Below are 115,343 nucleotides of genomic sequence, written 5' to 3' on the forward strand. Positions count from 1 at the left end.
TGGGCGAACAATCCGCCCAGGGCCGTCGCGACGTCGGCTCCGTGGTCCTCGAGCAGATGGCGCCCCATCCGCTCGAGGTCGTTGTACATCACGAAGGGGGCGTCCTGCGCGTCGCCGAAGGTGCACGTCGAGGTCCACTGATCCATCAGCTCGAAGCCCCACTTGGTGAGCTCCAGGCGCTCGGTCATCTCCTGGCGCCAGATCAGCACCGCCCACGCGCCGACGCTGTGCTTGTACCTGTCGAACAGTTCGCGGGTGGCGGCCATACCCCCGAGGAAGTGCGCGCGTTCCAGCACCAGCACCTTTGCGCCGCCCTTGGCCAGCACGTTCGCGGCGACCAAGCCATTGTGACCTGCTCCGATGACGATTGCGTCGTAGTCCGACATGCTGACTCCTCGCGGTATGATCCGGGACTCAACGCACAATGTCACACCTGACATATTTGCGTCAATGCTGACATTTGGTGTCTGCTTAGGGCGTGGAATCTCGTAGTCAACGGACGCGGCAGGCGCTGATACAGGCGGCGATGAAACGCTTCGTCGCCGATGGCGTGCACCAGACCAGCGTGTCCGACATCGCCGCGGACGTCGGGGTGACCGAGCGGACGTTCTACCGCCACTTCCCGTCCAAGCACGCGGTCATCTTCGCCGACTACGACATCGGCTTCGAGTGGTTCGCCCGCGCGCTCGCGTTGCGCCCGCACGGCGAACCCATCACCGCGTCGGTGCGAAAAGCCGTGGACGCCTTTCCTTTCGACTTTGCGATGGTTCGTGAGGCGGCAACGATCCGGTCGCGCGATCTCGACCAGGACATCATCACCACGCACATCCGGCGGATGCGCGATCAGGTGGCCGACGAGATCAGCCGCTTCATCCACGAGCGCTCCAAGCCCACCGCCGACGGGGCGATGATCGCCGACATCGCGGCGCACAGCCTGGCGACCGCGGTGTTCGCCTCGCTGGAAACTTGGATGAGCAAGGGCGGACACGACATCGACGAACTGAGCCGCCTCACCGACATCGCGCTGCGCACGCTGGAGGACGGCCTTACGTCGACGCTGCGGCACGCCGGGCTCGACTAGCCAGCTCAGGATTGAATTCGGCGTCACGGGGTACCCCGTCCCGAATCTGTCTTCTTGGGGGAGGGTGGCGATGCGGGCTGTGGTGTACAACGGGGAGCGGGATGTCTCTATCGAAGACGTCCCCGACCCGTTCATTGAGCGGCCCACCGACGTCATCGTCAAGATCACCGCATCGACCATCTGCGGCCCCGACCTGCACATGTACGAGGGCCGGACGGACCTGAAACCGGGAACGGTGATGGGCCACGAAAACCTCGGCGAGGTCGTCGAAGTCGGCCCCGCGGTCCGCAAACTCCGCCCCGGCGACCGGGTGTGCCTGCCCATCAATGTCAGCTGCGGGTTTTGCAAGAACTGTGCGGACGGCGCGACCGGCTTCTGCCGCACGGTGAATCCGCCGGCGGCGGGGGGTACCTACGGATACCCGAACATGGGGCCCTATAGCGGCGGACAGGCCGAGTACCTGCGCGTGCCGTTCGCGGACTTCAACGCGCTCAAGCTGCCCGAAGACAGCGTCGACAAGGAAAACGACTACGTGATGCTCGCCGCGGTCTTTCCCACCGGCTGGCACGGGACCCAACTCGCGCAGATGGAGCCCGGCGATCGCGTCGCGGTCTACGGCGCGGGACCGATCGGCATCATGGCCGCCTACTCCTCGTTGATCCAAGGTGCGACACAGGTTTTCGTCATCGACTACAACACCGAGCGGCTGGCCTTGGCGGAAAAGTTCGGCGCCATCGGCATCGATGCGGGTCGGATCGACGCCGTGGAGCACATCAAGGACCTCACCGGCGGCGAAGGAGTGGACCGCGGCGTCGAGGCCGTCGGTTACCGGGCGCTCGATCCCAGCGGCAGTGAGCAGTCGAGCCTGACGATCAATGCGCTCATCGATGTCGTTCGCCCGACCGGTGGCATCGGTGTGGTCGGCAGCTTCATCCCGCAAGACCCCGGCGTCGCAGACGAATTGGCGAAGCAGGGTCGGGTGGTCTTCGATTTCGGGACGTTCTTCTTGAAGGGGCAGACCATGGCGGCCGGCCAGGCCGACGTCAGGACCTACAGCCGGTATCTGCGTGACCTCATCCACGAAAACAAGGCGACGCCGTCGCGGCTGGTGTCACACAACCTGGGGCTCGCTGAGGCGCCGGACGCCTACCGGCATTGCGGCAATCGCGACCCGGCCTGGACGACAGTCGTGCTCAATCCCGACCGGGGCTGACCCTCGTTCGGCCCGTTGATCCGGAATCCGGCCTAATCTGGAGTTCGCGACACGTAAAACACAACTTCTTGTGTTGCCCCGGGTTGTCGTACCCCAGGGGTAGTGTCTGGAGCCTGATGTCCCTCCGGCAAAAACAGTGTGTGAAGTGGGGTTCTGGTGACCGAAAACATGAAGCTGATCGACCGCGCGTCGGCGATCAACTGGAACCGGGTGCAAGACGAGAAGGATGCCGAGGTCTGGGACCGGCTGACCGGGAATTTCTGGCTGCCCGAGAAGGTGCCGGTGTCCAACGACCTGCCCTCGTGGGGGACGCTGACCGCCAGTGAGAAGCAGCTGACGATGCGCGTGTTCACCGGGCTGACGCTGCTGGACACCATCCAGGGCACCGTCGGGGCGGTCAGCCTCATTCCCGACGCGCTGACCCCGCACGAGCAGGCCGTCTATACCAACATCGCGTTCATGGAGTCGGTGCACGCCAAGAGCTACAGCTCGATCTTCTCCACCCTGTGCTCGACGGCGGAGATCGACGACGCGTTCCGCTGGTCGGAGGAGAACCCCAACCTGCAGCGCAAGGCCGAGATCGTGATGCAGTACTACCGCGGCGACGAACCGCTGAAGCGCAAGGTGGCCTCCACGCTGCTGGAGAGCTTCCTGTTCTACTCCGGCTTCTACCTGCCGATGTACTGGTCGAGCCGGGCCAAGCTGACCAACACCGCCGACATGATCCGGCTGATCATTCGCGACGAGGCCGTGCACGGCTACTACATCGGCTACAAGTTTCAGCGGGGCCTGGCGCTCGTTGACGACGCGCGCAGGCAGGAGCTCAAGGACTACACCTACGAGCTGCTCTTCGAGCTCTATGACAACGAGGTGGAGTACACCCAGGACCTCTACGACGAGGTCGGCCTGACCGAGGACGTCAAGAAGTTCTTGCGGTACAACGCCAACAAGGCACTGATGAACCTCGGCTACGAGGCGCTGTTCCCGCGCGACGAGACCGACGTCAACCCGGCGATCCTGTCCGCGCTGTCGCCCAACGCCGACGAGAACCACGACTTCTTCTCCGGGTCGGGCTCCTCGTACGTGATCGGCAAGGCCGTCGTCACCGAAGACGAGGACTGGGACTTCTAAGCGGCAGGCCGCGATCCCGCTGGGGCAGGATGGGCGGGATGAGTGGTGACGATCCGGTGGGCGCGGCGGACTTCCGTCGTGCATTGGCGCTGATTCAGCACGGCGAGCGCGGCGACGTCGCGAGCATGCGCGTCGTCCTCGACGACGAAGTCATTCCGCTCGACCGGCTTGCACAGCTGATCCGCGCTACCGTGTCGATCCTGTGGCAACTGGCGTCGCAATTGTGCGAAGCGGACGAGCTCGCGGAGATCGGCGCCATGCTGACCGTGGCGGCCACCGTCGACGAGATCGAACTCGACGACGACAACCGGCTGGTGGCGCGGATCGCCATGGCTCAGCATTCCGAAGATCTCGACGCCGAGAATGAGGTGCTCCGCGACGCCGCCGCGACGCCCGATGGCCTGGTGCGCCTCGCGCTCACCACCGCCGGCGTCGTCTCGGCGATGTTGCCCCAACTGCGTACCGCCGTCGGCCGGCAGTTGCTCAACAACCTGGCGATGGACGCCCTGCGTGCGGAGCACAGTTAGCGGATTTGTTCGGGTGTCGTGCGTGATAAACCGCGACATGCGGGGAACCCGTCTGCCTACCGGGCCGGGGGCGTCTCTGAGGGGTGCTCCCGGCCCGACCCGGGTACGCTGACCCCGCAGCTTGGTTCACACTGACAAAGGGGTACCAAGAATGAGTCTCAGCGATGTCGCGGCCCGGGTACTGGCATTCATCCACGCCGGCTATCCGGAGGGCGTCCCGCCGACCGATTACTACCCGCTGCTGGCGTTGCTCCGGCATCGGCTGACCGAGGACGAGGTGTCGGCGATCGCCGCTCAGCTGGCGCCGGGCGACAACTCGAGGGTCGAGACCGGCGAGATACGCACGGCCATCACGCAGCTGACCGACCAAGTGCCGTCCGCCGAAGATCTCGACCGAGTGCGGGCCCGGCTGGAGAGTGCGGGCTGGGCGGCCGACGCCGTCTAGTCCACGAAAGGCGTAGGGCTACTTGGCTTTCAAGCAGTACGGGACTCGCCCGTCGTTTGGAAGAGGATCCGCGGACCCACCGAGTGGTCGGCGAAACGCTTGTAGTGGCGGCTCAGCAACGTGGTGTCGACCGCGACGGGCACGGTGTGGGGGCACCGCTTGTCCAACACCACCGAGAACAGCAGGCCGTGTAACTCGTCCATCGCGTCGCCGTACGCTAGTTGGCTGGCAGGGCGCGGATTTCCGGACAGCACAACGTCTTTGGCGTTGCGGCTGAGATCCACTGCGATGCGGCCCATTTCGGCGAAGTAGCCATTGACGTCGGCTCGGAACCGCGGGGCTCGGGGTGCCGGCAAGCTCGGCGACGTGCCGGGCCAGCGCGCCCATCTCGCCGACGTCGGCGACATTCTGCATGCTCGCCAGCACCGCCCGCAGATCGATCGCGACGGGGGCGCTCCATCATGTCCGCGACAGCGCGGGCCAGCGCGTCGAGCTGGTGGTGGACGCCGTGCGCACGGGAGTCAACGCTAGACCGCTGCGACAGGCGCCGGCAGGCAACGCGCGGGTAAGTTGAGCCGAACGGCAGGAATCAAAATGGGGTGTCAGGTGCAGCTCAGCGAGTTGGTGGTCAGGTTCGTGGCTTTCATTCGCGCCGGGTACCCGCAGGGCGTGCCGCAAACCGACTACATCCCGCTTGTCGCGCTGCTGCGCCGCCGGCTCACCGACGAGGAGATCGCGGCCGTGGCCAGCCAGCTGGCGGCCGGAGGCGACCTGCGCGACTTCACGATCGACATCGCCGACATCGGCGCGGCCATCACCCGGATCACCGATGAACTCCCGTCCCCGGCCGATATGGAACGCGTTCAGCGTCATTTGGCGGAGCTGGGCGGCTGGCCGGTGAGTACCGACGACTAGCGGCGCGTCGCCCGGCGAATTGCCTGGTGAAGATGTTCAGGTCATGAACGGCGCATGAATAGTGGCGGTGCTCCGGAGCCAGGGTAAGCCCCTACCGCGAGACTGATGGGGTGTCGACTCACACTCACAAGCACACGAACTTCCTCCGCTCGGTGATCCGCTGGCTGGACGTCGGCTACCCGCAAGGCGTTCCCGGGGCGGACCAGGTGCCGTTGTTCGCGCTATTGAGCAGCACACCACTGACCGAAGAGCAACTCCGCGAGGTGGTGGCCAACCTCAAGAAGACGCATCCGAATCCCGACGACCCGATCAACAAGGGCGAGATTTCGGACTTCATCTCCCAGGTCACTCATTACGACGCCGGGCGGGACAACATCATTCGGGTGGCCGCGACGCTGGCCGCCGCCGGGTGGCCGCTGGCCGGGATCGACGTCAGCGAGGTGATTCCCGGTGACGAGCACGGGGAGGCCGCCGAAGGCATCTGCTGTCTGCACGACGTTTCGGAGACCGCCTCACAGGGTTGAGATGTCGATGACGAAGCGGTAGCGGACGTCGCTGGCGAGCACCCGCTCGTACGCCTCGTTGACGTAGGCCGCTTCGATGACCTCGATTTCGGGGGTCACGTCGTGCTGGGCGCAGAAGTCCAGCATCTCTTGGGTTTCCGGGATCCCGCCGATGTTCGACCCGGACAGGCTGCGGCGCGCCAGCGCCAGCGGGAACGCCCCGATCTGCATGGGGTGCTCGGGGATGCCCAATTCGACGAGCGTGCCGTCGACGTCGAGCAGGCCCACGTAGTCGTCGAGCTTTAGGTTCGCCGAGACGGTGTTCAGGATGAGGTCGAAGCTGCTGCGCAACTCCTTGAAGGTCTCGCGTTCGGCGGTGGCGTAATAATGCTTGGCGCCCAAGCGAATTCCGTCTTCCATCTTCTTCAGCGATTGCGAAAGCACGGTCACCTCGGCGCCCATCGCCGCGCCGAGCTTCACGCCCATGTGCCCGAGGCCACCCAGGCCGATGATCGCCAGCCGGGTGCCCTCGCCGGCCTTCCAGTGCCGCAGCGGTGAGAACAGCGTGATGCCCGCGCACAGCAGCGGCGCCGCCTTGTCCAGCGGCAGCGAGTCGGGGATGCGCAGGACGAAGTTCTCGTCGACCACGATGGCCTGGCTATAGCCGCCCTGGGTGATGGTGCCGTCCTTGTCGACGGCGTTGTAGGTGAACGTCGCGCCGTTCTTGCAGTAGTTCTGCAGTCCAGCCTGGCAGCTGCTGCAGTGGCCGCAGGAATTCACCATGCAGCCGACGCCGACATGGTCGCCCGGCTGGTACTTGGTGACCTCGGAGCCGACGGCGCTCACCACGCCGGCGATCTCGTGGCCGACGACCAGCGGGTAGTTCGGCACGCCCCACTCGGCCTTGGCGGTGTGGATGTCGGAGTGGCAGATGCCGGCGAACTTGATGTCGATCGCCACGTCGTGCGGGCCGGGCTCGCGCCGCTCGATGGTGGTTTTGGTCAAGGGTCCGGTCGCCGAGGTGGCGGCGTAGGCCGAAACAGTGCTCATCAGGAATTCCTCTTCATGTCGAAACCGTCTTCAAAAAGCTTAGCTAAGGTAAGGTTCGGTGGCCAGTCGGCGGCGAGCAGCGCACATTTTCGAGCTTATGACCGTCTGCGCGCATCGGCGCTCTGGTGTCAGTTGATCGGGGCGTTCACCAGACGCAGGTCGTCCACGATGCCCCGGGCCGCGATCACGCCCTCACCCGACTGCCATATCTGGTCGTTGACTATGTAGACCCGGTTGTCGCGGTTGGCCGAGAGTTTGCGCCAGGGATCGCTGTCCAGCAGGACGGCGGCACGGTCGGCGGCGGCCGGTGAGGTGCACGACAGGTAGACGACGTCGGCATCGGCCGCCGAAAGATCCGGCCCCTTCGCGAGATCTGAGTCGGTAGCCCCGATTTCGATGTACGGCTTGTCGGTGAACCGCTGCGCGGCGGGCCGGTCGACGCCGACCGCGGACAGCACGCTGGCCGGAAAGTTGCCGGCGCCGTAGATCCGCAGGGTGGTGGGCGTCAGCTGCACGATCGAGGCCTGGAAGTGTGCGGCATCGTGCGCGGTGCCGATCTGCGCTGCTCGCGCGGTGAAACCCTTGATCAGCCCCTCTACGGCATCGTCGCGTCCCGTGGCGGCGCCCAGGCCCCGCAGATTGTCCTCCCAGGCCGCCCCCGGCGGCCCAGTGAACACCGTCGGTGCGATGGCCGCCAGCTTGGGGTACAGCTTGGGCGTGAGGCCCTGCGAGCCCAGGATGAGATCGGGACGCGCCGCGGCGACCGCCTTCAGGTCGGGATTGCCGCGGGTGCCGACGCCGGGCAGGACGTGCACCGCGTTGCCCAGGTAGGTGGGCTGGCCCGGGGAGCCGTCGGGTATCGCGGCGGCGACGATGCGGGACTGCAGGCCCAGCGCGCACAGCCCGTCGAGCTGGTCACCGGAGAGCACCACGATCCGCTGCGCCTCGGCGGGAACCTCCACGGTGGCGGGGGTGACGCCCGCCGCGTTGCGGGCTTGTCGCATCGCGGGCCCCGGATCGGCCGCGGCGGCGTCGCGGGCGCACGACTCGTCGGGCTTGCGGTCGTTGCCCAGCACCCCGGCCCCCGCGATCTGGGTGGTCGGCGTGACCAGCGAGTGGCCCGCGGACCCCTTCGGGGTGGGCTGTGACGACCCGCAACCGCTGCACACCACGGCGACGGCGGCGATCGCGGCGGCGGCCCTCAGGCGTCCCTCGGTGGGGCTGCTGCTGGGCCTCGGTGTGGGTCGCCTCCCGCCGGATTGCACGTGTCCGACGCTAACATCCGGCCAGCTGGGAACCGGTCTGCCGAGCCCGCCGCCCGCGCGCCGACAACGAATTACCACAGTTTGTAGGACCAGCCCTGCCCGCGCCCTGTCAGGGGGCTAAGATTTCAACCGTTACCGGGTTCTGGGTCCGGAGTCCGTTTGTGGATGTTTGGAGGAGCTGTTGACAGCCGAAGCGCCCCCCTTGGCACAACTCGAGGCCAGCCGCCCGTACCCGGCCCGGACGGGTCCCAAAGGCAACCTGATCTACAAGATGATCACCACTACCGATCACAAGTTGATCGGCATCATGTACTGCGTCACATGTTTCGCCTTCTTCTTGATCGGCGGCATTCTGGCGCTGCTGATGCGCACCGAGCTGGCGGCACCCGGTCTGCAGTTCCTGTCGAATGAGCAGTTCAACCAGCTGTTCACCATGCACGGCACGATCATGCTGCTGTTCTATGCCACCCCGATCGTATTCGGGTTCGCCAACCTGGTGCTGCCGCTGCAGATCGGCGCCCCCGACGTGGCCTTCCCGCGACTGAACGCGTTTTCGTACTGGCTGTTCCTGTTCGGCGCCGCGATCGGCATGGCCGGCTTCATCTGCCCGGGCGGGGCCGCCGACTTCGGCTGGACCGCCTACACCCCGCTGACGGACGCGATTCATTCGCCCGGTCCCGGCGGCGACCTGTGGATCATGGGCCTGGCCGTCGCCGGTCTGGGCACCATCCTGGGTGCGGTCAACATGATCACCACCGTCGTGTGTATGCGCGCGCCGGGCATGACGATGTTCCGGATGCCGATCTTCACCTGGAACATCCTGGTGACGTCCATTCTGATTCTGATCGCGTTCCCGCTGCTGACCGCGGCGCTGTTCGGGCTGGCCGCCGACCGCCACCTCGGCGCTCACGTCTACGACCCGGCCAACGGCGGAGTTCTGTTGTGGCAGCACCTGTTCTGGTTCTTCGGCCACCCTGAGGTGTACATCATCGCCCTGCCGTTCTTCGGCATCGTCACCGAGGTGTTCCCGGTGTTCGCCCGCAAGCCGGTCTTCGGCTACACCACGCTGGTGTACGCGACGCTGTCGATCGCCGCGCTGTCGGTGGCGGTGTGGGCGCACCACATGTTCGCCACGGGAGCCGTGCTGCTGCCGTTCTTCTCGTTCATGACGTATCTGATCGCGGTGCCGACCGGGATCAAGTTCTTCAACTGGATCGGCACAATGTGGAAGGGCCAGTTGACCTTTGAGACGCCGATGCTGTTCTCGGTCGGGTTCATCGTCACCTTCCTGCTGGGCGGCCTGACCGGCGTGTTGCTGGCCAGCCCGCCGCTGGACTTCCACGTCACCGACAGCTATTTCGTCGTCGCGCACTTCCACTACGTACTGTTCGGCACGATCGTGTTCGCCACCTACGCCGGTATCTACTTCTGGTTCCCCAAGATGACCGGCCGCCTGCTCGACGAGCGCCTGGGCAAGCTGCACTTCTGGCTGACGTTCATCGGTTTCCACACCACGTTCCTGGTCCAGCACTGGCTGGGTGACGAGGGCATGCCGCGCCGCTACGCCGACTACTTGGCGACCGACGGGTTCCAGGGCCTCAACGTGGTCTCCACGATCGGTGCCTACATCCTGGGCGCGTCGATGTTCCCGTTCGTCTGGAACGTCTTCAAGAGCTGGCGCTACGGCGAGGTCGTCACGGTCGACGACCCGTGGGGCTACGGCAACTCGCTGGAGTGGGCGACCAGTTGCCCGCCGCCGCGGCATAACTTCACCGAGCTGCCGCGCATCCGCTCCGAGCGCCCCGCCTTCGAGCTGCACTACCCGCACATGGTGGAGCGGATGCGCGCCGAGTCGCACGTCGGCCGGGCGCACGGCGCCGAGGGGCACGACGTCACCCGGCTCGACGACGTCGACGTCCGCAGCTGATGGCCCGTAGCGGGGGCAATCGCGGGTGAACACACCACCCAAGGTGTCGGTGCTGATCACCGTCACCGGTGTGGATCAGCCAGGCGTCACATCGGCCCTCTTTGCGGCCCTGTCCGGGCACGGCATCGAATTGCTCAACGTGGAGCAGGTGGTGATCCGGGGCCGGCTGACGCTGGGCGTGCTGGTGTCCTGCCCGCCGGACGTCGCGGAAAGCATCGTGGTCGGCGACGGCGTCGAGGACGCCATCCACGCGGTGGGCCTCGACGTCACCATCGAGCGCAGCGACGACGTGCCGATCATCCAGGACCCGTCCACCCACACCATCTACGTGCTGGGCCGCCCGATCACCGCCTCGGCATTCGGTGCGGTGGCCCAGGAGGTCGCGGCGCTGGGCGTCAACATCGACCTGATCCGCGGGGTCTCCGACTACCCGGTGACCGGCTTGGAGTTGCGGGTGTCGGTGCCGCCGGGGACCGACGGCGCACTGCGGACCACGCTGAACCGGGTCTCGTCCGCCGAGCGCGTCGACATCGCGGTCGAGGACTACAGCCTGGAGCGCCGAGCCAAGCGGTTGGTGGTTTTCGACGTCGATTCCACTCTGGTTCAGGGTGAGGTCATCGAGATGCTGGCGGCCCGCGCGGGTGCCGAGGGCGCGGTCGCGGCGATCACCGACGCGGCGATGCGCGGCGAGCTGGATTTCGCGGAGTCGCTGCACCAGCGGGTGGCCACGCTGGCCGGCCTGCCCGCCACCGTGATCGACGAGGTGGCCGAGCAGCTCGAGCTGATGCCGGGCGCCCGAACGACACTACGCACGTTGCGCCGCTTGGGTTTTCGGTGCGGCGTGGTCTCCGGCGGTTTCCGGCGGATCATCGAACCCCTGGCTCACGACCTGATGCTCGACTTCGTCGCTGCCAACGACCTGGAGATCGTCGACGGCACGCTGACCGGCCGCGTCATCGGGCCCATCATCGACCGCCCCGGCAAGGCCAAGGCGCTGCGGGACTTCGCCGCGCAGGCCGGCGTGCCGATGGAGCAGACCGTCGCCGTCGGTGACGGCGCCAACGACATCGATATGTTGTCGGCGGCCGGGCTGGGCATCGCGTTCAATGCCAAGCCGGCGCTGCGCGCGGTGGCCGACGCATCGCTGAGCCACCCCTACCTGGATACCTTACTGTTCCTGCTCGGGGTCACCCGCGGCGAGATAGAGGCCGCCGACGCCGGCGACCTCGGCGTGCAACGCGTCGAGATTCCGTCGGAGTAGCGATGGCCGCATCCACCCGAGGACTGTCGCCGCGGCGCGATACGGCACGATAATCGCGTGCCCGACATCGGCCCCGAAACTGATGACGCCGTAGCCGATCCGGATCTGTTGATCGACTTCAGGAATGTGTCGCTGCACCGCGACGGCCACACCATGGTCGGCCCGCTGGACTGGGCCGTCGAACTCGACGAGCGGTGGGTCATCATCGGCCCCAACGGCGCGGGCAAGACATCGCTGCTGCGGATCGCTGCCGCGCTCGAGCACCCATCCGCCGGCGTGGCGTTTGTGCTTGGCGAGCGGCTGGGCCGCGTCGACGTCTCCGATTTGAAGTTGCGGATCGGGTTCAGCTCGTCGGCGCTGGCGCAGCGGGTGCCCAGCGACGAAGTGGTGCGCGACCTTGTCGTGTCGGCGGCGTACGCGGTGCTGGGCCGCTGGCGGGAGCGGTACGAGGACGTCGACTACCAGCGGGTGGCCGACATGCTGGAGAGCCTGGGTGCCGAGCACCTCGTCGACCGCACCTACGGGACGCTGTCGGAGGGTGAGCGCAAGCGGGTGCTGATCGCGCGAGCGCTGATGACCGACCCCGAACTGCTGCTGCTCGACGAGCCCGCCGCTGGCCTGGATCTGGGCGGCCGCGAGGAACTGGTGGCCCGGTTGACCGACCTGGCCGCCGACCCGGATGCGCCGGCGATCGTGCTGGTCACCCACCACGTCGAGGAGATACCACCCGGCTACACCCACTGCCTGCTGCTGTCGGAGGGCCAAGTGGTGGCGGCGGGGCTGCTGCCTGATGTACTGACCTCGGAAAACCTGTCGACCGCATTCGGCCAGTCGATCGCGCTGGAGGTGGTCGACGGACGCTACTTCGCGCGGCGCGTCCGTACCCGTGCGGCTCACCGGAGGCTCGAATGACGACACCGCCCGAACCGTTGGTAGCGCGGCCGGCGGCGACTGTGATGTTGATCCGCGAATCGCGCAAGGGCATCGCCGTCTTCCTGATGCGCCGGCACGCGCAGATGGAGTTCGCCGCGGGCACGGTGGTGTTTCCCGGCGGCGGCGTCGACGACCGCGACCGCAACGCCGAGATCGCCTGGGCCGGACCGCCGCCGGAGTGGTGGGCGCAGCGGTTCGGCGTAGAGCCCGACCTGGCCGAGGCGCTGGTCTGCGCCGCCGCCCGGGAGACCTTCGAAGAATCCGGGGTACTGTTCGCCGGGCCGGCCGACCAATCCCTTTCGTCACCCGACGGGATCGTGCGCGACGCCTCGGTGTACGGGGAGGCCCGCCGGGCGCTGGCAGAGCGGTCGCTGTCGTTCGCCGACTTCCTGCGACGCGAGAACCTGGTGCTGCGGGCCGACCTGCTGCGGCCGTGGGCCAACTGGGTCACCCCCGAGGCCGAGCGCACCCGCCGCTACGACACCTACTTCTTCGTCGCCGCCCTCCCGGAGGGCCAGCGCGCCGACGGCGAGAACAGCGAATCCGACCGCGCGCAATGGGCGACGCCGCAGGCGGCCATCGACGAGTTCGAGGCGGGCCGGTGCTTCCTGCTGCCGCCGACCTGGACCCAGCTGGACTCGCTGGCAGGGCGAACCGTCGCGGAGGTGCTGGCCGTCGAACGCCAAATCGTCACGGTGCAGCCGCATTTGGAGATCCAGGGCGACAACTGGATCTTCGAGTTCTTCGACTCCGACCGCTACCACCGGGCCCGGGAAAAGGGCGGGATGGGCTGGCGGCATTGAGCGAGTTCGTCCACGTCGTCGTCAGCGACGGTTCACAGGATGCGGGGCTGGCCGTGCTGCTGTTGTCGCGGCCGCCTAGCAACGCCATGACCCGGCAGCTCTATCGCGAAATCGCTTCCGCCGCAGACGAACTCGCGCAGCGCGACGATGTCGCGGCGGTGATCCTGTTCGGCGGACACCAGATCTTCTCCGCCGGCGACGACATGCCGGAGCTCGAGAGACTCACCGGGGCCGAGGCCGATGCCGCCGACCGCGTGCGCGTGCGGGCCGTCGACGCCGTCGCGGCCATCCCGAAGCCGACGGTGGCCGCGATCACCGGATATGCGTTGGGCGCCGGGCTGAGCCTGGCGCTGGCCGCCGACTGGCGGGTCAGCGGCGACAACGTGAAGTTCGGGGCGACCGAGATCCTGTCCGGTCATGTGCCGGGTGGGTTGGCGCGGCTGACCCGGATCGCCGGGGAGAGCAAAGCCAAGGAGCTGGCGTTCAGCGGCCGGTTCTTCGACGCCGAGGAGGCGCTGGCGTTGGGCCTGATCGACGAGATGGTGGCCCCCGATGGCGTCTACGACGCCGCGGCGAACTGGGCGCGGCGCTTCCTCGATGGTCCGCGCGATGCCCTGGCCGCCGCCAAGGCTGGTATCAACGCCGTGTTCGGGGCCGGTGGTCAGGATTTCTGACGCGCGGCCGTGCCGCGCGTTGTCAGGTCAACCGCGAGGGCATCAGCCCACTGCGCCAGACCTTCGCGTCGGGTGCCGGCCCAACATGGCTCCACCGCATGGTAATTCGAGCCGGTGTCAGTGCAAAGCTCTCCGCAACGCCATGTTCGCGGTTCGCGACGTCAGCACGTAGAGTCGCGGCATGTTGGGTGCGGTGTCCCTCGATACAGCGGTGAATGTGTACTTTAAGCCTGAGGTGCTCGAGCGCGATATCGGCACACTGCGCGAGGCCGGGTACAGATGTTCGGCTTCCCTGCGCACTACGGAAAGAACTGGCCTGCTCTCAATGACTGTCTGAGCGACGTCTTTGATGACCCGGTCGACGCCCGTTTTGCCGCGGCGGCGTTGCATCTGGGTCCGCTGCTGACCGACGCTGAGCGCCGGTATCTGACGTGTGAGGCCACCGGTGAGGTGTGGTTCGAACGTGACGGTGAGGCGATCGGCGCCGGGCGGACCACCCGGCTGATCAGCCGCCGGCTTCGCCGCGCCCTGGAGCATCGCGACCGCGCCTGTGTGGAGCCCGGGTGCGGGGCCAGCCGCGGTCTGCACGCCCACCACCTTCAACACCGGGAAGACGGCGGCCCGACCGAGTTGGCCAACCTGGTGCCGGTCTGTGCTTACCACCACCGGCTGCACCACCAGGGCGGCATCACGCTGACCGGTCCTGCCGCCGACCTCGTGGTCACCGACAGCGACGGGCGCCGGTTGGATGCAGGGTCGTTGGCGCACCCGCCGTCCCAGGCCCCGCCCGACGTCCCACCGTGCCCCGGGCCCACCGGCGAACGTGCCCAATGGTGGTGGTACACACCCTTCCAACCCCACCCACCACCCACAACTAACTAGACCGGCTGCCCCGCGGTCATTGTTGAAGCTCAATCAGACGCTCATGTATTCAGGCTCCGGGCATGAGGCTAAGGCGGGCGTCAATACCGGTCTTGAGGGCGGAACCGAATTTTCGAGACGGAATGCTGGATGTCTACGTTCCCGTCAATGGTTCACGGGAGCCTTCCTGCGGCGAGGCGCATTCATGCCGCTGCCATGCTGACCTGTGGGTGAACGATCCCGATGGCGGCGGACAGGACTCGATTAGCGGTCCGCGGATTCCTCTTTGAGCGTCCGGGCTCGGCGTTGACCGGCGAGCGTTAGTTGAAGCCAGATCGTGAAGTGCCACAAATCGGGTTCGTTGTAATGATCGACGAAGAGGTCTCGGACTCGTTCAACAGCAGCGTCGACGGTGAGATCCCGGGGCACTACGCGTTCGTCGGAAGCGCCGAGGATGTCTCCGATCTTCATGAGCCCGTCACTCAGCAGCGATCGAATGGTGTTCGGATTGTTGGGCGCAGGCCGTGTCCGTCGCCGCGAACTGCGTCCCCGTCAAGGCGGCTTTGACCGCACTGGTTTTTGCTCGCCGGGCCAATGCGGTGATGACGTCGCCGACCACGGCATGGGCGGCGCCGACGGCGCCAGACGTCGGCTGGATCGGCAGGCCCACGCGGGGCAGCGGAGCCGCAGCCACCAACTGCGCCGACACCGTTTCGCAGTGCGCCGCCAGTGCTTGCAGTCCGGCGTCGCTGACCCGAAGAATCTCGGCCACGTCGCCAGGTTTAGGTCGCCAAGGCTGGTTGGCACTTCACCCCGAATTTCGCCAGGCGGTTAGGCTGCCCTGATGACCGAAGTAACTCCGGCCGCCCACGTCACGGCCGACCAGGTCGAAGCCGCCCGGCACGACACCAAGCTGGCCCAGGTGCTCTATCACGACTGGGAAGCCGAGACCTACGACGAGAAATGGTCGATCTCCTACGACCAGCGCTGCGTGGACTACGCACGCGGCCGGTTCGACGCGGCCGTCCCCGACGCGGTCCTGCGTGAGCTACCGTACGACCGCGCCCTCGAATTAGGTTGCGGCACAGGATTTTTCCTACTCAACCTGATCCAGGCCGGCGTCGCGCGGCGCGGGTCGGTCACCGACCTGTCGCCCGGCATGGTCAAGGTCGCCACCCGCAATGGCCAATCGCTGGGTCTGGACATCGACGGCCGGGTCGCCGACGCCGAGGGCATCCCGTACGACGACGACACCTTCGACCTGGTCGTCGGCCACGCCGTGCTGCACCACATCCCCGACGTCGAGCTGTCGCTGCGCGAGGTGATCCGGGTGCTCAAGCCCGGCGGCCGGTTCGTCTTCGCCGGTGAGCCGACCAACGTCGGCGAGGTCTACGCCCGGTCGCTGTCCACCCTGACCTGGCGGGTGGCGACCAACGTCACCAAGTTGCCCGGCCTGGGCGGCTGGCGCCGCCCGCAGGTCGAGCTCGACGAGTCCTCGCGCGTCGCGGCGCTGGAAGCCATTGTGGACCTGCACACGTTCGCTCCCGAGGACCTGGAGCGGATGGCGGAAAACGCCGGCGCGGTGCAGATTCGGACCGCCAGCGAGGAATTCACCGCGGCGATGTTCGGCTGGCCGGTCCGCACCTTCGAGGCATCCGTGCCGCCCGGCCGGTTGGGCTGGGGCTGGGCCAAGTTCGCGTTCACCGGCTGGAAGGCTCTGAGCTGGGTCGATGCCAACATTTGGCGGCACCTCGCGCCGAAGGGCTGGTTCTACAACGTGATGGTCACCGGGGTCAAACCGTCCTGAGCGTCGGCCTGCGCTTCACCGGCGACGACGTCAGCTATCTGCGGTCGGAGGCGGGTGTCGCCGCGCTGGCCGCCGTCGCCGACCTCGCGCTGACCGATGCCACCCGGATCGCCGACACCGCCCGGGCGCGGGCCCGATTTGGTGCCCGGGCGCCGGTGCTGGTGGAGACGACGTTGCTGCGTCGGCGCGCGACCGAGAAACTGGGCGAATTTGGGGTGTCCGGCTGGCTGTTCACCGACGAGGCCCTGCAGCAGGCCACCGCGGCGCCGGTTGCTTTGCACCGGGCCGGGCGGCTGGCCGCGACCGAGCGATCGGTGCACGACGCGACATGTTCGGTCGGCACCGAATTGGCGGCATTGCAGCGCGCGGGGGTGCGAGCGCTGGGCAGCGACATCGACCCGGTACGGCTGGCGATGGCGCGCCACAACGTCGGGCAGGTTGTCGACCTCTGCCGGGCCGACGCCCTGCGCCCGATCACCCGCGACGCGGTGGTCGTCGTCGACCCGGCGCGCCGCAGCGGCGGGCAGCGCCGGTTTCGCCCAGACGACTATCAGCCGGGCCTGGCGCCGCTCATCGACACCTACTCCGACCGCGACCTCGTCGTAAAGTGTGCTCCCGGAATTGATTTCGAACTACTGCGGCGGCTTGGGTTCGACGGCGAAATCGAGGTGACGTCGTATCGCGGCTCGGTGCGCGAGGCGTGCCTATGGTCGGTGGGGCTGGCCGAGCCGGGCGTGCGCCGCCGCGCGAGCGTGCTCGATCGCGGCGAACGCCTCACCGACGCCGAGTCTGACGACTGCGGCGTGGGCCCGGCCGGGCGATGGATCGTCGACCCGGACGGCGCGGTGGTGCGGGCCGGGCTGGTACGCCACTACGGCGCCCGGCACGGGTTGTGGCAGCTCGACCCCGACATCGCCTACCTGTCCGGCGCCGAGCTGCCGCCGGGCGTCCGAGGCTTCGAGGTGCTCGAGCAGCTGGACTTCGACGAGCGCCGACTGCGCCAGGCGCTCACGGGGCTGGACTGCGGGGCGCTGGAGATCCTGGTCCGCGGCGTGCCGGTCGACCCCGACGCGCTGCGGCGACGGCTGCGGCCGCGTGGGGGCCGCGCGCTGTCGGTGGTGGTCACCCGCCTCGGCTCGGGGTCGGCCGGCCGCGCCACGGCCTACATCTGCCGGGCCTCGCGATAGCCCCCGGGTAGGCTGGCGGCGGTCACTTTCGGGGGCCTCGCCTTTCGACTCGACGAGGACAATTCAAGGTATGCGTCATCTGCTTACGGCCGCGGTGCTCCTTACCGCGGCCCTGTCCGGCTGGCCGTCGGCCGCCGCCGCGCCGGCGTCGTGCGCGAGCGTGGGTGGCACCGTCGACGCAGGCCAGCTGTGTCACGTGCATGCCACTGGCCCGATGTACACGCTGAACATGGCGTTTCCCGCCGACTACCCCGACGAGCAGGCGCTGATCGAATACGTCACGCAGAACCGCGACGGGTTCGTCAACGTGGCGCAGGCCTCCGGGCCGCGCGATCAGCCTTACCAGATGGAAGCCACCGTCGAGCAGCACTTCGCCGGGCAGGCGCCGCACAACACCCGCAGCGTCGTGCTCAAGTTCTTCCAGGACGTCGGCGGATCCCGCACGTCCACCTGGTACAAGGCGTTCAACTACAACCTGGGCACCAAGCAGCCGATCACGTTCGACAACCTGTTCGCTCCCAACAGTTCGCCACTGGACGCCATCTTCCCGCTGGTAAAGCACGACCTGGAACGGCAGAACGCGGTGGGCGCCACCATCCTGCCGTCGACGGGCCTGGACCCAACGCACTACCAGAACTTCGCGATCACCGACGACGAGCTGATCTTTTACTTCGCGCCGGGGGAGATGCTGCCCGCGTTCGCCGGCCCCAGCCAGGCCCAGGTGCCGCGCAACGCCATCCCGCCGCTGGCGCTGTAGGCTGTCGCGCCGCTAGGAGGCCGCGAAGCTGTACACCTGACCGTCGCTGGTGGCGGTGACCACCCGTCGATCGGTGCCCACCGAGACGCCGACGGGATAGCCGGTGGCCGCGGGAAGCGGATAGCTGTTCAGGGTGTGGCCGTTGCCGGGATCGAACACCAGTAACGACATGCCGGCGTTGTCGCCGGCCGGCGGGCCGGTGGCGACGGTGTAGCCCACCCCGGAACCGGCCAGGCTCGACGACGCCAGCGGGCTGACGTCGTCGCGGCGCCAGACCTGATCGGCGTGGTTGCCGGCATCCTTGAACGCCACCAGCCGGGTGTCGGGGCCGCCGCCCGACACGATCAGCCCCTGCGGCGTGACCGCGGGCGGCGTCTGGGCCAAAAACCCCAGCGGCACCGACCATTTCGGCTTTCCGTCGGCGGCGGTCAGGGCCCACAGCCGTTGGTCGCGACCATTGACGTAGACCGTCGCGCCGTCCGCGGACAACACCGGACTGGCGATCACCCCGGCGCCGACGGCGTCGCTGGTCCACTCCCGGGAGAGCAGCGGCGACTGTCCCGGGTGGTACTTCAGCCCGACCAGCGCCGCCGCCGCGGCACCCGGTTGCCAGACGCCGAGCACCGCCGTCGAGCTGGCCGCCGAGTAGGCCGGGGCGGCCGCGACCGGGCAGCCTGGGCGGGCGGGTGCGCAGTCGGCCAGTCCGCGCGTCGCGTCGGTCGGGTCGACGCCGTCGACCAGGTCCACCGGGCTGCCGACCACCTCGCCGCGGTGCGCGTCGAACACCAGCAGCTGACCCAGGTGCGTGCTCACCAGCAGCTGGCCGCCGCCGAGAAACCGCGGGGTGGACGGCATTCCGATCACCGGCTGCCGCCAGCGCGTCCACTGCGTGACCGGAAACGACAAGAATGCACCCGGCTGACCAACATAGAGGTTGTCGAAGCCGTCGAACAACGGGCCGGCGAAGCCGCCGCCCTGGAACAGCCGCACGCACCAGCGCTGCCGGCCGTTGTCGTCGTTCTCCCATTCCATGAGCGAGCATCCGGCGGGCGTCTGCGCGTTGACGGCGAGGTAGCCGCGCGCGCTCAGCGCCGGCGCGGCACCCAGGCTGCCCTTGACCGACCGCGTCCAGCGCAGCGACAGCTTGGTGGCCCCGCCCGTCGCGGTGTAGCTGCTGTTCGCCGCGTCGGCGTACTGCGCGGACCAGCCCTGCGACGGCGCCGCGTCGACCCACGAATCGGTGTTGCCGCAACCGGCGAGCCCGCCGGCCAGCGCAGCCGCGAGCACAGCAGACGACCAGCGCCGAAGCCCACTGACGAGTTGTCGGGCAAGCACCTCGATTTCCAAATCCTTCCGCGCCGCGGGCAGCGATCGAGTACAGGTGAGGGTAACCCGTGGCGGTTCGCGTACCCGCGATTGCCCGCGTTAGGCTTTCCGGCTGTGACGAGCATGTGGGGCGCCCCGGTCCATCGTCGCTGGCGGGGCCATCGGCTGCGGGATCCACGCCAGGCCAAGTTCCTGACGGTGGACTCGCTGAAGTGGGTGCTGCGCAACCGCGCTTACACCCCGTGGTACTTGGTGCGCTACTGGCGGCTGCTGAAGTTCAAGCTGGCCAATCCGCACATCATCACCCGCGGCATGGTGTTCATCGGCAAGGGTGTCGAGATTCACGCGACGCCCGAACTGGCGCAGCTCGAAATCGGACGCTGGGTGCACATCGGCGACAAGAACACCATCCGGGCGCACGAGGGCTCGCTGCGGTTCGGCGACAAAGTGGTCTTGGGCCGCGACAACGTCATCAACTGTTACCTCGACATCGAACTCGGCGATTCGGTGCTGATGGCCGACTGGTGCTACGTCTGCGACTTCGACCACCGGATGGACGACATCACGCTGCCCATCAAGGATCAGGGCATCATCAAGTCCCCGGTGCGGATCGGCCCGGACACCTGGGTCGGCGTCAAGGTCACGGTGCTGCGGGGCACCTCGATCGGGCGCGGCTGCGTGTTGGGTTCGCACGCCGTCGTGCGCGGTGTGGTCCCCGACTACTCCATCGCGGTCGGCGCCCCGGCCAAGGTCGTCAAGAATCGGCAGTTGTCGTGGGAGAGTTCGGCCGCCCAGCGCGCCGAATTGGCTGCCGCCCTTGCGGATATCGAACGCAAGAAGGCGGCCCGCTGACCTCGCCGGGCCCGGTCTATCCGGGTGGCCGGCCGGCGCAGCCCGGGTGGGACAAGACACTGTCCATCGTGCTGGTGGTGTTCGCCGTCGTCGGCTGGGCCGCGGCCGCCGGCATGGAATTCATAATGCTGGCCTTCACGGATTACTGTCCGCCGGACCGATGCAACGCCAACGCGGCCGCCACGTCGGTGCTGCTGTCGGTGTCGGCCGCGGCCGTCCTGACCGTCGTCGGCACGGTGGCCACGATTGTCTGCCTGGTCCGGCGCCGGCTGGCCTGGCCGTTCGCGGTCGCGGCGTTGATCCTGCCCGCGGCGGCCGAGCTGCTCGGTATCGTTGGTTACTTTGTGGCCGTGGGCGATTGAATATCGCCGAGTCCGGCTACGAGGGCTGGTTGTCGAGCACGATGTTGAAGCTGACGTCGCCGGCGTCGACGTCGACGACCGTGACGGTCGCCCCGTAGTTCTTGCCGGCCGTGCTCCATCAGGGCCACCGCGGCACCCGAAAGCAGCAACATTCAATAGACCGACCGTGCCATGACGACTCCCTGGCATTCCAGCAACTGTGAATCGGCTGATGCTGACATGCCAAATAGCTTCGAGTAAACGGTTGGCGGAAGTTACAGGCTCTGATAGCGGCGCAACGCCTCGGCGCGCTCGGCGCCGTGGTCCACGATCGGCGGCGGGTATCCCGCCGGCCTCTCGGCTTTGCGCAGGTGCGCATCGTCGACGTCGGCCAGTTCGGGCACCCAGCGGCGGATGTAGTCGCCCGACGGGTCGAACTTCTCGCCCTGCGTGGTCGGGTTGAACACCCGGAAATACGGCGCGGCGTCGGTGCCGGATCCCGCGCACCACTGCCATCCGTGCTGATTGTTGGCCATGTCGCCGTCGACGAGCTGGTCGAGGAACCAGGCGGCGCCCCATTGCCAGGGCAGGTGCAGGTCCTTGACCAGGAACGAGGCCACGATCATCCGCACCCGGTTGTGCATGAAGCCGGTCTCACGCAGTTGGCGCATCCCGGCATCGACCATGGGAAAGCCAGTTTCGCCGGCCTTCCAGGATTCGAAGCGGCGTTTGGCCGCGACCCCGGTGTCGGTCGATATAGCGTCGAACTGGCCGTTCCAGTTGTGCCAGGCGCTGGCCGGCCAGTGGTGCAGCACATCGGCGTAGAAGTCGCGAAATGCCAGCTCCCGCAAATAGGTTTGCGCGCCCTTGGTACGCAGGTGCAGGCCGGCGACCAGGGTGCGGGGATGGATGGTGCCGAACTTCAGATGTGCCGACATCCGGCTGGTGCCCGGCAGGTCGGGCCGGTTGCGATCCTCGTGATAGCGTTGTAAAGCTTTGTCGGAGAAAGACTTCCAGCTCTTCATCGCCGCGGCCTCACCGGCGGCGAGGTCCAGGTTGGCACCGGGGTCGGGAATCTCGCACGGCTGCTGGCTCAGCTGTGCGGGGTCGATCCAGCGCGCCGAATCGGCGCTGGTGGGCGCCGGTTTGCGCCAACCGATTTCGCGCCACGCACTCAGGAACGGTGTGAACACCTTGTATGGCGATCCGTCCTTCTTCGTCACCCGGCCGGGCGATACCAGATAGGGCGACCCCGTGGCGACCAGCGGCACCGTGTCCAGCGCCGCGCGGACCCGCTCGTCACGCCGCCTGCCGAACGGCGCGAAATCCTCGGAGATGTGCACGGCCGAGGCATCGATTTCCCTGGCAATGAACGGGATTCGCTGCTCGGGTCGGCCGCGGACCACCAACAGCCGACCGCCCAGGTCGTCGCGCAGCTGCCGCAGCGCGTCGCCGAGAAATTGCAGACGGCGTTGACCCGACGACTTCTCTAGGCGCGGGTCGAGCACGAAGCAGGCGAGCACGTCTGCATCCTCGGCGGCGGCGGCCAGCGCCGGATGGTCACCCAACCGCAGATCGCGCCGAAACCACAACAGCGCGGACACTATTCGTGACCGCGGTTGAGCCGCCAGACAGACGTGGCCAACACGGTCGCAAAGGTGCACCACAACGGATACGGCGACAGCGCGACGCCCTCCCGTGGGTCGGCCTGCGCGGCGCGGCGGGCCAGGTCGGCGCTGCTGGCCGTTAGAACGGCCGCCCCGAGCGCCGACGCACCGAGCTTGTGATAGCGGAAGAACAGCCAACTCCATCCCGCGTTGAGCACCAGATTGAGGCCCAGCGCTACGGCATAGCTGCGCGCCCTCTCGGGTTGGCCCGCCGCGCGATATCGGTCGATGGTCGCCGCCGATGTCGCGGCGATGTCGGCGTACAGGGCGGTCCAGGCGACGGGGAACACGGCGGCGGGCGGCTGGAATGCCGGCTTGCGTAGCCGGGTGTACCAGCCGGCGACGCGGGCCGGGCTGGCAATGCTTCCGGCACCCGCCGCCGCGGCCACGGCAAGGGTGGTTGTGGCCAGTGTCGATTTCTTCATGCTGTACTCCGCTCGTGTTCGGCGCATGCGCGGTGCTTCCCAATATGTTCAGTCGTCGCCGGGTGTGCCGGCCACCAGATCCGTTCGCCGATCAGCTCGAACAGCGCGGGTATGACCAGCGTCCGCACGACGAAGGTATCGAGCAAGATGCCCAGGCCCACGATGATGCCCAGTTGAGCCATCACGATCAGCGGCAGCACCCCCAGCACGCAGAACACCGCGGCCAACACGATTCCCGCGCTGGTGATGACGCCGCCGGTCGCCGACACGGCGCGAATCATGCCGTCACGCGTGCCGTGCCTCGCCGCCTCTTCGCGCGCGCGGGTGACCAGGAAGATGGTGTAGTCGACGCCGAGGGCGGCCAGGAACAGGAAGGCGAACAACGGGGTGCTGTTGTCCAGCGCCGGGAAGCCGAAGACATGTAGGCTCGCCCAGCCGCCGATCCCGATTGCGGCCAATGCCCCCAGGATCGTCGCGGCCAGCAGGGTGGGCGGCGCCAGCGCCGACCGCAGCAGCACGTAGAGCACGACCAGGATCACCACCAGGATGGCGGGCACCAGCGTCCGCCGGTCGTGGGCGGCGGCTTCGCGGATGTCGAGGGCCTGCGCGTCCGGTCCGCCCACCAGCGCGCCGGCGCTCTCCGTCGAATGGCGCAGTGCCACAACGGTTCCGAATGCCGCTTCGGAGGACGGTGGCGCGTCGATGTTCACCGACCACTTCGTCAAACCGGTTGTGGCGTGGCCGGACTCGCTCACCGAGACCACGCCGGGCGCGGCGGCGATCGCCTGCTGCACCTGCGGGGCCCGGTTCGTCGCGGCGACGACGGCGACGGGGTTGACTAGGCCGGCCGGAAAGTGCGCGGCGACCACATCATAGCCCGTCACCGAATCCGGCCGGACCCGGAATTGTTCGGTCTGTGCAAGGCCGATTCGGGCGCTCAGCAGACCCGTGCTGAGGGCTACCAGGACGGCGATAGCGAGCGCCGCGACCACGGCGGGACGGCGCGCCACCGCTGCGGCGATCAGGTACCAGCCGCCGGGTGCGGGGTCGGTGTGCTCCGGCTGCGGGATCAGCGGCCAAAACAGTCGGCGGCCGCACCATGCCAGCAGCGGCGGCAGCACCACCAACACCGAGAGGGCCGCGACGACCAGCCCGCAGGCGGCCAGCGCGCCCAGGCTGCGGGTGCTCGGGGTCGAGGCGAAAAGCAAGGTGAGCAAGGCCAATACGACGGTGGCGTTGCTGGCGACGATGGCCGGTCCGGCCATGCGCACGGCGCGGCGCAGGGCAGCGCGATGGTCGTCGGTGCGCCGAAGCTCCTGGCGGTAGCGGGAGATCAGCAACAGGGCGTAGTTGGTGCCGGCCCCGAACACCAGCACACTGGTGATCCCGGAGGTCGCGCCGTCGAAGCTCAACCCGGTCAGCGGGGCCACCGCGGTGCCCGCGGCCGCGGCGACGCGATCGGCGAATCCGATCACCAGCAGGGGGCCCAGCCACAGCACCGGCGAGCGATACGTCGCGATCAGCAGCAGCGCCACCACCGATGCCGTCACCGCGAGCAAGGTGACGTTGGCGTGGCTGAATGCGTCGGCGATGTCGGCGCCGAAGGCCGGTCCGCCGGTGACGTGCGCTGCCAGGCCCGCGGGCAAGCCGGCGGCGGCGGCGCGGCGCACCGCGGCGACCCCGTCGCGCAACACCATGCCCGACAGGTCGGCGCCGATGGGTACCATCGCGACGGCAGCACGCCCGTCGGGCGAGACCAGGGGAGGCTGGGGGCTGGCGGTCCCGAACGGTTCGACCACCGCCTGCATTCGGTCGCGTGCCGCCCTGGCCGCGTCCATGTCCGACGGATTCAGCGCGGTCCCGTCGAGGTGGCTGACGACGGCGATCAGCGGCACGCGGTCGCCGTTGGGGAATTGGCGCGAAAGCGCATCCACCCGTGCGGAGCCGGACCCGGCGGGCACTGACAACGGCGCCTGGCCCGCGGCCGCGTTCGGTCCGATCAACACCATGAAACCGACACCCAGCACCACGGCGGCCAATCCGACCTGCCAGGAACGCCGCCCGGTGACGGCCACGGCCAGCCTCTCCCAGGACACGTCTACAAGCATTTCAGTCACTTAACCATTAATCAAATTAACAAAATGCGATTGGCACGGTATGCTCAGTTTCTGATGAACCCGGTTCGGGGGGCCGCCGAGCGCGAGCGGCTCGAAGCGCTGATCGCGGCCGATGCGCGCGTTCTTGCCGCCGAATCCGACCAGCTCGGCCGTGTTTTCGCTGCCGCACATCAGCTGCGGCCCAGTGACTTTCGGGCGTTGTTGCACATCTTGGTGGCCGAAAGCGCCGATGCCCCGCTGACCTCGGGGGAGCTGCGCAACAAGATGGGGCTGTCCGCGGCGGCCATCACCTATCTGGTCGAGCGCATGATCAATTCCGGTCACATCCGCCGGGAATCCGATCCGGGTGATAGGCGCAAGGTGATCCTGCGCCACGACCATGATTTCGACGTGGCCCGCGCCTTTTTCACTCTGCTGGCTGCCCACACTCATGCTGCAATGGCCGAGCTGCCGGACACCGAACTGACGGCCGCGCACCGGGTGCTCACCGCCTTCATCGATGGCATGCACCGATTTCACCACGAGCTGCGAGTCTCCGGCTCCGAGGTGGGTACTACCTGACGCGTGAACGATAGGGAACTTTGATGCGCGCTTCCACACTGCCGAGCGCCACCGCGGCGGTTGCGACGGCCTCCGTGGCGGGCGGGCAGGCCACCCTGCCGGCCGCAAGCAGCGTCGACCTAGCCCGCCGCGCCATCGCCAGCCGGGGAGGGCGCGCCGGTGTGCCGGCCCGTTATCCCGCCTGCGTCGCCTTCGCGTTCCTGCTCTCGACCCACATCTGGCTGCTCAACCACCGGATCGACGCGCCGTGAGTGCCGACCGCGGCGAGCTGTCCGCCCGCAAGCGCCGCCACATCGACGTCTGTCTCGACGGCGATGTCGAATACCGGCATCTGACAACGGGACTGGAACGGTACCGGCTGCCCTACAACGCCTTGACCCAGACCGCTCTCGACGACATCGACCTTCGCACCGAGTTTTTCGGCACGCCGTTGCGCGCGCCCGTTCTGGTAGGCGCGATGACCGGTGGCGCGCAACTGTCGCGAACCATCAACCGCAACCTCGCCACCGCCGCGCAATGGCTGGGCATCGGAATGATGCTGGGATCGCAGCGGGTGATGCTCGACAGCGTGCTCGGGGAGCGCGCCGCGACCAGCTTCACCGTCCGCGATGTCGCGCCCGACGTGCTGTTGTTCGGCAACATCGGGCTCTCCCAGCTGACCAAGGACGCGGTGCCCGACATCGTCGCAGCTCTCGACCGCGTCGGCGCGAATGCGCTTGCCGTGCATGTCAATCCGCTTCAGGAGGCCGCCCAGCTCGATGGCGACACGAACTGCACCGGCTCGCTGGACCGGCTGCACAACCTCACCGCCCTGGTCGGCTATCCGGTGCTGTTGAAGGAGGTCGGGCACGGCATCGGGGCCGCGGCGGTCGCCGAATTGCTCCGGTCGACCGGTGCGCCGCCGGTGGCGGCGATCGACGTGGCGGGCGCCGGCGGAACGTCGTGGTCGCGGGTGGAACAGCTGGTGCGCTACGGCGAGGTGCGCTACCCGGATCTGGCGGAGTGGGGAATTCCGACCGCACAAGCGATCACCGAGGTGCGGGCGGTGCTGCCGCGTATCCCGTTGGTCGCCTCCGGCGGCATCCGGACCGGCATGGACGCGGCCAAAGCCCTGGCCCTGGGCGCCGACGTGGTGGCCGTCGCGCGGCCGCTGCTGGCGGCGGCCATCGAGTCGGCGGACGCCGTGACCGGCTGGCTGCAACAATTCGTCGACGAGCTGCGCGTGTGTCTGCACGGCTGCGGCGCGCCCGACCTGCGCGCCCTGCGCGGCGTCGGCGCGGCACCCCGCTAAGGCCGGCGCATGGCCGCGATCCTGGCCTACGGGTCGCCCGCGCTGGGCCACCTGTACCCGATGGGTGCGCTACTGCGGGAGCTGGCCGATCGCGGACACCGAATTCACCTGCGCACCTTGGCCGGCGAGGTCGCAGCCATGCGCTCCGCCGGCTTCTGTGCCGAGGCCGTCGACCCTCGCATCGAGGCCATCGCCGGCCGAGACTGGCTCGAGCGCAACGCCTTCGGGGTGCTGCGGGCGACGATCGACGTGCTGTGCCGGCGCGCCGCGCTCGAGGTCGACGATCTGCGCCGGGCGATCGCGCGTGTGCGGCCCGGCCTGGTCATCGTGGACGCCAACTGCTGGGGCGCGATGTCGGTGATGGAGGCCAGTCCGCTTCCGTGGCTGATCTTTTCGCCATTCACCCCCTACCTGCGGTCCCGCGCTGCGCCGCCCTTCGGCCCCGGCCTGCGACCCCTGCCTGGCCCTTTCGGGTCCGTGCGCGACGCGTCGATTCGCCCCTTCGTGAGCGCCCTGTTCGATCGGCGGGTCATGCCGCGGCTCAACGCAATTCGTGAACAGATCGGGGTGCCGGCGGTGGTGTCGGTGGACGCCCTGATGCGCCACGCCCCGCTGTTGCTGGCGGTGGGCGGGGAGCCGTTCGAGTACCCGCACCCGGACTGGCGGGATTTCGTTCATTTCCTGGGCGCGTGTGAATTCGAACCGCCCGCCGCGGCCGTGCCGGACTGGCTGGCCACTATCGACCGGCCCGTCGTGTTGGTCAGCACGTCGTCCCTCGCGCAGGCCGACGCCGGGCTGGGCCGTATTGCCTTGCGGGCGTTGGAGTCTGAGCCGGTTCACGTCGTCGCGACCTTTCCCGCGGGTGTTCCCGCCGGCCTGCCGCCGGTGCCCAATGCGACGGTGTGCCGGTTCGTCGATCACGGTGCGGTGCTGGACCGCGCGATCTGCGCCATCACCCACGGCGGGATGGGCACCACCGTTAAGGCCCTGGCCCGCGGTGTCCCGGTGTGTGCGGTGCCCTTCGCCCGTGATCAGGCCGAAGTCGCGCGGCGGGTCGAAGTCGCCCGATGCGGCACCCGGCTGCCGGCCCGTCGGCTGACGCCTGCGCGGCTGCGCGCCGCCGTGCGCGAGGCGACGGCGATGGCCGCGGGCGCGCGGCGGGTGGCCGCCGGATTCGCCGCGACCGGCGGCGTGGCGCGGGGGGCGGACCTGATCGAGCGGCGGTTACTGCAGCCGGTTCTACCGGGGGGCGTCCTGCCGCCGGGACGCCGCGCCGTCACGCCCGACGCCGGCTGACGGTTTGACCGGCGGGTCGACGAGCTCATCCTCGAAGGTGTTCATCGCATCGATCATCGCCGTGAACACCCGGTGGGCCGCGGCGAGGTCGCTGTCGGTGAGGTCCGCCATCGCCGCGCTCAGGTGCGCGCCGAGGGGCTTGAAGAAGGAGTGCGCCATCGTCATGCCGCTCTCCTGATAGCGCAGCAGCCACTTTCGCCGGTCGGCCGGGTCCGGCTCGCGGCGTATGTGGCCCGCCTCGATCATCCGGTCGACGAGGTAGGTGATGGCGGCGGGCGAGACGTCCATCCGCTGGCGCAGCTGGGCCAACGTCAGCGGTGTCCCGGCGGTCTCGCTGACCATGATGTGCAGCAGGGCGTGGAAGTCGCTGCTACTCACGTTGTTTACGCGCGCAAAGTGTCGGCCCACGCGGTCAGACCGCGCGGTGATCGCTCGGACATCGGCCGACAACTGCCTCTCCAGCTCGGCCCGCTCGGGCGGTGCGTCATTCGCACGGCGCTTGCTCACCTACCCGTATCCTTCATCAGGTACACCAGCGTATCCGCGCGCTCATCGAAGGGTTGAACACACCCGGCCGCGGATCAGGAGCGAACTTACCCCAGACCGCGCGAATTATCTCGGATAACCGCAGCTACGTCCGGGTGGGATCGCGTCACGTGGTGTCGTGGTCACCGGACACGGGTGCTCGCTGTCGCTGACGCCGTGGACCCGCGGCTCTGCCATTCGACCTTGTCGGCCTTGCGGAACTTCTTGTCGGTCAACTGTCTTGTCCCTTCGATGGGTCCCCCGCCCGGATTCGGTATCGCCGTTCGGCGTAGGCCAGGTCGTCGCGCCACAGCCGGGTCGCGGCGTAGCGCATCAGCGGGGTGATCAACGAGCCTGCGCGGCGCGCGTTTCGGAATCCCGGCCGCGTCGATGACGCGATAGTGGCTTCGATGACGGCGACGCGCGGACGACCGTCCGGGCCGAGACCGATTGGCGTAGCATGTGTTTCGACGACGCTGCCGGTGCCCTCGCCCTCGACGATGCGCATCACGACGGTGCGCGCCTCCGGCGTGGTGAATTCGGCGATCACGGGAACGCCGAAGCGGCCCATCCGGAAGGTCACCGAGACGAGAAAGCGGTCGTCGTCGACGGTCGGGGTGGTCAGCACGTCGAGCCGGGTGAACGAGTGCGGGTGAAACCAGGCGCCGTGCCAGGGGTCGAGCCGGTTGGCGATGATGTCGGACGGTTCACAGGTACCGGTGAGTCGCGAGACGGCCACCAGCGTCTGGCCGGCGGGGCGGGACGGCAACACCGGCTCGTCGGTCGGGTGTTCGCCGCCCACTGCGTCCAGCCGCACCCAGGCCAGCACGCCGTCGTCGTGGCTGGGGAACGCCTTCCACCGCATGTCGCACGTCTCACCGTCGAACGCGAGCCCGTGCCAACGGCAATACAGCACGCCACCGCTGACCACTCCGGTGCCCAGGTGGGCACCCAGATGCGGGCAGCGCGCGGGGCCGACGCGCAGACGCCGGTGCCCGTCGCGCCACGCGACCAGCTCGGCACCCGCGACGCGGGTGCCGAAGGCGCGGCCCGCGCGTACGTCGCGGCTTGCGGCGAACGCGTACCAGTTCCCGGTCGGCCGTTGCCGGGCCCGATCCAGGGCGGCTTCGATGATGCCGGGCTGGGCGTCGAAGTAGGTCGGGCGCTGCGCGACCCACGGCATTTGCGGGATAATCCCGATGGGGGCGTCCTTCGGCCAGCACAGGCGCAACCGGTCGGAGATGCTCATCGCCGTTGCCGCCCTTGGCGTTCGGCCATCGACCGCAGCAGGGTGGAGCGCCCGCGAACGGGAACGGTGCACAGCTGATGGCCGGCCACGCCCCAGGACGTCAGCAGCCGGTTGGCGGCAGCAAGGCCGGTGGTGGCGGCGCGTTCCATCAGCGCCACCGGGAGATCGATGCGAATCCCGTCGCCGGCCAGCACCAGACCGGGATGCGGCGTGGCGACGGTCGGGCGCCGCGAATACGTGCCGGGCGCGAACAGCGGGCAGTCGCCGCGGCGCAGCACCTGCTGGTGGGCCACGCCCGCGGCGGCGGTCTCGGGGTAGAGCTTGTGCAGTCGCGCGACGGCGGCATCCGCGTCGTATTCGGAATCCATTGCGTAGGAGTGTAATTCGATGACCGAACCCTGGCGTTGGCGTGCCCACGCCTGGGCGTCGCGTTCGTAGCGTTCCAGCACGCTGATGTTGTCGAGCGGCTGGTGGTCCGCGGTTCCCAGGAACGCCGGCCTGCTCGGGTCGACCGGACGGTCCAGCCACAGCCGGTGCACCACGAACGGCGGCGCGGTGCGCAATCGATCGATGCGCAGGCGCCACTCGTCGTCGCCCAGACCGGGCGAGGCGGCGACCAACTGCTGCAGGCCGCCCACGTCCAACGCCAACACCACGGCGTCGGCGTCCAAATGCTCACTCGAATCGAGGTGGACGCCGAAGGTTGTCGTGGAACCCGGGTCGATGCGCCGCACCTGGGCACCGAGGTGCACCCGAACACCCCGGTCGTGTAGGTATTCCTGCAGCGGATTCCACAGGGCAGCATCGAAATTCGCGTTGGCCACGTCGAAGATCAGGCCTTCGCTGGAGCCGAGAAAATAGATGTGAAACATGGTCGCCAACTCGGCGGCCGACAGCTGCGACGGCTCGGCGAAGAAGCTGCGTGAGAACACTTCGAACGCGAGGTGACGGGCCGATTCGGGGAAATTCATGCTCTTCAAGAAGGTTTCGGCATCGAGGTGGTCGAGCCGGTCGTAAATGCCGGGCACCGACACCGCCGCCAGCGGGGCGGCGGCCCGGGCGTCGATGCGCGCGAGGTCGCGGAGCCGAAATGTCGGGCTGCGCAGCGCAAAAGTCAGCGCGTTCAACGGCGGCGTCCGGGGTAAGCCGCGGAAGGTGTCCAGCCGGCCCGCGCCGTCGATCAGCGGATAGTCCGCGACGGGGCTGAGCATCGACAGCTGCGGATCGACCCGCCGCAGCAGGCCTCGCAGGTTGTAATACTGGCGAAAGAACGCGTGAAAACCACGATTCATCGCCAGCTGCGCGCCGTCGTGGGATTCTGTCCAGCCGCCCACGCGGCCGCCCAGGTAATTCTCTTTGTCCACAAGGTCGACAGAGATGCCCCGTTCGGCGAGACCGGTCGCCGCGGCCAGGCCGGCGATACCGCCACCGACGACGACGACGCGGGGCCGCGACGACAGCGCGCCGGCGCCGGGCAAGCCTGGCGCTGCGGCGTGAATGTGGCGGCGGCGGTCGATCATCGCGGTGCCTTCGCCAGGAAGAGATGGACGACGTTGCGTTCCCACCCCGGCATGGTCTCGCTGCGCACCGCGGTGAATCCGGCTTCGCCGATGCGGCGCCGGAAATCCGCCGCCCCGTCGAAGGTGAGAACGCTGCGCCACAGATGCCGATACAACGTGGTGTCGCGGGTACGCCACCAGCCGGCGGGGATGATGATGCCCCAGCACACCGCGTGCCAAACCAGCGTCGCCGCACGCGAATCGCGTACCGAGTACTCGTGCACCGCCAGGGTGCCGCCGGGGCGCAGCAGGTCGCGAAAGGCGCGCAGCTGGCGATCCGGGTCCGCCACGTTGCGCAGTAGATAGGCACAGAGGACGGCGTCGAACGGCCCGGCGACCCCGTGGACCGCCAGCTCCTCCACGCGGGCGTGCACGAAGCGGACCGACGACGGCCACGACTTCGCCTGTGCGGCATCGAGCATGCCGCGCGAAGCGTCGACGGCGACGATCTCGGCGTGCGGGGCGGTGGCCAACAGCGCGGCCGTCGACGCCCCGGTGCCGCAGCCCGCGTCGAGCAGCCGCAGACCCTTGCCCTGCGCGGGCAGGCGCATGCGCCGCGCCGACAGCGCGAGGTTCGCGTGGTACTGCGGGTTGGCGCCGACCAGCCGGTCGTATGCCGTCGCGCCGGCGTCGAAGGCGCCGGGCACCTCGGCGCGGGGCAGGCCCGCCTTATCGACTCGCACGTTGCCGCTCCCACAGCAGCAGCACGGCGGTGACCAAGGCGAAGCCGAACAAGAAGTCCTCGACGGGGATGTCGAACGGGAATCGCACGCCGCTGGTTTGACTTTCGTTGTAGATCACGATCGGTGCGCTGAGTTTGGTCAGCCAGCCGTCGACCGGTATCTGGAAGCCGAGCACGATCACCATCGACAGCCAGTAGGCCGGCCGCCGGAACAGCCCGGTGCGCAGCAGCCCGAATTCGAGCACGAACACCGCGGCCGCGGCCACCACGGCCGGCAGGGTGTAGCCGAGCCCGTTCATCGCCGCCGGCCCCGGTCCAGGATGGCGCTGACCGCGTTGTAGGTCAGCAAGGCGCACAACGGAATCACGACGAAGAACAGCACCTCCTCGAGCGGCACCCGGAAGGGCAGACGCAGGCCGCTGATGTAGTCGCCGTTGTATGTCCACACGCCGGCCGCGATGGCGACCGCGTCCCAGGCCAGAAACGCCACGGCGACGGGCGTGATCGCGCGAATCAGGCGCCGGGGTTGGCGGTAGACGCCGGGAGCGAACATCTCCAGCGGAGCGGTGATCGCCAGGCACAAGCCCAGCACGATGAGGTACTGCCACCGGTCGCTCACGCCGCACCGGCCCGTCCTTGCTCGGATCCCCTTCGCGCCCACCAGGAGCGCAGCAGCGCGCCGCCGGCGACCTGGAGTCTTCGCGTGGTGCCGACGGTTGCGCGGTGCGCGAACACCGCGAAATCGCTGTCCTCGATGCGGTCCAGGATCTCCGAGTACAGCGTCAGCGCGGTCGCCACGCACGGGCGGGATCGGGGCGCCAGCAACGGGATTCCGCCGGCGGCGAACCGGTAGATGTCCCTGGTGATGTCGTGCTGGGCCGCGAGCGCGTCCCGCACCCGCTGGTCGGTGCGGCGGTGCAGCTGGCACCACGTCATCAGCTCCCGGTCGACACCGTAGGCCGCGAGCTCGTCGGCCGGCAGATAGATGCGGTTGCGGGTCAGATCCTCGGCGACGTCGCGCAGGAAGTTGGTGAGCTGAAACGCCCGCCCCAGCGCCGCGGCGTACGGCGCGGCCTCGTCGGCGTCGGTCATGGTGCCCAGAATCGGGAGCACCTGCAGCCCAATGACTTCCGCGGAGCCGCGCATGTACCGGTTGAGTGCGGCCCGATCCGGATAGTCCGTAACGGTCAGATCCATCCGCATGGAGGCCAGGAATTCCACGAACAGCGTCGTCGGGATCGCATAGCGGCGCGCGGTGTCGTGCACCGCGGTGAGAACGGGCTCGTCGCGGTCGTCACCGCCGGTGAAGAAGCGGTCGGACAACTGCTGGAGGCGGTCGGCCCGCGCGGTGACGTCGAGGGTCGGGTCGAGCTCGTCGAGGATGTCGTCGGCATGACGGGCGAAGCCGTACAGCGCGTGCACCGCGGGGCGCTGGTCCGGGGCGAGCAGTCGGGTGGCCAGGAAGTAGGTGCGGCCGTGTTCGGCCGCGATCTGCCGGCAGCGCCGATAGGCTTCGCGCAGGGGTTGTCCGGCGATGCCGGCGGCAGCCAATTCGGTGCGGATCATCGCGAGCGGGCTTTCAGGTCGATGACATTGGCTGACCGGGTGTCGCTGCCGGCGATCCGGTCGGCGGCCAACCGGCCGGAGATCAGCGTGGTGGGCACACCCACGCCTGGCAGCGTGGACGAGCCGGCCAGCACCGCATTGTCGATGCCGCGCACGGTGTTGGCCGGGCGGAACGGCCCGGTCTGGGCGAACGTGTGCGCGAGCGCAAACGGCGTGCCGCCCGCCATGCCCTGGCGGGCCCAGTCGGCGGGAGTGTCCACGTGCAGCAGCTGGGCGCCGTCGCGCAGCCGGGGAATCAACCGCTCCTGGACGATCTGGAGCAGGGATTGGGCGTAGCCGTCGCCGATCCGCGGCCAGTCGATGTCGCGGCGGGTCAGGTTGGGCGCGGGCGCGAGCACGTAGAGCAGGTCGCGCCCGGCGGGCGCCAGGCTGGGGTCGCCCGCCGTCGGGCGGGTCACCAGCAGCGACGGGTCGGACATCAGCCGGCCGTCGCGGATGATGTCGGTGAAGGTCCGGTCCCACTCGTCGCCGAAAAGGATGGTGTGGTGCGCGTTTTGCGGTCCGACGGGCGCCGCGCCGACGTGCAGGACCACCGCTGAGGGTGCCGCGCGCAACGGAACCGGCCGCCGTGGCCGGCGGCCCAGCAGCCGGTAGGTCTGCGGCAGCTCGGTCGTCAACACCACCGCATCGCAGGCGATGCGCTCGTCGCGGTCGGTACGCACCGCGGTGATGCGCGCGCCGTCGCGATCCAGCGCGGTGACCGCCGCGGAGTAGCGGAACCGCACGCCTGCGTCCGCGGCGGCCGCGGCCAGCGCATCCGGCAGCGCGCGAACGCCGCCGCGGGGGAAGAACACGCCCGACACGGTGTCCATGTAGGCGATCACCGCGTACACCGCCAATGCCTGCTGCGGGGCCACGCCCGCGTAGAGCGACTGGAAGGTGAACACCCGCCGCAACCGGTCGTCGGTGATGTGGCGCCTGACCATCGTGTCCCAGCGGCGGAATCCGCCCAGGGCCGCCAGCCTGGCCAGCCGGCCGTTGAGCAGCGACAGCGGGGAGTCGAAGTTCGCGGCGATGAAACCGTCGAATTCGGTGCGGTACAACCGGTTCAGCCAATCCCGCAGCCGCAGGTAGCCGGCCTCCTGCCGGGCTCCGGCGAACTCGCGCACGGCGGCGGCCATCCGGTCGGCGTCGGTGTGCACGTCGAGGGAGCTGCCATCGGCGAACTTCGCCCGGTAGGCCGGGTCCACCGGCAGCAGTTCCAGCCGCTGCGAGGAGGTTTCGCCGACGGCGGCGAAGGCCTCATCGATGATGTTGGGCATCGTCAGCACCGTGGGCCCGGTGTCGATCCGGTAGCCGTCGATGTCGAGCCGTCCCGCCCTGCCGCCGGGCCACGGATTTTGCTCGACCACCGTGACCTCGCGGCCCCGGCCGGCCAGTTGCAGCGCCGCGGACAGCCCCGCGAACCCCGCGCCGACCACGACGACGCGATCGGTGCGGCCCCGCACGGTGCGCGCGCTCATGCCGCCCGCTGGGTGCACAGGCCGGCCATATCGACGAGCGCGGCGGTGAGCGGGTGCGCGAACATGCTGCGGTCCAGCGCCTTTCGCGCATCCGCGACGCGGTCGGCGATGAGGTCTTCGATCAGCTGCACCGCTCCGGTGCCGACGATCAAGGTCCGCCAATGCTGCAGCGTGGCCTCGTCGGTCGCCTGGCCGGTCATCAGCTGCTGCAGTTGCCGACGCGTGGCCGGGTCGGCCAGCTGATGGGCGGCGACCACGACGCTGGTCGCCTTGCGCTCGATCAGGTCGCCGCTGTTCGGCTTGCCGGTCTGCGCGGGAGTTCCGAAGATGCCCAGGATGTCGTCGCGCAGCTGGAACGCCTCGCCGATGGCCGAGCCGTAGTCACCGAGGCCGGCCAGTACGTCGTCGCCGCAGCCGGCCATGGCCGCACCGATCTCCAGCGGCCGGCGCACGGTGTAGTTTCCCGATTTCAGCCGGGCGACTTCCAGCACGTCCTGCAGCGGCGGCAGATCGCGTAGATCGGTTGCGAGGTCGGCGAATTGGCCCACCGCGAGCTCGGTGCGCATGGCGTCGTAGCGTGGCCATGCGCCGGCCAGCTGGCGGCGGGTCAGGCCGCTGTCGCGCAGCATCTGCTCGGCCCAGATCAGACACAGATCGCCGAGCAGGACCGCGGCCGATTCGCCGAACCGGCGGGAGGATCCGCAGAGGCCGCGGCGGCGATGCCACTCGGCGAATTGCAGGTGTGCGGCCGGGCGGCCGCGGCGGGATCCGGAGGCGTCCATCACGTCGTCCTGCAGGAGGGCGAACGCGTGGAGCAGCTCCAGGCCTGCGCTTGCCGTGAGGGCCGCGTCGCTGCCCGGCGCGCCGCACAGCCACCCCAGGTACATGAACGTCGACCGCAGGCACTTGCCGCCGCCGACGAACTGGGTCAGGATGCTGCCCGCCACGTCGACACCGCAGGCGCCCAGCTCGTCGGCACACCGTGCCTGGACGAAAGCCCCGACCCGCACGAGTACCTCTTGACGTAAAGCTGCTTTCCAGGTGTCGAATTGGCCCACGGCGGGCGGCCCGGCCGCGCCGGCGAGATGTATCCCGGGGAATGCTCGCACAGCTCCCACCGAGGGCCCCCTGCCAATGTCGGTCAGCCGCTGGCTCGAACGGCTTGGATTCACGCTACCCCTTAGACGAGAAAACAAATACTGGGCGCCGGCGCAGCAGGATGGTGCGGAGCCCTCGAATAAAACGCTCTCGGTTCAGTAATTTAAACATTAACTTACTGAATGACCTAGGGGTACGCCAGTCGCGGGTGTTGACCCGCGGTGCAGGCGTTTCTCAGCGTCGGTAAGGGGAGCGAGGGCTGACGGCGCGATGGCTCAGCCTCAGCGAAAGCGACCAAGCAGGTGGCGCAGGGCCTGCTCGAGCTCGGGTTGGCGAAACCGGTGGCCGGCCCGGTTCAGCTTGTCGGGAGCCACGCGCTGACTGGCGCACGCCAGCTCACGCGCGCCCTGCTCGCCGAGCAGCAGCGCGGGCCCCAGCGACGGCACGGGTAACACGGCGGGCCGGCGCAGCACGTGCGCCAGGGTGCGGGTGTAGTCAGTGTTGCGGACCGGCTGCGGCGCAACGGCATTCACCGGCCCGGACAGCGCGCCATCCCACAGCGCGCGGTGATAGACGTCGAGCAGGTCGTCGATCCCGATCCAGGACAGCCACTGGTCGCCACTGCCCAACCGGCCGCCAAGCCCCGCGCTGAACAGCGGGCGCATCAGTTTCAGCGTGCCGCCACGGGGGGATTGGACGATGCCGGTCCGCACCCGCACCACTCGCACGCCGGCCCCCGCGGCCGGTGCGGTCGATTCCTCCCAGTCCGCGACGACGTCGGCCAGGAACCCGTCGCCGCGCTCGCTGTCCTCGTTCAGGATTTGGTCACCGCGGTCATAACCGTAGTAACCGATCGCGGAGGCCGAGATCAGCACCGACGGCCTGGCTTCGGTGCGCGCGATGAGCTCCGCGAGCCGGCGGGTGGGGCCGATCCGGCTGTCGCGGATAGCGCTTCGGTGCGAATCGGTGAACCGACCGGCGATCGAGGCGCCGGCCAGGTGAATCACCGCGTCCACCCCGGCCAGCAGCGCGGGGTCGGGGGCGTCGGGATTCCACTGCCGCTCGTCGGCGCCTCGTGCTGGCCCGCGCACCAGCCTGATGACGCGATGGCCGCCGGTGCTCAGAAACGCGGTCAGCGCGGCGCCGACCAGACCCGACGAGCCGGTGACGGCCACCGTCCGCGGCGCGAGGCCATGCTCGGCCGCCAGCCGGTGAGCGGCAAGGTCGTCGGCCACTTGGCGGTGCCGGTAGACGAACATCGGCCGCAGCGCGGCGCCGGGCACCGGCGTGTCGACGCGATCGGTGACGCGGGTCCGGTTGTCGCCGAGGTCGTCGAAGTCATGGGTGTGGCGCCAGCGCACCGCGAGCCGGGCCGGCAGCGAGGCCAGCCCGTCGCTGCCGATGCTGTCGACGAAGCGGTGGGGTGGATCGTAGGAATCGGCCTGGTGAACGGCCACCCAGCGCAGCCCGCCGGGCAGCGCCAGTTCGGCGCGACCGTCGCGCAGCGAGTCCGCCTCGGTCACCAGCCGTAGCGGTGACCACGGCGGCGAGAGCCGGCTGAACGCCCCGGGTCGGGCATGCCAGGCGAAGACTTCCGCGCACGGCGAATCGACCACGCTGGAATACGTCAGCCCCATGGTCTCGACGTTACCGCCGGGATGGTTCATGCTGAGCAGACCAGTTTCGGGGAACGGGGGTGCGGCCATGGACGTCGTGGACGAAATGCGCTGGCTGGTGGACAGTGCCCTGGACCGCGCGGTCGTGCCCGGCTTCAGCAATGAAGGCTATCGGCTGCGGCAGGCGGCCTCGCCGGATCATCGGGCCCGGCCGGCGCGGCGCGAGCGATCCGGCCTAATCACAGCCCCGCATCGGGGGATCGGTCACGCGATCGCCGCGAGCCTGGTGCGGCTGGGTGCCACCGTCTGGGCGCCGCGACATCGCTGAGGCCGCCCCGCCGCGGGCGGAAGCGCACACCCGCTAGCGGCCGGGCAGTGCGTGCTCGACGATGGGCATCCGCGGTTGCGGCTGGCGTTCACCGCGCTTGGCGGCCAGATATACCTGCGCGGTTTCCTTGGCCACCGTCTTCCAGTCGAAATCCGACGTGAGCCGTTCGCGGGCGGCGTTGGCGCGCTGCTGAGCCGCATCGGGATCGTCGAGCACGCTGCGCACCGCGGCGGCCAGCCCGGCCACGTCCCGTGGCGCGCACGACACGCCGGTCTTCCCGTTGAGCACCGCCTCGCCCAGGCCGCCGATGTTGGACGTCACCAGAGGCGTGCCTGCCGCGGCGGCCTCCAGCGCGGCCAAGCCGAAGGGTTCGTAGTGGCTGGGCAGCACCGCGGCGTCGGCGCGGTGCAGCAGCGCCAGCAGCTCGTCGTGGCCACAGTGCCCGGCGAACCGAGTTGCCTTGAGCACCTTGTGTTTACGGGCTTGTTCGACGAGCCAGTCCTGCTGGGTTCCGGTGCCGGCGATGGTCAGGGTGGTGCCCGGGTGGGTGCGACGGATCCTCGGTAGCGCGGCGATCGCGTCGTGCACGCCCTTCTCGTATTCCAGCCGGCCCACGTACAGCAGCTCCGCGGGGCCGGTGCGCGGCCGGCGCACCGCGAACGGCCAGCGCGCGGCGTCGATTCCGTTGCGGATCACCGAGATTCCGGCCAGGCCCGGGCCGAACAGCTCGGTGATCTCGTCGCCCATCGACGCCGAACAGGTGATCAGCGAATCGGATTCGCGGACCAGCCACGACTCGACCGCGTGCACCTGACGGCTGATCGCGCCGGTGACCCAGCCTGAATGTCGCCCGGCTTCGGTGGCGTGGATCGTGGAAACGATTGGTACGTCATAGAATTGGGCAAGCCCGATGGCGGGATGGGCGACCAGCCAGTCGTGCGCGTGCACCACATCGGGACGCCACGGCCGCCCGCTGCCCGGCTTCTTCACGCTCAGCCCGGCGCGGATCATCGAATGACCCATCGCCAACGTCCAAGCCATCATGTCGGTGCCGAAGCCGAATTCGTGGGGGTCCTGCGCCGCCGCGATCACCCTCACCCCTTCGCTCATCTCGTCGGAGGACGGGTGGGTGCTCGGATCGGTGCCCGTCGGGCGCCGGGACAACACTACGACGTCGTGACCGGCGTCGCCCAGCGCGGTCGACAGGTGATGCACGTGCCGGCCGAGGCCGCCGATCACCACCGGCGGGTACTCCCACGACACCATCAGGACCCTCATCGGGGCAGCCTCCGGGCATCCAGGGCACCGAACAGCCCGTCGGCGCGGTTCCATCCGTCGGCTAGGCGCTGCGCGGTGTCGCGCCGGCCCGAGGCCAGCGCCCCGGCGATCTCGCGGGTGGCGTGGGCGTGCAGGTGGGCGCGGTACCGGGCGTAGTCGGCGGCCGAGTCCTTGCTGACCATGAACGGCCAGTCGCTGGACACAGTGAGCAGGGTCTCGCGCAGGATCTGGTCGGCGACGCGATCCCGGGCCGCCGGCCCGTCCGCCCCACCTTGCAAGGCCAGCGCCTTGTCTACCGTGCTTAGCGCGGTGTCGACCACCTCGCTGTTCAGCCGGACCAGGTCGGCCACCTTGTCGCCGGCCCATACCTGCCAGTCCTTGCCCGAACCCCAGGAGCTCGGCGGCAACGCGACCGGGTCGCCGACGAAGCCGTCGGCCAGGGCGTCGGTCAGGGTGCCCACCCGCACCCCGGCGGCCGGCAAGGCCCGCAACACCCGCGCCAGCCAGGTCGGCCCCTCGTACCACCAGTGCCCGAACAGCTCGGTGTCGAAGGCGGCCACCACGTGGGCCGGGCGCCCGATGCGCTCGGATTCGCTGAGCAGCCTGTTGCGGACCACGTCGACGAAGTCGGCGACGTGGAGGTCGACCGCGCGGTCGGCGCGGGACAGGTCGTACGGCGCCTTGGCGTCGGATCCCACGCTGCGGCCGGTGACCCGGGCCGGCTTGAGCCCGGTCAGGTGGTCGTAGGTGTGAAAGTCACGGTAGGCCGCGTGGCCGGGGTAGCCGGACTTCGGCGACCACACCCGGTAGCTGACCTGCAGGTCGCGGCCGAAGGCCACCACGTCGGTGTCGCCGACCGGCCGCCCCAGCGCGGTGTCGCCATGCAGGGACGGGCCGTCGACCATGAAGTGGGTGACGCCGGCGGCGGCGTAGTCGTCTTCCATGCCCGGTGCGTAGGCGCACTCCGGCGCCCAGATGCCGGTGGGGCGCTCCGCCAGCCGCGCCTGGGCGTCGGCCAGGCCCTCGCGCAGCGCGAACTCGCGCAGCCGCGGGTTCAGCAACGGCTGGAAGGGGTGGGCCAGCGGGCCGCCCAGCAACTCGACGGTGCCGGCGTCGATCAGTCCGCGCAGCAGCGGGCTGCCGCCGTGCCGCCACAGGGTGGCGAAGTCGTCCAAGGCGGCGTCGGCCTCCACGCATTCGCGAATGCCCAACGCGCGCAACGCTTCCGGCGTGCAAGACAGGTAGCCCGCGGACTTCGATTCGGGGGCGGTGCGCACGCTGGTGGCTTCGGCCGCGCGCAATCGCCAGTTGGCCAGCCAGTGATGCATTCCGTCGAGGCAGTACGGATCGTCGAGCTGCGCGTTGACCACCGGGGTGACGCCCAGGGTCAGCAGCCGGTGGCGATCCTCGCCGGCCAGCTCGCGGAGCACCCGCAGCAGGGGGAGATAGGCCGCCGCCCAGGACTGGTAGAGCCATTCCTCGCCCACCGGCCACCGGCCGTGATGGGCCAGCCACGGCAGGTGGGTGTGCAGCACCAGGGTGAACATCCCGGGGACGCGGCTTGCAGCGCTGGTCACGGGCGCACCGCGATGGCGACCAGGTCCAGGCTGGCGTCGATGTCGCGGTCGCGCGCGTCGACCAGCTCGAAGTCGTCGGTGGTGACCGCGGCGACGTCGGCGGCCAGCCGCTCCGGCCACGGCACTCCCTCGTCGCCGGCCACCGCCAGCGCGATCTGCGCGTCGATGATGGAGCCGCCGTGGCGGGCGTCCATCTCGAGCAGGCGCGGCCCGTGGAACAGGCCGCTGACCGACACGTCGCCCAGGCCCGCGTCGACCAGCAGTTCGGTCAGCTCGCCGGCATTGAGTTCGCGGGTGTGGAACGGGTTGATCGGGGTGTCGCGGCCGGGGGAGAAGGTGATGCGGTTGGGCGTGGACACCATCAGCAGGCCCGACGGCCGCAGCACCCGGGCGCACTCGGCCACGAATTGCCCCTGGTCCCATAGGTGTTCGATGACCTGGAAGTTCACCACGACGTCCACCGACGCGTCGGGCAGCGGCAGCTCGGCCAGGTTGGCCCGCATGACCTCGACCCGCGGATAGCGGGCTTGGACGTGGGCCACCGCGGCCGCGTCGTAGTCCACGGCCACCACCCGGCGCGCCACCTCGGCGATCAGGTCCGCGCCGTAACCTTCGCCACATCCGGCCTCGAGCACGTCACGGCCCACACAGTGCTTAGCCAGCCGCTGATACACCACCTGGTGGCGGCGAAACCAGTAGTTCTCGATGTCCAGATCGGGAATGGTGCGCTCGCCGGTCAGCGTCAACACCGCTGGGTTAGCAGGCAAGACCTCCGGCGACGAGCCGGTAGGCGGGTGTTGGGAGGCGTCGGGGACGAATGCGCTCATTGCATAGGGAGGCTAACGCGAAGTGTCCGATTCGCGAACCGCACAGCGGGTAGCCCCCGCTCGCAAGGGGAGAGACACGCCGCAAATACCTGCACTACGACCCGCTATGGTGTGAGAGCAAGTCGCACAAAGTTACCCAGTAGTAACACCGGTGTGCGTTGCGAAACACGTACTGAAAGTCTCGTTGCTGACTGCTGCGGGACTCCTTCAAGGAGGACGAACCACACTCATGACGAACATCGTGGTCCTGATCAAGCAGGTCCCTGACACCTGGTCGGAGCGCAAGCTGAGCGACGGCGACTTTACGCTGGATCGTGAGGCCGCCGACGCCGTGCTGGACGAGATCAACGAGCGCGCCGTCGAGGAGGCCCTGCAGATCCGCGAGAAAGAGGCGGGGAGCGGCGCGGAGGGCACCGTGACGGTGCTGACCGCCGGACCCGAGCGCGCCACCGAGGCGATCCGCAAGGCGCTGTCCATGGGCGCCGACAAGGCCGTGCACCTCAAGGACGACGGCCTGCACGGATCGGACGTCATCCAGACCGGGTGGGCCCTGGCGCGTGCGCTGGGCACGATCGAGGGCACCGAGCTGGTCATCGCCGGTAACGAGGCCACCGACGGCACGGGCGGCGCGGTGCCGGCCGTGATCGCCGAGTACCTGGGCCTGCCGCAGCTGACCCACCTGCGCAAGCTGTCCATCGAGGACGGCAAGGTCACGGGTGAGCGGGAGACCGACGACGGTGTCTTCACGCTGGAGGCCACGCTGCCCGCGGTGGTCAGCGTCACCGAGAAGATCAACGAACCGCGCTTCCCGTCGTTCAAGGGCATCATGGCCGCCAAGAAGAAAGAGGTCACGGTGCTGACGCTGGCCGAAATCGGCGTCGAGAGCGACGAGGTCGGCCTGGCCAACGCCGGGTCGACCGTGCTTTCGTCGACGCCGAAGCCCCCCAAGACCGCGGGTGAGAAGGTCACCGACGAGGGCGATGGCGGCAACCAGATCGCCAAGTACCTGGTCGGCCAGAAGATCATCTAAGACGAGCACCCACCCAAGACACGAGAAGAGCGAGATAACCCATGGCTGAAGTTCTGGTGCTCGTAGAGCACGCCGAAGGTGCGGTCAAGAAAGTCACCGCCGAATTGATCACGGCCGCCCGCGCGCTGGGCGAGCCGTCCGCCGTCGTCGTCGGCGCCCCGGGCACCGCCGCGCCGTTGGTCGACGGCCTCAAGGAGGCCGGCGCGGCAAAGATCTACGTCGCCGAGTCCGACGACGTGGACAAGTACCTGATCACCCCGGTCGTCGACGTGCTGGCGTCGCTGGTCGAATCCGCTTCGGCGGCAGCGGTTCTGCTCGCCGCCAACGCCGACGGCAAGGAGATCGCCGGCCGGCTCGCGGCCCGGCTCGGGTCCGGCCTGCTGGTCGACGTGGTCGAGGTCAAGGAAGGCAACAAGGCGATCTACTCGATCTTCGGCGGCGCGTTCACCGTCGAGGCGCAGGCCAACGGCGACACCCCGATCATCACCGTCCGCGCCGGTGCCGTCGAGGCGGAGCCGCAGGCCGGCGCCGGCGAAGAGGTCAAGGTTGAGGTCCCGGCCCCAGCCGACAACGCCACCAGGATCACGTCCCGGGAGCCCGCCGTCGCCGGTGACCGCCCGGAGCTGACCGAGGCCACCATCGTGGTCTCCGGCGGCCGCGGCGTCGGCAGCGCGGAGAACTTCGACGTGGTCGAGAAGCTGGCCGACTCGCTGGGTGCGGCCGTCGGCGCTTCACGTGCCGCCGTCGACTCCGGCTACTACCCCGGCCAGTTCCAGGTGGGCCAGACCGGTAAGACGGTGTCGCCGCAGCTCTACATCGCGCTGGGCATCTCGGGCGCCATCCAGCACCGCGCCGGCATGCAGACGTCCAAGACGATCGTTGCGGTCAACAAGGACGAAGAGGCGCCGATCTTCGAGATCGCCGACTACGGCGTGGTGGGCGACCTGTTCAAGGTCGCCCCGCAGCTGACCGACGCGGTCAAGGCCCGCAAGGGCTGATCGTCAAGGCAACGCAACAGCCCCCGCGCGCACGTCGCGTCGGGGGCTGTTGCTGTCAGCGTCGATCGCCGGTGTTTTCGAATTCGAAAGCGGTCTAACGATTGTCGCGCGTCGCCAGCTGGTCGATGCGTTGCAACGCGACTGCGCGGTTGCCCGCCCGCTCGAGCCGAGGCTGTGACGTACGTCGCAGTTGCGCCGGTAGCGGCCCTTTTCACGTCAGTTCGTCATCTCGCGTGCACCGACACGTCACAGCTTTGATGCCGTTTAGCTCATCGACTACGAGACGTTGTTGCCATGGGCATAGCTTCTGTCTTGATACCGAGCGACGGGGCGGCGGGGGTCGCGACCAGCTCATCCGGGCCACGCTATTCGCTGTTGCTGTCCACCGACACCAGCCTGGTCGAGGCGGCGCAGCGGCTGCGTTACGACGTGTTCACCAGCACACCGGGTTTCGCCTTGCCGGCGGGGGCGGGCCAACGTGATGTGGATCGGTTCGACGAGTTCTGTGACCATTTGCTGGTCCGCGACGACGACACCGGCGAGCTGGTCGGCTGCTACCGGATGCTGGCGCCCGCGGGCGCGATCGCGGCCGGCGGACTGTACACCGAGACGGAGTTCGACCTGGGCGCATTCGACGCGCTGCGGCCGTCGTTGGTGGAGATGGGCCGCGCCGTGGTGCGCGACGGCCACCGCAACGGCGGCGTGGTGCTGCTGATGTGGGCGGGCATCCTGGCTTACCTGGACCGCTACGGCTACGAACACGTGACGGGGTGCGTCTCGGTCCCGATCGGCGACGAGACCGACGGCCACGCTCCCGGCAGCCAGCTGCGGGGTGTTCGGGACTTCATCGTCAGCCGGCACGCGGCGCCGCCGGAGTACCGGGTGACCCCCTACCGGCCGGTCGTGGTGAACGGCACGACGATCGATGAGATTGCCCCGCCGGCGCGGCCCGCAGTCCCGGCGCTGATGCGCGGTTACCTGCGGCTGGGCGCGAAGGTGTGCGGCGAACCGGCGCATGACCCGGATTTCGGTGTCGGCGACTTCTGCGTACTGCTGGACAAGAAGCATGCCGATACCCGATATCTGAGACGTCTGCGGTCGGTATCCGCGGCGACGGAGATGGCGGGCGCGGGCCAGTGACCAAGCCGGCGCACGCCCCCGCGGTCACCACCGCCCCCGGGCACGCGTGGCTGCCGCGGGCGACATGCGACAGCAGCTGCGTGGGGATGGGCCCCGCCTCGGCGCGGTGGCGGGTGGTGCTGCGGGTCACGCTTCGTGTCATGTTGGCGCTTTTATTGGTGCCCGGCGTGCCGCTGATACTGCTGCCGATGCCCGGCCAGATGCGGCTGCGGCAGCTCTACTGCCGCGCGGTGCTGCGCTGTTTCGGCGCCCGGATCAGCGTGTCGGGCGCCCCGATCCGCAACCTGCGCGGGGTCCTGGTGGTGAGCCCCCACATGTCCTGGCTCGACGTGTTCGCCATCGGGTCGGTCGTGCCGGCGGCGTTCGTCGCCCGGGCCGACTTGTTCGGCGCGCGGATGGCGCGCCTGCTCCACATCATCCCGATCGAGCGGTCGAGCCTGCGCCAGCTGCCCGGGGTCGTGGCCACCGTCGCCGACCGGCTGCGCGCGGGCCAGACGGTGGTGGCGTTTCCCGAGGGCACCACTTGGTGCGGGGTGGCGTGCGGATCGTTCTACCCGGCGATGTTCCAGGCCGCGATCGACGCCGGCCGCCCCGTGCAGCCACTACGCCTGACCTATCACCACGTCGACGGCCTCCTCTCGACGGCTCCCGCCTTCGTCGGCGACGACACCATGTGGAGCGCGATGACCCGGTTGATCTGCTCGCGGCGCACCCTGGCGCACGTGCACGTGGAATCCCTGCAGCTGCCGGGCACTGACCGGCGCGCGCTGTCCCGCCGCTGCCAGTCGGCGGTCGGCGTCGGCGTGCGCCAGCGCCCAGGTCAACGTCACGTGCTGGTGGCGTCCTAGGCCACCGGGGGCTCCGGCGCAGCGGAGTCGCCCCAAGCGCCCCGCGCCGCTGCGCGGCCGGGGTACCCCCACCGCACGCCGTTCCGGCCCGCATCGTCGCTGAGCTGGCCCGGTATCGTGAACGGCGACATGGTCTACCTGGATCACGCTGCCACCACCCCGATGCACCCGGCCGCCATCGAGGCGATGACGGCCGTTCTCGGCACGGTCGGTAACGCTTCGTCGCTGCACACCAGCGGTCGCGCGGCACGGCGGCGGATCGAGGAATCCCGCGAGCTGATCGCGGAGAAGCTGAGCGCGCGGCCGTCCGAGGTGATCTTCACCGCGGGCGGCACCGAGAGCGACAACCTGGCCGTCAAGGGTATCTTCTGGGCCCGGCGTGACGCCGAGCCGCGTCATCGGCGCATCGTGACCAGCGAGGTGGAGCACCACGCGGTGCTGGACTCGGTGAACTGGCTGGTCGAGCATGAAGGCGCCCAGGTGACCTGGCTGCCCACCGGCTCCGACGGGTCGGTGTCGGCCGCCGCGCTGCGCGACGTGCTCACGCGCCACGACGACGTAGCGCTGGTGTCGGTGATGTGGGCCAACAACGAGGTCGGCACCGTCATGCCGACCGCCGAACTGGCCGCCGTGGCCGCCGAGTTCGGGGTGCCCATGCACAGCGACGCCGTTCAGGCGGTGGGGCAGCTGCCCGTCGACTTCACCGCGAGCGGGCTGTCGGCGATGAGCGTGGCCGCCCACAAGTTCGGCGGCCCGCCCGCCGTCGGGGCCCTGTTGGTGCGCCGCGATGTCAGCTGCGTGCCGCTGCTGCACGGCGGCGGCCAGGAGCGAGACATCCGCTCCGGCACGCCCGACGTCGCCGGCGCCGTAGGAATGGCGGCGGCGGCCCGCATCGCGGTCGACGGCCTGGCGGCAAACGGCGCGCGGCTGCGCGCGTTGCGCGACCGGCTGGTGGCCGGCGTACTGGCCGAGATCGACGACGTGGTGTTCAACGGCGCACGCGATCCGCGGCGGCTGCCGGGCAACGCGCACTTCACTTTTCGCGGCTGCGAGGGCGACGCGCTGTTGATGTTGTTGGACGCCAACGGGATCGAGTGTTCGACGGGGTCGGCGTGCACCGCCGGCGTACCGCAGCCCTCGCACGTGCTGATGGCGATGGGCGCCGACGCGGCCACGGCGCGCGGCTCGCTGCGTCTGTCGTTGGGGCACACCAGCGTCGACGCCGACGTCGATGCGGCGTTGCAGGTGCTGCCGGCGGCGGTGGCCCGCGCCCGCCGTGCCGCCCTGGCCGCCGCGGGAGCGTCCGGGTGAGGGTGCTCGCCGCGATGAGCGGCGGCGTCGACTCGTCGGTCGCCGCGGCCCGCATGGTCGACGCCGGCCACGAGGTTGTCGGCGTGCACCTCGCGCTGTCGACCGCCCCGGGCACGCTGCGCACCGGCTCGCGGGGTTGTTGCTCCAAGGAGGACGCGTCGGACGCCCGCCGCGTCGCCGACGTCCTCGGAATCCCGTTCTACGTCTGGGATTTCGCCGAAAAGTTCGCCGAAGACGTGATCGACGACTTCGTCGCGTCCTACGAGCGCGGCGAGACCCCCAACCCGTGCGTGCGGTGCAATCAGCGCATCAAGTTCTCGGCGCTGTCCGCGCGGGCCCTGGCATTGGGCTTCGACACCGTCGCCACCGGGCACTACGCCCGGCTCGCCGGCGGGCGGCTGCGCCGCGCCGTGGATGCCGACAAGGACCAGTCCTACGTGCTGGCCGTGCTGTCCGCACAGCAGTTGCGCCACGCCACCTTCCCGATCGGCGACACCCCCAAGTCGCAGATCCGCGCGGAGGCGGCGGCCCGCGGCCTGGCCGTCGCCGAGAAGCCCGACAGCCACGACATCTGCTTCATCCCGTCCGGGGACACCCGAGCTTTCCTGGGGACGCGCATCGGGGTGCGCCGTGGCAGCGTGGTCGGAGCCGACGGCGCGGTGCTGGCCAGCCACGACGGGGTGCACGGATTCACGATCGGCCAGCGCAAGGGGCTGGGCATCGCCGGGCCCGGGCCCGACGGCCGGCCCCGCTACGTCACCGCGATCGATGCCGAAACCGGCACGGTGCGGGTGGGCGAGGCTGCCGATCTCGACGTGCACGCGCTGACCGGCCGCGAGCCGGTCTTCACCGCGGGTATCCCACCGGCGGGCCCGGTGGAGTGCACGGTCCAGGTGCGCGCGCACGGGGAGACCGTCGAGGCGGTCGCCGAGCTGGTCGGCGACGAGCTCGCGGTGCGGCTGCGCGCGCCCATCCGCGGGGTGGCCCGCGGCCAGACGCTGGTGCTCTACCGCCCCGACGCCGCCGGCGACGAGGTGCTGGGCAGCGCGGTCATCGCCGCCACGTCGCGCTGATTTGGGCAGGCCGGCGACCTGCCCATCGGCTTCAAGAATGTTTTGAGGATCCGCCAAGCGCTGTCATCGACTATTGCCTCGACGCGAAAAGCCACGAGGGCCACGAGCGGAGAGGAACCGACCGAGATGACCACGAACCACGTCGCAGTGCGGGACATAGCCCCCGTTCAGACCAACGGCATCGCCATCGCGGCGTTCGTCCTGAGCCTTATGGGCATGTACGGGAGCCCGCTATTGAGCGCCTCCCTCGCGCTGGTCGGGCTGTACCAGGTTCGCCGGCGCGAGCAGAACGGATTCGGACTGGCGATCGCCGCGCTGGTGGTCTCGCTGGCCGTCACCGCCCTGCATGTTGTGATGTGGATCCACTGCGGCCACGCGACCTTCGAGCTGCTCACCACGTCGCACTGGTGACCGGGCTAGTTCGGGATGTTGGCGGTGATGTTCGTCATCACGATGTCGGACACCGATTGCGGAAAGCCGCAGAAGGTGACCTCTAGTAGGGCGACCGACACCACCCGGTAGTCGCGCCCGCAGCCGCTCGGCGCCAGGTGCAGCGAGTTGGCGTCGGCCTTCCAGTCACCGACGAACAGCTCCCCGGACGAGCCGGCCGCGCACGCCCCTACGGTGGCAACGAGGGCGCGGAAGGCCTGCCGGGCGGTGGCCGTGTCCCGGTAGGCTGCGGCGCCCTCCGAGATCAGCGCGCCGTCCGGCGGATCCTGGAACGTGGTCTTGTGGAACTTGGCGATGTCGGGTCCGAAGGTGGCGGTCTCGGCGTAGATGAACCGGCACGGCGCCGGCGTCGTGCCGGCCAGGGCGCCGACGTCCACCGGGCTGTTGCCGTCCATCGAAGGAATGATCGTCAGGTGCTCGCCGGTGCCCGTGATCGCTTGCATCCGGGACTGGTCCAGCAGGATCGTGTCGACGTTGACGCCGTTGATCTCCCTGGCGCCGCCGCCCGATGCCGGGCCCGCGGTGCCGTCCACCACCCGGGTGCACGCCGCCGTCAGCACCAGCGCACCGCACCACAGCAGTGGCCGCGTCAATCTGGCGATGTGCCGCACCGAAATGCACCTTTCCGGGGGTTCCCAGAGTAACCCTGTGACCGGCGTCGGCGCGGGCGGCGGCGGGCGCGCAGCGGGACATCGAATACGGTTGCCGGGTGAGTGCTTTCGCAACTGCCACGGGCATCGGCTCCTGGCCGGGCACCGCGGCGCGGCCGGCCGCGCAGGTCGTCGTCGGCGAATTGGCGGATGCGATCGCCCACCTCGTCGAACTGCCGGCCAGGGGAGTGGGCGCCGACCTGCTCGGCCGCGCCGGCGCGCTGTTGATCGACGTGCCCATCGACACGGTCCCGCGCGGCTATCGCATCGCCACCCGCCCCGGCGCCGTCACCCGACGGGCGATCAGCTTCCTCGACGAGGACATGGACGCGCTGGAAGAGGCCTGGGAGGCGGCCGGCCTGCGCGGGGGCGAACGGGTGGTTAAGGTGCAGGCGCCCGGGCCGATCACGCTGGCCGCCGGGCTCGAGTTGAGCAACGGCCACCGGGCGGTCACCGATCCCGGCGCGTTGCGCGACCTCGCGGCGTCGCTGGGCGAAGGCTTGGGGGCCCATCGCGCGGCGCTGGCCCGCCGGCTCGACACCCCGGTCGTCGTGCAGCTCGACGAGCCGTCGCTGCCGGCGGCGCTGGGCGGGCAGCTGAGCGGGGTGACGGCGTTGAGCCCGGTCGCCGCGCTCGACGAGGCGGTGGCCGGGTCCCTGGTCGACACCTGCGTCGCGGCCGCCGGCGCCGAGGTGCTGGTGCACAGTTGCGCGGCCGATCTGCCGTGGAACCTGTTGCAGAACAGCGCTATTCGTGCCATTTCGGTGGACGTCGCCACGCTGAAGGCGGCGGACCTGGATGGTATCGCGGCGTTCGTGGAGTCGGGCCGCACCGTCATGCTCGGCGTCGTCCCCGCGACCGCCCCGGCCACGTGGCCGTCGGCCGAGGAGATGGCCACGGCGATCGTCGCGGTGACCGATCGGCTCGGCTTCGCCCGCTCGGCGCTGCGCGACCGGATCGGCGTCACCCCGGCGTGCGGCCTGGCGACCGCGACGCAGCAGTGGGCGCGCACCGCGATCGAGCTGGCCCGCAAGGCGGCCGAAGCGTTCGCTTCGGACCCGGACGCCATCTAGCGGTGCTGTCCGCACCCTTCGATAGCCTGCGTGGGTGAGTTCGCCCGACGCTGACCCGGTCCCTGCCGACGTTCGCCGGCAATGGCACCACCTGGCCGACGAGGTGCGCGAACATCAGTTTCGCTACTACGTGCGTGACGCGCCGATCATCTCCGACGCCGAGTTCGACCGGCTGCTGCGGCGGTTGGCCGCCCTCGAGGACGAGCATCCCGAGCTGCGCACCCCCGATTCGCCGACGCAGCTCGTCGGCGGCGCCGGGTTCGCCACCGAATTCACCTCGGCCGAGCATCTGGAACGGATGCTGTCGCTGGACAACGTGTTCAGCACCGACGAATTCGACGCCTGGGCCGCGCGTGTGCACGCCGACGTCGGCAACGACGTGCCCTTCCTGTGCGAGCTCAAGATCGACGGGGTCGCCCTGGCGCTGGTCTACCGCGACGGCCGGCTGGTCCGGGCGGCCACCCGGGGTGACGGCCGCACCGGCGAGGACGTCACGAACAACGCGCGCACCATCGACGACGTCCCGGAACGGCTGACACCCAGCGACGCCTATCCGATCCCCGCCGTCCTCGAGGTGCGCGGTGAGGTCTTCTTCCGGGTCGCCGACTTCGAGGCCCTCAACGCCGCGCTGGTCGAGGACGGCAAGACGCCGTTCGCCAATCCCCGCAACAGTGCCGCCGGTTCGCTGCGCCAGAAGGATCCCGCGGTGACCGCACGCCGCAAGCTGCGGATGATCTGCCATGGAATCGGGCACACCGAGGGATTCCGCCCGGCCAGCCTGCACGACGCCTACCTGGCGCTGGGCGCCTGGGGCCTGACCGTCTCCGAACACACCACCCGGGTGGACAACGCGGCCGGTGCGCTGGAACGGATCGCCTACTGGGGAGAGCACCGCCACGACGTCGATCACGAAATCGACGGTGTGGTAGTCAAAGTCGACGACTTCGCGCTGCAACGCAGGCTGGGGTCGACCTCTCGAGCGCCGCGCTGGGCAATCGCCTACAAATATCCGCCGCAGGAGGTGCAGACCAAGCTGCTCGACATCCGGGTCAACGTCGGGCGGACCGGACGGGTGACGCCGTTCGCGTTCATGGAGCCGGTCACCGTCTCCGGGTCGACGGTCGCTCTGGCCACCCTGCACAACGCCGCAGAGGTCAAACGCAAGGGCGTACTGATCGGCGACACCGTGGTGCTCCGCAAGGCCGGCGACGTCATTCCCGAGGTCCTCGGCCCCGTCGCCGATCTGCGCGACGGCACCGAGCGCGAATTCGTGATGCCCACGCATTGTCCCGAGTGCGGCACCGAGCTGGCGCCGGCCAAGGAGGGTGATGCCGACATCCGGTGCCCGAATGCCCGGTCCTGCCCGGCGCAGTTGCGGGAGCGGGTGTTTCACGTCGCCGGTCGCGGCGCGTTCGACATCGAGGCGCTCGGCTATGAGGCCGCGACCGCGCTGCTGACGGCCGGGGTGATCTCCGACGAGGGGGACCTGTTCTCGCTGACCGAGGACGACCTGCTGCGCACCGAGTTGTTCACGACCAAAAGCGGTGCGGTGTCCGCGAACGGCAGACGGCTGCTGGCCAACCTCGACAAGGCCAAGTCGCAGCCGCTGTGGCGGGTGCTGGTGGCGCTGTCGATCCGGCACGTCGGCCCGACGGCCGCCCGCGCGCTGGCCACCGAATTCGGCGAACTAAAGGCCATCGAGGCGGCCTCGACCGAACAGCTGGCCGCCGTCGAGGGCGTCGGTCCGACCATCGCCGCCGCGGTCACCGAGTGGTTCACCGTCGACTGGCACCGCGCGATCGTCGAGAAGTGGCGCGCGGCCGGCGTGCGGATGGCCGACGAACGCGACGCCAGCACGCAGCGCACCCTCGAGGGTCTGACCATCGTCGTCACCGGTTCGCTAGCCGGTTTCTCCCGCGACGAGGCCAAGGAGGCGATCCTGGTACGCGGGGGCAGGTCCGCCGGTTCGGTGTCGAAGAAGACCGACTACGTCGTGGCGGGCGACTCACCCGGGTCGAAGTACGACAAGGCGGTGGAACTCGGGGTGCCGATCCTCGACGAGGACGGCTTTCGCACGCTGTTGGCCCAGGGGCCGGCCGCCGAAAAGTGAGCGCGTCATGAGCAGTCGTTACGGTGATTCCACCCGCAGTGTCAAAGCCGTTGGTTCACAGGCGATTCCGGGCCGGCCGGTGGCGGCGCAGCCGGTATTCGCCAGCACCTATCACCTGTCCGGCGACGCGGCCGACGGCCTGGACAGCTACGGCCGCGGCTCCAATCCGACCTGGCGGAAACTGGAATCGGCGCTGGCGCAGCTGGAAGGTGCCGGCGGCGTGCTGGCGTTCGGCTCCGGCATGGCGGCCATCAGCGCGGCCCTGCGCGCGCTGGTCCGGCCGGGATCGACGCTGGTGGTGCCCGCCGACGGCTACTACCAGGTGCGCAGGTTGGCCACGGAGGACCTGGTACCCGCGGGCGTGACGGTGATCGAGGCGGCCGCCGCGCAGCTCTACGACGCCGCCGAACGGGCCGACGTCGTGCTGGCCGAGAGCCCGACCAACCCCGCGCTGGACGTCGTCGACCTGCGGCGGCTGGCCGCGATCTGTCACGGTCGCGGCGGGCGCCTGGTCGTGGACAACACCGCCGCCTCCCCGTTGGGCCAGCGGCCGCTGGAACTCGGCGCCGACCTGGTGGTCGCCAGCGCCACCAAGGGCCTGTCCGGCCACAGCGACCTGCTGGCCGGGTACGTGGCCACCAACCACGCGGACCTGGCCGCCGCGGTGGAACGGCATCGGCTGCTCGCCGGCGCCATTCTCGGCGGATTCGAGGCGTGGCTGCTGCTGCGCAGCCTCGGCAGCGCCGGGCTGCGATTCGAGCGACAATGCGCGAACGCGCACGCGGTCGCGACGCTGCTGGCGGGCCATCCGGCGGTTCGGCGGGTGCGCTACCCGGGCCTGCCCGACGACCCGGCGCATCCCGTCGCGACCGCGCAGATGCGCCGCTTCGGGGCGCTGGTGTCGGTCGAGTTGGCCGATGCCGCGGCGGTGCACGCGCTGGTGCGGCGCAGCGAGTTGCTCGTCGCGTCCACCAGCTTCGGCGGGCTGCACACCTCGGTGGATCGCCGGGCACGCTGGGGCGATGCCGTCGCCACCGGATTTGCGCGCATCTCGCTGGGCATCGAGGACACCGACGACCTGCTCGCCGACATCGAGGGCGCCCTGACCTCCGGGTCGTAGCCCCGCCGCCGTCGCAGTTCTATCGTGGGCGCTATGACCCAAACGGCCGATCGATGCGACCAGGCCTCACCGTGGTCGCCACGCGAGGCCGAGATATTGGCGGTTACCCTGCGCCTGCTGCAGGAGCACGGCTACGACCAGCTGACGGTCGACGCGGTGGCCAGCGCCGCCCGCGCCAGCAAGGCCACCGTGTACCGGCGCTGGCCCTCCAAAGCCGAACTGGTGCTGGCCGCCTTCATCGAGGGCGTTCGCCAAGTCGCGGTCGCGCCGAACACGGGGACACTGCGCGGCGATCTGCTGCAGCTGGGAGAGGTTTGCGGCGAGCACGGCCGCGAGCACGCCAGCACCATCCGCGCGGTCATGGTCGAGGTGTCGCGCCACCCGGCACTCGATGACGCGCTGCAGGAGCAATTCCTCAAGCAGCGCAAAGCCGTTGTCCAGGACGTGCTGCGGCAGGCCGTCGAGCGCGGCGAGATCACCGCCGAGGCGATCAGCGACGAGCTGTGGGACCTGCTGCCCGGCTACCTGATCTTCCGGTCCATCATCCCGGGACGCCCGCCCACCCGTGACACGGTGCGGGCACTCGTCGACGGCTTCCTCATGCCGGGCCTCACCAGAAACGTGCGTTAATGACGTCCGCTGGCAATAGCATAATTGAGCCTGTGTGTTTCCTGTAATTATCAAGGCATTGACTGCCAATTATAGGCGGCTGCCTACTGTCGGGGCCGTCAAGAACCCGTAAGTATTTCGCGGCCAAGTTAACAATAAGTGCAGTCAGGTAAGAAGCGGTCACCAACTGTGTTCACCGTCACGACGCTGTTGCGTGGTGTTTCTCTGCTCGCTATACACATAGCCAACGCATTTCCTATAAACCGGCGATCTGAAGAAGCCCGGGTCGCCGTGTTGCGGAATGATTAACGACTTTTCACGGACTTTGCATTCATTGGTCGCAGGGGGACTCGACGATGGATGTCCCCAAAAGCGTTGTGAAAGAAACATATTCGTGGAGCTCTGTGCGGCTTTAGTCGCCCGGGATCGTCGTCCGCTGGACAATTCATTCGATTCGCAAGGGAAAATCAATGCCACTCGATAGCGTGCTGCAAGCTTTAATCATCCTGTCCGTAGTCTTGGTCGGTCGGTGGTGCAGGACATCTGTTTCGGCGATTTAAGCAGCCGGCGGTAGTGGAGGTTATCTTCTTCGGACTCCTGATGGGATCACTACTGGCGCTCGCGCCCCATTCCCTCAAAGCCGCCGTGCTCTCGCCGACCTCCAAATCGCTGCTTGAAACCGTCGGTCAGGTGGGTCTACTGCTGCTGTTGTTCTTGGTCGGAATCGAGCTGCGCACCTATGGCAAGACGGGCGAGCGGTCACCGTACTGGAAGCTGGTGCCCTGCGTGGCGATCCCCATCGTCGTCTGTGCGGCCGCCGCGTTATCCCTTCGCGCACCGACTCGTCGGACCCGACCACAATCCGCTGCACGTGGGGTTGTTCGTCGGGGTGGCGCTGAAGCGTCACCACGGTTCCTGTCCTGGTGCTGCTCGTCAAGGATCTCGGGGTGCCCGCGCCCATCCCGGGGATCGCGCTACGCATCGCGCTTTCCCGGTCCCGCTGACCCTGGCGCGCGACGTCGAATGGTGGCCGTTCGACACCTATTACACGGAGCCGATCACGGTCGAATTGTTCTCGGGCGTCCAGGCACCCGAACGCGCCAACGTAACATTCGTCGATCGGCTGACCGGCTGGAAAGTCGATGTGAGCCGCGTTAATAGGGCGAATCCGTTGTCGCCGTACGTAGTCGAACTACAACGTTCGGCGAGCACAATGCTGTTCGCGATCGTCATCCTGGTCATCTTCGTCGCCATCGCCGCGGTCGGCTTGTTTGTCGCGGTCAAGACGATATGCGATCCACGGAGATTTCAGTCGCCGCTGACAACGTGGTACGCGGCAATGCTTTTCGCGGTGGTCCCGCTACGCAATGCGCGGCCTGGCTCGCCGGCGTTCGGAAGCTGGATCGACCTGACGATAGTTCTGTGGGTCCTGGTCGCCCTGGTGGTCTCGATGCTGCTCTATATCGCGTCGTGGTGGCGGGCGACGACCCAAGCCTGAGGGAACGCGGGCGTCGTTTCGCGCCGCCATCGGGGACTGCGGCGGCGCGGCGGCCCCTGCGCGCCGTCGGCAGCGCCGCAGGTCCGGGCAGTCGCGACCGGGATCCCCTCACCGCGCATGGCGGCGGGTAGGCCGCGTCTCTTGTAGAGTACGGTCCAGTACCGTACTGTCAGATCCATCGATGACTCTTGCGCCGGACAACCGTCGTCGTCCTAGAGTGATCGTGACGCCCGACCGATCGAAAGGCCAACGGGTGAAGGCGATGTCCGTGTCCGCCCTCGTCAGAAGACGGTGGATGGTGCTGGTCGCGGTGCTCGTCCTGGCCATCACCGGGTTTGCCATCTATCGCCTGCACGGCATCTTCGGCTCGAACACCAACACCGCGGCCAACGGCGGCCTGGCAGAAGAGATCGTGCCGTTCAACCCCAAGAAGGTGGTGCTCGAGGTCTTCGGCTCGCCGGGGGCGGTGGCAACCATCAACTACCTTGACGTCAACGCGCAGCCGCAGCAGGTCACAAACGCGCCGCTGCCATGGTCATTCACCATCACCTCGACGGAGCCCGCGGTCGTGGGCAACGTGGTGGCCCAGGGCGATGGCGACATGCTCGGCTGCCGTATCACCGTCAACGGCTTGGTCAAAGACGAACGCACGATCAACAAGGTTGACGCCTACACCTTCTGTTTGGACAAATCGGGATGACCCTCACATGAGCAACGACGAACCCCGGCCGCCCTTCGTGCCGCGCACCATCCGCCGGCTTGCGTGGGTGATCGTGCTGTTCTGGGTGGCGCTGGCCGCCATCACGAACCTCACCGTGCCGCAGCTGGAAGAGGTCGGCAAGACGCACAACGTCGCGCTGAACTCGCCTGATGCGCCGTCGCTCAAGGCGATCAAGCGCATCGGTGAAAAATTCAACGAGTTCGACACCGACAGCTCGGCGATGATCGTGCTGGAAGGCGACAAGCCGCTCGGCGACGACGCCCACCGCTTCTACGACGAGATGATCCGCAAGCTCGAGCAGGATCGCAAACACATCGAGCACGTCCAGGACTACTGGGGAGACACGCTGACGGCGGCGGGATCGCAAAGCAGCGACGGCAAGGCCGCTTACGTTCATGTGAATCTCGCCGGTAACCAGGGCTCGGCGCTGGCCAACGAGGGTGTCGGGGCGCTGCGCGACATCATCGGGCGCATGACGCCGCCGCCGGGGGTCAAGGTCTACGTGACCGGCGCGGCACCGCTGATCTCCGATCAGTTCGACGTCGGCAGCAAGGGAACCGCAAAGGTCACCATGATCACCATCGGCGTGATCGCGCTGATGCTGTTCTTCGTCTACCGCTCCGTGCTGACGACGCTGCTGGTGCTCGGCACGGTGCTGATCGAAATGTCCGCCGCCCGAGGCCTTGTCGCGTTCCTCGGCAACGCCGGGGTGATCGGGCTGTCGACCTATGCGACGAACATCCTCACCCTGCTGGTGATCGCCGCCGGCACCGACTACGCAATATTCTTCGTCGGGCGTTATCAGGAAGCACGCTCCGGCGGCGAAGATCGCGAGAGCGCTTTCTACACCATGTATGGCGGGACGACCCACGTCGTCCTGGGTTCTGGACTGACCGTCGCCGGCGCGGTGGCGTGTCTGAGCTTCACCCGGCTACCTTATTTTCAGAGCCTGGGAATCCCTGCGGCACTGGGCATCCTGGTCGCGCTGGCCGCCGCGCTCACGCTGGGGCCGGCCATCCTCACGCTGGGCGCCATGGTGGGCATCTTCGACCCCAAGCGGGCGATGCAAACCCGCGGCTGGCGACGTATCGGCACCGCCATCGTCCGCTGGCCCGGTGCCGTGCTGGCGGCCGCCTGCGTGCTGGCCCTGGTGGGTCTGCTCGCCCTGCCCGGCTACAAGACCAGTTACGACACCCGTCCCTACATGCCCGCCGACGCGCCGGCCAACGTCGGCTACACGGCCGCCGAGAAGCATTTCTCGCGTGCCCGGCTGGAGCCCGAACTGCTGATGCTCGAGTCCGATCACGACATGCGCAATCCGGCCGACATGCTCATCGTGGACAAGGTGGCCAAGGCGGTGTTCCACGTGCCCGGCGTCGCGCAGGTGCAGACCATCACTCGGCCGCTCGGCACGCCGCTCGTGCACAGCTCGCTGGCGTTCGTGGTCAGCAACCAAAGCGCCGCCCAGCAGGAAAACCTTACCTATCAACGGGATCGGGCCGACGACGCCCTCAAGCAGGCCAACGAACTGTCCAAGACCATCAACATCCTCAAACAGCAGTACGTGCTGCAGCAGCAGCTCGCCGACGCCACCCACAGCGAGACCCAGAGCTTCCATGGCACCATCGCGACGATCAACGATCTGCGCGACAAGCTGGCCAACCTCGACGACTTCCTGCGGCCGCTGCGCAGCTATTTCTATTGGGAGAAGCACTGCTACGACATCCCCGCCTGCTATGCGATGCGGTCGACGTTCGAGGCGCTCGACGCCACCGACCAGCTGAGCGCGAAGTTCGAGGACCTCGTCGCGACGCTGGACAAACTCGATGCGCTGCAACCGCAACTGGTTTCGTTGATACCGCCGCAGATTCAAAGCCAGGAGACCAACCGCGATCTAACCCTGGCCAACTACGCCACCCTGTCCGGGATCTACGCGCAGACCGCCGCCGCGATCGACAACGCGACGGCGCTGGGGCGGGCCTTCGACGCGGCCAAGAACGACGACACCTTCTACCTGCCGCCCGAGGTGTTCAACAACCCCGACTTCAAGCGGGGACTGAAGTTGTTCCTCTCACCCGACGGCAAGGCCGTCCGGATGATCGTCACCCATGAGGGCGATCCCGCTACCACGCAAGGCATTTCGCACATCGACCCGATCGTCAGAGCCGCGCACGAGGCCTTGAAGGGCACGCCGATGGCCGATGCCCACATCTATGTGGGCGGCACCGCGGCGACGTACAAGGACATCCAGGAGGGCGCGAAGTACGACCTGTTGATCGTGGCGTTCGCCGCGCTGAGCCTCATCTTGCTGATCATGATGCTCATCACGCGGAGCCTGATCGCAGCGCTCGTCATCGTGGGCACCGTGGCCCTGTCGCTGGGCGCGTCGTTCGGCCTGTCGGTTCTGGTCTGGCAGTATCTTTTCGGCATCCAGTTGTACTGGGTCGTGCTGGCGCTGGCCGTGATCCTGCTGCTGGCGGTCGGATCGGACTACAACCTGCTGCTGATCTCGCGATTCAAGGAGGAGATCCACGCCGGCCTGAAGACCGGTGTCATCCGCGCGATGGCGGGCTCGGGTTCGGTGGTCACCTCCGCTGGCATCGTGTTCGCAGTGACCATGTGCGCCTTCGTGTTCAGCGGGTTCCAGGTGCTCGGCCAGATCGGGACCACCATCGGTCTGGGATTGCTGTTCGACACACTGATCGTGCGGTCCTTCATGACGCCTTCTGTGGCAACGCTGTTGGGCCGTTGGTTCTGGTGGCCCCAGGCGGGTGCGCCCACGCCCGGCCAGCACCATGCTGCGGCCCTACGGGCCGCGCGCGGCGGTGCGTCAGCTGCTGCTGTGGGAGGACGACGATCCCGTGGTCGCCGGGGCCAAGGCGAAAACGCACTAACGCAGCATGGTGGCCACGATGCCGGCCAGATAGCCCAGTCGTGCCACCTCCGATGGTCGGAATTCCGGGCCGGGCCGGCCCAGCACGACCCCCGTGTGCGGGTCGCCCAGCGGCGCCGCGACCATCGCCATGTCCATGTCGCGCCAAACCGGCGGCACCCACTCCGCGGTGCCGTCGAGCGTCACCGCCTGTTCGATGGGCAGCCACGGCGCCGACACCGCCCGCGTCTCCGGCGCGCCCGGGCTCGCGGCAAGGCGCTCCAGCTCGTCGCCGGCGCGGCGCAACACCGTGCACCAGCTCACCCGCAACACCCGGGGTGCCTCGTCGGCCAGCACCTGCAGCCGGGCGTCGCGGCCGCTCGCCGCGGCGACGTGGTCGAGCAGCTCCAGCTCGCGATGCGCCTCCAGCAGACCGGTATGGGGACGGACGCTGTCCACCCGAACGCCAGGCAGCGACTCGGCGGCGGTGATCAACGTGTCGGGCATCGCGCCCGGAGGCAACTCGATGACGAGGTCGTCGATCGCGTGACCCCGGGTGCGCTCCACCACGTCCAGCGACAGGATGTCGGCGCCCACCGAACCGAGCTTGACGGCCAGCGCGCCCAGGCTTCCGGGTCGGTCGACCAGCTCGATGCGCAACAGATAGGACGGCACGCGCCAACTGTTGCACAACGGTGCAACCATGGCATTTCGGCGGGTGTCGCGGTCGAGGCTAGGCTTTTCGCTCGTGTCCCAGATCTCCCGCATCTCCCGTCAGGAGGTGGCGCACCTCGCCCGACTGGCCCGGCTCGCGCTGACCGATACCGAGCTGGACAGCTTCGCCGGCCAGCTCGACGCGATCATCACCCACGTCAGCCAGATTCAGGCGGTCGACGTCACCGGCGTCCAGGCTACCGACAACCCGCTCAAAGCCGTCAACGTGACGCGGCCGGACGAGACGACGCCGTGCCTGACCCAGCAGGAGGCGCTGGCCGCGGCGCCGGAAGCCGTCGACGGCCGCTTCGCCGTCCCGCAGATCCTCGGAGAAAGCCAGTGACGGACGACATCATCCGGTCCGACGCCGCCAGCCTGGCCGCCAAGGTCGCGGCCAGGGAGCTGTCGTCGGTCGAAATCACCCAGGCCTGCCTGGACCAGATCGAGGCGACCGATGAACGCTTCCATGCCTTTTTGCACGTGGCGGCCGACACCGCGCTCGCGGCCGCGGCCGCGGTGGACAAATCGCTGGTCGGAGGCGAGCCGCCGGCGTCGGCGTTGACCGGGGTGCCGCTAGCGCTTAAGGACGTATTCACCACCACGGACATGCCGACCACCTGCGGATCCAAAATCCTGCAGGGCTGGCAATCGCCGTACGACGCGACCGTCACCGCGCGGCTGCGCGCGGCCGGCATCCCCATCTTGGGCAAGACCAACATGGACGAGTTCGCGATGGGCTCCTCTACCGAGAACTCGGCGTACGGCCCGACGCGCAACCCATGGAACGTCGAGCGGGTGCCGGGCGGCTCCGGCGGGGGCAGCGCGGCCGCGCTGGCCGCCTTCCAGGCGCCGCTGGCCATCGGAACCGACACCGGCGGCTCGATTCGCCAGCCCGCCGCGCTGACCGCGACGGTCGGCGTCAAGCCCACCTACGGCACGGTGTCCCGCTACGGGCTGGTGGCGTGCGCGTCGTCGCTGGATCAGGGCGGACCGTGCGCGCGCACCGTGCTGGACACCGCGCTGCTGCACCAGGTGATCGCCGGCCACGACACCCGCGACTCCACCTCCATCGATGCCACCGTGCCCGACGTCGTCGGCGCCGCCAGGGCCGGCGCGTCCGGCGACCTCAAGGGCGTGCGCGTCGGGGTCGTCAAGCAGTTGCGCGGCGAGGGCTACCAGCCGGGCGTGCTGGCCTCGTTCGAGGCGGCGGTCGCACAGCTGACCGCGCTCGGCGCCGAGGTGAGCGAGGTCGACTGCCCGCATTTCGATCACGCGCTGCCCGCCTACTACCTGATCCTGCCGTCGGAGGTGTCGAGCAACCTCGCCCGCTTCGACGCGATGCGCTACGGGCTGCGCGTCGGCGACGACGGCAGCCACAGCGCCGAGGAAGTGATGGCGCTCACCCGGGCGGCGGGCTTCGGTCCAGAGGTCAAGCGGCGCATCATGATCGGCACCTATGCGCTGTCGGCGGGCTACTACGACGCCTACTACAACCAGGCGCAGAAGGTGCGCACGCTGATCGCCCGCGACCTCGACGAGGCCTACCAGTCCGTCGACGTCCTGGTCTCTCCGACCACGCCGACCACCGCATTCGCGTTGGGGGAGAAGGTCGACGACCCGCTGGCGATGTACCTGTTCGACCTGTGCACCCTGCCACTGAACCTGGCCGGCCACTGCGGCATGTCCGTGCCGTCCGGGCTGTCGCCGGACGACGGGCTGCCGGTGGGACTGCAGCTCATGGCCCCCGCCCTGGCCGACGACCGGCTCTACCGGGTCGCTGCCGCCTACGAGGCCGCCCGCGGGCCGCTGCCGTCGGCGGTCTGACACAACGCCGCGTACAGTGCGACACGGCACGGTATGCCAGACCGTTACCTACTTAGCGCGCCGCTGTGACTCCTGCCGGGCAGTGTTGACTGGTGGATCGACACGAGTACGGAGGGGCAGTGTTTTGGCGCAAGAAGACCCGCCATGGCGGGCCGTCGACGTTCTATGAGTTGACCGATCGATTGCACGGCGGACGCACGCTGTGCGTGGGCGGTGACGCGATCGCCAGCACGGTATCGATGTGGTTGCACGACTTAGATATCTCCAGCCCCCTGGTCGAGGATTTCGCGCGAGCGGTGCGCGCCGGTGATTGGCCGACGGCGCATGCCATCGGTGAGTGCTTGTCGGTCGACGTCCGAGAACTCGCGGACGTCGAAACCCCGATGGCCCCGACGGGGTAGCTTTTAGTTCTGCCCGCGCGCTACGTACACCGGCGGCGGCGCGGTCAGGTCGATCCGGCTGTCCACCGTAAAAGTCGAGCGCAGCGGAAGCGTTTGGGAGTGCAGGGTCCAGCGATCCTGGAAGGCCTTGACCGACGCCCGGGTGTAAAACCGGCCCGCCGCTCAATGCACCACCGGGGCCGGGAAATCCGGATTTTCGGCCAGCTTTCCGGCTCGCTGCCGCGACACGCCCAACTGCCCGGCGATCTCGGTGATGCCGATCAGGTCGAGGTGCAACGGCTCGGGATGCGCGGTCTCGCTGACTAAGTCGGCCGCGCTCTGCACCAGCAGGCGTATCGGGCGCAGCAGCAGGCCGCCGGTGTCGACCGCATGCAGGCCCCGATCGGCGGCCTCTTCGAGCGTGTCGGCCTCCACCGCGAGGATGACCCGCAATCGGCCGGCGTCAATGCCGCCGTGTCCTCCGGCGTCAGCCCCGCCGAGCTGTACGTGAGTTGCGCGGTCCAGGTCAGCACGCGGTCGTCCCCCGTTTCGGCGCACCGCATCCGCGGGCCCCCTGGGCCGTCGTCGGCCATAACTATTGACAAGCGCGATAGTGCCGGGCGAGGTGGGCGCGGGCCTAGTGGGCGGCAAGTCGCGCCGTCTGGCGTCCCCGCAGGCAAGATGAAGGCATGCGGATCGGAATTCTCACCGGCGGTGGCGACTGTCCCGGCCTCAACGCCGTCATCCGGGCAGTCGTGCGCACCTGCGACGGGCGGTACGGCTCGTCGGTCGTCGGCTTTCAGGACGGGTGGCGCGGGCTACTGGAGAACCGGCGCATTCAACTGCAGAACGACGATCGTAACGACCGGCTGCTGGCCAAGGGCGGGACCATGCTGGGCACCGCCCGGGTGCATCCCGACAAACTGCGGGCCGGGCTGAACCAGATCAAGCAGACGCTGGATGACAACGGCATCGACGTGCTCATCCCGATCGGCGGCGAGGGCACCCTGACGGCCGCGCATTGGCTGTCGGAGGAGAACGTCCCGGTGGTCGGTGTTCCCAAGACCATCGACAACGACATCGATTGCACCGACGTGACTTTCGGTCACGACACGGCGCTGACGGTCGCCACCGACGCGATCGACCGGTTGCACAGCACCGCCGAATCCCACCAGCGCGTGATGCTGGTGGAGGTGATGGGCCGGCACGCCGGCTGGATCGCACTGAACGCCGGGCTGGCCTCCGGCGCGCACATGACGCTCATTCCCGAGCAGCCCTTCGACATCGAGGACGTGTGCCGCCTGGTCAAACGGCGTTTCCAGCGCGGCGACTCGCACTTCATCTGCGTGGTCGCCGAGGGCGCCAAACCGGTGCCGGGCTCAATCGCGTTGCGCGAGGGCGGAATTGACGAGTTCGGCCACGAGCGCTTCACTGGCGTGGCCGCGCAGCTGGCCGTCGACGTGGAGAAGCGCATCAACAAAGAAGTCCGGGTGACCGTGCTTGGCCACGTCCAGCGGGGTGGCACCCCGACGGCCTATGACCGGGTGCTGGCCACCCGGTTCGGGGTCAACGCAGCCGACGCTGCCCACGCCGGCGAGTACGGTCAGATGGTATCGCTGCGCGGCCAGGACATCGGCCGGGTGTCGCTGGCCGACGCGACGCGGCATCTCAAGCTGGTGCCCGACAGTCGCTACGACGACGCCGCCGCGTTCTTCGGGTAGCTACCCGCAAATCATGGTTTAGCTGACGCCCGAACAGCGGTTATACCGCGGTCATGAACAACCGTGGCTCCCTGCGCGGACCTGGTCAGCCGCAGTCCGCCGCGCCGCCGTGGCGCGCCGACCCGACCGCCGCCACGGTGCCCGAACCCTACTACCGCCCACCGGCACGCCCGGCACCTCGGGCCCCGCGCCGCGAGCTGACCCGGGGCGGTACGGCGCTCGATGGACTCGACGATCTGGAGTCGCCGTTCCGGGCCGGCTGCGGCTGGCGCGATCTGGTCCGCTGCCTCACCGGGGTCGACCTTGGTCCGAGCAAAGACTCGGCGTACGAGGACGAGCTGCGCATCCGCATCCGCACCGGCATCGGCGGCGCGTTTCCCGTCGCGGTCCTGAACTTCAGGGGCGGCGTCGCCGGGCTCGCGATCACCACTAGCACCGACGGTGGCGACCCGCTTCGCCCGGCGTCGCCGGGCTCGCGATCACCACTACGATCGACGGTATGAGTGTTGCCGCCAGCGCCGATCTCATGGACTACGACGAAGTCATCGCGCGCTTCGATCCGGTATTGGGCCTCGAGGTGCACGTCGAGCTGTCCACCGCGACCAAGATGTTCTGCGGCTGCGCCACCACCTTCGGCGGCGAGCCCAACACCCAGGTGTGCCCGGTCTGCCTGGGACTGCCGGGTTCGCTGCCGGTGCTCAACCGGGCCGCGGTGGAGTCGGCGATCCGCATCGGCCTGGCCCTCAACTGCGAGATTGTGCCCTGGTGCCGCTTCGCGCGGAAGAACTACTTCTATCCGGACATGCCGAAGAACTACCAGATCTCGCAGTACGACGAGCCCATCGCCGTCAACGGCTACCTTGAGGCGCCGCTGGAAGACGGCAGCACCTGGCGGGTAGAGATCGAGCGCGCGCACATGGAGGAGGACACCGGCAAGCTCACCCATATCGGCAGCGAGACCGGCCGCATCCACGGCGCGACCACGTCACTGATCGACTACAACCGCGCCGGCGTGCCGCTCATCGAGATCGTCACCAAGCCCATCGTGGGAGCCGGCGCCCAGGCGCCACAGATCGCCCGGGCCTACGTGACGGCACTGCGGGACCTGTTGCGCGCCTTGGACGTATCCGATGTCCGCATGGACCAGGGCTCGATGCGATGTGACACCAACGTCTCGCTGAAGCCAGCGGGCACAACCGAATTCGGCACCCGGACCGAGACCAAGAACGTCAACTCACTCAAGAGCGTCGAGGTTGCCGTGCGCTACGAGATGCAGCGCCAGGGCGCGGTTCTCGCGTCCGGTGGCCAGATCATCCAGGAGACCAGGCACTTTCACGAGACCGGCGGCTACACCAGCCCCGGACGAGCCAAGGAGACCGCCCAGGACTATCGGTATTTCCCCGAGCCCGACCTGGAACCCGTCGCGCCCAGCCGCGAGCTGGTCGAGCAGCTGCGTGCGACCATCCCCGAGCTACCGTGGTTGATCCGCAAGCGGATTCAGGACGAGTGGGGCGTCTCCGACGAAGTGATGCGCGATCTCGTCAACGCCGGAGCGGTCGACTTGGTGATCGCCACCGTCAAGAATGGCGCGCCCAGCGAGCAGGCGCGGGCCTGGTGGGGAAACTTCCTGGTGCAGAAGGCCAACGAGGCGGATGTCGCGCTCGACGAACTGGCTATCACCCCGGCCCAGGTCGCCGCGGTGGTGGCGCTGGTCGACGAGGGCAAGCTGTCCAACAAGCTGGCCCGCCAGGTCGTCGAGGGCGTGCTTGCCGGCGAGGGCGAGCCCGAGCAGGTGATGACGGCCCGCGGGTTGGCGCTGGTGCGTGACGACTCCGTCACCCAGGCCGCCGTCGACGAGGCCTTGGCCGCCAATCCCGATGTGGCTGAGAAGATTCGGGGCGGCAAGGTGGCCGCGGCCGGCGCAATCGTCGGGGCGGTGATGAAGGCCACCCGCGGCCAGGCCGATGCGGCCCGGGTTCGCGAGCTGGTACTGGCGGCCTGCGGCCAGGGCTAGCGAGGGTCGCAAGCACGGCGCAGCCGGGCGCGGCTCTGGAATGCGGCTAGGCCTTGTCGTCGCTGCTGCGAGGGAAGCCGCCGCCCTGCGGGAACAGCGGGAACACCACGTCGTCCAGCTTCTCGGCGTCGCCGGCGGTCTTGTTGACCGTTGCGCCCCAGATGTTTCCGTCCGGCGACATCCGCAACGCCCACGCGTGGGCGTGCGTGTCCTTGCGGACGACCTCGGGCTCGCCGGTGACTGCACCGGTCGCCGGCGCGAGCCGGATCGCCACCGTCGTCTTGGTGTTGATCAGGTTGACCATGATGGTGCCGTCCATGGCCGCGCAGCCGGCCACGCCCGGCTTGTCCGGCCAGGTCCACACCGTGGACACCTGCGAGGTCTTGGTGATGCGCTGCAACCGGTCGGCGGTGGCGGTGCGGTCGGCGACATACAGCGAACCGTCGACGGGGTCGGTGCACAGGCCGCCGCCGGAGCCGACGCCGGACAGCGCCGTCGTCGGCGGCGCCTGGCCGACGGTGGTGGGCTGCTCGATGCGCAACACCTTGCCCGCCAGCGATTTGGGGTCGGCGGCCATCGCCGGGTTGCCCGCATCACCGGTCAGCACGACCAGAGTGGTCGGGCTGGTGAACATCAGCGCCCCGGTATTGCCGGTGGCGCCCTTGGGGATCCCGGTCAGGATGTCCTTGGGGATGTCACCGTCGGCCACCCGGATCACCCGGTTGTCGGTCGGCGTGCTGATGTAGGCGTACATCAGGCGGTCCTGCGTGTAGGTGGGCGACATCACGATGTCCATCAGGCCGCCGTCGCCGGACGGGTCGACCGGGATGACGACCTTGACCTTCGGCTCGGCGTTGACCGCGATCTCCTTGACCGCCCCGGTGGTGCGTTCGGCGACCAACGCGGTTTTGCTGTCGGGGCCCATGATGAGCCCGCTGGTGCTCTCCAGGCAGCCCTGCATCACGCCCGGCGCGGGGCACTGCTTGGGGAACGGGTTCGGCGGCAGCGGGGGCGGCGGGGGCGGCGTCGAGCTGGGCTGCGGTTTGAGCTCCGGGGCCGTGGTGAAGGGTTGCGAGGCGGCGTCGTTGAACCGCGCGCAGCCGGTCGACACCAGCAGCGCCGCGCACAGCGCAGCCAGCCCGCACCGAACCGAGCGCCGCAACCGCATGACCGACAGGCTACGGACACTGCGGGTCGCGCCGCCACAGGCGGGTCCGTCGGCCGCTCGCGCCGGCCCGCGGGCAACGGCTGGTTTTTGGCGCGCGTTCACCCGTTCGGAACCGCCGCGTGACCATTTCGGGACAATCCGGGCGTATTTGGTGCGTCGGCGACCAATTCCCTGGTGAAAGCGCCGCTCAAATCCCCAATATGGGACCGAATGCCCTTACCCTGACACCCGTGACCAGTCAACCGAATGACGCACCTTGGCAGCGGCCCGGCGAGACACCGGAGCCGGCTCCAGGACGTCCCGCCGCAGCACGCGTGGTTGATCCCGAGGATGACCTGACGCCGGTGGGCTATCCGGGCGACTTCGGGCCTACCACCGTCATCCCGTACCAGGACCTCAATCAGGCGGCCGGCCCCGGCGGGGCCGCGTACAACGTCCTCGACCATCAGGAGCCGTTGCCGTACGTGCAGCCGCATGCGGCGCCCCGGCATCTGGCGGCCGAACCGGCCGAGATCGAGCCGCACGACGACCACGACCGGCACGACGCCATCGGACGGCGCGGCACCCAGAACCTGGGTTTGCTGGTGCTGCGGCTCGGGCTCGGCGTGGTGCTGGGCGCACACGGGCTGCAGAAGCTGTTCGGTTGGTGGGGCGGCGGGGGATTGGGCGGGCTCAAGAACTCGCTGGCCGACGCCGGCTACCAGCACGCCGACATCCTGTCCTACGTCAGCGCCGGCGGGGAGCTGGCCGCGGGAGTGCTGCTGGTGCTGGGGCTGTTCACACCGGTGGCCGCCGCGGGTGCCTTGGCGTTCCTGATCAACGAGCTGCTGGTCAGCATCTCGGGGCGCCCGCACACGTTCGCCTACTTCCTGCCGCAGGGGCACGAATACCAGATCACGCTCATCGTGCTGGCCGTCGCGATCATCTTGGCCGGACCCGGCCGATACGGTCTGGACGCCAATCGGGGCTGGTCCCATCGGCCGTTTATCGGCTCGTTCGTGGCCCTGCTCGCCGGCATTGCGGCGGGCATCGCGGTGTGGGTACTGCTCAACGGGGTCAACCCGATCGCCTGAGCAGTTACCGGTAGGGGTTGGGCACCCGCCCGGCGCTCACCCCCGCGAGCTGCGGCAGCGTGGCGAACGTGACCGCGGGCAGGCGCACCTCGGCGCCGTTTTTGAGCCGGGCGCGTGCCCAGGACCCGCGGTGGAAGCGCAGCCCGTCGATGTCATCCCAGGACACCGTCCGGCTGCTCAGGAGATTGCGCACCGTGACGCCCTGGTCGTCGGCGACGGTGCGGAGCCGGACGATCAGCGCCGACAGCAGCACCGGGATGACGAGCAGCGGCAACGTCACCGGCCAGGCCAGCACCGGAATCAACAACCCCAGCGTCAGGAATCCGACGGCGATGTGCGCCATCGGAGAGACCTTGATGATCAAGGGCGAGTCGGCGGGTGTCTGCGGGGCGGACGAACCAGGGGCCACCCTCGCATCATTTCATCTGCGGCGCCGCGATCCGGTCCTGTGGCACCGGATTTGACGGTTGACCTGTGCGAAGGCTACCGTCGGGGACTATGGATACCGCCGGAAAGCCCGGAATGCTCGTAGTAATCAGTCAGCGCGTTGGTGCCTGACTAGCTTTTCAGCATTTGAAGCGATCCAGCACCAGCGCGCAACCCTCGTACAGCGGATGAGCTGACGGGGGTTTTTTCTTGCGTAGCAGCCAAACCTTTACAGCGGATTAGGACAAGAGGACAGAAAACACCGTGAGCGCACCCACCAAGCCAGACGTCGGGGCGGCGAAAGTCGCGACGGACGCAGCGAGCGCCGTCGCATCCACTCCGGCTAGCCACCCGAAACGTGTTGGACCCGAACAACTTACCGGCGCGCAGTCGGTGATCCGGTCGTTGGAGGAGCTCGACGTCGAGGTCATCTTCGGGATTCCGGGCGGCGCCGTGCTGCCGGTCTACGACCCGCTGTTCGACTCGAAAAAGCTCCGCCACGTGCTGGTCCGTCACGAGCAGGGCGGTGGTCACGCGGCCAGCGGCTACGCGCACGCCACCGGCAAGGTCGGGGTCTGCATGGCGACGTCGGGTCCCGGCGCCACCAACCTGGTGACCCCGCTGGCCGACGCGCAGATGGACTCGATCCCGGTGGTCGCGATCACCGGGCAGGTCGGGCGCGGGCTGATCGGGACGGACGCCTTCCAGGAGGCCGACATCTCGGGCATCACGATGCCGATCACCAAGCACAACTTCCTCGTTCGTTCCGGCGACGAGATCCCCAGGGTGCTGGCCGAGGCGTTCCACATCGCGTCCTCGGGGCGCCCCGGCGCCGTGCTGGTCGACATCCCCAAGGATGTGCTGCAGGGACAGTGCACGTTCAGTTGGCCGCCGCGGATGGATCTTCCCGGCTACAAGCCCAACACCAAGCCGCACAGTCGGCAGATCCGCGAGGCGGCCAAGCTGATCGCGCAGTCGCGCAAGCCGGTGCTGTACGTGGGTGGCGGCGTCATCCGCGGGGATGCCAGCGAGCAGCTGGCCGAATTGGCCGAACTGACCGGTATTCCGGTGGTGACCACGCTGATGGCTCGCGGCGCCTTCCCGGACAGCCATCGGCAGAACCTGGGCATGCCCGGCATGCACGGCACGGTCGCCGCGGTGGCGGCGCTGCAGCGCAGCGACTTGCTGATCGCGCTGGGCACCCGGTTCGACGACCGGGTGACCGGACAGCTGGATTCCTTTGCGCCCGAGGCCAAAGTCATCCACGCCGACATCGACCCGGCCGAGATCGGCAAGAATCGGCACGCCGATGTCCCGATCGTCGGCGATATCAAGGCCGTCATCACCGACCTCATTGCGATGCTGCGGCACTACGAAACCCCGGGCAAGCTGGACATGACCGCCTGGTGGGGCTACCTGGACGAGGTGCAGGCCACCTATCCGTTGAGCTACAGCCCACAGAGCGACGGCAGCCTGAGCCCGGAATACGTGATCGAGCAGCTCGGCAAGCTCGCCGGCCCCGACGCCGTGTACGTCGCCGGCGTTGGCCAGCACCAGATGTGGGCCGCGCAGTTCATCTCTTACGAGAAGCCACGCACCTGGCTCAACTCCGGGGGCCTGGGCACCATGGGATTCGCCGTCCCGGCGGCCATGGGCGCCAAGATCGCCCGCCCGGAGGCCGAGGTGTGGGCGATCGACGGCGACGGCTGCTTCCAGATGACCAATCAGGAGCTGGCCACCTGTGCGATCGAGGGCGTGCCGATCAAGGTGGCGCTGATCAACAACGGCAATCTGGGCATGGTGCGGCAGTGGCAGACCCTCTTCTATGGGGAGCGGTACTCCCAAACCAATCTGGCCACGCACTCACACCGCATCCCTGATTTCGTCAAGCTCGCCGAGGCGCTGGGCTGCGTCGGAATACGTTGCGAGCGTGCCGAAGACGTCGTCGACGCGATCAAGGCGGCCCAGGCCATCAACGACCGCCCGGTGGTGATCGACTTCATCGTCGGCGCGGACGCGCAGGTGTGGCCGATGGTGGCGGCGGGCACCAGCAACGACGAGATCCAGGCCGCCCGCGGCATCCGGCCGCTGTTCGACGACGAAAGTGAAGGGCACGCCTGATGCGCGCGAACGACGATCAACAGGGCAGCGCGATCCAGGAGGAGTCGCGCAAATGACCGGATCGCCCAAGACACATACGTTGTCGGTGCTCGTCGAGGACAAACCCGGTGCGCTTGCTCGCGTGGCGGCGCTGTTCAGTCGCCGGGGTTTCAACATCGAGTCGCTGGCGGTCGGTGCCACCGAGCAGAAGGACATGTCGCGGATGACGATCGTGGTCTCCGCCGAGGCGACCCCGCTCGAACAGGTCACCAAGCAGCTCAACAAGCTCGTCAACGTGATCAAGATCATCGAGCAGAACGACGACAACGCGGTGAGCCGCGAGCTGGCGCTGATCAAGGTGGGAGCCGATGCCGGTTCCCGCAGCCAGGTCATCGAGGCCGTAAACCTGTTCCGCGCCAAGGTCGTCGACGTTTCGCCGGAAGCACTGACCATCGAGGCCACCGGCGACCGCGGCAAGATCGAAGCCTTCCTGCGGGTGCTCGAACCGTTCGGTATTCGCGAGATCGTTCAATCGGGAATGGTTGCCCTGTCGCGCGGCGCGCGCAGCATCGGCACCGCTAAATAACGCTAAATAACAGAGGAGAGATTCAACAGTGGCATTAGAAATGTTCTATGACGACGACGCAGATCTGTCGATCATCCAGGGCCGCAAGGTCGGTGTCATCGGATACGGCAGTCAGGGGCACGCGCACTCGCTGAGCCTGCGCGATTCCGGCGTCCAGGTGAAGGTCGGCCTGAAGGAGGGTTCGAAGTCGCGGCCCAAGGTCTCCGAGCAGGGTCTGGACGTCGACACCCCGGCCGAGGTCGCCAAGTGGGCCGACGTCATCATGCTGCTGGCGCCCGACACCGCGCAGGCCGACATCTTCAAGAACGACATCGAGCCGAACCTGAAGGCCGGCGACGCCTTGTTTTTCGGCCACGGCCTCAATATCCACTTCGACCTGATCAAGCCGCCCGGCGACGTGGTCGTCGCTATGGTCGCCCCGAAGGGCCCGGGCCACCTGGTGCGCCGCCAGTTCGTCGACGGCAAGGGCGTGCCCGCCCTGATCGCGGTCGACCAGGACCCCAACGGCGAGGGCGAGGCGCTGGCGCTGTCCTACGCCAAGGCCATCGGCGGCACCCGGGCCGGCGTCATCAAGACCACGTTCAAGGACGAGACGGAAACCGACTTGTTCGGTGAGCAGGCCGTATTGTGCGGCGGCACAGAGGAATTGGTGAAGACCGGTTTCGACGTCATGGTCGAGGCGGGTTACCCGCCGGAGATGGCGTACTTCGAGGTGCTGCACGAGCTCAAGCTCATCGTCGACCTGATGTACGAGGGCGGCATCGCGCGGATGAATTACTCGGTGTCCGACACCGCGGAGTTCGGCGGTTACCTGTCCGGCCCGCGGGTCATCGACGCCGGGACCAAGGAGCGCATGCGCGAGATCCTGCGCGACATTCAGAGCGGGGAGTTCACCAAGAAACTGGTCGCCAACGTCGAGGGCGGCAACAAGCAACTTGAGGCCTTGCGCAAGGAGAACGCCGAGCATCCCATCGAGGTCGTCGGCAAGCGGCTGCGCGACTTGATGAGCTGGGTCGACCGCCCCATCACCGAGACGGCGTAGCTGCTCGCGCCGAACGTGCACTCAGCGCGTACTTTTGGCTGTTTTCTCCCAGCCAGTGCACGTTCGGCGCGCCAAGCGACTACGAGTTCAGACGCTCAGCGACCGACACCACCCGGCGAGCCAGGTGCTCGAGGGCGGTGTCGGTCGCTGCGTCGAATTCGTGGATGTTGTTGTGGGTGCTCACCAGGCTCACCCCGTACGGGTTGCCGTCGACGAACTTGGTCGGATCGGTGTAGCCCGGCGGCACGATGATCCCGCCGAAGTGGATCAACGTGACGTAGAGCGAGACCAGCGTGGTCTCCTGGCCGCCGTGCAGAGTGTTGGAGGACGTGAAGCCCGCGTACACCTTGTCGGCGAGCTTGCCTTCGGCCCACAACTCGCCGAGCGAGTCCAGGAAGGTGCGCAATTGCGCCGCCGGCGAACCGAACCGGGTCGGCGAGCCGAAGATGACCGCGTCGGCCCACACGATGTCGTCGCCGGTGGCCGCCGGAAGGTCCTTGGTGGCTTCGTGGTTCGCCGTCCAGGCCGGGTTGTGCGCGAACGATTCCGGCTCGTGCGTCTCGGCGACGTGGCGCACGCGGACCTCGGCGCCCGCGGCCTCGGCCGCCGCGGCCACGCGGTTGGCCATCGTGGTGCCGTGGCCGGTGGCCGAGTAGTAGATGATCGCGAGTTTGGTCACGCGGTCAGCTTAGGCCCCGAATCGGGCCCCAAAAACGGCACTTCGGCGATCCCGAATTCCCGGCGCAACAGGCTGCGCGCGGCGTAGTAACCGGCCATGCCATGCACCCCGCCGCCGGGGGGAGTGGCCGCCGAACACAGGTACGCCTGCGGGATCGGGGTGCGCCACGGGTCGACGCGCGGCGTGGGCCCGGCGAGCGCGCGCCACGCGTTGTTGCCGCCCACCCCGATGTCGCCGCCGACGTAGTTGGCGTTGTGGTCGGCCATGCGCGCGGCGGGCACCGCGCGGGCCGCCAGCACGATGTCGCGGAATCCGGGCGCGAACTGCTCGACGACCGCGGTCACCGTTTCGGTCGCGTCGACGGTCGACCCCGACGGCACATGGGCATACGTCCAGAACGGGCGCCGGCCCGCCGCGTCGATGCGGCCGGCGTCGGCGAGGTGCGGCAGTGCCGCGAGCATCATCGGCCACTGCGCATGCCGGCCGGCCGCGACCTCGGCTTCGGCGTGCGCCATCTGCCGGCGGCTGCCGCCCAGGTGCAGCGTCGGCGCCTGCCGCAACCGCGCGTCCGACCACGGAATGTCCTCGCTGAGCACGAAATCGACTTTGGCAACTCCGGGCCCAAAGTGATAGCGGCGCAACGCTTTAGCGTACCGATTCGGCAACGCCGGGCCGTAGATCCGCAACAGGGCGGTGGGTGCGGTGTCGAAAGCGACCACCCCGCTCGGCGGTTCGGTGATCTCCACGCCGGAGGTCAGCTCGCCACCGTGCGCGCGCAGGTCGGCGATCAGCGCATCGGCGATCGCTTGGCTGCCGCCGACCGGAATGGGCCAGCCGACCCCGTGGGCCAGGCTCGCCAGCATCAGTCCGGCGGCGGCCGACGTCAGCGAAGGCATCGGCGAAAGCACATGCGCGGCAACGCCGGTGAACAACGCGCGGGCATCCTCGCCCCGCAGTGACCCCCAGGCGGGGGTGCCCTGGGCCAGCACTCGGATGCCCAGGCGCAGCGCCGACGGCAGCGAGGGGGGCACCGAACGCTTGTCGCCGAGCAGCAGATCCACGACGTCGCTCCAGCCGGCAACCAACGACCCAAGCAGGCGCCGCCAGGAGGCGCCGTCGGTCAACTCGGCGCAGGTGCGCTCGAGATCGCGGTAGGCGATCGCCGCGGGCCCGGTCGTCATCGGATTGCCGTAGGCGACCTCCGGGACGCGAAGCTCGACACCGCGGGCGGCCAGGTCGAACCTCGCGAAGAACGGCGACGCCAGCGCTAGCGGATGAACCGCCGAGCAGATGTCATGTTCGACTCCGGGGAATTCTGGGTCGGCCGCGGTGCGGGCACCCCCGCCGAAAGTCGGCTGCGCCTCGACGACCTGCACTTTGAGCCCCGCACGCGCGCAAATGACGGCCGCGGTCAGCCCGTTGGGCCCGCTGCCGACGACGGTGACGTCCACGGCTCAATTACAGCCGATACGCTGGCGGCGTGAACTTGCCTGTTGTGTTAATCGCCGACAAACTCGCTCAATCGACCGTCGCCGCCTTGGGCGACCAGGTGGAGGTGCGCTGGGTCGACGGCCCCGACCGGGAGAAGTTGCTGGCCGCGGTGCCGGAGGCCGACGCGCTGCTGGTGCGTTCGGCCACCACCGTCGACGCCGAGGTGCTGGCCGCCGCCCCCAAGCTGAAGATCGTCGCCCGCGCCGGAGTGGGGCTGGACAATGTCGACGTCGACGCCGCCACCGAGCGCGGTGTGCTGGTGGTCAACGCGCCGACGTCGAACATCCACAGCGCCGCCGAGCACGCGCTGGCGCTGCTGCTGTCCGCGGCCCGCCAGGTCCCCGCGGCCGATGCCACCCTGCGCGAACACACCTGGAAGCGCTCGTCGTTCTCCGGCACCGAAATCTTCGGCAAGACGGTCGGCATCGTGGGGCTGGGCCGCATCGGTCAGTTGGTCGCCCAGCGGATCGAGGCCTTCGGCACGCACGTCGTCGCCTACGACCCGTACGTGTCGCCGGCACGCGCCGCGCAGCTCGGCATCGAGTTGCTGCCGCTCGACGAGCTCTTGGGCCGCGCCGACTTCATCTCGGTGCACCTGCCGAAGACATCCGAGACCGCGGGCCTGATCGACAAGGAGGCGCTGGCCAAGACCAAGCCGGGCGTCATCATCGTCAACGCCGCCCGCGGCGGTCTGGTGGACGAGGCGGCGCTGGCCGAGGCGATCACCAGCGGCCACGTCCGCGCGGCCGGCCTCGACGTGTTCGCCAGCGAACCATGCACCGACAGCCCGCTTTTCGAGCTGCCGCAAGTGGTGGTGACGCCGCATCTGGGCGCCTCCACCGCCGAGGCACAGGATCGCGCCGGCACCGACGTGGCCGAGAGCGTGCGACTGGCGCTGGCGGGGGAGTTCGTGCCCGACGCCGTCAACGTCGGCGGCGGAGTGGTCAACGAGGAAGTAGCGCCCTGGCTGGACCTGGCGCGCAAGCTCGGCGTGCTGGCCGCCGCGCTCTCCGATGGCGCTCCGACCTCGTTGTCGGTGCAGGTCCGTGGCGAGCTTGCCTCCGAAGACGTCGAGGTGCTTAAACTTTCGGCCCTGCGCGGTCTGTTCTCGGCGGTCATCGAGGAGCAGGTGACTTTCGTCAACGCGCCGGCGCTGGCGGCCGAGCGCGGCGTCACCGCCGAAATCAGCACAGCCACCGAAAGCCCGAACCACCGCAGCCTGCTCGACGTGCGGGTCGTCGGCCCTGACGGCTCGCGCGTCAATGTCGCCGGCACCCTGTCGGGTCCGCAACTGGTCGAGAAGATCGTGCAAATCAACGGCCGCAACTTCGACCTGCGCGCCCAGGGCACCAACCTGGTGATCAACTACGCCGACCAGCCGGGGGCGCTGGGAAAGATCGGCACCCTGCTGGGCGCGGCCGGGGTGAACATCCAGGCCGCACAGCTTTCCGAGGATGCCGAGGGGCCGAGCGCGACGATCCTGCTGCGGCTCGACCGCGACATGCCCGCCGACGTGCGGGCCGAGATCTCGCAGGCCGTCGGCGCCAACAAGCTCGAAGTGGTCGACCTGTCGTGAAGCGCACCGGCAGGGGAGAGCGGCGCCGATGAAGCTCGCGGTTATCGGCGGCGACGGGATCGGGCCCGAGGTCATAGCGCAGGCGCTCAAAGCCCTTGACGCGGTTGTGCCGGACGTGGACAAGACCGAGTACGACCTGGGCGCGCGCCGCTATCACGCCACCGGCGAACTGCTGCCGGACTCGGTGATCGCCGAACTGCGCGCGCAGGACGCGATCCTGCTCGGCGCGATCGGCGATCCGTCGGTGCCCAGCGGCGTACTCGAGCGAGGCCTGTTGCTGCGCTTGCGATTCGAGCTCGACCATCACGTCAACCTGCGGCCGGCCCGGCTTTATCCGGGGGTGAGCAGTCCGCTGGTGGGCAACCCGGACATCGATTTCGTGGTGGTGCGCGAGGGAACCGAGGGCCCGTACACCGGCAACGGCGGCGCGATTCGTGTCGGGACGCCCAACGAGGTCGCCACCGAGGTCAGCGTCAACACCGCCTTCGGCGTGCGCCGGGTCGTCAAGGATGCCTTCGAGCGAGCGCGCAAGCGCCGCAAGCACTTGACGCTGGTGCACAAGAACAACGTGCTGACGTTCGCCGGGAAGCTGTGGACGCGGGTCGTGGCCGAGGTCGGCGAGGAGTACCCGGATGTCGAGGTGGCCTATCAGCACGTCGACGCCGCCACCATCTTCCTGGTGACCGACCCCGGCCGCTTCGACGTGATCGTCACCGACAACCTGTTCGGCGACATCATCACCGACCTCGCCGCGGCGGTCAGCGGCGGAATTGGCTTGGCGGCCAGTGGAAATATCGACGCCACCCGGACCAATCCGTCGATGTTCGAGCCCGTTCACGGCAGCGCGCCCGACATCGCGGGTCAGGGCATCGCGGATCCGACCGCGGCGATCATTTCGGTGGGACTGCTGCTGGCCCACCTTGGGAAGGACCAGGAGGCGGCCCGGGTGGACCGGGCGGTCGAGGCTTATCTGGCGAACCGGCCCCCCGAACGGCTGTCCACCACCGAAGTCGGCGATCGGATTGCCGCCGCGCTGTAGTTGCTCTTCTGGTTTCCAAGCCGGGCGGCACCAACCCGGCGGGCACCAGCGGGATGGCCAGCAACGGGAACAGGCCGCACAGCGCCCAGGCCGGCGGATATCGCGCCGCGTCGATCAGCACACCGAAGAGCGGGGCGCCCACGGCCGCCATCAGTCGTTGCGTGGTGTTCTGCACCCCCAGCGCGCGTCCGCTCCAGAACGGCCCGGCGTATTCGGTGATTGCCGTCGCCTCCAGCCCGTTGTCCAGCACCGCGATCACCGAGACGGCGATCATCAAGGGCACCTCCACCGCCCAGGTGTGGTGGTCGGCAACGGCGAGCGCAAACAGCGTCGAGGCGGCGGCGACGGCGATCACGCGGACCGGTCGCATCCGCGAACCGACCCGATCCGACCAACGACCGACCGCGATCCGGCCCAGCGCGCCGAGCAGCTGGGAAAGCGTGACCACGCCGCCGGCCGCGGCGACCGACCAGCCATCGTTGCGGATCAGCCACACCAGCATGAACGTCACGGTCACCGTCTGTGGCATCACCAGCAGCCCGGACACCGCATGGATTCGCCACAGCGCCAACGATCTCCGGTACGGGCTGGCCAGCTCCTGCTCGGTGGCGGCGGCGCGGTGCTTGCGCGGGGGGTCGGTGATTCCGATTGCGCTGGCCACCGCAGCCGCTGTGCACGCGAATGCCGGAAACATCAGCCCCGCGTGCAGACCGCGTTCAGCCAGCTCGGGCATGACCAGTGCGCCCAGGGCGATGCCCAACGGCTGCGCGGTCTGCCGAATGCCCATCGCCAGGCCGCGTTGGTGCGGCGGGAACCACGCGGACACCAGCCGGCCGCCGGCGGCGTTGCAGCTCGCCGCCGCCATGCCACCGAGAAACAGATAGGCGCCCACCCACACCAGCGAGTGCACCGACGCGGCGGCATAGGTCGCGGCGGCGGTCAACGCCGAGCCCGCGGTCATGACGATCCGCTCGCCGACGCGATCGAGCACATAGCCCCAGCCGACCAGCGTGACTACCATGCCCCAGCTGGGCATCGACGACAACAGACTGGCCTCGGTCAGTGGAATGCCGCGCTTGGCCTCGAGCGAGGGGATCAAGAAGGCGATGCCGTTGATGAACAGGAACGAACTCGCCGTCACCCACAGCGAGATGATCATGATCGACCAGCGTGCGCCGGTGCTCAGATGGTCCTTGTCAAGACCCCCAGTCGCCGGGTCCGTGGGCATGCCTCATGCTCGCATACCGACGGCGGCCGCAGCGGAAAGTTAGCCGCCCGGCGGACGCCGGGCTCGCGACCGTCACTAGGTCGATGGTGACGGCCCGCCCCGCCCGGCGGACGCCGGGCTCGCGACCGTCACTAGGTCGATGGTGACGGCCCGCCCCGCCCGGCGGACGCCGGGCTCGCGACCGTCACTAGGCTCACCTGAATGCGCCTTGGTCGAATTGCCAGTCCGGATGGTGTCTCCTTCGTCACTGTCGAGGGGTCGCTGGACGATCCCAGTGCGATGGTCGCCCGCGAGGTCGCCGAGCACCCGTTCGGCACCCCGACCTTCACCGGTCGCTCGTGGCCGATCGCCGATGTGCGGCTGCTGGCCCCGATGCTTGCCGGAAAGGTGGTCTGCGTCGGGAAGAACTACGCGGACCACATCGCCGAGATGCGTAGCTTCGCAACGGGTCCGGCGCCGGCCGACCCCGTGATATTCCTCAAGCCCAACACCGCCATCATCGGGCCGAATGTGCCGATTCGGTTGCCCGCCAGCGCATCACCGGTGCATTTCGAGGGTGAGCTGGCGGTGGTGATTGGTCGCCCGTGCAAAGACGTCTCGGCCGCGCAGGCCGCCGAGAATATCCTCGGATACACGATCGCCAACGACGTGTCGGCGCGCGATCAGCAGCAGGCCGACGGCCAATGGGCGCGGGCCAAGGGCCACGACACCTTCTGCCCGGTAGGGCCGTGGGTGGTCACCGACGTCGACCCGGCTGACCTGGCGTTGCGCACCGAGGTCAACGGGGTCGTCAAGCAGGACAGCCGCACCTCGTTGATGATTCACGACGTCGGGGCCATCGTGGAATGGATTTCGGCGGTGATGACCCTGCTGCCGGGCGATCTCATCCTCACCGGAACCCCGGCCGGCGTCGGTCCCATCGAGGACGGCGACACCGTCTCGATCACCATCGAAGGAATCGGCACGCTGAGCAATCCCGTGGTCCGCAAGGGAAAGTCGTGACCTCTCCGGTCGGGGAAGCCGCTGCGGTTCGGGTCCGGTTCTGCCCGTCGCCCACCGGCACACCGCATGTCGGCATGGTGCGCACCGCGCTGTTCAACTGGGCGTACGCCCGACACACGGGCGGCACCTTCGTCTTTCGCATCGAGGACACCGACTCCCAACGTGACACCGAGGAAAGCTATCTGGCGCTGTTGGACGCGCTGCGCTGGCTCGGCCTCGACTGGGACGAGGGCCCCGAGGTCGGGGGACCCTTTGGGCCCTACCGCCAGTCGCACCGCCTCGACACCTACCGCCACGTGGTCGCGCAGCTACTCGAGGCGGGCGAGGCCTACTACGCCTTTTCGACGGCCGAGGAGGTGGAGGCGCGCCATCTGGCGGCCGGCCGCAACCCGAAACTCGGCTACGACAACTTCGACCGCGAACTGACCGATGCGCAGCGGTCCGAATTTCTTGCGGAGGGCCGTAACCCGGTGGTACGGCTGCGGATGCCCGACCAGGACTTCGCCTGGGACGATCTGGTGCGCGGCAGGACGACCTTCGCGGCGGGCACGCTGCCGGATTTCGCGTTGACGAGGGCGAACGGAGAACCGTTGTACACCTTGGTCAACCCCGTCGACGACGCGTTGATGAAGATCACGCACGTGCTGCGCGGCGAAGACCTGCTGCCGTCGACGCCGCGCCAGCTCGCGTTGTACCAGGCGCTGATCCGGATCGGGGTCGCCGAAGGCGTCCCCCAGTTCGCCCATCTGCCAACGGTATTGGGCGAGGGGACCAAGAAGCTATCCAAGCGCGACCCACAGTCGAATCTGTTCGCGCACCGGGATCGCGGTTTCATCCCCGAGGGACTGCTGAATTATCTGGCGTTGCTCGGCTGGTCGATCGCCGACGATCACGATGTGTTCAGCCTCGAGGAGATGGTGGCGGCGTTCGATGTGGTGAACGTCAACTCCAACCCGGCCCGCTTCGACCAGAAGAAGGCCGACGCGATCAACGCCGAACACATCCGGATGCTGGACGTGGCCGACTTCACCGGGCGGCTGCGCGCCTACTTCGGCGGCCACGGGCTCGACCCCGGACTCGACGACGCCGGATTCGCCGTGGCCGCCGAGCTCGTGCAAACCCGCATCGTCGTCCTGCGCGACGCCTGGGACCTGTTGAAGTTTCTCAACGACGACGAATACGCGATCGACCCGAAGGCCGCCGGCAAGGAGTTGGGTCCCGACGCGGTTCCGGTGCTCGATGCCGCTCTGGCGGCGCTGCAGGGCGTGGCGGACTGGACGACGGCAGGCATCGAGGAGGCACTCAAAGCCGCGCTGATCGAGGGCCTCGAGCTCAAACCGCGCAAGGCGTTCGGCCCGATTCGCGTCGCCGCGACCGGGACGACGGTGAGCCCGCCGCTGTTCGAATCGCTCGAGCTGCTGGGCCGCGACCGCAGCCTGGCGCGGCTGCGGGCCGCGCGCGACGGAGCCGGGTAAATCTTTGGTAGTCTGCACTGCGGTTTGCAAAGCCGACAACGGCTGGCAGCGACGGTCCCTGGCACGGTGAGCAGCCCGGAGAACGCGTCCTGAGCAGCAGTTTTAGGCAGCCAATGGGGTATGGTGTAATTGGCAACACAGCTGATTCTGGTTCAGCCATTCTAGGTTCGAGTCCTGGTACCCCAGCAAAAGTCCGTCTGCCGCAAGCAGATACCAAGCGATTAGGTACCCCTAGCGGCGTGAGCTATGCTGGCCATCCGGATCGGTTCTGGCCCCGTCGTCTAGCGGCCTAGGACGCCGCCCTCTCACGGCGGTAGCGTGGGTTCGAATCCCATCGGGGCTACAAGTTTTACTGGCCGGTCCCTCGTGCCGCAGGCGCGGTCGACCCGCCCACCGGCATCGGCGCCATTCCGAGCTTGCGATGATCCCAGGAACGCGCGCGGTTGGCCACGATGCGCACACAGACGCGCTTGTTCATCATCTGCTCGACGAACGGCTTCATGTCGTCGGTGTAGGGGCCGGTATAGCGCTCCCACACGCTGACCCCGACCTTGTGCGAGACCTCCGGATCGTCGACGATCTCGGCAACGCCCTCGAAGGACACCCCGCGCAACGTGTCGTAAGTGTCGCCGTCCTCGATCAGAAAGGTCACCCGCGGATCGCGCCTCAGGTTTACCGCCTTCTGCGACTTAGCTTTGGTCTCGATCCAGATCTCACCGTCGACGACGGCGTACCACATCGCGGTCAGGTGCGGCTGGCCGTCGCGCCCGATGGTGGCCATCGTTCCGGTGCGGCTTTTGACGACGAAGTCGGCGATCTCATCGGAGGACATCACGATGCTTGCGCGCTGATTGGTTCCCATCGCGTCAGTGTCGCAAATCGCCTTCAGTCGCTGTGCGCTGGTGGCTATGAGTGTGCGTCGTCGGCTTTGCGCGTGCATGCGCGGTCGCGACACGCCGGGCGCCTGCGCCGCAGCCGCACGCTTGACGCCGCAGCTGCACACTCGGCGCCCTGAGCGCACTTTCGGTGTCCCGCGCGCACACACGCCGATGCAGCTACAGCCGGCGGGTCATGGCCTCGGCCGCCGAAAGCAGGTCGGCCGCCCAGCGCGCCCCGGGACGGCGGCCGATGCGATCGATGGGTCCGGACACCGAAACGGCGGCGATCACCACACCGCGGCTGTCGCGCACCGGCGCCGAGACGCTGGCCACTCCCGGCTCGCGCTCGGCCACGCTCTGCGCCCAACCGCGGCGGCGCACCTCGGCCAGCGTCCGGTCGGTGAACTTCGCGCCGGGCAGCACGGCCCGCTGAGTGGCCGCATCGCTGTGGGCCAGTAGCACTTTGGCCCCCGAACCCGCCGTCATCGGCAGCCGCGCACCGACCGGCACCGTATCGCGAAGGCCCGCAGCCGGTTCCAGGGCGGCCACACAGACCCGCGACGTACCCTCGCGGCGGTACAGCTGCACGCTTTCGCCGGTGCTCTCCCGCAATTGGGGGAGCACCGCGGCGCCCGCGGCCAGCAGCGGATCGTTGACGCGCGCCGCGAGTTCGGTGCACGCGGGGCCGAGCCGCCAGCGGCCCTCGTCGTCGCGCGCCAGCAGGCGATGAACCTCCAGCGCCGCGGCCAGCCGGTAGGCGGTGGCGCGCGGAAACTGCGTGCGTTCGCACAGTTCGGCCAGCCCGCACGGCGATTCCGCGATCGTGTGCAGCACCTCCATGGCTTTGTCGAGCACGCCGATGCCGCTATGCTGTCTCATAAAGAGATATTAGCGTCTCGTATTATGAGATCACAGCCCAGAGCGATCGGCGAGCCGCGAACAAGTTGAATCGAGGCGATTCGAGATGGCAGCCGGCAAGCCGCGCACCCTGGCCGAGAAAGTCTGGGACGACCATGTTGTCGTCTCGGGCGAAGGCAGCGCGCCCGACCTGATCTACATCGATCTGCATCTGGTGCACGAGGTCACCAGCCCACAGGCTTTCGACGGCCTGCGATTGGCGGGCCGACCGGTGCACCGCACCGACCTGACCCTGGCCACCGAGGACCACAACGTGCCCACCGTCGGCATCGACAAGCCGATCGCAGACCCGGTGTCGCGCACCCAAGTCGAGACCCTGCGCCACAACTGCGCAGAATTCGGGGTCCGGCTCTACCCGATGGGCGATATCGAGCAGGGCATCGTTCACGTCGTCGGCCCGCAATTGGGTCTCACGCAACCGGGAATGACGATCGTCTGCGGCGACAGCCACACGTCGACGCACGGCGCATTCGGTGCGCTAGCAATGGGCATCGGCACCTCGGAGGTCGAGCACGTGCTCGCCACCCAGACGTTGCCGTTGCGGCCGTTCAAAACGATGGCGGTCAACGTCGACGGTGAACTGCCCGCCGGCGTGAGCGCCAAGGACGTCATCCTGGCGCTGATCGCCAAGATCGGCACCGGCGGCGGTCAGGGTCATGTCATCGAATACCGCGGCAGCGCCATCGAATCGCTGTCGATGGAGGGCCGCATGACGGTTTGCAACATGAGCATCGAGGCCGGTGCCCGGGCGGGCATGGTGGCGCCCGACGAGACCACCTACGAGTTTCTGCGCGGCCGCCCGCACGCGCCGACGGGCGCGCAATGGGACGCGGCGGTCGACTATTGGCAGCAACTGCGCACCGACGACGGCGCCGTTTTCGACACCGAGGTCTTCCTCGACGCGGCCTCGCTCAGCCCGTTCGTCACGTGGGGCACCAATCCGGGCCAGGGGGTGCCGTTGGCGGCCGCCGTGCCGGATCCCGAGATGCTGGCCGACGACGACGAGCGGCAGGCCGCGGAGAAAGCGTTGGCCTACATGGACCTTCGCCCCGGTATGCCGATGCGCGACATCGCGGTCGACGCGGTGTTCGTCGGGTCTTGTACCAACGGTCGTATCGAGGATCTCCGGGTAGTAGCCGACATCCTGCGCGGCCGCAAGGTGGCCCCGGGCGTGCGAATGCTGGTGGTGCCCGGCTCGATGCGGGTACGCGCGCAGGCCGAAGCCGAAGGCCTCGGTGAGATTTTCGTCACGGCCGGCGCCGAATGGCGGCAGGCGGGATGCTCGATGTGCCTGGGGATGAACCCCGATCAGCTTGCGCCCGGCGAACGCTGCGCCGCGACGTCCAACCGCAACTTCGAAGGGCGGCAGGGCAAAGGCGGCCGCACCCATCTCGTCTCGCCTGCGGTCGCCGCGGCGACCGCGCTGCGTGGGACCCTATCTGCCCCGGCCGACTTGGCCTGAAAACGAAATCGAGGACAACGATGGAAGCCTTCGTCACCCACACCGGTATCGGCGTGCCCCTGCGGCGTTCCAACGTCGACACCGATCAGATCATCCCGGCGGTCTATTTGAAGCGCGTCACCCGAACCGGATTCGAGGACGGCTTGTTTGCGACTTGGCGCTCGGACCCCTCATTCGTGCTCAATCTCAGCCCCTTTGACCGGGGCTCGGTTCTGGTCGCCGGACCCGACTTCGGCACCGGATCCTCGCGCGAGCACGCGGTGTGGGCGCTCATGGACTACGGCTTCCGGGTGGTCATCTCGTCTCGATTCGGTGACATTTTCCGGGGCAACGCGGGCAAGGCGGGGCTGCTGGCGGCCGAAGTCAGCCAGGAGGGGGTGGAACTGCTTTGGAAGCTGATCGAGCAGAGTCCGGGGCTGGAAATCACTGCCAATCTTCAAGATCGAAATATCACCGCCGGAACGACGGTGCTGCCGTTCAAGATTGACGATCACACCGCGTGGCGATTGCTGGAAGGGCTGGACGATATAGGCCTTACGCTGCGGAAACTCCGGGAAATCGAATCTTTCGAGGCCGCCCGTCCGGAATGGAAACCGCGCACTCTGCCCGTCTCGTGACGTGTCGATCGGGACGCGGATTGCGCGCCCGGCGGTTTAGGTAGGCAGTCTTATTTTGAGGCCGCGCCACCGGTCAAGGGCGGCAACCGGATTGCCGAATTTGAAATCAGGGTGTCGTGAAATTGCGCGTGGCTCTTGGAAATTTGCTGGGTGAGGGTTTACCGTGTTCGCAGTTGGTTCGAAAATGAGGACCACTGGCTTCGGAGGGTTTGGATGGTCAACAAAGCAGAGCTCATTGATGTGCTCGCACAGAAATTGGGCTCGGACCGTCGGCAGGCGACCGCCGCCGTCGAAAATTTCGTCGACACCGTCGTGCGTGCGGTGCAGAAGGGCGAGAGCGTAACCATTACCGGTTTCGGCGTGTTCGAACAGCGCCGCCGCGCAGCGCGTGTGGCGCGTAACCCGCGTACCGGTGAGACGGTGAAAGTTAGGCCGACGTCCGTTCCGGCGTTCCGTCCGGGTGCTCAATTCAAAGCGGTTGTCTCTGGGGCACAGCGCCTCCCGTCGGAAGGACCTGCCGTGAAACGTGGTGTTGTCGCAGGCGTCGCCAAGAAGGCTGCGGCCAAGAAGGCGCCCGCCAAGAAGGCCGCGGTGAAGAAGGCTGCGCCGGCGAAGAAGGCCGCGCCGGTCAAGAAGGCCGCGGTGAAGAAGGCTCCGGTGAAGAAGGCTCCGGTGAAGAAGGCCGCGGTGAAGAAGGCCGTGACCAAGGCTCCGGTGCGCAAGGCCGCGACCAAGGCGCCGGCCAAGAAGGTTGCGACCAAGGCTCCGGTGCGCAAGGCCGCGACCAAGGCCCCGGCCAAGAAGGCCGCGGTCAAGAAGGCTCCGGCCAAGAAGACCGCCGCAAAGCGCGGTCGCAAGTAAGGCAGTAACAACTTCGCACGCGAATACCCTTCGGCGGCAAGGCTGCCCCCGGAGGGTATTCGTGTGTCAGGCCCGCACGTTGGCGGCCAGCGCCCCACCGATGTGGTCGGCGGCTATCAGCCGTCCCCCCGCCAGCGATAGGACCCAGGTGCTGCCCTTGTGGTTTCGGGACTTGTCGGGCCGCACTCCGTCGCGTTCGCACCACCATGCGATGAGATCAGGGATCACCCTGCCTTGCGTGCAGATCACGGGTGTGCCCTCGTGTTGCGCGATCTCTAGCGCCCGGTGCCGGGCGCGCTTGCTGTTCTTGGCGTAGGCCTCTTCGGTCAGCGCCGGCTCGTTGTGGATCGTGACACCGAGTTCCTCCGCGAGCGGTTCGACGGTCTGGTGACAGCGCAGCCGGTCGGCGGCGTAGACGTCGGTGGCGCCGAAGCACATCAGCTGTGGCACCAAGGCCTCGGCCTGGGCGCGGCCCCGTTTGTCCAGTGGCCGCTTGCGGTCGTCGCCGGAGAAGCGCGACTTGCGACCGGCCGTCCCGTGCCGGACGATCAACACTGTCTTCGTGTCCTCGGGCTGCTTTGTAAAGCGGCGCAACACTTTTCGATCCTGGGCGTAGTCAAGTTTGCGCATCGCCTCATCGACCGGCAGCCAGATCAGCTCGTCGACTTCCTTGCCCGGGGCGAACTCGCCGCCGATGCTACGCGCCGCCCAGTAGTACACCTTCTTGACGCCCTGCTCGATCGGATAACTGACCGACACCAGACGCCTGCCGAGGACGCAGTGCTGTCCCGTCTCCTCCAGCACTTCCCGCACCGCCGCCATGGGTGCGGTCTCGCCGGGATCGACTTTGCCCTTCGGCAGCGACCAGTCCTCGTAGCGGGGACGGTGAATGACGGCGACTTCCAGCTTCGGGTTGGCCGAATCAGCATTGGCTAATTGCCACAGCACCGCGCCTGCGGCATAAACGAGCCGGCTTTCCGACACCTCACTCCTGCAGGTCAATTCGGCCGGAGTCGCTCCAGCTCGTGGGCGTGACGTGGAAAGTTACCACACCGTCTCAGTTGCTGCGGTGGCGCTCCATCAGTGACTCCTGGTGATCGCGCACGGTGTGACCGTCGCGCGGCGCGGCGATCCACTGCCCGTCGGATTCGAGTTCCCAGCACCGCGTGGACGGGTCCAGCGCCGAGGTGAACAAGTCGTCCAGGTATCCAGTCAGCTTGGGATCCTTGACCTGAACCAGCGCTTCGACACGCCGGTCGAGGTTGCGGTGCATCATGTCGGCGCTGCCAATCCAGAACTCGTTGATGCGATTGAAATGCATGATCCGCGAGTGCTCGAGGTAACGGCCAAGGATGGAGCGAACCGTGATGTTCTCGGAGAAGCCGTGCACGCCCGGACGCAGCGCGCAGATGCCGCGCACCACCACCTCGACTTGCACGCCGGCCTGCGACGCGTGATACAGCGAGTCGATGACTTGTTCGTCGACCAGAGCGTTCATCTTCATCCGGATGCGGCCACCGCCGTGTTCGCGGTGCGTCTCGATTTCGCGCTCGACGCGCTCGATGATTCCGGTGCGGATGCTGTGCGGTGCCACCAGCAGATTGCGGTAGGAAACCTTGCGCGAATACCCGGTGAGCGAATTGAACAAGTCCGTCAGGTCCGCGCCGATGTCGGGGGAGGCGGTGAGCAGGCCGACGTCCTCGTACAGCCGCGCCGTCTTCCCGTTGTAATTGCCGGTCCCGATGTGGCAGTAGCGCCTTATCGTCGAACCCTCGCGACGCACCACCAGGCAGGTCTTGCAGTGCGTCTTGAGTCCGACGTAGCCGTAGACGACGTGGACGCCCGACTGCTCAAGGGTGCGTGCCCAGCGGATGTTGGCCTGCTCGTCGAAGCGGGCTTTGATCTCCACCATTGCCACGACTTGCTTTCCGGCCTCGGCGGCGGCGATCAGCGCACGCACGATCGGCGAGTCACCGGAGGTGCGGTAGAGCGTCTGCTTGATCGCCAGCACGTTGGGGTCGGCGGCGGCCTGCTCGATGAACCGTTGCACGCTGGTCGAAAACGATTCGTACGGATGATGAAGCAGCACATCGCCTTCGCGCAGTGTCGCGAAGATGCTCTTGGGTGTTTCGCGATCGGCGAAGGCGGGGCTGGTGGCCGGAACCCACGTCGGGTCTTTGAGCGCCGGGCGGTCGATGCCGTAGATCTGCCACAACGACGAAAGGTCGAGCAGCCCCGGGACCTCGATGACGTCACTGGGATTGACGTCGAGCTCGCGCAGCAACAGCTCGAGCATGCTCTCGGTCATGTCGTCGGCGATCTCGAGGCGCACCGGCGAGCCGAACCGCCTGCGCGCCAACTCGCGTTCCAGCGCTTGCAGCAGGTCCTCGTCGCGGTCCTCTTCGACCTCGTAGTCGGCATTGCGGGTGATGCGGAACGCGTGGTGCTCGACGATTTCCATGCCGGGGAACAGCACGGGAAGGAAGGCCGCGATCAGCTCTTCGGTGGGCAGGTAGCGAACGATGGGCCGACCCTCGTCGTCGTCGCCGCGCACCTCGAGTTCGACGAAGCGATCGACGTTGTCGGGCACCTTGACCCGCGCAAAGTGCTGGGCGCCGTCGTCGGGCCGGCGCACCGTGACCGCCAGGTTCAGGCTCAGGCCGCTGACGAAAGGGAACGGGTGCGCCGGGTCGACGGCGAGCGGTGTCAGGACGGGGAAGACCTGCTCGTTGAAATAGGTGGACAGTTGGTCGCGCTCAGCCTGATCCAGGTCGGCCCACGTGACGATGTAGATGCCCTCGGCGGCCAGTGCCGGTCGCACCGAGTCGAGGAACGCGCGCGCGTGCCGCGTCGCGATCTTCTGAGTCTGCTCACCGATGCGCGCCAGTTGCTCGCGCGGCGTCAGGCCGTCGGCCGAGCGCACCGACAGGCCCATCTCGTCGCGGCGCTTGAGTCCGGCGACGCGGACCATGTAGAACTCGTCGAGGTTGGAGGCGAAGATCGCCAGGAACTTGGCGCGCTCCAGCAGCGGCAGCGACGTGTCGGCGGCCAGCGCCAGTACGCGGGCGTTGAAGTCCAGCCAGCTCAGTTCCCGGTTGAGGTACCGATCTTCGGGCAGCGCGTCGTGGATCGCGGCGGGGGTGGCGGCCGGTGGCGCGGTCAGAGCCGAGTCTCCGTGCTGCCACACGGATTCGTCTGGGCGTGCTTCAGCTTCGATTTCGGTCACCCTGAGATCATTGCTCATCACCGGCTGCGCTGCTAGCGAGTGAGAGAGATCCATCCGGCGTTGGTGATCCGTTCATCGGGGAGACAGCTTTGCTGGCGCGCCAAAGCGCGCCAAAGTGCGCCCAGTAATCAGTGCGGCGTGATGGCGCGCGCGGTCGCCGAGCCGACCCCGAGGCGGCGGGCGGCCGTCAGGTCGGCCGGGGTGTCGACGTCGCAGCGCAGCCCGGGCCACGCGCCGGTCAACTCGATCGCGCCCGAACGACGGTGGCGCGCGGCCGAATCCGAGCCGAACTCGGGATCGAGGCCGGCGCCGAACGCGCACAGCGCGGCGGTTCCGGTGGCCAGTCGGTCGGCGACGAAGCTGCGCCGGTACTGACGGGCGGCCGCGATCGCCTCGGCCAGTTCCTGTGTCTGCAGAGCGGGTAGATCACCTTGTAGCACAACGGTATTGGTGAACTCGGCGGCGAGCGCGCGTTCGGCGACGGCGATAGCGTTGTTGAGGGGGTCGGCATGGCCCGCGGGCGTCGGATCAGGGAGCACGTTTGCTCCGAGCCCGGCCGCCGCGGCTGCCGCGTCGTCGTCGGGTGTGATGACGGTGATCGAGCCGACGGCTTCGACGGCCGCGGCAGCGGTCAGCGTGTCGATGAGCATGGCCAGCACCACCTTCTCGCGGGTGGTCGCCGAAAACACCGGCGCCAGCCTGGTCTTGGCGGCGGTCAGCCGTTTGACGGCGACAATCAACGCCACGTCGCCTCCGTGCTCGCCCGCCCCGTCGGCGCGTGTGCCGCTCATGAGGTCATCCTGCCAGCGCCGTGCGGGGTGGCCGTCGCGAGCTAGGGTGTAGCGCTGACGACAGAGTGGAGTGGATGATGGCCGGCTCGGCGACCGCGGTTGCGGTGATGGGCGCCGGTGCCTGGGGCACCGCGCTGGCCAAGGTCCTCGTCGAGGCCGGGGGGCCCGAAGCAGAGGTCAGGCTGTGGGCGCGGCGCCCCGAGGTGGCCGAACAGATCAATACGACCCGGTACAACCCTGCCTATCTGCCGGGCGCCGAGCTGGCCCCCGGGATCCGTGCCACCTCCGACGCCGCCGAGGCGCTGCGCGGCGTGACGACGGTGCTGCTGAGCGTGCCGGCCCAGACGATGCGGGCCAACCTGGAGCGGTGGGCCCCGCTGATCGCCGACGGCGCGACCCTGGTGAGCGTGGCCAAGGGCATCGAGCTGGGCACCCTGATGCGGATGAGCCAGGTCATCGTGTCGGTGACCGGGGCGGACGCCTCGCAGGTCGGCGTCATCTCCGGACCGAACCTGGCCAGCGAGATCGCCGAGGGCCAGCCCGCCGCGACCGTCGTCGCCTGCAGCGACTCGGGGCGGGCGGTCGCCGTGCAGCGCATGCTCAACACCGGGTACTTCCGCCCGTATACCAATAGTGATGTGGTCGGCACCGAGATCGGCGGGGCCTGCAAGAACGTCATCGCGCTCGCGGCCGGGATGGCGGCCGGGGTCGGCCTCGGCGAAAACACCGCGGCCGCGATCATCACCCGCGGGCTCGCGGAGATCATGCGGCTGGGCATCGCGCTGGGCGCCAAGGGCGCGACGCTGGCCGGACTGGCCGGGGTGGGCGACCTGGTGGCGACCTGCACGTCGCCGCATTCGCGCAACCGCACTTTGGGCGAGCAGTTGGGCCGCGGCGCCTCCCTGGAGGCGACGCTGCAGGGTTCCCCGGATGGCAGTTCCGGGCACGTCGTCGAGGGTGTGACGTCGTCGGAATCGGTGCTGGCGCTGGCCGCCAGTTACGACGTCGAAATGCCGCTCACCGACGCGGTGCACCGGGTCTGTCACAAGGGACTTTCGGTGGACGAGGCCATGGCCCTGCTGCTGGGCCGCAGGACCAAACCCGAGTGAACCGGTAGCCTCTGAAGGTTGTGAGTGCCAACGACCGGGTGCGGGTGGCTGTCGTTTTCGGCGGGCGCAGCAATGAGCATGCCATTTCGTGCGTCTCGGCCGGCAGCATCCTGCGCCATCTCGACCCGCGGCGGTTCGAGGTGGTCGCGATCGGTATCACGCCCGATGGCGGGTGGGTGCTCACCGATGGCGACCCGGCGGCGCTGGCCATCACCAACCGGCAATTACCGCAGGTGACCGCTGATTCGGGAACCGAGCTGGCGCTGCCGGCCGATCCCCGCCGCGGCGGCCAACTGGTCTCGTTGTCACCCGGCGCGGGCGAGGTCCTGGCCCCTGTCCTGGGCGAGGTCGACGTCGTATTCCCGGTGCTGCACGGCCCGTACGGCGAAGACGGCACCATCCAGGGCCTGCTGGAGTTGGCCGGGGTGCCCTACGTCGGAGCCGGGGTGCTGGCCAGTGCCGCCGGGATGGACAAGGAATTCACCAAAAAGCTGCTGCTGGCCGAGGGCCTGCCGGTCGGCAAGCATGCGGTGTTGCGGCCCTCGGATGTCACCTTGCATCCCGAGCAGCGCGAGCGACTGGGCTTGCCCGTGTTCGTCAAACCCGCCCGGGGCGGTTCGTCGATCGGCGTGAGCCGCGTCTCGAGCTGGGACCAGCTGCCCGCCGCGGTCGACAACGCCCGGCGCCATGACCCGAAGGTGATCGTCGAGGCGGCGATCACCGGGCGCGAGCTGGAATGCGGCGTCCTCGAAATGCCGGACGGCACAGTCGAAGCCAGCACACTCGGGGAGATCAGGGTGGCCGGGGTGCGGGGGCGTGAGGACTCATTCTACGATTTCGCGACCAAATACCTGGACGAGGCAGCGGAATTGGACGTGCCCGCCAAGGTCGACGACGAAATCGCCGACACCATACGCCAATTGGCGATCCGGGCGTTCAAGGCCATCGATTGCCAGGGGCTCGCCCGGGTAGATTTCTTCCTGACCGAGGACGGCCCGGTGATCAACGAGATCAACACGATGCCGGGGTTCACCACGATCTCGATGTACCCCAGGATGTGGGCGGCCAGCGGCGTCGACTATCCCACGCTGGTGGCGACGATGGTCGAGACCGCCCTGGCTCGCGGCGTCGGGCTGCGCTGAGTCGCCTAACGCGCCTTCAACGAGGCGCAGCCGGGTCGATCGGCGCCACGGCGAGGGTGCGGTCGATCACCTCGGACAGCTGCTGGATCGGCGTCGGCCCGGATCCCGAGGGCAGGGTCAGCGCCACATAGACCGGCCGATCGACGGCGTACCAGGTCGATCGGCCCGCCGTGACGGCTGGGGGGCCGGCCGATTGCTGTTGGGCCGCAATGCGAAACCACTGCACGCGATCGACGACCTGAATCGGGGCTCCCACCACGAAGTCCGCCGGACGCTCGAGTCCGCATCGCAGCACCACGGGCTCGCTGTCCGGTCCGGACCGCCAGGCGGCCGCGGCGGGGGGAGCCGGCTGCGCGAGGGGCGCGCGCTGATAGTCGCCGAGGCGCTGCGGCAACGCGCTCGAGAGCGCCCGGCAGGCGGGATCGGCGGCCTGGGGGGCCGGGACGTCGGGAATGGCGACCGGTTGCAGGGGTGTCCCGCGGGTGGCCGCGATGGCCAGGACCACGCCGATCGCCGTGACGGCCAGGGCGACCGCGGCGATCATGACGACCCGCGGCGGTCCGCCGAGGTCGGTATCGGAATCAGTCACCACCGCCCCCTCGATAGACTGGCGCGGTCTGCTCGCGCAGGCAGGGACCCAAACTTACCCGGCAGACTCGGGCCGCAGGGAGGTGGCGTGCGCGACGAAGGATCCGCGGCGGCCGATCGGCCGCCCACGCTGCGGCAGGTCGGCGAGTTCGCCGTCATCGAGCGCCTGGTGCGGGGCCGCGGCCAGCCCACCGCGGTGCTGCTCGGGCCCGGCGACGACGCGGCGCTGGTGTCCGCAGGGGACGGCCGGGTCGCCGTGTCGACCGACATGCTGGTGCAGGACCGGCACTTCCGGCTGGACTGGTCCACCCCGCACGACGTCGGCCGCAAGGCGATCGCGCAGAACGCCGCCGACATCGAGGCGATGGGTGGGCGCCCGACGGCCTTCGTGGTCGGCTTCGGCGCGCCCGCCGAGACGCCGGCGGACGCGGCCGACGAGCTGGCTCGGGGAATGTGGGACGAGGCGGTCACGGTCGGCGCCGGCATCGCCGGGGGCGATCTGGTCAGCTGCCCACTGTGGGTGGTGTCGGTGACCGTGCTCGGCGATCTGCAGGGTCGCGCGCCGGTGCGGCGTTCGGGAGCGCGGGCTGGCGCCGTGGTGGCCGTCACCGGTGATCTGGGCCGTTCGGCCGCGGGATACGCATTGTGGGACAAGGGAGTCGATGACTTCAGCGACCTGCGACGCCGTCATCTGGTGCCGCAGCCGCCGTACGGCGAGGGTGCCGCGGCCGCGGCCGCGGGCGCGCAGGCGATGATCGACGTGTCCGACGGTCTGCTCGCCGATCTGGGCCACATCGCCGACGCGTCCGGCGTGGGCATCGACCTGTCCAGCGAGGCGCTGGCGGCCGATCGGGACGTGCTGGGCGCGGCGGCCGTGGCCGCGGGCGCCGATGCGTGGTCGTGGGTGCTGGGAGGCGGCGAAGACCACGCGCTGGTGGCGTGTTTCGCCGATGCGGCCCCGGCGGGGTGGCGCGTGATCGGCCGGGTGCTCGACGGCTCGGCCCGGGTGTTGGTCGACGGCGCGCGGTGGCAGGGATACGCGGGCTGGGAATCTTTCGGCGGTTGAGGTGACTTAAGGTGGCGCAGTGAGCGCGCGCCCGTTGAGTGAACTCGTCGAGCCGGGGTGGGCCACCGCGCTGGAGCCGGTGGCCGATCAGGTCGCCACCATGGGGCAGTTCCTGCGCGACGAGCTCGCGGCCGGGCGCAGGTATCTGCCGGCGGGACCAAATGTGTTGCGCGCCTTCACCTTTCCGTTCGACCAGGTGCGGGTGCTGATCGTCGGCCAGGATCCCTACCCGACGCCGGGACACGCTGTCGGCCTGAGCTTTTCGGTGGCGCCCGATGTTCGTCCGCTGCCGCGCAGCCTGGCCAACATCTTCGACGAGTACACCAAGGATCTCGGTTATCCGCCGCCGTCGTGCGGCGACCTGACGCCCTGGGCCGAGCGAGGCGTCCTGCTGTTGAACAGGGTGCTCACGGTGCGGCCGACCACTCCGGCGTCGCATCGCGGTAAGGGCTGGGAGGTGGTGACCGAGTGTGCGATCCGCGCGTTGATCGCCCGGCCGCAGCCGCTGGTGGCGATCCTGTGGGGCCGCGACGCGTCGACGCTCAAACCGATCCTGGCCGAGGGCGACTGCGTGGCGATCGAATCGCCGCACCCCTCGCCGCTGTCGGCGTCGCGCGGGTTCTTCGGCTCGCGGCCGTTCAGCCGGGCCAACGAGCTGCTCACGGAGCGGGGCGCCGAACCCGTCGATTGGCGGCTGCCCTGAGCGGGCGTCCGCCAGCCCCGGACGACCCCTCGACTAGCCCCGGACGATCTTGCCAGCCTTGATGCACGACGCGCACGCGTTGATGCGCTTCTTGTTGCCGCCCGGGCGGGTCGCCACGTGCACCGTCTGAACGTTGGGGTCCCACCGGCGGCTGGTGCGGCGGTGGGAGTGCGACACCGACTTACCGAAGCCGGGGCCTTTCCCGCAGATATCGCACACAGCGGCCATTGTTCGCGCTCCTCAAATGTTTAGGGTCCGGCAACCAGCCGAGACAGCCCAGGTTGACCGGGCCTGACCAGGATACCGACTAGGGTAGGCAACCTCCAAAACGATCAACAGTCCATCCGTGTCTGCCGACTGCCGGTGTCGCGTCCGCTAGCTAGGCTCAATAGGACGGTTGGCTGAAGAGATTTAGGTCGCGAGGAGATGAATCAGGGTGGGCACGTCTGATCGTCCGCTGGACGCCTCGGCGCTGCGGGACTGGGCGCACGCTGCGGTCAGCGACCTGATCACGCATATCGACGAAATCAACCGCCTCAACGTGTTCCCGGTCGCCGACTCCGACACCGGCGCGAACATGCTGTTCACCATGCGTTCGGCGCTGGCCGAAGCCAACGCGGGGTTCGGCGCCGAGGGCGGCCCGGGGTGCGTCGCCCGGGTGGCCTCGGCGCTGTCCGCCGGTGCGCTCAACGGGGCTCGCGGCAATTCCGGCGTGATCCTGTCCCAGATCCTGCGGGGCATCGCCGACGTCACCGCGGCCGCGGCCGCTGGCGCCGGCGGCGAGCTGCCCCAACTGGACGCGGCGCTGCTGGGGGCGGCGCTGCGGCGCGGCGTCGAGCTCGTCGTCACCTCGATGGGCGGTCAGGAGGTCCCGGGAACCATCGTCTCGGTGCTGCGCGCGGCCGCCGAGGCCGTCGAGGAGTGCGCAGCCGACGGACTGGGCGCGGCGATCACCGCCGGTGGCGACGCCGCGGTGGTGGCGCTGGAGAAGACCACCGAGCAGCTCGACGTGCTCGCCGAGGCCGGCGCCGTGGACGCCGGCGGGCGCGGCCTGCTGGTGCTGCTGGACGCGCTGCGTTCCACGGTCAGCGGCCAGGCGCCCGCCCGCACGGTCTACGAGCTCTCGCCGCGCGCCCAGCCCGCCGTCGCCGAACGGCCGAGGCCCCAGTTCGAGGTGATGTATCGGCTGGACGGATGCAATCCGCCGGCCGCCAATGCGCTGCGGGCCCGGCTGACGAAATTGGGCGACTCCGTGGCCATCGCCGCCGCGCCGTTCACCAGCCAGGCCAGCTATTCGGTGCACGTGCACACCGACGACGCCGGAGCCGCCGTCGAGGCCGGGCTGGCGGCGGGACGGCTGAGCCGGGTCGTGATCTCGTCGCTGAACGCCGAGGCCGTCGGTCTGCCCACGGGCAGCTGGACGAAGGAACGGGCGGTGCTCGCCGTCGTGGACGGGGACGGCGCCGCCGAGCTGTTCGCCGGCGAGGGGGCCCACGTGCTGCAGCCCGCCCCGGATGCGGACGACCCGGTGACCGGGATCAGCGCGCACCAGCTGATGCGGGCGCTCGTCGATGCCGGCGCCGCGCAGGTGATGTTGCTCCCGAACGGTTATGTGGCGGCCGAAGAGCTCGTCGCCGGGTGCACGGCGGCCATCGGCTGGGGCATCGACGTGGTGCCGATACCGACGGGGTCGATGGTGCAGGGGCTGGCGGCGCTGGCCGTGCACGAGACCGACCGGCCGGCGGTCGACGACGGCTACACGATGGCTCGCGCCGCGGGCGGCGCCCGCTACGGATCTGTGCGCATCGCCACCGAAAGCGCCCTGACCTGGGCGGGTCGCTGCCAGCCGGGCGACGGCCTGGGTATCGCGGGCGACGAGGTGCTGATCGTGGCGCCCGACGCGGCCGGGGCGGCGATCGGCCTGCTCGATCTGCTGCTGGCCTCCGGCGGCGATCTGGTGACCGTGCTGGTCGGGGCCGGCCTGGATGCGGAGGCCGGCGCCGCGGTAACCGACGTCCTGCAAGGCCACGTGCACGACCGCCATCCCGGGACCGAGCTGGTGAGCTACCGCACGGGCCATCGCGGTGACGCGCTGCTGATCGGGGTCGAGTAACGGTGGTGGCGCTGTCCGATCGGCTGGACCTCATCGTGGGCGCCAAGGCCGCCGATCTGCTCGACGACCTGTTCGGCGTCCGTACGGTCGACGATCTGCTGCGCCACTACCCGCGCAGCTATACCGAGACGGCCGCCAAATGGGATGCCGAGGATGCGCGCCCGGAGGTGGGCCAGCACATCACCCTTGTCGACACGATCACCGACACCCACTCGTTCCCGATGAAGAAGAATCCGCGGCGCAAATGCCTCCGCATCGCCGTGGGATCGGGTCGCAGCAAGGTGACCGCGACCTTCTTCAATGCGGACTACCTAAGCAAGGACCTCACCGAGGGCACCCGGGTGATGCTGTCCGGGGAGGTCGGATACTTCCGCAACGCCATGCAGCTGACGCACCCCGACTTTCTGATCCTGGACTCCGCGGGCGGGCACAGCCGCGGCAGCAAGTCGCTGAAAACGATCGCCGATACCTCCGCGGCGCGCAGTGGTGAGGAGCTGATGTCGGCATTCGACCGTCGCTTCTTCCCGATCTATCCGGCCAGCACCAAGCTGCAGAGCTGGGACATCTACGCCTGCGTGCGCCAGGTGCTCGAGGTCCTCGATCCGGTGACCGACCCGCTACCCGACGAGCTGCTCGCCGCCCATCACCTGATGTCCGAGGACGCGGCGCTGCGGGCGATTCATCTTTCCGAAGACGAGGCCGAGCGCCGGCGCGCACGGGATCGGTTGACCTTCGACGAGGCCGTCGGGCTGCAGTGGGCGCTGGTGTCGCGCCGGCACGGCGAGCTGTCGCAGTCGGGGCCGCCGGCGCCGCCGCGGGCGGCTGGGCTGGCCGCAGAACTGTTGCACCGCTTGCCTTTTGAGCTGACAGATGGGCAGCGCGAGACGCTCGACGTGCTGTCGGACGGGCTGGCGAGCACCCGCCCGATGAACCGGCTGCTGCAGGGCGAAGTCGGCTCGGGCAAGACGATCATCGCGGTGCTGGCGATGCTACAGATGGTCGACGCCGGCTACCAGTGCGCCCTGTTGGCTCCTACGGAAGTCCTTGCTGCACAACACCTACGGTCGATCAACGACGTGCTCGGCCCGTTGGCGATGGCCGGTCAGCTGGGCGGGGCCGACAACGCGACCCGGGCCGCGCTGCTGACCGGATCGATGTCGGCGGCGCAGAAGAACCAGGTGCGCGCCGAGATCGCCGGCGGTGAGGTTGGCATCGTCATCGGCACGCACGCGCTGCTGCAGGATTCGGTGGAATTCCACAACCTGGGCATGGTGGTGGTCGACGAGCAGCACCGCTTCGGCGTGGAGCAACGAGATCAGTTGCGCGCCAAGGCTCCTGCCGGTATCACGCCGCACCTGTTGGTGATGACGGCGACGCCGATACCGCGCACGGTCGCACTCACGGTCTACGGCGACCTGGAAACGTCGACCCTGCGCGAACTGCCGCGTGGCCGCCAACCCATCACCAGCAACGTCATTTTCATCCGGGACAAACCCGCCTGGCTGGACCGCGCCTGGCAGCGCATCCGCGAGGAGGTCGCGGCCGGCCGGCAGGCCTACGTGGTGGCGCCCCGCATCGACGAGACCGACGAGACGGACAAGGGGGCGGAAGACACCCGCCCCACGGAGACCGCCGAGGGCTTGTTCGCGCGACTGCGCTCGGGCGAGCTGGCGAATCTGCGGCTGGGGTTGATGCACGGGCGGTTGCCCGCCGAGGAGAAGGACGCCGCGATGACCGCGTTCCGCAACGGTGAGACAGATGTCCTGGTGTGCACCACTGTCATCGAGGTCGGGGTCGACGTCCCTAACGCCACCGTGATGCTGGTGATGGACGCCGACCGATTCGGCATCAGTCAGCTGCATCAGCTGCGGGGCCGCATCGGCCGCGGCGAGCATCCGAGCCTGTGCCTGCTCGCCACGTGGACCTCGTCGGGCTCGCCGGCCGGCCGGCGGCTGCGCGCCGTCGCCGAAACCCTGGACGGTTTCGCCCTTTCCGACCTGGACCTCAAGGAGCGCCGCGAAGGAGATGTGCTGGGCCGTAACCAGTCCGGCCGGGCGATCAATCTGCGGCTGCTGTCGCTTGCCGACCACCTGGCGTTTATCGAGGCCGCGCGCGAATTCTGCACCCGGGCCTACGAAGAGAACGGCAAGCATCCCGGATTGGCTTTGCTGGCAGCGCGATTCACCGAGACCGACCGCATCGAATACCTGGACAAGTCGTGAATCGCAAAGTGCTGCTGTGGTTGTCGGCGGCCGCGGTGCTCGCGGTGCTGGTCGCCTACCAGACGCTGGGGTCCTCGGCGGCCAAGCGCGCCGAAGTGGCCGCGCGCGCGGACGTCCCAACGGTGCAGCCGGGCGCCGATGTGCTGGCCGGTATCGCGGTGTTGCCGCAGCGAGCCCACCGCTACGACTATCACCGGTCGGCCTACGGCGACGCCTGGGACGACGACAATGACGCCCCGGGCGGCCACAACGGGTGTGACACCCGCGACGACATCCTGGATCGCGACCTCGTCGACAAGACCTACGCGTGGGTCACGCGGTGTCCCAACGCGGTGGCCACCGGCATCCTGCACGACCCGTACACGAACACGTCCATCGTGTTTCAGCGTGGCGCGAAGGTCGGCGAGGCGGTGCAGATCGACCACATCGTCCCGCTCGCCTACGCCTGGGACATGGGGGCCTACGGGTGGAATCTCGCTGAGCGGCTGCGGTTTGCGAACGATCCGGCCAATCTGCTGGCCGTCCAGGGTCAGGCCAATCAGGACAAGGGTGATTCACCGCCGGCCCAGTGGATGCCGCCCAACGCCGCATTCGCGTGTCAGTACGCGATGCAGTTCATCGCGGTGCTGCACGGCTATCAGTTGCCGGTAGACCAGCCGTCGGCGGGCGTGTTGCGGCAGGCGGCCGCCACCTGCCCCGCACGCTGACTGCCGCGCAGCGTGAGAATGTGCTCATTGTCACCGATTTGGTGCGTCTCCCACGAACTACAGGTGGGCCGACAGGCCTGTTCGATGGTCCGGGCCTGGGACACCGCACCGAGCTCATGATGTCCGCCCGGCCGCTACGGGCGTAACTCTCGAAATTCGACGCGGCTCTTGGCTGCGATCTTTTGCGCGCTCAGATGAACGCCAGGTATTCTTTGGCCATTCGTGCAAAGGCAGGTGAGCTAGTGGCATTCCAGGCGGACATGTTGGTCGTCCACCCGAATGCGACTATCGATGTGGGCTCACCTGCAGGCTTTGCCCCGCCTGATTCGCGTGCCAGCCGCGCCGGCACTCGAGTCATCCCCGGAAATCTCAACGGCCACTTCGATTCGGCCCATGACGCACCGCTGCAAGCGGTTTCGGCTGCCCCGGACGCCGCCTGTGGTGTGTACAAACGTGTCGCCCGTTCGACCGCGACCGTCGCTTCGTCTACTCGATGTATCTGCGCATCTGGATCGCCGATACACCGCTTCGGTCGGTGCGCCGCATTCGGCGGCCGCGCCTAGCTGACAGCGGGCTCCCGGGCCAGGAATGAGCGGCGCGATTGCGGCGCCGCTTCATGCCATTGGCTCACCATCAGCGAACCAACCGGCCGTTCGTAATTAAGCCTGTTTGAAAGACCTAACACTATCGTTAGGGAGGAATTCCATGTCTTTTCCCACCGCGCCGACGGGGTTGCTGATGGCGCCCGGGCCGACTTCCGGTCTGGCTTTGGCCGTCGCCTGGATATCGATGCTGACCGTTGAACATACGCAGAGGTATCGGCTGGTGACCGCGCTGACTCGGGACCGGTTCGTTGTCAGGCTGCCGCACGCCGCTTCGCACGGCAGGGCTCGTCGCACCGTGGCGACGCTGATGTTGCGGGGATAGGCATATGGGTTTCGGAGCGCTACCGCCGGAGGTCAATTCCGGGCGGATGTATGTCGGTCCGGGGGCGGGCCCGTTGCTGGCCGCGGCGGCGGCCTGGGACGGGCTGTCCGCAGAATTGCGGTCGACGGCGGCTTCCTACCGGTCGACGGTCGAGGGTTTGACGCTCGGGTCGTGGCAGGGGGCGGCGTCGGCAGCCATGGCGGCGGCGGCCTTGCCCTACGCGGCGTGGTTGAGCTCGACGGCGGACCAGGCGGAGCAGGCAGCCACGGCGATCGTGGCGACGGCAAGTGCCTATGAGGCCGCGTTCGCCGCGACTGTGCCGCCGTCGGTGATCGCAGCCAATCGCAGCTTGCTGTCGACGCTGGTTGCCGCCAACATCCTGGGCCAAAACACCCCGGCAATCGCCGCGGCCGAAGCCGAATACGCCGAAATGTGGGCCCAGGACGCCGCCGCGATGTACAGCTATGCGGAGTCCTCGGCGGTGGCTGGCGAATTGACGCCGTTTTCCTCGCCGCCCCAGACCACCGATCAGTCGGGTGCGGCGACGCAATCGACCGCGGTCGCACAAGCAGTGGGCAGCCAGACCGCCTCGGAGCTGCAGGCGCAGCTGTCCGAGCTGATCGCTCAGGTGTCCGGTACGGCGGACACTGCGACCGCTGCCGACACGTCGCTGTGGTCGTCCTTTCTCGCCTACATCGAACCGTATTTGGGACACCTTGCCGTCATTGCCAACGGCATCACGGGGCTGTTCACAATCTTTGGGCCAGCGCTGATACCCATCGCCTGGTTCCTGGTCGCGCTGCAGATGGTGGGTCTGTCCCAAGGCGTTCCGGGTCTGGTGGCCCTGCTCAATGCCCGCCCCCGCCTGCCCTACGTCCCCGGGGCGTTGGCGCCGCTGCGGGCCCAGTACATGTCGGCGGTCATACCGGATGTCGGTGGTTGGGGCGGCACGGGGTCCCTTGGCATCGGCCGGGCGACGTTGGTCGGCTCGCTGTCGGCACCCCAAGGCTGGGTACAGGCGGCGCCGGCAATGAGGCCGGTCGTCTCGGTGTTGCCGGGCGGGGATCTGGGAGCCGTCCCGGGCATGGCCGAAGATACCCAGGCAGGCATGTTCGGCGACATGGTGCTGTCCAGCATCGCTGGACGAGTTCTGGCCGGAGCCACGGTGCACACCGTCACCAACGCCAGACCCGCGGGCGGCTCGGCGGCGCACGACGTTGCCACCACCGCCACCATCATCGTGGTGTCCGATGACTGAGAACCCAGGGATCCGTCAGCACCCCGGTGGGTTCGCCAGGCACCGCCATGTCGCCGGCGACGCATATCGCCCGCTCGGCAGGCCACGGAACGGGCGGAAAGGGATCCCATGAGCGTTGCAGTGTTACCACCAGAAGTCATCTCCGGTCAGATATATTCAGGCCCCGGTTCGGCGCCGTTGCTGGATGCTGCCACGGCCTGGGATGGGCTGTCGGCTGAATTGCAATCCGCGGCGGCCTCCTATGGCTCGATTGTCGAAGGGCTGGTCAACGAATCGTGGACGGGCCCGTCATCGGCGTCCATGGCGGCGGCGGCCGCGCCGTTTGTGGCATGGATGTCGGTCACCGCGGCCCGGGCCAAGGCAACGGCCAACCAGGCCCGTGTTGCCGCGGGCGCCTTTGAGACGGCGTTGGGCGCTACGGTCCCACCCGACGAGGTCGCGGCCAACCGCGCGCAGCTGCAAACGCTGGTGGCGAGCAACATCGTCGGGCAGAACACCGCCGCGATCGCGGCCAACGAGGCCCAATACGGCGAAATGTGGGCTCAAGACGCCGCGGCGATGCTCGCATACGCCGGGTCTTCGGCGCAGGCCGCCAACCTCGACTCGTTCACCCCGGCACCGCAGACCACCGATCCGAGCGGCTCGGCCAGCCAGGCCGCGGCGGTGGGTCAATCCAGTGCGTTGAACAGCGCCACCAGCTCAGCGACCAGACTGTCGAGCGCGACGTCCTCGCCGCCCCAACCCCTGCTGGATTTGCTGAAAGCCCTGGCAGATTTCGCCGCGTTCGCCAACATCGGCATGGGCGCTCCCAACTTCGGTATGGGTGAGTTCAAATTTTTCTGGACACCTCCCGTCACGGCCCTTCCCGACATGCCGGCGAAAGCGGCTCTGGGGGCAGGCCTGGGGGCACGCTCGGCGGCGGCCTTTACCAGTTCGGTGTCGGCGGGTGTGGGCGACGCGAATATGGTGGGTAAGTTATCGGTGCCACCGAGCTGGGCCGGGGCCACCCCGGCGATCAGGCTGGCCGCCAACGGGTTACCCGTGGCCAGCCTTGCCGCGGCCCCGGCCGCGGCAATCCCGGGAAGCCTGCTCAACGAGATGGCACTGGGGAGCCTGACCGGCGGTGCCCTGGGTGATACTCCGCGCATCGTCAGCGCAAGTGCCACTCGGGTCGGCGGCAAAGGAGCCAAGGCCGTCGCCGAGCCGGTCAAGCTCGACGATGTCATCGCCAGGCTGCAAAAGTATCCGGATTCGGTACAGCACTGGAAAGTCGATAAGGCTGGGCTGGACGATCTGCTCGATCAGCTGTCCAAAAAGCCCGGGATCCACACCGTGCACGTGTCAAAAGGCCGCAAGCCTCAAGCCAACGCGCCCGACTCGTCGATGGGTTCCCGGTGAAACTGCTTCCGGCGCTACTCATTCCTGCCGCAATTGCCCTCGCCGCGCCCGCCCAGGCCGACCTTGACGGGGACGATGGCGCTTTCCTGAATCGCCTGCAAAAAGCGGGCATTGCTTATAACAGCCCAGCTCAAGTTGTCACGTCCGCCAAGGCAGTGTGCGCGTTGTTGAGTAACGGCGAAACGGCCATCGAGATCCTCAAAGACCTCAAGGACACCAACCCGGGAATGACGCTGGATCGCGCGGCTGCGTTCACGGTCATCGCGGCGAACGCCTACTGCCCCGAACACCTGGTACCGACTCCCAAGCCGGCGGCCTGACGGGACTGAGCAGCTCAACGCGCCGCGCCTTGTTCCACGCGCTGAGGGCAACCGACGATCGTCCTGCACGGCGTCGACGGCCTCCCGCGACCTCGACATGCGAGGCGGCAACCGCCCAGCGGGCGTCCATCCGTTCATCCACAGCGTCTTACCAAGAAGACGTCTTACCAAGAAGACGTCTTACAAGGAAGATAAGGAGCAACCATGGCCGACCAAATCCTGACGGCATCGACGGTGATCACGCTCGATGACGCCACACCACGGGCCGAGGCCGTTGCGGTGTCCGGGGACCGCATCACGGCCGTCGGCTCGCTGGCCGACCTGCGGGAGGCGTTCCCGTCGGCCACCGTCGTCGACACCGGTGCGGCGGCACTGCTGCCCGGTTTCGTTGAGCCGCACGGTCATCCGCTCGTCAGCGGGTTGGCAACCGAGCCGCTGGTGCGCTCGATCGCCCCGTGGGACGCCCCGACCTGGGCCGACGTCGAGGCGGCATTCGCCGAGGCGCTGGCGAGCACCGACCCGTCGGTGCCGCTGTGGTTCGCGGGGTTCGACTCCTTGCTGCATCGGCATCACAAGCCGGAGGCAACCGAACTGGACCGCATCTTCGGCGATCGGATCGCGGTCGTCACCGACAACTCCGGGCATGCGGTGTACTTCAACACCGCAGTGATCAAGAGCCACGGCTGGGATGTCAACGTGCCGCAGGACCCCGTGGCAGGATCGTTCGGCCGCAATGCCGACGGGACCCTCAACGGGCACGGGTTCGAGACGCCCGTCCTGCTGGCGGTGACTCAGCCGCTGCTCGACAAGCTGGGCAACCCGCTTACTTCGGCGGCAGAGTTTTACGCGCGGATGTCGCGCGCCGGGTACACGTCGGCCACCGACATGACTTACGATCCGGCCTACCAACAGGCCTACGAGGCGTTGGCCTCGGTGCCGTCGAGCCCACTGCGGATCGCTATGTGGGAGGTGTCGCTCACCGACAGCTACCCGTACCCAACAACGTTCGCGCTCGGCGAGGAGTGGCTGGCCAAAATCGGCGTGAAACTGTGGACTGACGGGTCCCCGTGGGTCGGCAACATCGCCACCTCCTTCCCCTATCTGAGCACGCCGGCCACCCGGGTCGCGGGTATCGACCCCGCGGTGGCCGGCGGCGCACGGTCGTTGAACTACACGCGCGACCAACTCGACGACATCCTGGACCGGGCGGCGCCACACGGCTGGTCGATGTCCTTCCACGCCAACGGGGACCTGGCGATCGATTTGGCACTCGACGCGTACGAGGATGCGCTGCGGCGGCATAACCTGCTCGGCGCCGACCATCGCTGGCGGTTGGAGCACCTCGGTGCCGGACGGCGCGAGCATTTCGAGCGGGCCGCGTCCCTGGGCGTGCATGTGTCGCTGGCCCCGTTCCAGTACTACTACTGGGGCGACCTGCTCGACGGACAGATGTTCGACTCCGAGATCGGTTCGCAATGGCAACGATTCGCCGACGCGGTGGCTTCGGGGGCGGTGGTTTCCCTGCACAATGACGGTGGGGTCTCTCCGCCGAGTCCGGTCATCAACGTGCAGACGGCGGTCACCCGCCGCACGCGCAGCCGCCGGGTTCACGGTGCCAACCAGACGATTGGGCTGGATGTGGCGCTGCGCGCGCAAACCATCAACGCCGCACGAACCTCGCGCCGCGACCACCTCGTCGGCTCGATCAGTGCGGGCAAGCTCGCCGACTTCGTCGAGCTCACTGCCGACCCCTATACGGTCGATCCGGCGGACTTGGCGGAGGCCGTCCAGGTTACGGGGACCTGGGTAGGAGGCGGCCGGGTCGACCTCGACCAGTTCATCGACGCTGTCAGCAGGGCCGACAACTCCGAGCACGCCCACCTCAGCGGCAAGCGTCAGCCGTGCTGCCGATGATTCGGGGGACGCATGACCAACCAGATCACTGTTTTCAAGGCTGACAGGGTTCGCACCCTGCAGCGTGCGCTGCCGGTCGCCGACGCGGTGGCCGTCCGCGACGGCCGGGTGCTCGAGGTGGGCACGCTCGAGTCATTGGCGCCGTGGCTCAACGAATTCGACCACACCATTGACGACTCCACATTCCGCGGCAAGACCTTGCTTCCGGGGTTCATCGACCCGCATCTGCACCCGGAAATGGCGGCGATGATCTTCCTGACCGACATCGTCGCGGCGACCGACTGGTCATTTCCGTGGGGTACATACCCCGGGGTGTCGGGGCGGGTGAATTACCTGGCCCGACTGACCGAGCTGGAGCGCGCGAAGACCGATCCTGATGAGCCGCTGAACACCTGGGGCTACCACCAGGGCTGGCACGGCGACGTCACCCGTGCCGACCTCGACGCGATCTCGGCCACCCGCCCCATCTTCGTCTGGCACCGCAGCCCGCACGAAGGGATCGGCAACTCCGCGTTCATCAAGCGCTACCGCATCAGCGAGGACCTGGACGCGAAGACCGGGCAGACCGACGTAGCCAACGGCAAGTTCTGGGAGATGGGCGCCAAGGCGGCGCTGGGTGATTGGCTCGCAGATCTGAGTGCGCGGTTCGATGTCGGCCTGGCCAAGGTGGGCCAGGCGATCCGGCACGCCGGCGTCACTACCGTGGCGGACATGTCGACGGGGATGTTCATCGGCAGCACCGACCGGGCGCTCGCCGCGTACCGCGCCGCGTACGAACAACCCGAGGTGCCATTCCGGGTGGTGATCACCCCCGCGGCGAGCGCGTTGGCCGATGAATACCCTGACCGGGCAAGGCAATTGGCATACCTGGAGTCCCTGCTACCCACCAGCAGCGACCGTGTCCGCCTCGCCCGCCGGATCAAACTGTTCGCCGACGGCGCCCTGTTCGGGTTGCGTTTGCAAATGCTGGCGCCGTGCTGTGGTTCGGGTGTTCGTCCGGAGTGGATGACCACCCCGGACGAACTGATCGAGCAAGCCAAGTTCTACTGGAAGGCGGGCTATCAGATCCACGTGCATGTCACCGGCGATGCCGGCACCCAGCTGGCCCTGGATGCCCTTGAACAGTGCCTGTTGGAGCAGTATCGGCCGGATCACCGTTTCACCCTCGAACACTTCGGATTTTCCACCGACGAGCAGGTGCAGCGGGTGAAAGGCCTGGGTGCGCAGGTGTCGGTCAACCCGTTCTACGTCTACGAACTCACCAGCTTCTTCCGGGCCAACGGGATTGGCGACGAGCGGAGCAGCCAGATGTCCCGAACCGGGTCGCTGGAGGCCGCCGGAGTGCCGTTCGCGCTGCACTCCGACCTGACCATGGCCCCGGTGGACCCGTTGCTATTGGCCTGGGTGGCGGCCAACCGCGTCACGATGGACGGTGACGTGGTGGCTCCCAACGAGCGAGTCTCGCTGACCGCGGCGATACGCGCGATCACCATCGATGCCGCCCGCATCCTCCGTCTGGAGAACGAGATCGGTTCGATCGCCGCGGGAAAGCGAGCCGACTTCACCGCCCTGGAAGCCGACCCGTGGGACGTCGGCGTCGCGGGTTTGCGGGATATTCCGGTGACACACAGCGTGTTCGGCGGCGAGGTGCTCGACGCGGGTGGTTAGCGTCACGCGAACACATCGCCTGTGACGTGGGGCGCGTGCCGCAATCCGGGAAATCCGCTAACCGTGATTCTGAAGCAAACAACGACCGGTCGGCGAGTTTCGCGGCTGCCCACTGTCGCGGGTGTCGAACGGTAGGCGGACGCAAAGCCAACCACGCCCAGTGCCGAGCTGCCGCCGCGGGAATAGCCCGAATCTGTTGTCGCGAAACAAGATTCGCCCTGGAATGGATCATGACAACGCGCTCCGGTGGCCGAGGTGGGCCCAGGAACGCGGACCGGTGTCGGCGAGGAGGTAGCTGGGGCGGCTGCACTCGTTTGGCTCTGACGCACTCGATGCCTGGCGTCCGGCGACTGCGTCACGCACCGCTGAGGACGTCAGCAAACCCCTCCTGTGCGCTAGCGTGCATCCGTGTCTGGTGACTTGGCGTCGGAATTGGCGGTAATGGTTCCACTTGCGCTTGTCATTGCCACTTCGCCGTTCTCGGTGGTCCCAGCGATCCTGGTGCTGGACACTCCGCGGCCGCGTCCAACCGGCCTGGCCTACCTGCTCGGCTGGATCGCAGGGCTGACGGTGGTCACCGGGGCATCCCTTGGCTTGTCGGGGGGGATCGAAGACGTCGGGGACCCACCAGCATGGATGTCGTGGCTGCGTGTGGTCCTCGGTGCGGCCCTGATCATCTGGAGTGTCTACTCCTGGATCACCCGGCACCGGCGGACGCACACGCCAGCCTGGATACGGCACGTTACTGCATTTACGCCCACCCGGGCCGCTGTCTTCGCCGCCCTGCTTCCCGCCCTCGTGCTCAAGCAATTGTCCGTCTGTGTCGCGGCGGGGGTGTCGCTCCGCGGCGCTGGCCTGGGGTTTATCGGCGGCGTGATCGGATTCGCCGTGTTCCTGGCGCTGTCAGCCTCGACGGTCGCCATACCCGTGGTCGGTTACCTGGCGTGGCCGAGCCGGTTCGGTCCGCTCCTGGGGCGGCTCAGGGCTTGGCTGCAACGGCACGCCACCACGATTGTGGCGGTGGTCTTGACCATAATTGGAGCGGTTCTGGTGCGCGAGGGCGTCAGCCAGTTGTTGTCGACCCCGCAGGTTGCACGGGCATCCGTGGTCTGCGTCCACTCGCAGCCACCGGCACTGTGGGCGCCGTCCGGCACTCCGTTCGCCCGCGAGTAGGGCGTGTTGCCGCAGACGGCCGTCACCTGCCCCGCGGCCCCGCTCAGGTGCCTTCGTAGGTATCCGGGTCCGGGCGCAGCCGGGTGCCGTCGTTGAGCGCGTTGATGGCGTCCATGTGCTCCGCAGCCAATTCGAAATCGAAGATGTCGATGTTGCTGGCGATGCGTTCGGGATTGGCCGACCGGAAGACGACCGCGTTGCCGAGTTGCACGTTCCACCGCAACAGCACCTGCGCCGGAGTCTTGCCGTATTCGCCGGCCACCGAGGTCACGGTCGGATCGTCCAGCAGCCTGCCCAGGGCCAGCGGCGTGTAGGACTGCGTGACGACATTGTGTTGCGCGTTCGTCTTGCGCAGCTCGGCCTGGCTGAGCAGCGGGTGCAGCTCGATCTGATTGACGGCCGGCGTCGTGAAGGTCAGGTCGATGACCATCGACAGGTATTCCTCGGTGAAGTTGGACACGCCGATCGAGCGGGTGTGTCCTTCGGCGCGGTTTTGCAGCAACCCGCCGAAGGAGTCCACATACTTGCCCTTTTGCGGGGCCGGCCAGTGAATCAGGTAGAGGTCGATATAGTCCAGCCCGAGCCGGTCCAGGCTGGCGCTGCAGGCATCCAGGGCGCCCTTGAGGCCCTGGTCCTCGGTGGCCAGTTTGGTAGTGACGAACAGTTCGGCGCGCGGAATCCCGGACGCTGCGATCGCGCGGCCCACTGCGGCTTCGTTGCCGTACGCCGCGGCCGTGTCGATGAGCCGAACGCCGATTTCCAATGCTGCCGCTACGGCGCGCTCGGTCTCATCCTCCGACAGGTGCGCGACGCCCAGCCCGAGGACCGGCATCGTATTTTCGTCATTGAGGGTTATCGAGGGTGCGGCGGTGCCCGACTCGCCAGTCAACTCATTCACCTGCCTGTGAAACTGAAAGTTCGCGGATTCGGACCAAGCCGGGTTCCATCGTCGAGCGAGCTGATCGACGCCATTTCTTCGGCACTGGGTTCGAAGTCGAACACGTCAAAGTTACTCGCAATCCGGGTGGGGTCTACTGACTTGGGGATCACGATATTACCGAGTTGCAAATGCCATCGGATCAACACCTGCGCGGGTGTCCGGCCACGGACTTCGGCCACGGCGCTGATCGCCGGATGATTCAGGGGCGCTCCTCGACCCAGCGGCACCCACGCCTCGGTCGATCTGGGGAACCGCGGGTGCAGCTCGGTCTGGTTGACGGCGGGGGCGACGCCGATCGCGTCGAAGGCCGTCAGCGTGCTGTCGTAGCCTTGGTCCGGGTTGGCCAGTTTGGCCACGACGTAGAGTTGGTCGCGCGGCACGTCGGACTCGACAACCGCACGCCCCGTCTCCCGTTCATTGGGGTGGGCCGCGGCGGTGTCGATATGCCGGTATCCGGTGGGCAGCGCGGCACTCACCGCCTGCCGGGTGGCCGCCGCCGGGACCTTGAAGACGCCGAGGCCGACGGCGGGGATCGCAGTACCGTCATTCAGGGTGACTACGTCTTTTTCGAGGGGGCCGGCCATGACACCGAGTCTGCCAGGCGCACCGGACCTGCAGCGGGGAGTTGGACGCGTGCCGACGCGCTGGACCAGCCTGTTGCAGGGCGCGGTCACCAACGTCGGGCCCAAGGTCATTCCGTGGATCCCGGCACCCGCCAAACGCGCGCTGTCCGGGATCCGCGCGGTGGTCATCGACGGCAACACGCTCGACCCCACGCTGCAGCTGATGCTGTCCGGTCTGCGGTTGGCCGGCATCGACGGTCTGCTGGTCGCCGACGGCGACCCGGCGGCGTCGCGCGCCCAGATGCACGATTCGCTGACGGGTTTCGCCGGTCCGCAGATTCATGTCGTGGTGCGCGACCTCTCGCTGCCCGGCCCGGCCGGTGCCATCGCGGCGCGGCACTACCGCCCCGCCAGCGGCGAGGCCACGGACCTGCTGGTTTTCTTTCACGGCGGCGGCTGGACGATCGGCGATCTCGACTCCTATGACGCGTTGTGCCGATTGATCTGCCGTGACGCCGGGATCCACGTGCTGTCGATCGACTACCGGCTGGCTCCCGAGCATCCCGCGCCCGCGGCGATCGAGGATGCTTATGCCGCTTTCACCTGGGCATGCGAGCACGCCGGCGAGTTCGGCGCGACGTCCGGACGGGTCGCCGTCGGCGGGGACAGCGCGGGCGGCAACCTGGCCGCGGTCGTGTCCCAGCTGGCTCGCGACGCGGGCGGCCCCACCCCGGTGCTGCAGTGGCTGCTCTACCCGCGGACCGACTTCACCGCGCAGACCCGGTCGTTGAGCCTGTTCGCGCGCGGCTTCCTGCTGACCAAGCGGGACATGGATCTGTTCGCCGCGCACTATCTGAAGGGGTCGGGCATCGAGCCGACGGACCCGCGGGTGTCGCCCTTGCTGGCCGAGTCGCACGCCGGGCTGGCTCCCGCGCTGATAGCGGTCGCCGGTTTCGACCCGCTGCGTGACGAGGGCCAAAGCTATGCGGCGGCGCTGCAGGCCGCGGGCACCCCGGTCGACCTGCGCTACCTGGGTTCGCTGACGCATGGGTTCGCCAACCTGTTCCCGCTGGGCGGCCACAGCGCCACGGCAACCAGCGACCTGATCTCGGCTCTGCGGGCTCACCTGAGCCGCGCTTGATCGAGCTTGCGGCCGTCGCCGGTAATCTAAACGCGTGGCCGACAAACCTAAACGTCCCGAGCGATTCGACCTCAAGTCCACGGGCGGCAAATCCGGCCGCCTCATCCAGATCGGCGGGACCGCGTTCATCGTGATCTTCGCTGTCGCACTGGTCTTCTACATCGTGACGCAGCATCACGACAAGAAGGGCGGCGCATCGGGGCAGGGCGACACGGTTCGGGTGACGTCGAGCAAGCTGATCACCCAGCCAGGCACCACCAACCCCAAGGCTGTCGTTACTTTCTACGAGGACTTCCTGTGTCCGGCGTGCGGTAATTTCGAGCGCACCTTCGGTCCGACGGTGTCCAGGCTCATCGACGCCGGCGCCATCGCGGCCGACTACTCGATGGTGGCCATTCTCGACAACAACAAGAACCAGAACTATTCGTCGCGGGCCGGCGCGGCGGCGTTGTGCGTTGCCGACGAGTCCATCGACGCGTTCCGCCGCTTTCACGCCGCCTTGTACAGCGCGGGGACGCAACCCGACGAACGGAGCAGCAACTTCCCCGACAACGCGAAGCTGATCGAAATCGCCCGCGAGGCCGGTGTGGTCGGAAAGGTGCCCGACTGCATCAACAGCGGGAAATACCTGTCGAAGGTCAGCGGTGCGGCGTCGGCGGCGGGCATCAACGCAACCCCCACGATCAAGATCAACGGCGAGAACTACGACCCGTCGACGCCCGACGCGCTCGTCGCCAAGATCAAGAGCATCGTGGGCGATGTGCCCGGGATCGACAGCGCTGTCGCTCCTGGCGCTGCGTGACGGCCGCGGTGACCCGCGACCGCGTGCCCGCGCCGAGCGCGTGGTGGGTGTTGATCGCCGGTGTCATCGGGTTGCTGGGGTCGGTGACCCTCACCGTGGAAAAGATCGACCTCCTGGCGGACCCCGGCTACGTGCCGACGTGCAATTTCAATCCGATCCTGTCGTGCGGCTCGGTGATGGTCACCCCGCAGGCGTCGCTGTTGGGCTTTCCCAATCCGCTGCTGGGCATCGCCGGATTCGCCGTCGTGGTGGTGGCCGGCGTGCTGGCTGTCGCGAAAGTCCCGTTGCCCCGGTGGTTTTGGATCGGGCTGGCGGTGGGGTTACTGGTCGGCGCGGTGTTCGTGCACTGGCTGATCTTCCAGAGTCTTTACCGGATCGGCGCGTTGTGCCCCTATTGCATGGTGGTCTGGGCGGTCGTCATCACGCTGTTGGTAGTGGTGATCTCGATCGTGGTGCGCCCGTCGCTGGGTGGCGCGGGCGCCGCGGCGCGGGTGCTTTTCGGTTGGCGCTGGTCGCTGGTGACGTTGTGGTTCACCGCGGTGTTTCTCCTGATCATGGTGCGGTTCTGGGATTATTGGTCGACGCTTTTGTGAGGAGTCAACAATGATCTCCAAAGTGCTGGTGGCCAATAGGGGCGAGATCGCTATCCGCGCGTTTCGCGCGGCCTACGAGCTCGGTGTCGGCACGGTCGCCGTGTACGCCTACGAGGACCGCAACTCGCAGCATCGCCTGAAGGCCGACGAGTCCTACCAGATCGGCGAGGTCGGTCACCCGGTGCGCGCCTACCTGTCCGGCGACGAGATCGTCGAGACCGCCCTGCAGGCGGGCGCCGACGCGATCTACCCGGGTTACGGTTTCCTGTCGGAGAACCCCGACCTGGCCGCGGCGTGCGCGGCCGCCGGCATCACCTTCGTCGGTCCGAGCGCCGAAGTCCTTGAGCTGACTGGAAACAAGTCCCACGCGATCGAGGCGGCCCGGGCCGCCGGATTGCCGGTGCTGAGCTCCTCGGCTCCGTCGTCGTCGGTCGACGAGTTGGTGTCGGCCGCCGAATCCGGAGAAGCCGACTTGCGGTTCCCGTTGTTCGTCAAGGCGGTTGCGGGCGGCGGCGGGCGAGGCATGCGGTATGTCAACGACATCGACGCGCTGCCCGAGGCGATCGAGGCGGCCAGCCGCGAGGCCGAGTCGGCGTTCGGCGACCCGACGGTGTATCTCGAGCAGGCGGTGGTCAAACCCCGCCATATCGAGGTACAGATCCTGGCCGACAACGCCGGCAACGTGATTCACCTCTACGAGCGCGACTGCAGCGTGCAGCGTCGTCACCAGAAGGTCATCGAATTGGCACCCGCGCCGAACCTCGCTCCCGAGCTGCGGGACAAGATCTGCGCCGACGCCGTCGCGTTCGCCCGGCACATCGGCTACAGCTGCGCCGGCACGGTCGAGTTCCTGCTCGACGAGGCTGGGCACTACGTCTTCATCGAGATGAATCCGCGGATCCAGGTGGAGCACACCGTCACCGAGGAGATCACCGACGTCGACCTGGTCTCCAGTCAGCTGCGCATCGCTGCGGGTGAGACGCTGGACGATCTGGGCTTGCGGCAGCAGGACATTCACCCGCACGGCGCCGCACTGCAGTGCCGAATCACCACCGAGGATCCGGCCAACGGCTTCCGTCCAGACACCGGGCGCATCAGCGCGTACCGCAGCCCCGGCGGCGCCGGCATCCGCCTGGACGGCAGCACCAATCTCGGCGCGGAGATCAGCGCGCACTTCGACTCCATGCTGGTCAAGCTCACCTGCCGGGGCCGCGACTTCCACACCGCGGTGCGCCGGGCGCGCCGGGCGATCGCCGAGTTCCGCATCCGCGGGGTGTCGACGAATATTCCCTTCCTGCAAGCGGTTCTGGACGATCCGGACTTCAAGGACGGCCGCGTCACCACCTCGTTCATTGACGAGCGTCCGCGGCTGCTGACGGCGCGCGAGTCGGCCGACCGCGGCACCAAGATCCTCACCTATCTGGCCGATGTCACCGTCAATCAGCCGCAAGGCCCACGTATCTCGACGGTGTATCCGCAGGACAAGCTGCCCGAAATCGATCTGGAGGCCCAGCCGCCGGCCGGATCCAAGCAGCGCCTGGTCGAGCTGGGGCCGGAGGGCTTTGCGCGTTGGCTGCGCGAGTCGCCGGCGGTCGGGGTCACCGACACGACGTTCCGGGACGCCCACCAGTCGCTGCTGGCGACGCGAGTGCGTACCAGCGGATTGAACCGGGTGGCACCGTATCTGGCCCGGACGATGCCGCAGCTGCTTTCGGTGGAATGCTGGGGTGGCGCGACTTATGATGTGGCGCTGCGGTTTTTGAAGGAAGATCCCTGGGAGCGGCTGGCCACGCTGCGCGAGGCGATGCCCAACATCTGCCTGCAGATGCTGTTGCGGGGGCGTAACACCGTGGGCTACACGCCGTACCCCGAGCTGGTGACGTCGGCGTTTGTGGAGGAGGCGACCGCCACCGGGATCGACATCTTCCGCATCTTCGACGCGCTCAACAATCTGGAGTCGATGCGTCCGGCGATCGATGCGGTGCGCGAAACCGGTTCTGCCATAGCCGAAGTCGCGATGTGCTACACCGGTGATCTGTCCAATCCCGGCGAGCACCTCTACACCCTGGACTACTACCTGAAGCTGGCCGAGCAGATCGTGGATGCCGGGGCGCACGTGCTGGCCATCAAGGACATGGCCGGGCTGCTGCTGCCGCCCGCCGCGCAACGGCTGGTCTCCGCGCTGCGCAGCCGGTTCGACTTGCCCGTGCACGTGCACACGCATGACACCCCGGGCGGCCAGCTGGCCAGCTACGTCGCCGCCTGGCAGGCCGGGGCCGACGTCGTCGACGGTGCGTCCGCGCCGTTGGCCGGAACCACCAGCCAGCCCGCGCTGAGCTCGATCGTCGCAGCCGCCGCGCATACCCAATACGACACGGGGCTGTCGTTGCCGGCGGTCTGCGCACTGGAGCCGTATTGGGAGGCGCTGCGAAAGGTATACGCGCCCTTCGAATCCGGGCTGCCCGGGCCGACCGGGCGGGTCTATCACCACGAAATCCCGGGCGGCCAATTGTCGAATCTACGGCAGCAGGCGATCGCGCTGGGGCTGGGCGATCGATTTGAAGAGATCGAGGAGGCCTACGCCGGGGCTGACCGCGTGCTGGGCCGGCTGATCAAGGTCACCCCGTCGTCGAAGGTCGTCGGCGACCTGGCGCTGGCGTTGGTGGGTGCGGGGGTCAGCGCCGACGAGTTCGCCGCCGAGCCCTCGCGGTTGGACATCCCCGAGTCGGTGCTCGGCTTTTTGCGCGGCGAGCTGGGTGACCCGGTCGGCGGTTGGCCCGAACCGCTGCGCACCGCCGCACTGCAGGGCCGCGGCCCGGCCAGGCCGGTGCAGCAACTTTCCGGCGAGGACGAGGCCGCGTTGGCGCTGAACGGCATCAAGCGTCAGGCCACTCTCAACCGGTTGCTATTCCCCGGCCCGACAAAGGAATTCGAGGAGCATCGGGAGATCTACGGCGACACCTCGCATCTGTCGGCCAACCAGTTCTTCTACGGTCTGCGTCAAGGCGAAGAGCACAGCGTGGAGCTGGAGCGCGGGGTCGATCTGCTGATCGGCCTGGAGGCCATCTCCGAGCCGGACGAGCGCGGCATGCGAACGGTGATGTGCATCATCAACGGCCAGCTGCGGCCGGTGCTGGTGCGCGACCGCAGCATTGCCA

Annotated in this window: 106 protein-coding genes, 2 tRNA genes and 6 pseudogenes (2 of these 114 cut by a window edge); 74 read left to right on the forward strand and 40 right to left on the reverse strand. The window is 68.4% G+C overall.

The features are described from left to right. Positions 1-386, reverse strand: partial view of a phytoene desaturase family protein gene (locus tag MSG_RS07400; protein ID WP_170063144.1) — the 5' end (the start) only. 1,192 nt of this gene lie to the left of the window's left edge; the window shows 386 of its 1,578 coding nt (coding positions 1-386); its start codon is at positions 384-386; its stop codon lies off the left edge, out of view. Positions 387-478: 92 nt separating this feature from the next. Here MSG_RS07400 and MSG_RS07405 point away from each other — a divergent pair, with 92 nt between their 5' ends. From MSG_RS07405 to MSG_RS07425, 5 genes are all read left to right on the forward strand, one after another. Next, a complete protein-coding gene (locus tag MSG_RS07405; protein ID WP_142404461.1) occupies positions 479-1,081 on the forward strand; it encodes a TetR/AcrR family transcriptional regulator in 603 nt (200 codons plus the stop codon). Between the two features lie 70 nt (positions 1,082-1,151). Beyond that, positions 1,152-2,294: a glutathione-independent formaldehyde dehydrogenase gene (locus MSG_RS07410; RefSeq protein ID WP_096438396.1), complete on the forward strand. Its 1,143-nt coding sequence runs from the start codon at positions 1,152-1,154 to the stop codon at positions 2,292-2,294. 156 nt (positions 2,295-2,450) lie between these two features. Next, the gene (gene nrdF, locus MSG_RS07415) at positions 2,451-3,425 is read left to right on the forward strand and encodes a class 1b ribonucleoside-diphosphate reductase subunit beta (RefSeq protein WP_181159149.1); all 975 of its coding nucleotides are present in this window, start codon (positions 2,451-2,453) and stop codon (positions 3,423-3,425) included. A gap of 56 nt (positions 3,426-3,481) precedes the next feature. Next, a complete protein-coding gene (locus MSG_RS07420) occupies positions 3,482-3,952 on the forward strand; it encodes a hypothetical protein (protein ID WP_170063145.1) in 471 nt (156 codons plus the stop codon). Between the two features lie 151 nt (positions 3,953-4,103). Continuing rightward, positions 4,104-4,397 carry a DUF3349 domain-containing protein gene (locus MSG_RS07425; protein ID WP_096438400.1) on the forward strand — a complete coding sequence of 98 codons (294 nt, stop codon included), beginning with the start codon at positions 4,104-4,106 and terminating at the stop codon, positions 4,395-4,397. A 29-nt stretch (positions 4,398-4,426) separates the two neighbouring features. On the opposite strand, the gene MSG_RS07430 is transcribed toward MSG_RS07425, so the two are convergent. Beyond that, positions 4,427-4,753, reverse strand: coding sequence for a phosphate signaling complex PhoU family protein (locus tag MSG_RS07430; RefSeq protein WP_142404462.1), 327 nt, complete (start codon positions 4,751-4,753; stop codon positions 4,427-4,429). A gap of 238 nt (positions 4,754-4,991) precedes the next feature. Between MSG_RS07430 and MSG_RS07435 the strand changes: the two genes are divergently transcribed. Both MSG_RS07435 and MSG_RS07440 read left to right on the forward strand, forming a co-directional pair. Next, positions 4,992-5,312 (forward strand): DUF3349 domain-containing protein, encoded by a 321-nt coding sequence (locus MSG_RS07435; RefSeq protein ID WP_096438404.1) that lies wholly within the window; start codon positions 4,992-4,994, stop codon positions 5,310-5,312. Positions 5,313-5,422: 110 nt separating this feature from the next. Further along, positions 5,423-5,836 carry a DUF3349 domain-containing protein gene (locus MSG_RS07440; RefSeq protein WP_232011190.1) on the forward strand — a complete coding sequence of 138 codons (414 nt, stop codon included), beginning with the start codon at positions 5,423-5,425 and terminating at the stop codon, positions 5,834-5,836. Here the strand turns inward: MSG_RS07440 and MSG_RS07445 are convergent. Continuing rightward, positions 5,825-6,865, reverse strand: a complete 1,041-nt coding sequence (locus MSG_RS07445) for an NAD(P)-dependent alcohol dehydrogenase (protein ID WP_096438408.1) — start codon at positions 6,863-6,865, stop codon at positions 5,825-5,827. The two genes, MSG_RS07440 and MSG_RS07445, sit on opposite strands and share 12 nt — an antisense overlap. 128 nt (positions 6,866-6,993) lie before the next feature. Continuing rightward, positions 6,994-8,070, reverse strand: coding sequence for an iron-siderophore ABC transporter substrate-binding protein (locus tag MSG_RS07450; RefSeq protein ID WP_096444193.1), 1,077 nt, complete (start codon positions 8,068-8,070; stop codon positions 6,994-6,996). A 241-nt stretch (positions 8,071-8,311) separates the two neighbouring features. Between MSG_RS07450 and ctaD the strand changes: the two genes are divergently transcribed. The 6 genes and pseudogenes from ctaD (at position 8,312) to MSG_RS07480 (ending at position 14,610) form a co-directional block, all read left to right on the forward strand. Next, positions 8,312-10,057, forward strand: coding sequence for an aa3-type cytochrome oxidase subunit I (gene ctaD / locus MSG_RS07455; protein WP_096444195.1), 1,746 nt, complete (start codon positions 8,312-8,314; stop codon positions 10,055-10,057). A 25-nt stretch (positions 10,058-10,082) separates the two neighbouring features. Beyond that, entirely contained in the window at positions 10,083-11,318 is a 1,236-nt protein-coding gene (serB, locus tag MSG_RS07460) for a phosphoserine phosphatase SerB (RefSeq protein WP_096438410.1), read from the forward strand. Between the two features lie 39 nt (positions 11,319-11,357). Further along, positions 11,358-12,230, forward strand: coding sequence for an ABC transporter ATP-binding protein (locus tag MSG_RS07465; RefSeq protein ID WP_096438412.1), 873 nt, complete (start codon positions 11,358-11,360; stop codon positions 12,228-12,230). Continuing rightward, the gene (locus MSG_RS07470) at positions 12,227-13,054 is read left to right on the forward strand and encodes an NUDIX hydrolase (RefSeq protein WP_096438414.1); all 828 of its coding nucleotides are present in this window, start codon (positions 12,227-12,229) and stop codon (positions 13,052-13,054) included. Before MSG_RS07465 ends, MSG_RS07470 begins: the two co-directional genes overlap by 4 nt. Then, positions 13,051-13,704: pseudogene (locus MSG_RS07475) on the forward strand (enoyl-CoA hydratase); the annotation flags it as partial. The gene MSG_RS07470 and the pseudogene MSG_RS07475, both read left to right, overlap by 4 nt. 303 nt (positions 13,705-14,007) lie before the next feature. After that, positions 14,008-14,610 (forward strand): DUF222 domain-containing protein, encoded by a 603-nt coding sequence (locus tag MSG_RS07480; RefSeq protein ID WP_096438418.1) that lies wholly within the window; start codon positions 14,008-14,010, stop codon positions 14,608-14,610. A 457-nt stretch (positions 14,611-15,067) separates the two neighbouring features. On the opposite strand, the gene MSG_RS07490 is transcribed toward MSG_RS07480, so the two are convergent. After that, positions 15,068-15,361 carry a hypothetical protein gene (locus MSG_RS07490; protein ID WP_096438422.1) on the reverse strand — a complete coding sequence of 98 codons (294 nt, stop codon included), beginning with the start codon at positions 15,359-15,361 and terminating at the stop codon, positions 15,068-15,070. 72 nt (positions 15,362-15,433) lie between these two features. Between MSG_RS07490 and MSG_RS07495 the strand changes: the two genes are divergently transcribed. From MSG_RS07495 to MSG_RS07505, 3 genes are all read left to right on the forward strand, one after another. Next, a complete protein-coding gene (locus MSG_RS07495) occupies positions 15,434-16,396 on the forward strand; it encodes a class I SAM-dependent methyltransferase (RefSeq protein ID WP_096438424.1) in 963 nt (320 codons plus the stop codon). 8 nt (positions 16,397-16,404) lie between these two features. Beyond that, on the forward strand, positions 16,405-17,583 hold the full coding sequence (locus MSG_RS07500; protein WP_408632022.1) for a class I SAM-dependent methyltransferase: 1,179 nt from the start codon (positions 16,405-16,407) through the stop codon (positions 17,581-17,583). Positions 17,584-17,653: 70 nt separating this feature from the next. Then, complete coding sequence (locus tag MSG_RS07505) at positions 17,654-18,340, forward strand: esterase (RefSeq protein ID WP_096438426.1); 687 nt, start codon at positions 17,654-17,656, stop codon at positions 18,338-18,340. Between the two features lie 12 nt (positions 18,341-18,352). Here MSG_RS07505 and MSG_RS07510 read toward each other — a convergent pair whose 3' ends face one another. Next, positions 18,353-19,687: an outer membrane protein assembly factor BamB family protein gene (locus MSG_RS07510; protein ID WP_096438428.1), complete on the reverse strand. Its 1,335-nt coding sequence runs from the start codon at positions 19,685-19,687 to the stop codon at positions 18,353-18,355. Between the two features lie 93 nt (positions 19,688-19,780). Between MSG_RS07510 and MSG_RS07515 the strand changes: the two genes are divergently transcribed. Together MSG_RS07515 and MSG_RS07520 are read left to right on the forward strand one after the other, a co-directional pair. After that, the gene (locus MSG_RS07515; protein WP_096438430.1) at positions 19,781-20,518 is read left to right on the forward strand and encodes an acyltransferase; all 738 of its coding nucleotides are present in this window, start codon (positions 19,781-19,783) and stop codon (positions 20,516-20,518) included. A 68-nt stretch (positions 20,519-20,586) separates the two neighbouring features. Next, positions 20,587-20,880 (forward strand): hypothetical protein, encoded by a 294-nt coding sequence (locus tag MSG_RS07520; RefSeq protein ID WP_096438432.1) that lies wholly within the window; start codon positions 20,587-20,589, stop codon positions 20,878-20,880. A gap of 254 nt (positions 20,881-21,134) precedes the next feature. Here the strand turns inward: MSG_RS07520 and MSG_RS07525 are convergent, their stop codons facing one another. The 3 genes from MSG_RS07525 to MSG_RS07535 are packed head-to-tail and all read right to left on the reverse strand — an operon-like array spanning position 21,135 to position 25,059. Then, positions 21,135-22,463, reverse strand: a complete 1,329-nt coding sequence (locus MSG_RS07525; protein WP_096438434.1) for a cryptochrome/photolyase family protein — start codon at positions 22,461-22,463, stop codon at positions 21,135-21,137. Then, positions 22,463-22,951, reverse strand: coding sequence for a TspO/MBR family protein (locus MSG_RS07530; protein WP_096438436.1), 489 nt, complete (start codon positions 22,949-22,951; stop codon positions 22,463-22,465). The genes MSG_RS07525 and MSG_RS07530 overlap by 1 nt, the downstream gene beginning before the upstream one ends. Next, the gene (locus tag MSG_RS07535; protein WP_096438438.1) at positions 22,948-25,059 is read right to left on the reverse strand and encodes an MMPL family transporter; all 2,112 of its coding nucleotides are present in this window, start codon (positions 25,057-25,059) and stop codon (positions 22,948-22,950) included. The genes MSG_RS07530 and MSG_RS07535 overlap by 4 nt, the downstream gene beginning before the upstream one ends. A 63-nt stretch (positions 25,060-25,122) precedes the next feature. Here MSG_RS07535 and MSG_RS07540 point away from each other — a divergent pair, with 63 nt between their 5' ends. The 4 genes from MSG_RS07540 to MSG_RS07555 are packed head-to-tail and all read left to right on the forward strand — an operon-like array spanning position 25,123 to position 28,216. Continuing rightward, positions 25,123-25,629, forward strand: a complete 507-nt coding sequence (locus MSG_RS07540; RefSeq protein ID WP_096438440.1) for a MarR family winged helix-turn-helix transcriptional regulator — start codon at positions 25,123-25,125, stop codon at positions 25,627-25,629. A gap of 23 nt (positions 25,630-25,652) precedes the next feature. Next, complete coding sequence (locus MSG_RS07545; protein WP_096438442.1) at positions 25,653-25,880, forward strand: hypothetical protein; 228 nt, start codon at positions 25,653-25,655, stop codon at positions 25,878-25,880. Next, positions 25,877-26,920 carry a type 2 isopentenyl-diphosphate Delta-isomerase gene (gene fni, locus MSG_RS07550; protein ID WP_096438444.1) on the forward strand — a complete coding sequence of 348 codons (1,044 nt, stop codon included), beginning with the start codon at positions 25,877-25,879 and terminating at the stop codon, positions 26,918-26,920. Before MSG_RS07545 ends, fni begins: the two co-directional genes overlap by 4 nt. A gap of 9 nt (positions 26,921-26,929) precedes the next feature. Continuing rightward, entirely contained in the window at positions 26,930-28,216 is a 1,287-nt protein-coding gene (locus MSG_RS07555) for a glycosyltransferase (protein ID WP_096438446.1), read from the forward strand. On the opposite strand, the gene MSG_RS07560 is transcribed toward MSG_RS07555, so the two are convergent. From MSG_RS07560 to MSG_RS07605, 10 genes and pseudogenes are all read right to left on the reverse strand, one after another. Further along, entirely contained in the window at positions 28,160-28,723 is a 564-nt protein-coding gene (locus tag MSG_RS07560; RefSeq protein ID WP_096438448.1) for a MarR family winged helix-turn-helix transcriptional regulator, read from the reverse strand. The two genes, MSG_RS07555 and MSG_RS07560, sit on opposite strands and share 57 nt — an antisense overlap. 250 nt (positions 28,724-28,973) lie before the next feature. Further along, positions 28,974-29,990, reverse strand: a complete 1,017-nt coding sequence (locus tag MSG_RS07565) for a DUF5914 domain-containing protein (RefSeq protein ID WP_096438450.1) — start codon at positions 29,988-29,990, stop codon at positions 28,974-28,976. Further along, entirely contained in the window at positions 29,987-31,510 is a 1,524-nt protein-coding gene (locus tag MSG_RS07570) for an FAD-dependent oxidoreductase (RefSeq protein ID WP_096438452.1), read from the reverse strand. Before MSG_RS07570 ends, MSG_RS07565 begins: the two co-directional genes overlap by 4 nt. After that, the gene (locus MSG_RS07575; RefSeq protein ID WP_096438454.1) at positions 31,507-32,232 is read right to left on the reverse strand and encodes a class I SAM-dependent methyltransferase; all 726 of its coding nucleotides are present in this window, start codon (positions 32,230-32,232) and stop codon (positions 31,507-31,509) included. The genes MSG_RS07570 and MSG_RS07575 overlap by 4 nt, the downstream gene beginning before the upstream one ends. Next, a complete protein-coding gene (locus MSG_RS07580; protein WP_096438456.1) occupies positions 32,219-32,530 on the reverse strand; it encodes a lycopene cyclase domain-containing protein in 312 nt (103 codons plus the stop codon). Before MSG_RS07580 ends, MSG_RS07575 begins: the two co-directional genes overlap by 14 nt. Continuing rightward, positions 32,527-32,850: a lycopene cyclase domain-containing protein gene (locus tag MSG_RS07585; protein ID WP_096438458.1), complete on the reverse strand. Its 324-nt coding sequence runs from the start codon at positions 32,848-32,850 to the stop codon at positions 32,527-32,529. The genes MSG_RS07580 and MSG_RS07585 overlap by 4 nt, the downstream gene beginning before the upstream one ends. Beyond that, complete coding sequence (locus MSG_RS07590; protein ID WP_096438460.1) at positions 32,847-33,797, reverse strand: phytoene/squalene synthase family protein; 951 nt, start codon at positions 33,795-33,797, stop codon at positions 32,847-32,849. Before MSG_RS07590 ends, MSG_RS07585 begins: the two co-directional genes overlap by 4 nt. Further along, positions 33,794-35,482 carry a phytoene desaturase family protein gene (gene crtI, locus MSG_RS07595; RefSeq protein ID WP_331716605.1) on the reverse strand — a complete coding sequence of 563 codons (1,689 nt, stop codon included), beginning with the start codon at positions 35,480-35,482 and terminating at the stop codon, positions 33,794-33,796. The genes MSG_RS07590 and crtI overlap by 4 nt, the downstream gene beginning before the upstream one ends. A 59-nt stretch (positions 35,483-35,541) precedes the next feature. Then, a pseudogene (locus MSG_RS07600) lies at positions 35,542-36,207 on the reverse strand (polyprenyl synthetase family protein); the annotation flags it as partial. Between the two features lie 492 nt (positions 36,208-36,699). After that, the gene (locus MSG_RS07605) at positions 36,700-38,055 is read right to left on the reverse strand and encodes a TIGR01777 family oxidoreductase (RefSeq protein ID WP_096444200.1); all 1,356 of its coding nucleotides are present in this window, start codon (positions 38,053-38,055) and stop codon (positions 36,700-36,702) included. 67 nt (positions 38,056-38,122) lie between these two features. Here MSG_RS07605 and MSG_RS07610 point away from each other — a divergent pair, with 67 nt between their 5' ends. Then, positions 38,123-38,362: a hypothetical protein gene (locus tag MSG_RS07610; protein WP_096438464.1), complete on the forward strand. Its 240-nt coding sequence runs from the start codon at positions 38,123-38,125 to the stop codon at positions 38,360-38,362. Positions 38,363-38,395: 33 nt separating this feature from the next. Here the strand turns inward: MSG_RS07610 and MSG_RS07615 are convergent, their stop codons facing one another. The 3 genes from MSG_RS07615 to MSG_RS07625 are packed head-to-tail and all read right to left on the reverse strand — an operon-like array spanning position 38,396 to position 42,044. Then, positions 38,396-39,640 (reverse strand): glycosyltransferase family 4 protein, encoded by a 1,245-nt coding sequence (locus MSG_RS07615; protein ID WP_096438466.1) that lies wholly within the window; start codon positions 39,638-39,640, stop codon positions 38,396-38,398. Then, entirely contained in the window at positions 39,637-41,187 is a 1,551-nt protein-coding gene (locus MSG_RS07620) for a 1,4-alpha-glucan branching protein domain-containing protein (protein WP_373421141.1), read from the reverse strand. The genes MSG_RS07615 and MSG_RS07620 overlap by 4 nt, the downstream gene beginning before the upstream one ends. Positions 41,188-41,213: 26 nt before the next feature. Then, entirely contained in the window at positions 41,214-42,044 is an 831-nt protein-coding gene (locus tag MSG_RS07625; protein WP_096438470.1) for a class I SAM-dependent methyltransferase, read from the reverse strand. Positions 42,045-42,273: 229 nt separating this feature from the next. On the opposite strand from MSG_RS07625, the gene MSG_RS07630 reads away from it, so the two are divergent. The 7 genes from MSG_RS07630 (at position 42,274) to MSG_RS07660 (ending at position 48,855) form a co-directional block, all read left to right on the forward strand. Then, on the forward strand, positions 42,274-43,074 hold the full coding sequence (locus MSG_RS07630) for an electron transfer flavoprotein subunit beta/FixA family protein (protein WP_096438472.1): 801 nt from the start codon (positions 42,274-42,276) through the stop codon (positions 43,072-43,074). 41 nt (positions 43,075-43,115) lie between these two features. After that, positions 43,116-44,072, forward strand: a complete 957-nt coding sequence (locus MSG_RS07635) for an electron transfer flavoprotein subunit alpha/FixB family protein (RefSeq protein WP_096438474.1) — start codon at positions 43,116-43,118, stop codon at positions 44,070-44,072. A gap of 294 nt (positions 44,073-44,366) precedes the next feature. Next, a complete protein-coding gene (locus MSG_RS07640; protein ID WP_096438476.1) occupies positions 44,367-45,212 on the forward strand; it encodes a GNAT family N-acetyltransferase in 846 nt (281 codons plus the stop codon). An 86-nt stretch (positions 45,213-45,298) separates the two neighbouring features. Continuing rightward, positions 45,299-46,060 (forward strand): lysophospholipid acyltransferase family protein, encoded by a 762-nt coding sequence (locus MSG_RS07645; RefSeq protein WP_096444201.1) that lies wholly within the window; start codon positions 45,299-45,301, stop codon positions 46,058-46,060. 129 nt (positions 46,061-46,189) lie between these two features. Beyond that, the gene (locus MSG_RS07650) at positions 46,190-47,371 is read left to right on the forward strand and encodes a cysteine desulfurase family protein (protein ID WP_096444203.1); all 1,182 of its coding nucleotides are present in this window, start codon (positions 46,190-46,192) and stop codon (positions 47,369-47,371) included. Next, positions 47,368-48,444, forward strand: coding sequence for a tRNA 2-thiouridine(34) synthase MnmA (gene mnmA / locus MSG_RS07655; protein WP_096438478.1), 1,077 nt, complete (start codon positions 47,368-47,370; stop codon positions 48,442-48,444). The genes MSG_RS07650 and mnmA overlap by 4 nt, the downstream gene beginning before the upstream one ends. A 126-nt stretch (positions 48,445-48,570) precedes the next feature. Continuing rightward, positions 48,571-48,855 carry a DUF4190 domain-containing protein gene (locus tag MSG_RS07660; RefSeq protein ID WP_096438480.1) on the forward strand — a complete coding sequence of 95 codons (285 nt, stop codon included), beginning with the start codon at positions 48,571-48,573 and terminating at the stop codon, positions 48,853-48,855. A gap of 5 nt (positions 48,856-48,860) precedes the next feature. Here the strand turns inward: MSG_RS07660 and MSG_RS07665 are convergent, their stop codons facing one another. After that, a complete protein-coding gene (locus MSG_RS07665) occupies positions 48,861-49,496 on the reverse strand; it encodes a sensor domain-containing protein (RefSeq protein ID WP_096444205.1) in 636 nt (211 codons plus the stop codon). Positions 49,497-49,603: 107 nt separating this feature from the next. Between MSG_RS07665 and MSG_RS07670 the strand changes: the two genes are divergently transcribed. From MSG_RS07670 to MSG_RS07700, 8 genes and pseudogenes are all read left to right on the forward strand, one after another. Then, positions 49,604-50,617: a uroporphyrinogen decarboxylase/cobalamine-independent methonine synthase family protein gene (locus MSG_RS07670; RefSeq protein WP_096438482.1), complete on the forward strand. Its 1,014-nt coding sequence runs from the start codon at positions 49,604-49,606 to the stop codon at positions 50,615-50,617. A gap of 34 nt (positions 50,618-50,651) precedes the next feature. Then, positions 50,652-52,727, forward strand: coding sequence for an NAD-dependent DNA ligase LigA (gene ligA / locus MSG_RS07675; RefSeq protein WP_096438484.1), 2,076 nt, complete (start codon positions 50,652-50,654; stop codon positions 52,725-52,727). Positions 52,728-52,734: 7 nt separating this feature from the next. Then, complete coding sequence (locus MSG_RS07680) at positions 52,735-53,847, forward strand: cystathionine gamma-lyase (RefSeq protein ID WP_096438486.1); 1,113 nt, start codon at positions 52,735-52,737, stop codon at positions 53,845-53,847. Positions 53,848-53,868: 21 nt separating this feature from the next. Then, positions 53,869-54,477, forward strand: a complete 609-nt coding sequence (locus MSG_RS07685) for a TetR/AcrR family transcriptional regulator (RefSeq protein ID WP_096438488.1) — start codon at positions 53,869-53,871, stop codon at positions 54,475-54,477. A 516-nt stretch (positions 54,478-54,993) separates the two neighbouring features. Continuing rightward, positions 54,994-55,182: pseudogene (locus MSG_RS26105) on the forward strand (hypothetical protein); the annotation flags it as partial. 82 nt (positions 55,183-55,264) lie between these two features. After that, positions 55,265-55,954, forward strand: coding sequence for a DUF4436 family protein (locus MSG_RS07690; RefSeq protein WP_232011191.1), 690 nt, complete (start codon positions 55,265-55,267; stop codon positions 55,952-55,954). 262 nt (positions 55,955-56,216) lie between these two features. Next, positions 56,217-56,654: an MmpS family transport accessory protein gene (locus tag MSG_RS07695; protein WP_232011255.1), complete on the forward strand. Its 438-nt coding sequence runs from the start codon at positions 56,217-56,219 to the stop codon at positions 56,652-56,654. Between the two features lie 7 nt (positions 56,655-56,661). After that, positions 56,662-59,569: pseudogene (locus tag MSG_RS07700) on the forward strand (MMPL/RND family transporter). Here MSG_RS07700 and MSG_RS07705 read toward each other — a convergent pair. Beyond that, on the reverse strand, positions 59,566-60,222 hold the full coding sequence (locus MSG_RS07705) for an ACT domain-containing protein (protein ID WP_096444210.1): 657 nt from the start codon (positions 60,220-60,222) through the stop codon (positions 59,566-59,568). The pseudogene MSG_RS07700 and the gene MSG_RS07705 sit on opposite strands and share 4 nt — an antisense overlap. An 82-nt stretch (positions 60,223-60,304) precedes the next feature. On the opposite strand from MSG_RS07705, the gene gatC reads away from it, so the two are divergent. The 3 genes from gatC to MSG_RS07720 all read left to right on the forward strand — a co-directional run bounded on the left by gatC (position 60,305) and on the right by MSG_RS07720 (position 62,486). After that, a complete protein-coding gene (gene gatC / locus MSG_RS07710) occupies positions 60,305-60,604 on the forward strand; it encodes an Asp-tRNA(Asn)/Glu-tRNA(Gln) amidotransferase subunit GatC (protein WP_096444209.1) in 300 nt (99 codons plus the stop codon). Continuing rightward, positions 60,601-62,085 carry an Asp-tRNA(Asn)/Glu-tRNA(Gln) amidotransferase subunit GatA gene (gene gatA / locus MSG_RS07715; RefSeq protein WP_170063192.1) on the forward strand — a complete coding sequence of 495 codons (1,485 nt, stop codon included), beginning with the start codon at positions 60,601-60,603 and terminating at the stop codon, positions 62,083-62,085. Before gatC ends, gatA begins: the two co-directional genes overlap by 4 nt. Before the next feature lie 119 nt (positions 62,086-62,204). Next, entirely contained in the window at positions 62,205-62,486 is a 282-nt protein-coding gene (locus MSG_RS07720) for a hypothetical protein (protein WP_096438494.1), read from the forward strand. A gap of 162 nt (positions 62,487-62,648) precedes the next feature. Here the strand turns inward: MSG_RS07720 and MSG_RS07725 are convergent, their stop codons facing one another. Beyond that, positions 62,649-62,918 carry a hypothetical protein gene (locus MSG_RS07725; protein WP_096438496.1) on the reverse strand — a complete coding sequence of 90 codons (270 nt, stop codon included), beginning with the start codon at positions 62,916-62,918 and terminating at the stop codon, positions 62,649-62,651. Positions 62,919-63,154: 236 nt separating this feature from the next. Between MSG_RS07725 and MSG_RS07730 the strand changes: the two genes are divergently transcribed. Then, a complete protein-coding gene (locus tag MSG_RS07730; protein WP_096438498.1) occupies positions 63,155-64,186 on the forward strand; it encodes an ATP-dependent 6-phosphofructokinase in 1,032 nt (343 codons plus the stop codon). Between the two features lie 403 nt (positions 64,187-64,589). Here the strand turns inward: MSG_RS07730 and MSG_RS26110 are convergent. Then, positions 64,590-64,672, reverse strand: a pseudogene (locus tag MSG_RS26110) (hypothetical protein); the annotation flags it as partial. Between the two features lie 13 nt (positions 64,673-64,685). On the opposite strand from MSG_RS26110, the gene gatB reads away from it, so the two are divergent. Beyond that, positions 64,686-66,200, forward strand: a complete 1,515-nt coding sequence (gatB, locus tag MSG_RS07740) for an Asp-tRNA(Asn)/Glu-tRNA(Gln) amidotransferase subunit GatB (protein ID WP_096438501.1) — start codon at positions 64,686-64,688, stop codon at positions 66,198-66,200. 46 nt (positions 66,201-66,246) lie between these two features. On the opposite strand, the gene MSG_RS07745 is transcribed toward gatB, so the two are convergent. Then, positions 66,247-67,368 (reverse strand): PQQ-dependent sugar dehydrogenase, encoded by a 1,122-nt coding sequence (locus MSG_RS07745; protein ID WP_096438503.1) that lies wholly within the window; start codon positions 67,366-67,368, stop codon positions 66,247-66,249. 230 nt (positions 67,369-67,598) lie between these two features. On the opposite strand from MSG_RS07745, the gene MSG_RS07750 reads away from it, so the two are divergent. Then, on the forward strand, positions 67,599-68,441 hold the full coding sequence (locus MSG_RS07750; RefSeq protein ID WP_096438505.1) for a DoxX family protein: 843 nt from the start codon (positions 67,599-67,601) through the stop codon (positions 68,439-68,441). A 4-nt stretch (positions 68,442-68,445) separates the two neighbouring features. Here MSG_RS07750 and MSG_RS07755 read toward each other — a convergent pair whose 3' ends face one another. Further along, positions 68,446-68,784, reverse strand: coding sequence for a PH domain-containing protein (locus MSG_RS07755; RefSeq protein WP_096444212.1), 339 nt, complete (start codon positions 68,782-68,784; stop codon positions 68,446-68,448). Positions 68,785-69,131: 347 nt separating this feature from the next. On the opposite strand from MSG_RS07755, the gene MSG_RS07760 reads away from it, so the two are divergent. From MSG_RS07760 to ilvC, 3 genes are read left to right on the forward strand one after another with little or no spacing between them, the layout of a single operon-like run. Next, the gene (locus MSG_RS07760; RefSeq protein ID WP_096438506.1) at positions 69,132-70,988 is read left to right on the forward strand and encodes an acetolactate synthase large subunit; all 1,857 of its coding nucleotides are present in this window, start codon (positions 69,132-69,134) and stop codon (positions 70,986-70,988) included. A gap of 52 nt (positions 70,989-71,040) precedes the next feature. Then, positions 71,041-71,553: an acetolactate synthase small subunit gene (ilvN, locus tag MSG_RS07765; RefSeq protein WP_096438508.1), complete on the forward strand. Its 513-nt coding sequence runs from the start codon at positions 71,041-71,043 to the stop codon at positions 71,551-71,553. A 40-nt stretch (positions 71,554-71,593) separates the two neighbouring features. After that, positions 71,594-72,595: a ketol-acid reductoisomerase gene (gene ilvC, locus MSG_RS07770; RefSeq protein WP_096438510.1), complete on the forward strand. Its 1,002-nt coding sequence runs from the start codon at positions 71,594-71,596 to the stop codon at positions 72,593-72,595. A gap of 79 nt (positions 72,596-72,674) precedes the next feature. On the opposite strand, the gene wrbA is transcribed toward ilvC, so the two are convergent. Continuing rightward, on the reverse strand, positions 72,675-73,274 hold the full coding sequence (gene wrbA, locus MSG_RS07775) for an NAD(P)H:quinone oxidoreductase (protein ID WP_096438512.1): 600 nt from the start codon (positions 73,272-73,274) through the stop codon (positions 72,675-72,677). After that, positions 73,271-74,725, reverse strand: coding sequence for a phytoene desaturase family protein (locus MSG_RS07780; protein ID WP_096438514.1), 1,455 nt, complete (start codon positions 74,723-74,725; stop codon positions 73,271-73,273). Before MSG_RS07780 ends, wrbA begins: the two co-directional genes overlap by 4 nt. A 29-nt stretch (positions 74,726-74,754) precedes the next feature. Here MSG_RS07780 and serA point away from each other — a divergent pair, with 29 nt between their 5' ends. Then, positions 74,755-76,341 (forward strand): phosphoglycerate dehydrogenase, encoded by a 1,587-nt coding sequence (gene serA, locus MSG_RS07785; RefSeq protein WP_096438515.1) that lies wholly within the window; start codon positions 74,755-74,757, stop codon positions 76,339-76,341. Positions 76,342-76,369: 28 nt separating this feature from the next. Beyond that, positions 76,370-77,380: a 3-isopropylmalate dehydrogenase gene (locus MSG_RS07790; RefSeq protein ID WP_096438517.1), complete on the forward strand. Its 1,011-nt coding sequence runs from the start codon at positions 76,370-76,372 to the stop codon at positions 77,378-77,380. Between the two features lie 145 nt (positions 77,381-77,525). Here the strand turns inward: MSG_RS07790 and MSG_RS07795 are convergent. Further along, positions 77,526-78,608 (reverse strand): annotated as a pseudogene (locus MSG_RS07795) (MFS transporter); the annotation flags it as partial. A 201-nt stretch (positions 78,609-78,809) separates the two neighbouring features. Between MSG_RS07795 and MSG_RS07800 the strand changes: the two are divergent. From MSG_RS07800 to MSG_RS07815, 4 genes are all read left to right on the forward strand, one after another. Beyond that, positions 78,810-79,610: a fumarylacetoacetate hydrolase family protein gene (locus MSG_RS07800; RefSeq protein WP_096438519.1), complete on the forward strand. Its 801-nt coding sequence runs from the start codon at positions 78,810-78,812 to the stop codon at positions 79,608-79,610. Beyond that, the gene (gene gltX, locus MSG_RS07805) at positions 79,607-81,085 is read left to right on the forward strand and encodes a glutamate--tRNA ligase (protein ID WP_096438521.1); all 1,479 of its coding nucleotides are present in this window, start codon (positions 79,607-79,609) and stop codon (positions 81,083-81,085) included. The genes MSG_RS07800 and gltX overlap by 4 nt, the downstream gene beginning before the upstream one ends. 114 nt (positions 81,086-81,199) lie before the next feature. Further along, positions 81,200-81,271: transfer RNA gene (locus tag MSG_RS07810), tRNA-Gln, on the forward strand. 84 nt (positions 81,272-81,355) lie between these two features. Continuing rightward, positions 81,356-81,428, forward strand: a tRNA-Glu gene (locus MSG_RS07815). A 6-nt stretch (positions 81,429-81,434) separates the two neighbouring features. Here the strand turns inward: MSG_RS07815 and MSG_RS07820 are convergent. Beyond that, the gene (locus tag MSG_RS07820; protein WP_096438523.1) at positions 81,435-81,947 is read right to left on the reverse strand and encodes a pyridoxamine 5'-phosphate oxidase family protein; all 513 of its coding nucleotides are present in this window, start codon (positions 81,945-81,947) and stop codon (positions 81,435-81,437) included. A gap of 193 nt (positions 81,948-82,140) precedes the next feature. Beyond that, the gene (locus tag MSG_RS07825) at positions 82,141-82,842 is read right to left on the reverse strand and encodes an IclR family transcriptional regulator (RefSeq protein ID WP_096438525.1); all 702 of its coding nucleotides are present in this window, start codon (positions 82,840-82,842) and stop codon (positions 82,141-82,143) included. Positions 82,843-82,927: 85 nt separating this feature from the next. Here MSG_RS07825 and leuC point away from each other — a divergent pair, with 85 nt between their 5' ends. The 3 genes from leuC to MSG_RS07840 all read left to right on the forward strand — a co-directional run bounded on the left by leuC (position 82,928) and on the right by MSG_RS07840 (position 85,821). After that, positions 82,928-84,343, forward strand: a complete 1,416-nt coding sequence (gene leuC / locus MSG_RS07830) for a 3-isopropylmalate dehydratase large subunit (protein ID WP_096438527.1) — start codon at positions 82,928-82,930, stop codon at positions 84,341-84,343. A gap of 20 nt (positions 84,344-84,363) precedes the next feature. Continuing rightward, positions 84,364-84,960, forward strand: a complete 597-nt coding sequence (gene leuD / locus MSG_RS07835; protein ID WP_096438529.1) for a 3-isopropylmalate dehydratase small subunit — start codon at positions 84,364-84,366, stop codon at positions 84,958-84,960. Positions 84,961-85,173: 213 nt separating this feature from the next. Then, positions 85,174-85,821 carry an HU family DNA-binding protein gene (locus tag MSG_RS07840; protein ID WP_096438531.1) on the forward strand — a complete coding sequence of 216 codons (648 nt, stop codon included), beginning with the start codon at positions 85,174-85,176 and terminating at the stop codon, positions 85,819-85,821. Between the two features lie 66 nt (positions 85,822-85,887). Here the strand turns inward: MSG_RS07840 and mutT1 are convergent, their stop codons facing one another. The 3 genes from mutT1 to cofC all read right to left on the reverse strand — a co-directional run bounded on the left by mutT1 (position 85,888) and on the right by cofC (position 89,838). Further along, on the reverse strand, positions 85,888-86,805 hold the full coding sequence (mutT1, locus tag MSG_RS07845) for an 8-oxo-(d)GTP phosphatase MutT1 (RefSeq protein ID WP_232011192.1): 918 nt from the start codon (positions 86,803-86,805) through the stop codon (positions 85,888-85,890). A gap of 73 nt (positions 86,806-86,878) precedes the next feature. Then, complete coding sequence (locus MSG_RS07850) at positions 86,879-89,068, reverse strand: RNA degradosome polyphosphate kinase (RefSeq protein ID WP_096438535.1); 2,190 nt, start codon at positions 89,066-89,068, stop codon at positions 86,879-86,881. 107 nt (positions 89,069-89,175) lie between these two features. Continuing rightward, positions 89,176-89,838: a 2-phospho-L-lactate guanylyltransferase gene (gene cofC / locus MSG_RS07855; RefSeq protein WP_096438537.1), complete on the reverse strand. Its 663-nt coding sequence runs from the start codon at positions 89,836-89,838 to the stop codon at positions 89,176-89,178. 77 nt (positions 89,839-89,915) lie between these two features. Here cofC and MSG_RS07860 point away from each other — a divergent pair, with 77 nt between their 5' ends. Both MSG_RS07860 and MSG_RS07865 read left to right on the forward strand, forming a co-directional pair. Then, positions 89,916-90,947: an NAD(P)H-dependent glycerol-3-phosphate dehydrogenase gene (locus MSG_RS07860; protein ID WP_096444214.1), complete on the forward strand. Its 1,032-nt coding sequence runs from the start codon at positions 89,916-89,918 to the stop codon at positions 90,945-90,947. Positions 90,948-90,967: 20 nt separating this feature from the next. Next, positions 90,968-92,089 carry a D-alanine--D-alanine ligase family protein gene (locus tag MSG_RS07865; protein ID WP_096438539.1) on the forward strand — a complete coding sequence of 374 codons (1,122 nt, stop codon included), beginning with the start codon at positions 90,968-90,970 and terminating at the stop codon, positions 92,087-92,089. A gap of 16 nt (positions 92,090-92,105) precedes the next feature. On the opposite strand, the gene MSG_RS07870 is transcribed toward MSG_RS07865, so the two are convergent. After that, on the reverse strand, positions 92,106-92,633 hold the full coding sequence (locus MSG_RS07870) for a DUF3515 domain-containing protein (protein WP_096444216.1): 528 nt from the start codon (positions 92,631-92,633) through the stop codon (positions 92,106-92,108). 132 nt (positions 92,634-92,765) lie between these two features. Here MSG_RS07870 and MSG_RS07875 point away from each other — a divergent pair, with 132 nt between their 5' ends. Together MSG_RS07875 and MSG_RS07880 are read left to right on the forward strand one after the other, a co-directional pair. Beyond that, positions 92,766-93,743 carry a thiamine-phosphate kinase gene (locus MSG_RS07875; RefSeq protein ID WP_096438541.1) on the forward strand — a complete coding sequence of 326 codons (978 nt, stop codon included), beginning with the start codon at positions 92,766-92,768 and terminating at the stop codon, positions 93,741-93,743. Between the two features lie 19 nt (positions 93,744-93,762). After that, entirely contained in the window at positions 93,763-94,446 is a 684-nt protein-coding gene (locus MSG_RS07880) for a uracil-DNA glycosylase (protein WP_096438543.1), read from the forward strand. Between the two features lie 33 nt (positions 94,447-94,479). Here MSG_RS07880 and rpmB read toward each other — a convergent pair whose 3' ends face one another. After that, the gene (gene rpmB / locus MSG_RS07885) at positions 94,480-94,674 is read right to left on the reverse strand and encodes a 50S ribosomal protein L28 (RefSeq protein ID WP_096438545.1); all 195 of its coding nucleotides are present in this window, start codon (positions 94,672-94,674) and stop codon (positions 94,480-94,482) included. 208 nt (positions 94,675-94,882) lie between these two features. Here rpmB and MSG_RS07890 point away from each other — a divergent pair, with 208 nt between their 5' ends. From MSG_RS07890 to MSG_RS07935, 10 genes are all read left to right on the forward strand, one after another. Then, the gene (locus MSG_RS07890) at positions 94,883-96,559 is read left to right on the forward strand and encodes a DAK2 domain-containing protein (protein WP_096438547.1); all 1,677 of its coding nucleotides are present in this window, start codon (positions 94,883-94,885) and stop codon (positions 96,557-96,559) included. A gap of 2 nt (positions 96,560-96,561) precedes the next feature. Continuing rightward, entirely contained in the window at positions 96,562-98,781 is a 2,220-nt protein-coding gene (gene recG / locus MSG_RS07895; protein WP_096438549.1) for an ATP-dependent DNA helicase RecG, read from the forward strand. Further along, entirely contained in the window at positions 98,778-99,488 is a 711-nt protein-coding gene (locus MSG_RS07900) for an HNH endonuclease family protein (RefSeq protein ID WP_096438551.1), read from the forward strand. The genes recG and MSG_RS07900 overlap by 4 nt, the downstream gene beginning before the upstream one ends. Positions 99,489-100,193: 705 nt before the next feature. Further along, positions 100,194-100,415, forward strand: coding sequence for a hypothetical protein (locus tag MSG_RS07905; RefSeq protein WP_096438553.1), 222 nt, complete (start codon positions 100,194-100,196; stop codon positions 100,413-100,415). A 4-nt stretch (positions 100,416-100,419) separates the two neighbouring features. After that, a complete protein-coding gene (locus MSG_RS07910) occupies positions 100,420-101,673 on the forward strand; it encodes a PPE family protein (protein ID WP_096438555.1) in 1,254 nt (417 codons plus the stop codon). Positions 101,674-101,781: 108 nt separating this feature from the next. After that, entirely contained in the window at positions 101,782-103,071 is a 1,290-nt protein-coding gene (locus MSG_RS07915) for a PPE family protein (protein WP_096438557.1), read from the forward strand. Continuing rightward, a complete protein-coding gene (locus tag MSG_RS07920) occupies positions 103,068-103,391 on the forward strand; it encodes a DUF732 domain-containing protein (RefSeq protein ID WP_096438559.1) in 324 nt (107 codons plus the stop codon). Before MSG_RS07915 ends, MSG_RS07920 begins: the two co-directional genes overlap by 4 nt. A gap of 204 nt (positions 103,392-103,595) precedes the next feature. Then, a complete protein-coding gene (locus tag MSG_RS07925) occupies positions 103,596-105,305 on the forward strand; it encodes an amidohydrolase (RefSeq protein WP_096438561.1) in 1,710 nt (569 codons plus the stop codon). A gap of 12 nt (positions 105,306-105,317) precedes the next feature. Next, the gene (locus MSG_RS07930; RefSeq protein WP_096438563.1) at positions 105,318-106,973 is read left to right on the forward strand and encodes an amidohydrolase; all 1,656 of its coding nucleotides are present in this window, start codon (positions 105,318-105,320) and stop codon (positions 106,971-106,973) included. Between the two features lie 408 nt (positions 106,974-107,381). Further along, positions 107,382-108,146, forward strand: coding sequence for a GAP family protein (locus MSG_RS07935; RefSeq protein ID WP_142404464.1), 765 nt, complete (start codon positions 107,382-107,384; stop codon positions 108,144-108,146). A gap of 43 nt (positions 108,147-108,189) precedes the next feature. On the opposite strand, the gene MSG_RS07940 is transcribed toward MSG_RS07935, so the two are convergent. Both MSG_RS07940 and MSG_RS25325 read right to left on the reverse strand, forming a co-directional pair. Then, a complete protein-coding gene (locus MSG_RS07940) occupies positions 108,190-109,035 on the reverse strand; it encodes an aldo/keto reductase (protein WP_162899170.1) in 846 nt (281 codons plus the stop codon). A gap of 5 nt (positions 109,036-109,040) precedes the next feature. Then, positions 109,041-109,670 (reverse strand): aldo/keto reductase, encoded by a 630-nt coding sequence (locus tag MSG_RS25325; RefSeq protein WP_096438567.1) that lies wholly within the window; start codon positions 109,668-109,670, stop codon positions 109,041-109,043. Here MSG_RS25325 and MSG_RS07950 point away from each other — a divergent pair. The 4 genes in view from MSG_RS07950 to MSG_RS07965 are tightly spaced (at most 34 nt apart) and all read left to right on the forward strand, a layout consistent with a single transcriptional unit that may run on beyond the window. Then, entirely contained in the window at positions 109,669-110,790 is a 1,122-nt protein-coding gene (locus tag MSG_RS07950; protein WP_096438569.1) for an alpha/beta hydrolase, read from the forward strand. The two genes, MSG_RS25325 and MSG_RS07950, sit on opposite strands and share 2 nt — an antisense overlap. A gap of 34 nt (positions 110,791-110,824) precedes the next feature. Further along, positions 110,825-111,592 (forward strand): DsbA family protein, encoded by a 768-nt coding sequence (locus MSG_RS07955; protein WP_096438571.1) that lies wholly within the window; start codon positions 110,825-110,827, stop codon positions 111,590-111,592. Continuing rightward, on the forward strand, positions 111,589-112,185 hold the full coding sequence (locus MSG_RS07960; RefSeq protein ID WP_096438573.1) for a vitamin K epoxide reductase family protein: 597 nt from the start codon (positions 111,589-111,591) through the stop codon (positions 112,183-112,185). The genes MSG_RS07955 and MSG_RS07960 overlap by 4 nt, the downstream gene beginning before the upstream one ends. A 10-nt stretch (positions 112,186-112,195) precedes the next feature. Further along, on the forward strand, positions 112,196-115,343 hold the 5' portion of the coding sequence (locus MSG_RS07965; protein ID WP_096438575.1) for a pyruvate carboxylase. The gene runs 248 nt beyond the window's last position; only the first 3,148 of its 3,396 coding nucleotides appear in the window; its start codon is at positions 112,196-112,198; the stop codon falls past the right edge of the window.

The sequence above is a fragment of the Mycobacterium shigaense genome, assembly GCF_002356315.1.
GTDB lineage: Bacteria > Actinomycetota > Actinomycetes > Mycobacteriales > Mycobacteriaceae > Mycobacterium > Mycobacterium shigaense.

Bases quoted from the DNA above. Each gene is read 5' to 3' on its own strand.
- MSG_RS07410 (WP_096438396.1), top strand. From the start codon at position 1,152: ATGCGGGCTGTGGTGTACAACGGGGAGCGGGATGTCTCTATCGAAGAC.
- MSG_RS07425 (WP_096438400.1), top strand. From the start codon at position 4,104: ATGAGTCTCAGCGATGTCGCGGCCCGGGTACTGGCATTCATCCACGCC.
- MSG_RS07435 (WP_096438404.1), top strand. From the start codon at position 4,992: ATGGGGTGTCAGGTGCAGCTCAGCGAGTTGGTGGTCAGGTTCGTGGCT.
- MSG_RS07445 (WP_096438408.1), bottom strand. From the start codon at position 6,865: ATGAGCACTGTTTCGGCCTACGCCGCCACCTCGGCGACCGGACCCTTG.
- MSG_RS07470 (WP_096438414.1), top strand. From the start codon at position 12,227: ATGACGACACCGCCCGAACCGTTGGTAGCGCGGCCGGCGGCGACTGTG.
- MSG_RS07480 (WP_096438418.1), top strand. From the start codon at position 14,008: ATGTTCGGCTTCCCTGCGCACTACGGAAAGAACTGGCCTGCTCTCAAT.
- MSG_RS07495 (WP_096438424.1), top strand. From the start codon at position 15,434: ATGACCGAAGTAACTCCGGCCGCCCACGTCACGGCCGACCAGGTCGAA.
- MSG_RS07505 (WP_096438426.1), top strand. From the start codon at position 17,654: ATGCGTCATCTGCTTACGGCCGCGGTGCTCCTTACCGCGGCCCTGTCC.
- MSG_RS07530 (WP_096438436.1), bottom strand. From the start codon at position 22,951: ATGAAGAAATCGACACTGGCCACAACCACCCTTGCCGTGGCCGCGGCG.
- MSG_RS07535 (WP_096438438.1), bottom strand. From the start codon at position 25,059: ATGCTTGTAGACGTGTCCTGGGAGAGGCTGGCCGTGGCCGTCACCGGG.
- MSG_RS07540 (WP_096438440.1), top strand. From the start codon at position 25,123: ATGAACCCGGTTCGGGGGGCCGCCGAGCGCGAGCGGCTCGAAGCGCTG.
- MSG_RS07545 (WP_096438442.1), top strand. From the start codon at position 25,653: ATGCGCGCTTCCACACTGCCGAGCGCCACCGCGGCGGTTGCGACGGCC.
- MSG_RS07555 (WP_096438446.1), top strand. From the start codon at position 26,930: ATGGCCGCGATCCTGGCCTACGGGTCGCCCGCGCTGGGCCACCTGTAC.
- MSG_RS07565 (WP_096438450.1), bottom strand. From the start codon at position 29,990: ATGAGCATCTCCGACCGGTTGCGCCTGTGCTGGCCGAAGGACGCCCCC.
- MSG_RS07570 (WP_096438452.1), bottom strand. From the start codon at position 31,510: ATGATCGACCGCCGCCGCCACATTCACGCCGCAGCGCCAGGCTTGCCC.
- MSG_RS07580 (WP_096438456.1), bottom strand. From the start codon at position 32,530: ATGAACGGGCTCGGCTACACCCTGCCGGCCGTGGTGGCCGCGGCCGCG.
- MSG_RS07590 (WP_096438460.1), bottom strand. From the start codon at position 33,797: ATGATCCGCACCGAATTGGCTGCCGCCGGCATCGCCGGACAACCCCTG.
- MSG_RS07605 (WP_096444200.1), bottom strand. From the start codon at position 38,055: ATGGGGCTGACGTATTCCAGCGTGGTCGATTCGCCGTGCGCGGAAGTC.
- MSG_RS07610 (WP_096438464.1), top strand. From the start codon at position 38,123: ATGGACGTCGTGGACGAAATGCGCTGGCTGGTGGACAGTGCCCTGGAC.
- MSG_RS07615 (WP_096438466.1), bottom strand. From the start codon at position 39,640: ATGAGGGTCCTGATGGTGTCGTGGGAGTACCCGCCGGTGGTGATCGGC.
- MSG_RS07620 (WP_373421141.1), bottom strand. From the start codon at position 41,187: ATGTTCACCCTGGTGCTGCACACCCACCTGCCGTGGCTGGCCCATCAC.
- MSG_RS07625 (WP_096438470.1), bottom strand. From the start codon at position 42,044: ATGAGCGCATTCGTCCCCGACGCCTCCCAACACCCGCCTACCGGCTCG.
- MSG_RS07630 (WP_096438472.1), top strand. From the start codon at position 42,274: ATGACGAACATCGTGGTCCTGATCAAGCAGGTCCCTGACACCTGGTCG.
- MSG_RS07635 (WP_096438474.1), top strand. From the start codon at position 43,116: ATGGCTGAAGTTCTGGTGCTCGTAGAGCACGCCGAAGGTGCGGTCAAG.
- MSG_RS07640 (WP_096438476.1), top strand. From the start codon at position 44,367: ATGGGCATAGCTTCTGTCTTGATACCGAGCGACGGGGCGGCGGGGGTC.
- MSG_RS07645 (WP_096444201.1), top strand. From the start codon at position 45,299: ATGGGCCCCGCCTCGGCGCGGTGGCGGGTGGTGCTGCGGGTCACGCTT.
- MSG_RS07650 (WP_096444203.1), top strand. From the start codon at position 46,190: ATGGTCTACCTGGATCACGCTGCCACCACCCCGATGCACCCGGCCGCC.
- MSG_RS07660 (WP_096438480.1), top strand. From the start codon at position 48,571: ATGACCACGAACCACGTCGCAGTGCGGGACATAGCCCCCGTTCAGACC.
- MSG_RS07680 (WP_096438486.1), top strand. From the start codon at position 52,735: ATGAGCAGTCGTTACGGTGATTCCACCCGCAGTGTCAAAGCCGTTGGT.
- MSG_RS07695 (WP_232011255.1), top strand. From the start codon at position 56,217: ATGTCCGTGTCCGCCCTCGTCAGAAGACGGTGGATGGTGCTGGTCGCG.
- MSG_RS07730 (WP_096438498.1), top strand. From the start codon at position 63,155: ATGCGGATCGGAATTCTCACCGGCGGTGGCGACTGTCCCGGCCTCAAC.
- gatB (WP_096438501.1), top strand. From the start codon at position 64,686: ATGAGTGTTGCCGCCAGCGCCGATCTCATGGACTACGACGAAGTCATC.
- MSG_RS07745 (WP_096438503.1), bottom strand. From the start codon at position 67,368: ATGCGGTTGCGGCGCTCGGTTCGGTGCGGGCTGGCTGCGCTGTGCGCG.
- MSG_RS07755 (WP_096444212.1), bottom strand. From the start codon at position 68,784: ATGGCGCACATCGCCGTCGGATTCCTGACGCTGGGGTTGTTGATTCCG.
- ilvN (WP_096438508.1), top strand. From the start codon at position 71,041: ATGACCGGATCGCCCAAGACACATACGTTGTCGGTGCTCGTCGAGGAC.
- ilvC (WP_096438510.1), top strand. From the start codon at position 71,594: ATGTTCTATGACGACGACGCAGATCTGTCGATCATCCAGGGCCGCAAG.
- MSG_RS07790 (WP_096438517.1), top strand. From the start codon at position 76,370: ATGAAGCTCGCGGTTATCGGCGGCGACGGGATCGGGCCCGAGGTCATA.
- MSG_RS07800 (WP_096438519.1), top strand. From the start codon at position 78,810: ATGCGCCTTGGTCGAATTGCCAGTCCGGATGGTGTCTCCTTCGTCACT.
- MSG_RS07820 (WP_096438523.1), bottom strand. From the start codon at position 81,947: ATGGGAACCAATCAGCGCGCAAGCATCGTGATGTCCTCCGATGAGATC.
- MSG_RS07825 (WP_096438525.1), bottom strand. From the start codon at position 82,842: ATGAGACAGCATAGCGGCATCGGCGTGCTCGACAAAGCCATGGAGGTG.
- leuC (WP_096438527.1), top strand. From the start codon at position 82,928: ATGGCAGCCGGCAAGCCGCGCACCCTGGCCGAGAAAGTCTGGGACGAC.
- leuD (WP_096438529.1), top strand. From the start codon at position 84,364: ATGGAAGCCTTCGTCACCCACACCGGTATCGGCGTGCCCCTGCGGCGT.
- MSG_RS07840 (WP_096438531.1), top strand. From the start codon at position 85,174: ATGGTCAACAAAGCAGAGCTCATTGATGTGCTCGCACAGAAATTGGGC.
- cofC (WP_096438537.1), bottom strand. From the start codon at position 89,838: ATGAGCGGCACACGCGCCGACGGGGCGGGCGAGCACGGAGGCGACGTG.
- MSG_RS07860 (WP_096444214.1), top strand. From the start codon at position 89,916: ATGGCCGGCTCGGCGACCGCGGTTGCGGTGATGGGCGCCGGTGCCTGG.
- MSG_RS07870 (WP_096444216.1), bottom strand. From the start codon at position 92,633: ATGATCGCCGCGGTCGCCCTGGCCGTCACGGCGATCGGCGTGGTCCTG.
- rpmB (WP_096438545.1), bottom strand. From the start codon at position 94,674: ATGGCCGCTGTGTGCGATATCTGCGGGAAAGGCCCCGGCTTCGGTAAG.
- MSG_RS07905 (WP_096438553.1), top strand. From the start codon at position 100,194: ATGTCTTTTCCCACCGCGCCGACGGGGTTGCTGATGGCGCCCGGGCCG.
- MSG_RS07910 (WP_096438555.1), top strand. From the start codon at position 100,420: ATGGGTTTCGGAGCGCTACCGCCGGAGGTCAATTCCGGGCGGATGTAT.
- MSG_RS07915 (WP_096438557.1), top strand. From the start codon at position 101,782: ATGAGCGTTGCAGTGTTACCACCAGAAGTCATCTCCGGTCAGATATAT.
- MSG_RS07925 (WP_096438561.1), top strand. From the start codon at position 103,596: ATGGCCGACCAAATCCTGACGGCATCGACGGTGATCACGCTCGATGAC.
- MSG_RS07930 (WP_096438563.1), top strand. From the start codon at position 105,318: ATGACCAACCAGATCACTGTTTTCAAGGCTGACAGGGTTCGCACCCTG.
- MSG_RS07950 (WP_096438569.1), top strand. From the start codon at position 109,669: ATGACACCGAGTCTGCCAGGCGCACCGGACCTGCAGCGGGGAGTTGGA.
- MSG_RS25325 (WP_096438567.1), bottom strand. From the start codon at position 109,670: ATGGCCGGCCCCCTCGAAAAAGACGTAGTCACCCTGAATGACGGTACT.